Annotated in this window: 126 protein-coding genes, 2 tRNA genes and 3 pseudogenes (1 of these 131 running past the window's edge); 86 read left to right on the forward strand and 45 right to left on the reverse strand. The window is 51.1% G+C overall.

Annotated features, from left to right (window positions below):
- Window position 1 precedes the first annotated feature (1 nt).
- The gene (locus OQV04_RS24995) at window positions 2–58 is read left to right on the forward strand and encodes an IS1 family transposase (RefSeq protein WP_003032489.1); all 57 of its coding nucleotides are present in this window, start codon (window positions 2–4) and stop codon (window positions 56–58) included.
- 15 nt (window positions 59–73) lie between these two features.
- Window positions 74–631: pseudogene (locus tag OQV04_RS03930) on the forward strand (hypothetical protein); the annotation flags it as partial.
- 86 nt (window positions 632–717) lie between these two features.
- On the opposite strand, the gene OQV04_RS03935 reads toward OQV04_RS03930, so the two are convergent.
- Complete coding sequence (locus tag OQV04_RS03935) at window positions 718–1,314, reverse strand: hypothetical protein (RefSeq protein WP_047928883.1); 597 nt, start codon at window positions 1,312–1,314, stop codon at window positions 718–720.
- 129 nt (window positions 1,315–1,443) lie between these two features.
- Window positions 1,444–2,760, reverse strand: a complete 1,317-nt coding sequence (locus OQV04_RS03940) for a tyrosine-type recombinase/integrase (RefSeq protein WP_072661569.1) — start codon at window positions 2,758–2,760, stop codon at window positions 1,444–1,446.
- 250 nt (window positions 2,761–3,010) lie between these two features.
- On the opposite strand from OQV04_RS03940, the gene OQV04_RS03945 reads away from it, so the two are divergent.
- Window positions 3,011–3,087: transfer RNA gene (locus tag OQV04_RS03945), tRNA-Arg, on the forward strand.
- 13 nt (window positions 3,088–3,100) lie between these two features.
- A tRNA-Arg gene (locus OQV04_RS03950) sits at window positions 3,101–3,177 on the forward strand.
- 122 nt (window positions 3,178–3,299) lie between these two features.
- On the opposite strand, the pseudogene OQV04_RS03955 reads toward OQV04_RS03950, so the two are convergent.
- A pseudogene (locus tag OQV04_RS03955) lies at window positions 3,300–3,419 on the reverse strand (hypothetical protein); the annotation flags it as partial.
- Between the two features lie 263 nt (window positions 3,420–3,682).
- Here OQV04_RS03955 and OQV04_RS03960 point away from each other — a divergent pair.
- From OQV04_RS03960 to OQV04_RS04010, 11 genes are all read left to right on the forward strand, one after another.
- On the forward strand, window positions 3,683–5,626 hold the full coding sequence (locus OQV04_RS03960) for an SASA family carbohydrate esterase (protein ID WP_089655448.1): 1,944 nt from the start codon (window positions 3,683–3,685) through the stop codon (window positions 5,624–5,626).
- A gap of 143 nt (window positions 5,627–5,769) precedes the next feature.
- Window positions 5,770–5,952 (forward strand): DUF1378 family protein, encoded by a 183-nt coding sequence (locus OQV04_RS03965; RefSeq protein WP_032253528.1) that lies wholly within the window; start codon window positions 5,770–5,772, stop codon window positions 5,950–5,952.
- Window positions 5,953–5,989: 37 nt separating this feature from the next.
- A complete protein-coding gene (locus OQV04_RS03970; RefSeq protein WP_032253529.1) occupies window positions 5,990–6,259 on the forward strand; it encodes a DUF826 domain-containing protein in 270 nt (89 codons plus the stop codon).
- Between the two features lie 75 nt (window positions 6,260–6,334).
- Window positions 6,335–6,550: a class II holin family protein gene (locus OQV04_RS03975; protein WP_000284506.1), complete on the forward strand. Its 216-nt coding sequence runs from the start codon at window positions 6,335–6,337 to the stop codon at window positions 6,548–6,550.
- Between the two features lie 3 nt (window positions 6,551–6,553).
- Window positions 6,554–6,898 (forward strand): YdfR family protein, encoded by a 345-nt coding sequence (locus tag OQV04_RS03980; RefSeq protein ID WP_053295529.1) that lies wholly within the window; start codon window positions 6,554–6,556, stop codon window positions 6,896–6,898.
- A gap of 50 nt (window positions 6,899–6,948) precedes the next feature.
- Window positions 6,949–7,482 (forward strand): lysozyme, encoded by a 534-nt coding sequence (locus OQV04_RS03985; protein WP_106490414.1) that lies wholly within the window; start codon window positions 6,949–6,951, stop codon window positions 7,480–7,482.
- Window positions 7,483–7,755: 273 nt separating this feature from the next.
- On the forward strand, window positions 7,756–8,451 hold the full coding sequence (locus tag OQV04_RS03990; protein WP_000661714.1) for a phage antirepressor protein: 696 nt from the start codon (window positions 7,756–7,758) through the stop codon (window positions 8,449–8,451).
- 94 nt (window positions 8,452–8,545) lie between these two features.
- Window positions 8,546–8,677 carry a hypothetical protein gene (locus OQV04_RS03995; RefSeq protein ID WP_001280922.1) on the forward strand — a complete coding sequence of 44 codons (132 nt, stop codon included), beginning with the start codon at window positions 8,546–8,548 and terminating at the stop codon, window positions 8,675–8,677.
- Window positions 8,678–8,688: 11 nt separating this feature from the next.
- Window positions 8,689–9,147, forward strand: coding sequence for a lysis protein (locus OQV04_RS25000; protein ID WP_001487958.1), 459 nt, complete (start codon window positions 8,689–8,691; stop codon window positions 9,145–9,147).
- Between the two features lie 23 nt (window positions 9,148–9,170).
- Window positions 9,171–9,395 carry a hypothetical protein gene (locus tag OQV04_RS04005; protein WP_101981593.1) on the forward strand — a complete coding sequence of 75 codons (225 nt, stop codon included), beginning with the start codon at window positions 9,171–9,173 and terminating at the stop codon, window positions 9,393–9,395.
- Window positions 9,396–9,738: 343 nt separating this feature from the next.
- The gene (locus OQV04_RS04010) at window positions 9,739–10,065 is read left to right on the forward strand and encodes a TonB family protein (RefSeq protein WP_000828068.1); all 327 of its coding nucleotides are present in this window, start codon (window positions 9,739–9,741) and stop codon (window positions 10,063–10,065) included.
- Window positions 10,066–10,196: 131 nt separating this feature from the next.
- On the opposite strand, the gene OQV04_RS04015 is transcribed toward OQV04_RS04010, so the two are convergent.
- A complete protein-coding gene (locus tag OQV04_RS04015; RefSeq protein WP_024258772.1) occupies window positions 10,197–10,397 on the reverse strand; it encodes a YlcI/YnfO family protein in 201 nt (66 codons plus the stop codon).
- 401 nt (window positions 10,398–10,798) lie between these two features.
- On the opposite strand from OQV04_RS04015, the gene OQV04_RS04020 reads away from it, so the two are divergent.
- From OQV04_RS04020 to OQV04_RS04100, 17 genes are read left to right on the forward strand one after another with little or no spacing between them, the layout of a single operon-like run.
- The gene (locus OQV04_RS04020; RefSeq protein ID WP_000235436.1) at window positions 10,799–11,308 is read left to right on the forward strand and encodes a terminase small subunit; all 510 of its coding nucleotides are present in this window, start codon (window positions 10,799–10,801) and stop codon (window positions 11,306–11,308) included.
- Window positions 11,280–13,208, forward strand: coding sequence for a phage terminase large subunit family protein (locus tag OQV04_RS04025; protein ID WP_021565185.1), 1,929 nt, complete (start codon window positions 11,280–11,282; stop codon window positions 13,206–13,208). Before OQV04_RS04020 ends, OQV04_RS04025 begins: the two co-directional genes overlap by 29 nt.
- A complete protein-coding gene (locus OQV04_RS04030; RefSeq protein WP_000259002.1) occupies window positions 13,192–13,398 on the forward strand; it encodes a phage head-tail joining protein in 207 nt (68 codons plus the stop codon). Before OQV04_RS04025 ends, OQV04_RS04030 begins: the two co-directional genes overlap by 17 nt.
- Window positions 13,395–14,987: a phage portal protein gene (locus OQV04_RS04035; RefSeq protein ID WP_001355910.1), complete on the forward strand. Its 1,593-nt coding sequence runs from the start codon at window positions 13,395–13,397 to the stop codon at window positions 14,985–14,987. The genes OQV04_RS04030 and OQV04_RS04035 overlap by 4 nt, the downstream gene beginning before the upstream one ends.
- Window positions 14,977–16,482: a S49 family peptidase gene (locus OQV04_RS04040; RefSeq protein WP_001253935.1), complete on the forward strand. Its 1,506-nt coding sequence runs from the start codon at window positions 14,977–14,979 to the stop codon at window positions 16,480–16,482. Before OQV04_RS04035 ends, OQV04_RS04040 begins: the two co-directional genes overlap by 11 nt.
- Before the next feature lie 36 nt (window positions 16,483–16,518).
- A complete protein-coding gene (locus OQV04_RS04045) occupies window positions 16,519–16,866 on the forward strand; it encodes a head decoration protein (protein WP_000256835.1) in 348 nt (115 codons plus the stop codon).
- A 57-nt stretch (window positions 16,867–16,923) separates the two neighbouring features.
- Complete coding sequence (locus OQV04_RS04050) at window positions 16,924–17,952, forward strand: major capsid protein (protein ID WP_000522601.1); 1,029 nt, start codon at window positions 16,924–16,926, stop codon at window positions 17,950–17,952.
- Between the two features lie 51 nt (window positions 17,953–18,003).
- Complete coding sequence (gpFI, locus tag OQV04_RS04055) at window positions 18,004–18,387, forward strand: DNA-packaging protein FI (protein ID WP_000201501.1); 384 nt, start codon at window positions 18,004–18,006, stop codon at window positions 18,385–18,387.
- The gene (locus tag OQV04_RS04060) at window positions 18,380–18,733 is read left to right on the forward strand and encodes a head-tail joining protein (protein WP_001204556.1); all 354 of its coding nucleotides are present in this window, start codon (window positions 18,380–18,382) and stop codon (window positions 18,731–18,733) included. The genes gpFI and OQV04_RS04060 overlap by 8 nt, the downstream gene beginning before the upstream one ends.
- A gap of 14 nt (window positions 18,734–18,747) precedes the next feature.
- Window positions 18,748–19,323: a phage tail protein gene (locus OQV04_RS04065; protein WP_269705855.1), complete on the forward strand. Its 576-nt coding sequence runs from the start codon at window positions 18,748–18,750 to the stop codon at window positions 19,321–19,323.
- On the forward strand, window positions 19,320–19,715 hold the full coding sequence (locus OQV04_RS04070) for a phage minor tail U family protein (protein ID WP_000683079.1): 396 nt from the start codon (window positions 19,320–19,322) through the stop codon (window positions 19,713–19,715). Before OQV04_RS04065 ends, OQV04_RS04070 begins: the two co-directional genes overlap by 4 nt.
- A 7-nt stretch (window positions 19,716–19,722) precedes the next feature.
- Window positions 19,723–20,475 (forward strand): phage tail protein, encoded by a 753-nt coding sequence (locus OQV04_RS04075; RefSeq protein WP_106490413.1) that lies wholly within the window; start codon window positions 19,723–19,725, stop codon window positions 20,473–20,475.
- Between the two features lie 13 nt (window positions 20,476–20,488).
- Window positions 20,489–20,920: a phage tail assembly chaperone G gene (gene gpG / locus OQV04_RS04080; RefSeq protein WP_021577394.1), complete on the forward strand. Its 432-nt coding sequence runs from the start codon at window positions 20,489–20,491 to the stop codon at window positions 20,918–20,920.
- A gap of 26 nt (window positions 20,921–20,946) precedes the next feature.
- The gene (locus tag OQV04_RS04085) at window positions 20,947–21,360 is read left to right on the forward strand and encodes a phage tail assembly protein T (protein WP_000533419.1); all 414 of its coding nucleotides are present in this window, start codon (window positions 20,947–20,949) and stop codon (window positions 21,358–21,360) included.
- Window positions 21,341–23,914 (forward strand): phage tail tape measure protein, encoded by a 2,574-nt coding sequence (locus OQV04_RS04090; protein WP_269705861.1) that lies wholly within the window; start codon window positions 21,341–21,343, stop codon window positions 23,912–23,914. Before OQV04_RS04085 ends, OQV04_RS04090 begins: the two co-directional genes overlap by 20 nt.
- Window positions 23,911–24,240, forward strand: coding sequence for a phage tail protein (locus OQV04_RS04095; RefSeq protein ID WP_000847280.1), 330 nt, complete (start codon window positions 23,911–23,913; stop codon window positions 24,238–24,240). The genes OQV04_RS04090 and OQV04_RS04095 overlap by 4 nt, the downstream gene beginning before the upstream one ends.
- Window positions 24,240–24,938 (forward strand): phage minor tail protein L, encoded by a 699-nt coding sequence (locus tag OQV04_RS04100; RefSeq protein ID WP_106490411.1) that lies wholly within the window; start codon window positions 24,240–24,242, stop codon window positions 24,936–24,938. Before OQV04_RS04095 ends, OQV04_RS04100 begins: the two co-directional genes overlap by 1 nt.
- A 56-nt stretch (window positions 24,939–24,994) precedes the next feature.
- Here the strand turns inward: OQV04_RS04100 and OQV04_RS04105 are convergent, their stop codons facing one another.
- Together OQV04_RS04105 and OQV04_RS04110 are read right to left on the reverse strand one after the other, a co-directional pair.
- Window positions 24,995–25,531, reverse strand: a complete 537-nt coding sequence (locus OQV04_RS04105) for an ATP-dependent Clp protease proteolytic subunit (RefSeq protein ID WP_001537068.1) — start codon at window positions 25,529–25,531, stop codon at window positions 24,995–24,997.
- Window positions 25,531–25,779, reverse strand: coding sequence for an Arc family DNA-binding protein (locus tag OQV04_RS04110; RefSeq protein WP_000675426.1), 249 nt, complete (start codon window positions 25,777–25,779; stop codon window positions 25,531–25,533). Before OQV04_RS04110 ends, OQV04_RS04105 begins: the two co-directional genes overlap by 1 nt.
- A gap of 110 nt (window positions 25,780–25,889) precedes the next feature.
- Here OQV04_RS04110 and OQV04_RS04115 point away from each other — a divergent pair, with 110 nt between their 5' ends.
- The 8 genes from OQV04_RS04115 (at window position 25,890) to OQV04_RS04150 (ending at window position 34,559) form a co-directional block, all read left to right on the forward strand.
- Window positions 25,890–26,030 carry a YlcI/YnfO family protein gene (locus tag OQV04_RS04115; RefSeq protein ID WP_000868195.1) on the forward strand — a complete coding sequence of 47 codons (141 nt, stop codon included), beginning with the start codon at window positions 25,890–25,892 and terminating at the stop codon, window positions 26,028–26,030.
- A gap of 62 nt (window positions 26,031–26,092) precedes the next feature.
- Window positions 26,093–27,007, forward strand: coding sequence for a phage repressor protein/antirepressor Ant (locus tag OQV04_RS04120; protein ID WP_001537067.1), 915 nt, complete (start codon window positions 26,093–26,095; stop codon window positions 27,005–27,007).
- A gap of 54 nt (window positions 27,008–27,061) precedes the next feature.
- The gene (locus OQV04_RS04125; RefSeq protein WP_001537065.1) at window positions 27,062–27,799 is read left to right on the forward strand and encodes a C40 family peptidase; all 738 of its coding nucleotides are present in this window, start codon (window positions 27,062–27,064) and stop codon (window positions 27,797–27,799) included.
- Window positions 27,796–28,377, forward strand: a complete 582-nt coding sequence (locus OQV04_RS04130) for a tail assembly protein (protein WP_001537064.1) — start codon at window positions 27,796–27,798, stop codon at window positions 28,375–28,377. The genes OQV04_RS04125 and OQV04_RS04130 overlap by 4 nt, the downstream gene beginning before the upstream one ends.
- Window positions 28,378–28,631: 254 nt before the next feature.
- Complete coding sequence (gpJ, locus tag OQV04_RS04135) at window positions 28,632–32,018, forward strand: phage attachment tail tip protein J (RefSeq protein WP_269705909.1); 3,387 nt, start codon at window positions 28,632–28,634, stop codon at window positions 32,016–32,018.
- A gap of 67 nt (window positions 32,019–32,085) precedes the next feature.
- Window positions 32,086–32,685, forward strand: coding sequence for an Ail/Lom family outer membrane beta-barrel protein (locus OQV04_RS04140; protein ID WP_097562160.1), 600 nt, complete (start codon window positions 32,086–32,088; stop codon window positions 32,683–32,685).
- Between the two features lie 64 nt (window positions 32,686–32,749).
- Complete coding sequence (locus OQV04_RS04145; protein ID WP_106490416.1) at window positions 32,750–33,943, forward strand: prophage tail fiber N-terminal domain-containing protein; 1,194 nt, start codon at window positions 32,750–32,752, stop codon at window positions 33,941–33,943.
- Between the two features lie 7 nt (window positions 33,944–33,950).
- Complete coding sequence (locus OQV04_RS04150) at window positions 33,951–34,559, forward strand: DUF4376 domain-containing protein (RefSeq protein ID WP_106490409.1); 609 nt, start codon at window positions 33,951–33,953, stop codon at window positions 34,557–34,559.
- A gap of 359 nt (window positions 34,560–34,918) precedes the next feature.
- Here the strand turns inward: OQV04_RS04150 and OQV04_RS04155 are convergent.
- Together OQV04_RS04155 and OQV04_RS04160 are read right to left on the reverse strand one after the other, a co-directional pair.
- Window positions 34,919–35,014, reverse strand: a pseudogene (locus OQV04_RS04155) (hypothetical protein); the annotation flags it as partial.
- Complete coding sequence (locus tag OQV04_RS04160; RefSeq protein ID WP_000891620.1) at window positions 35,011–35,577, reverse strand: hydrolase; 567 nt, start codon at window positions 35,575–35,577, stop codon at window positions 35,011–35,013. The gene OQV04_RS04160 and the pseudogene OQV04_RS04155, both read right to left, overlap by 4 nt.
- A 309-nt stretch (window positions 35,578–35,886) precedes the next feature.
- Here OQV04_RS04160 and aspS point away from each other — a divergent pair, with 309 nt between their 5' ends.
- From aspS to ruvC, 4 genes are all read left to right on the forward strand, one after another.
- Window positions 35,887–37,659: an aspartate--tRNA ligase gene (gene aspS / locus OQV04_RS04165; protein ID WP_001258662.1), complete on the forward strand. Its 1,773-nt coding sequence runs from the start codon at window positions 35,887–35,889 to the stop codon at window positions 37,657–37,659.
- 117 nt (window positions 37,660–37,776) lie between these two features.
- Window positions 37,777–38,229: a dihydroneopterin triphosphate diphosphatase gene (nudB, locus tag OQV04_RS04170; protein ID WP_001300367.1), complete on the forward strand. Its 453-nt coding sequence runs from the start codon at window positions 37,777–37,779 to the stop codon at window positions 38,227–38,229.
- 28 nt (window positions 38,230–38,257) lie between these two features.
- Window positions 38,258–38,998, forward strand: a complete 741-nt coding sequence (locus OQV04_RS04175) for a YebC/PmpR family DNA-binding transcriptional regulator (protein ID WP_000907248.1) — start codon at window positions 38,258–38,260, stop codon at window positions 38,996–38,998.
- A 34-nt stretch (window positions 38,999–39,032) separates the two neighbouring features.
- Complete coding sequence (ruvC, locus tag OQV04_RS04180; RefSeq protein ID WP_001295503.1) at window positions 39,033–39,554, forward strand: crossover junction endodeoxyribonuclease RuvC; 522 nt, start codon at window positions 39,033–39,035, stop codon at window positions 39,552–39,554.
- A gap of 1 nt (window position 39,555) precedes the next feature.
- Here the strand turns inward: ruvC and OQV04_RS04185 are convergent, their stop codons facing one another.
- Window positions 39,556–40,158, reverse strand: coding sequence for a YebB family permuted papain-like enzyme (locus OQV04_RS04185; RefSeq protein WP_032281036.1), 603 nt, complete (start codon window positions 40,156–40,158; stop codon window positions 39,556–39,558).
- A 70-nt stretch (window positions 40,159–40,228) separates the two neighbouring features.
- On the opposite strand from OQV04_RS04185, the gene yobI reads away from it, so the two are divergent.
- The 3 genes from yobI (at window position 40,229) to ruvB (ending at window position 42,063) form a co-directional block, all read left to right on the forward strand.
- The gene (yobI, locus tag OQV04_RS04190; protein ID WP_010723105.1) at window positions 40,229–40,294 is read left to right on the forward strand and encodes a stress response small protein YobI; all 66 of its coding nucleotides are present in this window, start codon (window positions 40,229–40,231) and stop codon (window positions 40,292–40,294) included.
- Between the two features lie 138 nt (window positions 40,295–40,432).
- Entirely contained in the window at window positions 40,433–41,044 is a 612-nt protein-coding gene (gene ruvA, locus OQV04_RS04195) for a Holliday junction branch migration protein RuvA (protein WP_000580323.1), read from the forward strand.
- 8 nt (window positions 41,045–41,052) lie between these two features.
- Window positions 41,053–42,063, forward strand: a complete 1,011-nt coding sequence (gene ruvB, locus OQV04_RS04200) for a Holliday junction branch migration DNA helicase RuvB (protein WP_000568519.1) — start codon at window positions 41,053–41,055, stop codon at window positions 42,061–42,063.
- A gap of 245 nt (window positions 42,064–42,308) precedes the next feature.
- Here ruvB and znuB read toward each other — a convergent pair whose 3' ends face one another.
- Both znuB and znuC read right to left on the reverse strand, forming a co-directional pair.
- On the reverse strand, window positions 42,309–43,094 hold the full coding sequence (znuB, locus tag OQV04_RS04205) for a zinc ABC transporter permease subunit ZnuB (RefSeq protein ID WP_000571478.1): 786 nt from the start codon (window positions 43,092–43,094) through the stop codon (window positions 42,309–42,311).
- Window positions 43,091–43,846 (reverse strand): zinc ABC transporter ATP-binding protein ZnuC, encoded by a 756-nt coding sequence (gene znuC, locus OQV04_RS04210; protein ID WP_000202996.1) that lies wholly within the window; start codon window positions 43,844–43,846, stop codon window positions 43,091–43,093. The genes znuB and znuC overlap by 4 nt, the downstream gene beginning before the upstream one ends.
- Window positions 43,847–43,924: 78 nt before the next feature.
- On the opposite strand from znuC, the gene znuA reads away from it, so the two are divergent.
- From znuA to lpxM, 3 genes are all read left to right on the forward strand, one after another.
- Entirely contained in the window at window positions 43,925–44,857 is a 933-nt protein-coding gene (znuA, locus tag OQV04_RS04215) for a zinc ABC transporter substrate-binding protein ZnuA (RefSeq protein ID WP_001342995.1), read from the forward strand.
- A gap of 15 nt (window positions 44,858–44,872) precedes the next feature.
- Window positions 44,873–46,195, forward strand: a complete 1,323-nt coding sequence (mepM, locus tag OQV04_RS04220; RefSeq protein ID WP_001184045.1) for a murein DD-endopeptidase MepM — start codon at window positions 44,873–44,875, stop codon at window positions 46,193–46,195.
- Window positions 46,196–46,314: 119 nt separating this feature from the next.
- Window positions 46,315–47,286 carry a lauroyl-Kdo(2)-lipid IV(A) myristoyltransferase gene (lpxM, locus tag OQV04_RS04225; RefSeq protein WP_000448381.1) on the forward strand — a complete coding sequence of 324 codons (972 nt, stop codon included), beginning with the start codon at window positions 46,315–46,317 and terminating at the stop codon, window positions 47,284–47,286.
- A 130-nt stretch (window positions 47,287–47,416) separates the two neighbouring features.
- Here lpxM and pyk read toward each other — a convergent pair whose 3' ends face one another.
- Window positions 47,417–48,859: a pyruvate kinase gene (pyk, locus tag OQV04_RS04230; protein WP_000091148.1), complete on the reverse strand. Its 1,443-nt coding sequence runs from the start codon at window positions 48,857–48,859 to the stop codon at window positions 47,417–47,419.
- A 127-nt stretch (window positions 48,860–48,986) separates the two neighbouring features.
- Window positions 48,987–49,856 carry a DNA-binding transcriptional regulator HexR gene (gene hexR / locus OQV04_RS04235; RefSeq protein ID WP_001056694.1) on the reverse strand — a complete coding sequence of 290 codons (870 nt, stop codon included), beginning with the start codon at window positions 49,854–49,856 and terminating at the stop codon, window positions 48,987–48,989.
- A gap of 337 nt (window positions 49,857–50,193) precedes the next feature.
- Between hexR and zwf the strand changes: the two genes are divergently transcribed.
- From zwf to kdgA, 3 genes are all read left to right on the forward strand, one after another.
- A complete protein-coding gene (gene zwf, locus OQV04_RS04240) occupies window positions 50,194–51,669 on the forward strand; it encodes a glucose-6-phosphate dehydrogenase (protein WP_000301720.1) in 1,476 nt (491 codons plus the stop codon).
- A gap of 234 nt (window positions 51,670–51,903) precedes the next feature.
- Window positions 51,904–53,715 carry a phosphogluconate dehydratase gene (gene edd / locus OQV04_RS04245; RefSeq protein ID WP_001069467.1) on the forward strand — a complete coding sequence of 604 codons (1,812 nt, stop codon included), beginning with the start codon at window positions 51,904–51,906 and terminating at the stop codon, window positions 53,713–53,715.
- Between the two features lie 36 nt (window positions 53,716–53,751).
- Window positions 53,752–54,393: a bifunctional 4-hydroxy-2-oxoglutarate aldolase/2-dehydro-3-deoxy-phosphogluconate aldolase gene (gene kdgA / locus OQV04_RS04250; protein ID WP_000800512.1), complete on the forward strand. Its 642-nt coding sequence runs from the start codon at window positions 53,752–53,754 to the stop codon at window positions 54,391–54,393.
- Window positions 54,394–54,448: 55 nt separating this feature from the next.
- Here kdgA and purT read toward each other — a convergent pair whose 3' ends face one another.
- Window positions 54,449–55,627: a formate-dependent phosphoribosylglycinamide formyltransferase gene (purT, locus tag OQV04_RS04255; protein WP_000173473.1), complete on the reverse strand. Its 1,179-nt coding sequence runs from the start codon at window positions 55,625–55,627 to the stop codon at window positions 54,449–54,451.
- 133 nt (window positions 55,628–55,760) lie between these two features.
- On the opposite strand from purT, the gene yebG reads away from it, so the two are divergent.
- From yebG to ptrB, 4 genes are all read left to right on the forward strand, one after another.
- Window positions 55,761–56,051, forward strand: a complete 291-nt coding sequence (yebG, locus tag OQV04_RS04260) for a DNA damage-inducible protein YebG (RefSeq protein ID WP_000257738.1) — start codon at window positions 55,761–55,763, stop codon at window positions 56,049–56,051.
- A 66-nt stretch (window positions 56,052–56,117) separates the two neighbouring features.
- Complete coding sequence (gene yebF / locus OQV04_RS04265; RefSeq protein WP_001295500.1) at window positions 56,118–56,474, forward strand: protein YebF; 357 nt, start codon at window positions 56,118–56,120, stop codon at window positions 56,472–56,474.
- Window positions 56,475–56,798: 324 nt separating this feature from the next.
- Entirely contained in the window at window positions 56,799–57,458 is a 660-nt protein-coding gene (locus OQV04_RS04270; protein ID WP_000024745.1) for a tellurite resistance TerB family protein, read from the forward strand.
- 208 nt (window positions 57,459–57,666) lie between these two features.
- Window positions 57,667–59,727, forward strand: coding sequence for an oligopeptidase B (gene ptrB, locus OQV04_RS04275; RefSeq protein ID WP_032281034.1), 2,061 nt, complete (start codon window positions 57,667–57,669; stop codon window positions 59,725–59,727).
- On the opposite strand, the gene exoX is transcribed toward ptrB, so the two are convergent.
- The 3 genes from exoX to holE all read right to left on the reverse strand — a co-directional run bounded on the left by exoX (window position 59,724) and on the right by holE (window position 61,398).
- Window positions 59,724–60,386, reverse strand: a complete 663-nt coding sequence (gene exoX, locus OQV04_RS04280) for an exodeoxyribonuclease X (protein WP_000944256.1) — start codon at window positions 60,384–60,386, stop codon at window positions 59,724–59,726. The two genes, ptrB and exoX, sit on opposite strands and share 4 nt — an antisense overlap.
- A 23-nt stretch (window positions 60,387–60,409) precedes the next feature.
- Window positions 60,410–61,066, reverse strand: a complete 657-nt coding sequence (gene yobB, locus OQV04_RS04285; protein WP_000011660.1) for a carbon-nitrogen hydrolase family protein YobB — start codon at window positions 61,064–61,066, stop codon at window positions 60,410–60,412.
- Between the two features lie 101 nt (window positions 61,067–61,167).
- Complete coding sequence (gene holE / locus OQV04_RS04290) at window positions 61,168–61,398, reverse strand: DNA polymerase III subunit theta (protein ID WP_000916763.1); 231 nt, start codon at window positions 61,396–61,398, stop codon at window positions 61,168–61,170.
- Window positions 61,399–61,536: 138 nt separating this feature from the next.
- Between holE and yobA the strand changes: the two genes are divergently transcribed.
- The 4 genes from yobA to pphA all read left to right on the forward strand — a co-directional run bounded on the left by yobA (window position 61,537) and on the right by pphA (window position 64,192).
- Entirely contained in the window at window positions 61,537–61,911 is a 375-nt protein-coding gene (yobA, locus tag OQV04_RS04295) for a CopC domain-containing protein YobA (protein WP_000168747.1), read from the forward strand.
- 3 nt (window positions 61,912–61,914) lie between these two features.
- The gene (gene copD / locus OQV04_RS04300; RefSeq protein ID WP_000879287.1) at window positions 61,915–62,787 is read left to right on the forward strand and encodes a copper homeostasis membrane protein CopD; all 873 of its coding nucleotides are present in this window, start codon (window positions 61,915–61,917) and stop codon (window positions 62,785–62,787) included.
- An 11-nt stretch (window positions 62,788–62,798) separates the two neighbouring features.
- The gene (locus OQV04_RS04305) at window positions 62,799–63,140 is read left to right on the forward strand and encodes a YebY family protein (protein ID WP_000976472.1); all 342 of its coding nucleotides are present in this window, start codon (window positions 62,799–62,801) and stop codon (window positions 63,138–63,140) included.
- Between the two features lie 395 nt (window positions 63,141–63,535).
- Window positions 63,536–64,192, forward strand: a complete 657-nt coding sequence (pphA, locus tag OQV04_RS04310; protein WP_032281033.1) for a protein-serine/threonine phosphatase — start codon at window positions 63,536–63,538, stop codon at window positions 64,190–64,192.
- On the opposite strand, the gene OQV04_RS04315 is transcribed toward pphA, so the two are convergent.
- From OQV04_RS04315 to yebS, 5 genes are all read right to left on the reverse strand, one after another.
- Window positions 64,193–64,384, reverse strand: a complete 192-nt coding sequence (locus OQV04_RS04315) for a YebW family protein (protein WP_001296140.1) — start codon at window positions 64,382–64,384, stop codon at window positions 64,193–64,195.
- 104 nt (window positions 64,385–64,488) lie between these two features.
- Window positions 64,489–64,725, reverse strand: a complete 237-nt coding sequence (locus OQV04_RS04320) for a YebV family protein (RefSeq protein WP_001295499.1) — start codon at window positions 64,723–64,725, stop codon at window positions 64,489–64,491.
- A 116-nt stretch (window positions 64,726–64,841) separates the two neighbouring features.
- Complete coding sequence (gene rsmF / locus OQV04_RS04325; RefSeq protein ID WP_032281045.1) at window positions 64,842–66,281, reverse strand: 16S rRNA (cytosine(1407)-C(5))-methyltransferase RsmF; 1,440 nt, start codon at window positions 66,279–66,281, stop codon at window positions 64,842–64,844.
- 79 nt (window positions 66,282–66,360) lie between these two features.
- Window positions 66,361–68,994, reverse strand: coding sequence for a lipid-binding membrane homeostasis protein YebT (yebT, locus tag OQV04_RS04330; protein WP_032281032.1), 2,634 nt, complete (start codon window positions 68,992–68,994; stop codon window positions 66,361–66,363).
- On the reverse strand, window positions 68,963–70,246 hold the full coding sequence (gene yebS, locus OQV04_RS04335) for a membrane integrity lipid transport subunit YebS (protein WP_001207282.1): 1,284 nt from the start codon (window positions 70,244–70,246) through the stop codon (window positions 68,963–68,965). The genes yebT and yebS overlap by 32 nt, the downstream gene beginning before the upstream one ends.
- A gap of 129 nt (window positions 70,247–70,375) precedes the next feature.
- On the opposite strand from yebS, the gene msrC reads away from it, so the two are divergent.
- The 4 genes from msrC to htpX all read left to right on the forward strand — a co-directional run bounded on the left by msrC (window position 70,376) and on the right by htpX (window position 74,809).
- Complete coding sequence (gene msrC / locus OQV04_RS04340; RefSeq protein WP_001043882.1) at window positions 70,376–70,873, forward strand: L-methionine (R)-S-oxide reductase; 498 nt, start codon at window positions 70,376–70,378, stop codon at window positions 70,871–70,873.
- A gap of 96 nt (window positions 70,874–70,969) precedes the next feature.
- Window positions 70,970–71,668 (forward strand): RNA chaperone ProQ, encoded by a 699-nt coding sequence (gene proQ, locus OQV04_RS04345; RefSeq protein WP_000431368.1) that lies wholly within the window; start codon window positions 70,970–70,972, stop codon window positions 71,666–71,668.
- 19 nt (window positions 71,669–71,687) lie between these two features.
- Entirely contained in the window at window positions 71,688–73,736 is a 2,049-nt protein-coding gene (prc, locus tag OQV04_RS04350) for a carboxy terminal-processing peptidase (RefSeq protein ID WP_001055778.1), read from the forward strand.
- A gap of 191 nt (window positions 73,737–73,927) precedes the next feature.
- A complete protein-coding gene (gene htpX, locus OQV04_RS04355; protein ID WP_000984517.1) occupies window positions 73,928–74,809 on the forward strand; it encodes a protease HtpX in 882 nt (293 codons plus the stop codon).
- A gap of 45 nt (window positions 74,810–74,854) precedes the next feature.
- Here the strand turns inward: htpX and OQV04_RS04360 are convergent, their stop codons facing one another.
- Window positions 74,855–76,228, reverse strand: coding sequence for an MFS transporter (locus OQV04_RS04360; RefSeq protein ID WP_032281031.1), 1,374 nt, complete (start codon window positions 76,226–76,228; stop codon window positions 74,855–74,857).
- Between the two features lie 176 nt (window positions 76,229–76,404).
- Between OQV04_RS04360 and kdgR the strand changes: the two genes are divergently transcribed.
- On the forward strand, window positions 76,405–77,196 hold the full coding sequence (kdgR, locus tag OQV04_RS04365) for a DNA-binding transcriptional regulator KdgR (protein ID WP_001262182.1): 792 nt from the start codon (window positions 76,405–76,407) through the stop codon (window positions 77,194–77,196).
- A 143-nt stretch (window positions 77,197–77,339) separates the two neighbouring features.
- On the opposite strand, the gene OQV04_RS04370 is transcribed toward kdgR, so the two are convergent.
- Window positions 77,340–77,579, reverse strand: coding sequence for a YobH family protein (locus tag OQV04_RS04370; protein ID WP_001211011.1), 240 nt, complete (start codon window positions 77,577–77,579; stop codon window positions 77,340–77,342).
- Between the two features lie 158 nt (window positions 77,580–77,737).
- Here OQV04_RS04370 and mgrB point away from each other — a divergent pair, with 158 nt between their 5' ends.
- The 5 genes from mgrB (at window position 77,738) to rlmA (ending at window position 80,252) form a co-directional block, all read left to right on the forward strand.
- Window positions 77,738–77,881: a PhoP/PhoQ regulator MgrB gene (mgrB, locus tag OQV04_RS04375; protein WP_000714550.1), complete on the forward strand. Its 144-nt coding sequence runs from the start codon at window positions 77,738–77,740 to the stop codon at window positions 77,879–77,881.
- Between the two features lie 74 nt (window positions 77,882–77,955).
- Window positions 77,956–78,243, forward strand: coding sequence for a YebO family protein (locus tag OQV04_RS04380; protein ID WP_032281030.1), 288 nt, complete (start codon window positions 77,956–77,958; stop codon window positions 78,241–78,243).
- Between the two features lie 668 nt (window positions 78,244–78,911).
- Window positions 78,912–79,055 carry a DUF2627 domain-containing protein gene (locus tag OQV04_RS04385; RefSeq protein ID WP_001295496.1) on the forward strand — a complete coding sequence of 48 codons (144 nt, stop codon included), beginning with the start codon at window positions 78,912–78,914 and terminating at the stop codon, window positions 79,053–79,055.
- Between the two features lie 12 nt (window positions 79,056–79,067).
- Window positions 79,068–79,277, forward strand: a complete 210-nt coding sequence (gene cspE, locus OQV04_RS04390) for a transcription antiterminator/RNA stability regulator CspE (protein WP_001062678.1) — start codon at window positions 79,068–79,070, stop codon at window positions 79,275–79,277.
- Window positions 79,278–79,442: 165 nt separating this feature from the next.
- Complete coding sequence (rlmA, locus tag OQV04_RS04395) at window positions 79,443–80,252, forward strand: 23S rRNA (guanine(745)-N(1))-methyltransferase (protein WP_032281029.1); 810 nt, start codon at window positions 79,443–79,445, stop codon at window positions 80,250–80,252.
- Here rlmA and mntP read toward each other — a convergent pair.
- From mntP to manX, 6 genes are all read right to left on the reverse strand, one after another.
- On the reverse strand, window positions 80,249–80,815 hold the full coding sequence (mntP, locus tag OQV04_RS04400; protein WP_001296134.1) for a manganese efflux pump MntP: 567 nt from the start codon (window positions 80,813–80,815) through the stop codon (window positions 80,249–80,251). The genes rlmA and mntP overlap by 4 nt on opposite strands.
- Complete coding sequence (locus OQV04_RS04405; protein WP_000547919.1) at window positions 80,812–80,934, reverse strand: hypothetical protein; 123 nt, start codon at window positions 80,932–80,934, stop codon at window positions 80,812–80,814. The genes mntP and OQV04_RS04405 overlap by 4 nt, the downstream gene beginning before the upstream one ends.
- A gap of 310 nt (window positions 80,935–81,244) precedes the next feature.
- Window positions 81,245–81,703, reverse strand: coding sequence for a DUF986 family protein (locus OQV04_RS04410; protein ID WP_000156258.1), 459 nt, complete (start codon window positions 81,701–81,703; stop codon window positions 81,245–81,247).
- Window positions 81,704–81,757: 54 nt separating this feature from the next.
- A complete protein-coding gene (manZ, locus tag OQV04_RS04415) occupies window positions 81,758–82,609 on the reverse strand; it encodes a PTS mannose transporter subunit IID (RefSeq protein WP_000228655.1) in 852 nt (283 codons plus the stop codon).
- Window positions 82,610–82,621: 12 nt separating this feature from the next.
- On the reverse strand, window positions 82,622–83,422 hold the full coding sequence (gene manY, locus OQV04_RS04420) for a PTS mannose transporter subunit IIC (protein WP_000406926.1): 801 nt from the start codon (window positions 83,420–83,422) through the stop codon (window positions 82,622–82,624).
- 62 nt (window positions 83,423–83,484) lie between these two features.
- Window positions 83,485–84,456 carry a PTS mannose transporter subunit IIAB gene (gene manX / locus OQV04_RS04425; RefSeq protein WP_000150543.1) on the reverse strand — a complete coding sequence of 324 codons (972 nt, stop codon included), beginning with the start codon at window positions 84,454–84,456 and terminating at the stop codon, window positions 83,485–83,487.
- Between the two features lie 316 nt (window positions 84,457–84,772).
- Here manX and OQV04_RS04430 point away from each other — a divergent pair, with 316 nt between their 5' ends.
- Window positions 84,773–84,931: a protein YoaL gene (locus tag OQV04_RS04430; protein WP_001327808.1), complete on the forward strand. Its 159-nt coding sequence runs from the start codon at window positions 84,773–84,775 to the stop codon at window positions 84,929–84,931.
- A complete protein-coding gene (gene yoaE / locus OQV04_RS04435) occupies window positions 84,919–86,475 on the forward strand; it encodes a CNNM family cation transport protein YoaE (protein WP_000394984.1) in 1,557 nt (518 codons plus the stop codon). Before OQV04_RS04430 ends, yoaE begins: the two co-directional genes overlap by 13 nt.
- Window positions 86,476–86,478: 3 nt before the next feature.
- Here the strand turns inward: yoaE and OQV04_RS04440 are convergent, their stop codons facing one another.
- The 4 genes from OQV04_RS04440 to pabB all read right to left on the reverse strand — a co-directional run bounded on the left by OQV04_RS04440 (window position 86,479) and on the right by pabB (window position 91,699).
- Entirely contained in the window at window positions 86,479–88,077 is a 1,599-nt protein-coding gene (locus OQV04_RS04440) for an EAL domain-containing protein (protein ID WP_032281027.1), read from the reverse strand.
- Between the two features lie 130 nt (window positions 88,078–88,207).
- Window positions 88,208–89,572 carry an L-serine ammonia-lyase gene (gene sdaA, locus OQV04_RS04445; protein WP_000624298.1) on the reverse strand — a complete coding sequence of 455 codons (1,365 nt, stop codon included), beginning with the start codon at window positions 89,570–89,572 and terminating at the stop codon, window positions 88,208–88,210.
- Window positions 89,573–89,755: 183 nt separating this feature from the next.
- Window positions 89,756–90,334 (reverse strand): CoA pyrophosphatase, encoded by a 579-nt coding sequence (locus tag OQV04_RS04450; RefSeq protein ID WP_000456725.1) that lies wholly within the window; start codon window positions 90,332–90,334, stop codon window positions 89,756–89,758.
- A 3-nt stretch (window positions 90,335–90,337) separates the two neighbouring features.
- Window positions 90,338–91,699, reverse strand: coding sequence for an aminodeoxychorismate synthase component 1 (gene pabB, locus OQV04_RS04455; RefSeq protein ID WP_032281026.1), 1,362 nt, complete (start codon window positions 91,697–91,699; stop codon window positions 90,338–90,340).
- Between the two features lie 73 nt (window positions 91,700–91,772).
- Between pabB and OQV04_RS04460 the strand changes: the two genes are divergently transcribed.
- Window positions 91,773–91,952: a YoaH family protein gene (locus OQV04_RS04460; RefSeq protein WP_000457334.1), complete on the forward strand. Its 180-nt coding sequence runs from the start codon at window positions 91,773–91,775 to the stop codon at window positions 91,950–91,952.
- Window positions 91,953–92,071: 119 nt separating this feature from the next.
- On the opposite strand, the gene OQV04_RS04465 is transcribed toward OQV04_RS04460, so the two are convergent.
- Entirely contained in the window at window positions 92,072–92,371 is a 300-nt protein-coding gene (locus OQV04_RS04465) for a DUF1889 family protein (protein ID WP_001111995.1), read from the reverse strand.
- 421 nt (window positions 92,372–92,792) lie between these two features.
- Window positions 92,793–93,137: a RidA family protein gene (locus OQV04_RS04470; protein ID WP_001295493.1), complete on the reverse strand. Its 345-nt coding sequence runs from the start codon at window positions 93,135–93,137 to the stop codon at window positions 92,793–92,795.
- A gap of 131 nt (window positions 93,138–93,268) precedes the next feature.
- Here OQV04_RS04470 and OQV04_RS04475 point away from each other — a divergent pair, with 131 nt between their 5' ends.
- From OQV04_RS04475 to rnd, 5 genes are all read left to right on the forward strand, one after another.
- The gene (locus tag OQV04_RS04475; protein ID WP_000128847.1) at window positions 93,269–95,179 is read left to right on the forward strand and encodes an ATP-dependent DNA helicase; all 1,911 of its coding nucleotides are present in this window, start codon (window positions 93,269–93,271) and stop codon (window positions 95,177–95,179) included.
- Window positions 95,180–95,236: 57 nt separating this feature from the next.
- On the forward strand, window positions 95,237–95,932 hold the full coding sequence (tsaB, locus tag OQV04_RS04480) for a tRNA (adenosine(37)-N6)-threonylcarbamoyltransferase complex dimerization subunit type 1 TsaB (protein WP_021577586.1): 696 nt from the start codon (window positions 95,237–95,239) through the stop codon (window positions 95,930–95,932).
- A gap of 39 nt (window positions 95,933–95,971) precedes the next feature.
- Window positions 95,972–96,553 carry a Slp family lipoprotein YeaY gene (gene yeaY, locus OQV04_RS04485; protein ID WP_000290579.1) on the forward strand — a complete coding sequence of 194 codons (582 nt, stop codon included), beginning with the start codon at window positions 95,972–95,974 and terminating at the stop codon, window positions 96,551–96,553.
- Between the two features lie 204 nt (window positions 96,554–96,757).
- Window positions 96,758–98,443 (forward strand): long-chain-fatty-acid--CoA ligase FadD, encoded by a 1,686-nt coding sequence (fadD, locus tag OQV04_RS04490; RefSeq protein WP_077757386.1) that lies wholly within the window; start codon window positions 96,758–96,760, stop codon window positions 98,441–98,443.
- Between the two features lie 81 nt (window positions 98,444–98,524).
- Window positions 98,525–99,640: a ribonuclease D gene (rnd, locus tag OQV04_RS04495; protein WP_032281022.1), complete on the forward strand. Its 1,116-nt coding sequence runs from the start codon at window positions 98,525–98,527 to the stop codon at window positions 99,638–99,640.
- A gap of 53 nt (window positions 99,641–99,693) precedes the next feature.
- On the opposite strand, the gene yeaX is transcribed toward rnd, so the two are convergent.
- From yeaX to dmlA, 4 genes are all read right to left on the reverse strand, one after another.
- Complete coding sequence (gene yeaX, locus OQV04_RS04500; protein ID WP_032281021.1) at window positions 99,694–100,659, reverse strand: carnitine monooxygenase reductase subunit YeaX; 966 nt, start codon at window positions 100,657–100,659, stop codon at window positions 99,694–99,696.
- Between the two features lie 55 nt (window positions 100,660–100,714).
- On the reverse strand, window positions 100,715–101,839 hold the full coding sequence (gene yeaW, locus OQV04_RS04505; protein ID WP_032281020.1) for a carnitine monooxygenase, oxygenase subunit YeaW: 1,125 nt from the start codon (window positions 101,837–101,839) through the stop codon (window positions 100,715–100,717).
- A gap of 31 nt (window positions 101,840–101,870) precedes the next feature.
- A complete protein-coding gene (gene yeaV, locus OQV04_RS04510; RefSeq protein ID WP_000987525.1) occupies window positions 101,871–103,481 on the reverse strand; it encodes a BCCT family transporter YeaV in 1,611 nt (536 codons plus the stop codon).
- A 250-nt stretch (window positions 103,482–103,731) separates the two neighbouring features.
- Entirely contained in the window at window positions 103,732–104,817 is a 1,086-nt protein-coding gene (dmlA, locus tag OQV04_RS04515; protein WP_032281019.1) for a multifunctional D-malate/3-isopropylmalate/tartarate dehydrogenase, read from the reverse strand.
- 102 nt (window positions 104,818–104,919) lie between these two features.
- Between dmlA and dmlR the strand changes: the two genes are divergently transcribed.
- From dmlR to OQV04_RS04540, 5 genes are all read left to right on the forward strand, one after another.
- Entirely contained in the window at window positions 104,920–105,843 is a 924-nt protein-coding gene (gene dmlR / locus OQV04_RS04520) for a DNA-binding transcriptional regulator DmlR (RefSeq protein ID WP_032281044.1), read from the forward strand.
- A gap of 126 nt (window positions 105,844–105,969) precedes the next feature.
- Window positions 105,970–106,608, forward strand: coding sequence for a leucine efflux protein LeuE (gene leuE / locus OQV04_RS04525; protein WP_000457202.1), 639 nt, complete (start codon window positions 105,970–105,972; stop codon window positions 106,606–106,608).
- 172 nt (window positions 106,609–106,780) lie between these two features.
- Window positions 106,781–107,140, forward strand: a complete 360-nt coding sequence (gene yeaR, locus OQV04_RS04530; RefSeq protein ID WP_000939317.1) for a DUF1971 domain-containing protein YeaR — start codon at window positions 106,781–106,783, stop codon at window positions 107,138–107,140.
- Window positions 107,141–107,143: 3 nt separating this feature from the next.
- A complete protein-coding gene (locus OQV04_RS04535; protein WP_000513737.1) occupies window positions 107,144–107,326 on the forward strand; it encodes a DUF1869 domain-containing protein in 183 nt (60 codons plus the stop codon).
- A gap of 147 nt (window positions 107,327–107,473) precedes the next feature.
- Entirely contained in the window at window positions 107,474–107,722 is a 249-nt protein-coding gene (locus tag OQV04_RS04540; protein ID WP_000512153.1) for a GlsB/YeaQ/YmgE family stress response membrane protein, read from the forward strand.
- A 57-nt stretch (window positions 107,723–107,779) separates the two neighbouring features.
- Here OQV04_RS04540 and yoaJ read toward each other — a convergent pair whose 3' ends face one another.
- Genes yoaJ through dgcP form a run of 3 tightly spaced genes read right to left on the reverse strand, consistent with a single transcriptional unit; the run spans window position 107,780 to window position 109,013 of the window.
- On the reverse strand, window positions 107,780–107,854 hold the full coding sequence (yoaJ, locus tag OQV04_RS04545; RefSeq protein ID WP_001386836.1) for a protein YoaJ: 75 nt from the start codon (window positions 107,852–107,854) through the stop codon (window positions 107,780–107,782).
- 2 nt (window positions 107,855–107,856) lie between these two features.
- A complete protein-coding gene (locus tag OQV04_RS04550; protein WP_001219350.1) occupies window positions 107,857–107,955 on the reverse strand; it encodes a YoaK family small membrane protein in 99 nt (32 codons plus the stop codon).
- A gap of 32 nt (window positions 107,956–107,987) precedes the next feature.
- Window positions 107,988–109,013, reverse strand: coding sequence for a diguanylate cyclase DgcP (gene dgcP, locus OQV04_RS04555; RefSeq protein ID WP_032281018.1), 1,026 nt, complete (start codon window positions 109,011–109,013; stop codon window positions 107,988–107,990).
- Between the two features lie 182 nt (window positions 109,014–109,195).
- On the opposite strand from dgcP, the gene yoaF reads away from it, so the two are divergent.
- On the forward strand, window positions 109,196–109,450 hold the full coding sequence (yoaF, locus tag OQV04_RS04560) for a DUF333 domain-containing lipoprotein YoaF (protein ID WP_032281017.1): 255 nt from the start codon (window positions 109,196–109,198) through the stop codon (window positions 109,448–109,450).
- Between the two features lie 21 nt (window positions 109,451–109,471).
- On the opposite strand, the gene OQV04_RS04565 is transcribed toward yoaF, so the two are convergent.
- Both OQV04_RS04565 and nimT read right to left on the reverse strand, forming a co-directional pair.
- Window positions 109,472–109,819: a DUF488 domain-containing protein gene (locus tag OQV04_RS04565; RefSeq protein WP_001025381.1), complete on the reverse strand. Its 348-nt coding sequence runs from the start codon at window positions 109,817–109,819 to the stop codon at window positions 109,472–109,474.
- Between the two features lie 54 nt (window positions 109,820–109,873).
- The gene (gene nimT / locus OQV04_RS04570; protein WP_000128490.1) at window positions 109,874–111,055 is read right to left on the reverse strand and encodes a 2-nitroimidazole transporter; all 1,182 of its coding nucleotides are present in this window, start codon (window positions 111,053–111,055) and stop codon (window positions 109,874–109,876) included.
- 96 nt (window positions 111,056–111,151) lie between these two features.
- Here nimT and nimR point away from each other — a divergent pair, with 96 nt between their 5' ends.
- Window positions 111,152–111,725: the 5' portion of a DNA-binding transcriptional regulator NimR gene (gene nimR, locus OQV04_RS04575; protein ID WP_032281016.1), read on the forward strand. It continues 248 nt past the right edge of the window; 574 of the gene's 822 nt are visible here — the first part of the coding sequence; its start codon is at window positions 111,152–111,154; its stop codon lies off the right edge, out of view.

Below are 111,725 nucleotides of genomic sequence, written 5' to 3' on the forward strand. Positions count from 1 at the left end.
GGTGGAGCTGCATGACAAAGTCATCGGGCATTATCTGAACATAAAACACTATCAATAAGTTGGAGTCATTACCCAGGATGCAGTAATTTATCTTTGCCATTGTCTGCAGAAGAAATACAAGAAATCATCCCAAAATGAGATAGAGTTTCCAGGAATAAAACCTCCGGCATCAGAGAGTGAAATTAATATAACAGATAGTTTTGAATTTTATTCTCTCCTGGAGCTCAGTAAAGATAATGAGAGACGGCTGGAAACATTTCAAAAATGGTATGAAAAAAATAAAGTTTTGTTAGAAAGTCATAAACAAAAACGAACAGAGAAGATTGACGTTGCCGTACGACTTGTAGGGCTGAAAGCCTATGATCTGCATGAAGGGATTCCGGATAGTCCAAAACGAAAAGTTAAAGATGGCATAAATGAAGACATCAAAGCCGATACCAGTTTACGCCTGCCAAAGACAAATATAAGTGATACGTCGCTAAACCGTTATCGCCGCACTGTTAAGGAGATTATCAATAACGAAATCGACGCATTCCTGTTGGAACAGAAGAAAAAAAATAAAAGATTTCCCTACAGTGAAGATAGAGATGTGATTCGACCTTTATGGGGAAAATGCCTGACCGGGCAGTAGATCACTGAGGGGATAACAGCCCGGTTATCCCCTGTTTGTTCTGCTTCAGGTTGCCAGAGCTCTAGGAACACGAGGCAATCGGCAAATTATGCGGCTTTTCCATTAACAGATTCGGCCACAAGAACGACAGTGTGTTTGTTTCGCTCAGGATGTTCACTCCAGATTTCTGATTCCGGGATGCTTTCCCCGTCATAACTGATCCGTTCGCCATCAAACGGGTAATACCGTGCGGAATCAGTATCTAAAATAAACACCTTCAGATTCGTTGAACGACGCGCAATATGCTGCCAGAGAGCTTTTCCTCCTTCATATTGCTCGTTATCACTTAATAGTACAACGCCCGCTTTTGTGACTATCGTTTCATAAACAAACGTTGCAAGACCAACATCGCGTACAGCTCCATCGACAACAATCCCTTCAATCTGAGCAACATCCTGTTCTTCCCAGAATTTCTGGACAAACACGCCTTCAAGTCGGGGACGACGCTGAAGCTCCAGAGTGGCAACAACCTTATGGCGAACATCACCATCAATAACAGAAGGTGCAGCTTCGATTACCGCAGCAAACGGAGTCTTTGGATCCCAGATGATCTGGTAAAGCACGCCCTGAATAGTTACTCCATCCAGTATCGAAAAACGACGGGCTACAGTAGCAGGGGAGTAAGACATTGGAATTACAGCCATTTTAGAATCCCCTCTGAGTAATACAGGCACGAAAATTTACCTCAATAATTATAGTAAACAATACCAGAGCCAGGCGCATCAACAATACTCATCAATTGTACTCAAGTCGTACAACGATCAGGAACGCCCTCACCTTCTACCAAACAGATTGACAACATTATTGCCTGTTTGCTGTTGATAGTTATTAACCCGGTCTTCCCAGATCTCAAGTGCTCTGCGTTTTTCTGGCAAATAATCGTATCGATCATAATGTTTTGAACTGACATCGTTCAACGCATGATTTTGAATACGATCGCGGATTTCCTTACTGATTCCAGCTTCTCCCATTAACGTTTTACAGGTCCGACGTAAGTCACGTGCTGTAAAAATTTTAAAGTCAGGATTACAAGCCCGGAAATACATGATAGCGCGAGCCAGACTGTCCGTACGAACCGGACGCTTACCATTAGTCGAAAGCGGGAAAATGTAAGGGCTCGATTTTTCTTTTGTTAACTCCTGCACACAAGATAATTCCTGTAATGCTGATTCAGTCAACGGTATCAAATGTTCTCGCTTATTTTTAGAGACATCCGCAGTCACCAGCAGCGTTTTTTGCTGAAAATCAACATCACACCACTGACTGGCGATCATTTCGAAGGGACGTTGCCCCCCGGTATAGATACAGAATCGGATCAAATGTTGCATCAATAATCCAACGTTGGTTGCTTCAGCAAAATGTTCCATTAGAAAACGCAACTCTTCGAGTGTCAGCCAGGTGTCACCGACTTTTTCAGCAGATGACTGTTTCGGTATCACTGATACCGGATTGGCCTCCAGCCCAAAAGTAATCCCTACACTTGTGTTCATCGGATCGTTATCAGCTTTCAGACCATAGTTAAATGCAGCCATCAGGTAAGAACGGATCCGGTTAGAGTGAACCACTGCACCGCGCTGAATGATCCCGGCCAGGATATGTTTAATCTGTCCGGAAGTCACATCTTTAGCTTTAGTCTCACGGGGGATCACTGTATAGCATTCATTTTCAAGGCGTTTCAGAACATCCTGCCATGTTCTCTTATTATCAATTTTCATTTTGTTAACATAACCATGAATCAATGCTTCAAATGAGCCCTGTGATTGATGGAGTTGTATCCGCTGCTGTTCTGCAAGCTGTTGTCGCTCCAGTTCTGTCTGGGGATCCTTTCCTTCAATGAGCCAGGCACCATACTTTTTTGCCAGTTCATTCGCTGTAGCCAGTTTCATCTCAGGCCATATACCCAATTGAATGAATCTTTCTTTTTTCCCTTTTTCCACGTAATAGCGGAAATAGAAAATTTTGCTGCCAGAAGACTGAACTTTGATGCCAAGTCGTCCAGTGCCACGTTGAGAACTGTTGCTCCAGACATAGAACGATGTCTTTTTTGCTTTCAATGCTCGGATAGCTGTTTCAGTTAGATTGACGGCCATAGAACCTCTTTTCTAAACCAGTAACAATCAAAATAACTCGTAAATTTGGGTCAGGTAATGGGTCAGGTAACGATCGTACAATGGAGAAAAAACGGAACCAAGCGGAAACAGAAGCAATTACATAATTACTTGATTATAAACAATTAATAAAACAATTACGAACAAACCAAAACAATATAGAATGGACTTGCCTCATGACTCATAATCGCCAGGTCGCTGGTTCAAATCCAGCAAGGGCCACCATCACATACCGCCATTAGCTCATCAGGAAAGAGCGCCAGCCTTCGAAGCTGGTTGCGCGGGGTTCAAGTCCCCGATGGCGGTCCATTATCTGCATCATGCGTTGTTAGCTCAGCCGGACAGAGCAATTGCCTTCTAAGCAATCGGTCACTGGTTCGAATCCAGTACAACGCGCCACACTTATTTTCCCTGGCTCGCTTTTGCGGGCTTTTTATTACAGGAAAGACACCGGACAGTGAAATGTTAAATGCCTCACAATTCAGGCAGTTGATGATTGTCTGGTTGACGGAGAGTTGTTAAAAAATTTTTGCATGGTGAATCCCCCTGTGCGGAGGGGCAATCAGCGAGTAGGTATATGGGATAATCGCGGATTCAGGTGCTGGTACTGAATTCACCGGGAGGCACCCGGCACCATGCAGTTATGCAATGTAAATGTTCACACAAGCAAATCCCCTCTCCGGAGGGGATTTTTTTATGCAAAAAAAGCCCGAGTGTGTTCGGGCAACAGCATGAGATACCTGCATTGTCATTTTTATCGTGTGGATTTTAACCAGGGTTTATAAGGCTGCGCAACTGCGCGGCCTTTTTCGTTTTGCGGGCTGCGGTTCTCCTCTTTTGATTCTCCGTGTAGCCGGACCGTGGCCCGCAACTGTTGAGGAAAATCCCGGAAAGGGGAGGAATAATGGCATTTAAACACTATGACGTGGTCAGGGCGGCGTCGCCGTCAGACCTTGCGGAGCGACTGACACAAAAACTGAAGGAGGGCTGGCAGCCGTTTGGCAGTCCTGTGGCTATCACTCCTTATACACTGATGCAGGCTATTGCCGCAGAGGGTGATGTGACCACGCCTGTGGTTGTGCCCGACACAGGGGCTGGTGGCTCTCCGGGAGTGGCTATCACTGAACCGGAGTATTACTACGTTATTCCCCTGGCCGGGCAGTCGAACGGTATGGCCTATGGTGAGGGGCTTCCTCTGCCGCAGACCTATGATCGCCCTGACTCCCGTATTAAGCAGCTGGCCCGTCGCAGCACTGTGACGCCGGGTGGTGATACCTGTGCATACAATGACGTTATTCCGGCAGACCACTGTCTGCATGATGTTCAGGACATGAGCGCACTTAACCATCCTCATGCAGACCTGAGTAAGGGCCAGTACGGGACTGTCGGTCAGGGGCTGCATATTGCCAAAAAACTGCTGCCTTATATCCCGCAGAATGCCGGGATACTTCTGGTGTCCTGTTGCCGTGGCAGTTCGGCATTTACCACCGGAGCCGACGGCTCATTCAGTGAGGTCAGCGGTGCTTCCGCTGATTCTTCACGCTGGGGAGCCGGTAAACCCCTGTATCAGGACCTGCTCAGTCGCACCAGAGCGGCGCTGGCGAAGAACCCGAAAAATAAACTTCTGGCTGTGGTATGGATGCAGGGAGAGGCAGACCTTGCTTCAGGAAGTCAGCAGCATAATGGTTTATTCACAGCCATGGTTCAGCAGTTCAGAACCGACCTGTCTCCACTTGCAGCGCAGTGCGTGAGTGGAAATGCTGGCACGGTGCCGTGGATTTGTGGTGATACCACGTATTACTGGAAAAACACGTATGCCACGCAGTATGAAACAGTCTATGGCGCATATAAAAATCTGACCGCACAGAATATTTTCTTTGTACCGTTCCTGACGGATGAGAATGGACAGAACACGCCAACGAATGCTCCGGCGGAAGACCCGGATATTGTGGCTGTCGGGTATTACGGTGCGGCATCCCGAACCCAGGGCAGTTTTGTTTCGACACAGCGTGACAGCCATTTCAGCTCATGGGCACGCAGGGGCGTCATTTCAGACCGTCTGGCCTCAGCTATTATGCTCCATGCAGGGCGCACGGCTGAACTGATGCGCGGGCAGACCGTGACACCACCGGATGAGAAGCCGTCACCTGATACACCATCAAAACCGTCCACACCACCGGCTGACACAACGACAATGAGCACGTTGCTTGCTTACCGGGCATCAGAGTCTGAAGGACAGCTGGCACCACAGGGCTGGACTGCCGGTGGTGGCAAGGCTCAAATCGTGGATGATGCCGGAGCCAGCGGGGGTAAGGCAATGAAACTGACCAAGGAAACAGGTAAATCCTCCTGGTACCTTGAGCATGATGCCGGTAATGGTGCAGACCTGCTGGGTAAAGGTGGTCTTGTCAGCTGCCGGTTTAAGGTTGACGGCACACTGACGGCTAATCAGTACGCACTGGCGCTGTACTGGCCGGTTTCTGCCCTGCCACAAGGGGTTACCCTGGAAGGTAATGCCGGTCATAACCTGCTGGCATCGTTTTATGTTCAGAGCGATGCCACAGACCTTAACGTGATGTACCACAAGGGTAATCCAGGCCAGAACACGAAGCTGGGTTCATTCGGTGCATTTAATAACGAATGGCATACGCTGGCATTCCGTTTTGCCGGTAATAACAGCATTCAGGTGACGCCGGTGATTGATGGACAGGACGGGACACCGTTCATGCTGTCGCAGTCTCCGGTCGGCACGTTTACGGCAGACAAGTTGCGCGTGACCGATATCACTAACGGTGCAACATACCCGGTGCTGATTGACAGCATTGTGGTGGAAGTGAATAACGCGTAAGCAGGATAAAAAAATGCCGCCGGGAAAGGGAAAACAAGAAACCGGCGGCAAAGGTTGTCACATCCAAAGCAAAACATGCAGGACGCTTTTTTAACCAACAGGTATTAACGATGTCAACACCATATCAATAACTGGGAGGGATAATGACATTTTTACAGCTTATTTTATTGTATTTCTGTACAGCAGTTTGTGTGCTGTATCTTCTTTCTGGTGGGTACAGAGTCGTGAGAGATTTCTGGTGCAGACAGATTGACAAAAGGGCCGCTGAGAAAATCAGCGCCAGTCAGTCAGCCGGAACAAAACCCGAAGAGCCTCTCATTCCGTAGCAACTTTCTTAACAACACCTTTCAACGAGAAAATACCATGTCAGAAATAAAATCGCTGGTCACTGCTGAAGCAGTGAAGGATGTTCTGCGCTCTGAAGAAGTCAGGAGCGCACTGAAACAGCAACTTCGTCAGAATCTTGAGGCGCGTCTTGATGCTGAAGTGGATGCCATTCTGGATGAACTGCTGGGGGTAACGGCTGCTCACGGGCCTGAAGACGGTGCGGGTGACAGTGCTGTTTCAGATGGTGTCGTGTCTCAGCCTGATGGTGGCAGTGAGCCTCAGCCTGACGGCGAAATGATGATGTAACCATGCGCAGGGGCTGTCGGTGTGAGCTGATGCCCCTCTTGTTGTTGTGAGCTTCCGGATTGCGGGAGACGGGGTATGTACCAGATGGAAAAAATCACAACAGGTGTGTCATACACCACGTCAGCGGTGGGGACGGGCTACTGGTTCCTGCAGCTGCTGGACAGGGTTTCCCCGTCTCAGTGGGCGGCAATAGGCGTGCTGGGGAGTCTGCTGTTTGGTCTGCTGACATATCTGACGAACCTGTATTTCAAAATTAAAGAAGACCGGCGTAAGGCGGCGCGGGGAGAGTAGACGATGAATAAACAATACGAACTGGTTGTTAAAGGGATAAATAATTACCCGGATAAGATTACTGTTACTGTGGCGCTGGAAACGGGTGGGTATACGTCACTGTTGTTGCCAAATGTGGCGATTAGTCTTGACCGTACTGAAGGTGCCACGCTGGAGTTTTACGAAGCTGAGGCGAAAAAGCAGGCGAAGCAGTTTTTCATGGATGTTGCTGCCGGGTTATGTGAAGGGAACGAACCGTTGCCGGAAAAGCGCCCCGTAATTTTAGAGGCGCAGGATGTGTTGATAACCTACAGAGGAAAACTACCGGGAATAATTACTGGTTCTCTGAAGACTCCACCGCTGGCCTGAAGACTTAACATATCCAGGGATTTGAAATCGATAAACCCTGATAAATATCCATGAACGCAAAAATCAGATACGGCCTGTCGGCTGCCGTTCTGGCGCTGATTGCCGCAGGTGCGCCTGCGCCTGACATTCTCGACCAGTTTCTGGATGAAAAGGAAGGTAACCACACCACGGCATACCGTGATGGTGCGGGTATCTGGACCATCTGCCGTGGAGCCACCCGGGTGGATGGTAAGCCTGTCCTCCCGGGCATGAAGTTGTCGAAGGAAAAATGCGACCAGGTTAACGCCATTGAACGTGATAAGGCGCTGGCATGGGTGGCGAAAAACATCAAAGTGCCACTGACTGAACCCCAGAAAGCGGGTATTGCGTCATTCTGTCCTTACAACATTGGCCCAGGTAAGTGTTTCCCGTCGACGTTTTATAAACGAATTAATGCAGGAGATCGAAAAGGTGCCTGCGAAGCGATTCGCTGGTGGATTAAGGACGGTGGCAGAGACTGCCGTATTCGCTCAAATAACTGTTATGGTCAGGTATCCCGTCGTGACCAGGAGAGCGCTCTGGCGTGCTGGGAAATCGACAGATAAGCAGAATATTTTGCTGAAAAATGACGTTGGCCAGCGCGGGCGGATAACACGAAATCCTGCGAACTGGCAAAATGTAAGTGAATAAAGTTAGGCAGATTATTTCACGCAGAGGCACCGTAATGGTGCCTTTGTCATTTCTGCGCTTCGCACAAGCGTAAATAAACCAAAGAACCTTTCAGGATGAGCCCTGGTGGATAACCGGCAGTGGTCTGGTTAACCCTCTTTGGGCTGGTTATTCCTGTGCGCAGGGTTCATCACTAAAAGGAATCAACCATGAAAGAGATGATTTCTGTCGATCATGAAATATCCATGAGTAGTCTGGATTTTCTGAATAACATTATTAATCCAGCCCGGGCAGAAGCCGGAGAAGTCCCTCATGAACCGCGTAAGTTTCTTGCAAAAATTGAGGATGAGCTAGAGCTTGATGGAACCGGAAAAAAATTCCGGTTAAACAATAACCAGACAAGAACGGCATACTATGATCTGGATTTTGACCAGATGATGCTCGTTGGCATGAGGGAGTCAAAGGCCGTTCGTCGTTCTGTGCTGGCAAGACTCAAAGCGATGCATGGTATTCAGATCCCCCGGACTTTACCTGAGGCGTTGCGATTTGCGGCAAAACTGGCTGAACAGAAAGCAGTGCTGGAAAATCAACTGGCAATAGCAGCGCCGAAGGCTGAATTTGTTGATAACTATGTTGAAGCATCTGGTCTGATGGGATTCCGGGAAGTTGCTAAGTTACTCGGTATCAAAGAAACCGATTTCCGGCTGTTTTTGTTGGAGAACGGAATAATGTATCGCCTCGCTGGAAAAATGACGCCTTACTCGTATCACCTGGATGCGGGGCGGTTTAGCGTGAAAACGGGCGAGGCGGGCAATGGTCATGCTTTTACGCAGGTTAAATTCACCCCAAAAGGTGTTCAGTGGATTGCTGGTCTGCTTGCTGCATGGAGAGCTACCGCAGCATGAAGATGATAAAAATGGACTGGAAATTTTTGTTGGTCTGGCTGATTCCGTTTTTATGGGTGGTTGCCAGGTTAATTACTGCTATTAAGAGGTAAAGATGTCAGACAAACTCATAATGCTGGCGAAGGGCCTTTGTGTAATCGTCGGTATTTCATTTTCACTAATGCTGGTTGCTCTTTTTCTTTCCATAACCTGGATGGCGTTGACTTCAGCAGGGCTGGTGGGGTGAGCATAAACCGAATGCTTTCCGCGTTTACCGTTATTCTGCTGGTGGTCTGTGGTGCGCTGTGGCTGGCAACAGACCATTACCGTGATAACGCCATCACCTACAAAGCGCAGCGCGATAAAAAAGCCAGAGAGCTGGAGCTGGCAAACGCAACCATTACTGACATGCAGCAGCGCCAGCGTGATGTTGCTGCGCTTGATGCCAGATACTCAAGGGAATTAGCCGATGCGAGAGCTGAAAATGAAACTCTGCGTGCTGATGTTGCCGCTGGCCGTAAGCGCCTGCGGATCAACGCCACCTGCTCCGGTACCGTGCGTGAAGCCACCGGCACCTCCGGAATGGATAATGCAACCGGCCCCCGACTGGCAGACACCGCTGAACGGGATTATTTCACCCTCAGAGAGCGGTTGATGACAATGCAGAAGCAACTGGAAGGGGCGCAGGACTATATCCGCACTCAGTGTATTAACTAGTATTTTTGTTATCCGGAGAATGCATGAAGAAATTACTGGTAACCGTAAAGCCTTTTCAGGGAACAATTCCGTTCCGTATTTTGCAGCGTGGTCGTGTTCTTGTTGAAGGTTCGTTCAGTGGTAAATGTACGCAATTACACTCCCGGACCTTTCAGGTGAATGCCACGAATGAAGAGCTAACCGTTGAGTGTACGATGAATGCCGCTAAATGCCGCATGGTATTCGCTGCATTACAGCCAGTGTGTTGAGCGACCTTATTATCCATGCGCGGTATTGTCGCCGTATCCCCGCATTAACAGAGACCGCAGCCCGACAGGGAGACTCCTCTGCGAGAGTGTGCGGGATAATCAAAAACGATACACACCGGGGTTTACCGCGTTAACGGAGCGCGGCGTTGTCCCCTCATGGTCGCTGGTCCGGTGCGATGGTGGAAGAAACCGGACGATGTGTTACCTCGCAAGCTCTGTTATGTCATGTGTCTGATTTGTGATTTAAGTCGGATAATTGTCGTTGCCATTAAGCAGAGGATTGATGACCGACAGGGTGGCATTGTTAGAATAAGACTTATTCTTATCTGTGCCGGGAATGAAAATGAAAAGAAACCTTCCGTTAATTATTTTGTTGTCTTCTCTGGTTATGGGCTGTACGCAACATAAAACAGATATGCCCCGACAGTTGGTTAAGGCATTACCACAATATCCGGCCTATGCAGCGGCAAATTATATAAAGGGACGGGTTGATGTGAAGTTTGATATTGGTGCTGATGGTACTGTCACCCGAATTGAGTTTATCCGTTCAGAGCCGCACCATTTGTTTGATGAGCAGGTTGTAAAGGCGATGGCAAAATGGCGATTTGAGAAGGACAGGCCGTGTAAAGGCGTGAAGAAAACGTTTATCTTTAGTCCTTCTGCACCCTGATTATTTCATCAGAAATTAATTATCACTCTGTTGTTATTCTGTACATCCCGGCAGGGTAAGTCTTGTTCCGTCGGATATGAAGATGAAATATTGTTGGAGGACAGTGGGTACCTGCTCCTGTAGCCGAACGTTCATTTCTCGTTATTTTTCATGCTGGCCGGGCGCAGATGCGTTGCATCTGTTGCCAGCCTTCTCCTGCAGGCTTCAATAACCCACGCTGAAAAGTTTCCTGAACCTTTCAGATCAAGAGCGATGTTAATTTGTTCAATCATCTGGTTTGGAAATCGGATGTTGCGGGTTGTTGTTCTGCGGGTTCTGTTCTTTGATGACATAATGTTTCCCCATATTCAGTGTTGCTGATTTGTATTATCTGAAGTTGCTTTTACGTTAATTTGATGCAGATCAATCAATACGATACCTGCGTCATAATTGATTATTTCTCGTGGTTTGATGGCGTACACACATGTTGTGATAAACCTTATATAGATGATAATCATTATCATTTCGTGGGTCCTTTCCGGCGATCCGGGCCGTTACGGGGCGGCGACCTCGCGGATTTTCACTATTTATGAAAATTTTCCGGGATCCATGTCCGGTTTCTCTGCAAGTTAACCATATGAAAAATATAAAAACATGCTTTCCATGAACCGGGCATGCGCAAAAAATAGACACTAAAACCGGACATGACCGGTTTTGTTGTGATTGTGAGGTGAGAGTTTTTGCGAGGTGAGGAGTGGCTACGCAGACTGAAGTTGCCAGGCATTTAAGTCTGACCGATCGCCAGCTTCGCAGATTGCAGAAATTGCCGGGTGCCCCGATATCGAATAAGCGAGGGCAACTGGATCTGGATGCCTGGCGCGATTTTTACATATCGTATCTGAGAAGAAGTAAAAACGATGTGCCTGATGGCGATAGCGAAGACGACTATGAGGAGAAATTGCTTATTGCCAGATGGGAACTGACAGCAGAACAGGCTGTTACACAGCAGTTAAAAAATGAGGTGTCAAAAGGAAAACTTATTGACACCGGGTTCTGTATTTTTGCCCTCAGCAAGCTGGCAATGGCGTTATCCAGTACGCTTGATTCCATCCCTTTATCCATGCAGCGACAGTTTCCTGATTTAACACCGCGCCATCTTGACCATCTGAAAACCCTTATTGCGAAGGGGGCAAATCAGTGTGCGCGGGCGGGGGATAAATTACCGGATTTACTCGATGAATATATCAGAGCAACAACTGAATAATATGATGAGTGCTGTCACAACAGCATTACAGCCCCTGATAAGGGCATTGCCGGTGACGCCAGTTGAATGGGCTGATCAAAATTATTATCTGCCTAAAGAATCTTCATATGGTGAGGGAGAATGGAAAACGCTGCCGTTCCAGATCGCCATCATGAACAGCATGGGGAATGATCAGATCCGGACTGTTAATCTGATTAAATCTGCCCGTGTTGGCTATACAAAGATGTTGCTGGGAGTCGCCGGGTATTTTATTGAGCATAAATCCCGAAACAGTCTGCTTTTTCAGCCCACGGATTCTGCCGCTGAAGATTTTATGAAGTCTCACGTGGAGGCGACGATTCGCGATGTTCCCTGCCTGAAAAAACTTTCTCCCTGGCTGGGACGTAAACATCGTGATAATACCATCACGCTGAAACGCTTTTCATCGGGTGTGGGCTTCTGGTGCCTGGGCGGCGCTGCCGCCAAAAACTACCGTGAAAAATCCGTGGACGTGGTCTGCTATGACGAACTTTCCTCGTTCGAGCCGGATGTCGAAAAAGAGGGCTCGCCAACCCTGCTGGGGGATAAGCGTATTGAGGGCTCGGTATGGCCAAAATCCATTCGCGGCTCGACGCCTAAAATAAAAGGCTCCTGCCAGATCGAAAAAGCGGCCAACGAGTCGGCGCATTTCATGCGTTTTTATGTGCCCTGCCCGCACTGTGGGGAGGCGCAGTATCTGAAATTTGGCGATGAGTCCACGCCTTTTGGCCTTAAATGGGAGAAGGACAGCCCCGAAAGCGTTTTCTACCTCTGTGAACATCATGGCTGCGTGATCCATCAGTCTGAGCTTGACCAGAGCAACGGGCGGTGGATCTGTGAAAACACGGGGATGTGGACCCGCGACGGTCTGACGTTTTTCAGCGCCGCGGATAATGAAATTCCGCCGCCGCGCTCCATCACATTCCATATCTGGACGGCGTACAGTCCGTTCACCACCTGGGTACAGATTGTCTATGACTGGCTGGATGCACTGAAAGATCCCAACGGCCTGAAAACCTTTGTGAACACCACGCTGGGCGAGACCTGGGAAGAGGCCGTGGGCGAAAAACTCGATCACCAGGTGCTGATGGATAAGGTTGTGCGTTACACGGCTGCGGTGCCTTCCCGGGTGGTTTATCTGACGGCGGGCATTGACTCGCAGCGAAACCGTTTTGAGATGTATGTCTGGGGATGGGCTCCGGGAGAGGAAGCCTTTCTGGTGGATAAAATCATCATTATGGGGCGTCCCGATGAGGAAGAGACGCTGTTACGTGTGGATGTGGCGATCAACAAAAAATACCGCCATGCAGACGGAACCGAAATGACCATTTCCCGTGTCTGCTGGGACACCGGGGGGATCGATGGCGAAATTGTCTATCAGAGGTCAAAAAAACACGGTGTTTTCCGGGTGCTGCCGGTAAAAGGTGCATCTGTTTATGGCAAGCCGGTGATCACCATGCCAAAAACCCGCAATCAGCGGGGCGTGTATCTGTGCGAAGTGGGGACGGACACCGCAAAAGAAATTCTCTATGCCCGTATGAAAGCCGATCCCACGCCTGCGGATGAAGCCACGTCGTATGCCATCCGTTTTCCTGATGATCCGGAGATTTTTTCGCAGACAGAGGCGCAGCAACTGGTGGCGGAAGAGCTTGTGGAGAAGTGGGAAAAAGGAAAGATGCGTCTGCTGTGGGATAACAAAAAGCGGCGTAACGAAGCGCTGGACTGCCTGGTGTATGCCTACGCGGCATTACGTGTGTCCGTGCAACGCTGGCAGCTTGATCTGGCTGTACTGGCAAAATCCCGGGAAGAAGAGACGACCCGGCCAACCCTTAAAGAACTGGCAGCGAAGCTGTCCGGAGGAGTGAATGGTTACAGTCGCTGAACTGCAGGCGCTGCGTCAGGCGCGCCTTGATTTATTAACCGGTAAACGGGTGGTGTCTGTCCAGAAAGATGGTCGCAGAATTGAATATACGGCGGCTTCTCTGGATGAGCTTAACCGGGCGATCAATGATGCGGAGTCGGTACTGGGGACAACCCGGCGTCGCCGTCGTCCGCTGGGAGTGAGGTTATGAAACGAACGCCTGTCCTGATTGATGTGAACGGCGTTCCGCTTCGTGAGAGTCTCAGCTACAACGGGGGCGGTGCAGGATTTGGCGGGCAAATGGCTGAGTGGTTGCCACCGGCGCAGAGTGCCGATGCGGCCCTGCTACCCGCGTTGCGTCTGGGGAATGCCCGGGCAGATGATCTGGTGCGCAATAACGGAATAGCGGCTAATGCGGTGGCTCTGCATAAGGATCACATTGTCGGGCATATGTTTCTGATCAGCTACCGTCCGAACTGGCGCTGGCTGGGGATGCGGGAGACCGCAGCAAAAAGCTTTGTCGATGAGGTGGAGGCGGCCTGGTCGGAATACGCCGAAGGGATGTTTGGCGAGATCGACGTGGAAGGAAAACGCACGTTCACGGAATTTATCCGTGAAGGTGTGGGCGTTCATGCGTTTAACGGCGAAATCTTTGTGCAGCCGGTCTGGGATACGGAAACCACGCAGTTATTCCGTACGCGTTTTAAAGCCGTGAGTCCGAAACGGGTGGACACGCCTGGACACGGTATGGGGAACCGTTTTCTGCGGGCCGGTGTGGAGGTCGATCGATATGGCCGTGCCGTCGCGTACCATATTTGTGAGGACGATTTTCCGTTCTCTGGTAGTGGACGATGGGAACGGATCCCGCGTGAACTTCCCACCGGGCGTCCGGCCATGCTGCATATTTTCGAGCCGGTGGAGGACGGGCAGACCCGTGGGGCTAATCAGTTTTACAGCGTCATGGAACGGCTGAAGATGCTCGATTCCCTGCAGGCAACACAGCTTCAGTCGGCCATAGTGAAGGCGATGTATGCAGCGACGATTGAAAGTGAACTTGATACCGAAAAGGCCTTTGAATATATCGCCGGTGCGCCGCAGGGGCAGAAGGATAATCCGCTTATTAATATTCTGGATAAGTTCTCCACCTGGTATGACACGAATAGCGTGACGCTGGGCGGTGTCAAAATTCCGCACCTTTTCCCCGGTGATGATCTGAAACTTCAGACCGCGCAGGATTCAGACAATGGATTTTCGGCGCTTGAACAGGCGCTGCTGCGGTATATCGCCGCCGGTCTTGGCGTTTCCTACGAACAGTTGTCCCGTGATTACTCGAAGGTCAGTTATTCAAGTGCCCGCGCATCCGCCAATGAGTCGTGGCGCTATTTTATGGGGCGGCGAAAATTTATTGCGTCCCGGCTGGCCACGCAGATGTTTTCCTGCTGGCTGGAAGAGGCACTTCTTCGGGGGATTATTCGTCCGCCACGGGCACGTTTTGATTTTTATCAGGCGCGATCAGCCTGGTCACGGGCTGAGTGGATTGGAGCCGGAAGAATGGCCATTGACGGGCTCAAGGAGGTTCAGGAATCAGTGATGCGCATTGAGGCCGGACTGAGCACGTATGAGAAAGAGCTGGCGCTGATGGGCGAGGATTATCAGGACATTTTCCGCCAGCAGGTCAGGGAATCTGCAGAGCGGGAAAAAGCCGGACTCTCACGTCCGGTGTGGATAGCGCAGGCGTATCAGCAGCAGATAGCGGAGAGTCGCAGGCCGGAAGAGGAGACAACACCACGTGAGACGTAATCTTTCACACATTATTGCCGCAGCATTCAATGAACCGCTGCTTCTGGAGCCCGCCTATGCGCGGGTTTTCTTTTGCGCGCTCGGGCGCGAGATGGGGGCAGCAAGTCTTTCGGTACCACAACAGCAGGTACAGCTTGATGCTCCCGGAATGCTGGCTGAAACGGACGAGTACATGGCCGGAGGTAAACGACCGGCCCGTGTTTACCGGGTGGTGAACGGTATTGCGGTACTGCCGGTGAGCGGCACGCTGGTGCACCGGCTGGGGGGGATGCGGCCATTTTCCGGAATGACTGGCTATGACGGCATTGTCGCCTGTCTTCAGCAGGCAATGGCAGATAGCCAGGTGCGGGGCATACTGCTGGACATTGACAGTCCGGGCGGGCAGGCCGCCGGCGCGTTTGACTGCGCTGACATGATTTACCGCCTCCGTCAGCAGAAGCCGGTCTGGGCACTGTGCAATGACACGGCCTGTTCTGCAGCCATGCTGCTGGCGTCGGCCTGCTCCCGACGGCTGGTTACCCAGACATCCCGTATCGGCTCCATTGGCGTGATGATGAGCCATGTCAGCTATGCCGGTCATCTGGCGCAGGCCGGTGTGGATATCACGCTGATTTATGCCGGGGCGCACAAGGTGGATGGCAATCAGTTTGAAGCGTTGCCGGCAGAGGTTCGCCAGGATATGCAGCAGCGGATTGATGCGGCGCACCGGATGTTTGCCGAAAAAGTGGCGATGTATACCGGGTTGTCTGTGGATGCGGTCACGGGAACAGAGGCCGCCGTTTTTGAAGGTCAGTCCGGCATTGAGGCCGGGCTGGCGGATGAATTAATCAATGCGTCGGATGCCATCAGTGTGATGGCCACGGCGCTGAACAGTAATGTCAGAGGAGGCACTATGCCGCAATTAACTGCAACGGAAGCCGCCGTGCAGGAGAACCAGCGAGTGATGGGGATCCTGACATGCCAGGAAGCGAAAGGACGTGAACAGCTTGCCACGATGCTGGCAGGGCAACAGGGCATGAGCGTTGAACAGGCCCGGGCGATTCTGGCCGCGGCGGCACCGCAGCAGCCGGTGGCATCCGCGCAGAGTGAAGCCGATCGCATTATGGCGTGTGAAGAAGCGAACGGTCGTGAACAACTGGCAGTAACGCTGGCGGCGATGCCGGAGATGACGGTGGAAAAAGCCCGCCCGATCCTGGCTGCTTCACCGCAGGCGAATGCCGGACCATCACTCCGTGATCAGATCATGGCACTGGATGAGGCAAAAGGGGCTGAGGCGCAGGCTGAACAGCTGGCTGCCTGCCCGGGAATGACCGTGGAGAGCGCCAGGGCTGTGCTGGCTGCGGGATCAGGTAAGGCAGAACCGGTCTCTGCATCCACAACCGCCCTGTTTGAACATTTCATGGCGAACCATTCACCGGCTGCGGTCCAGGGGGGCGTGTCACAGGCGTCAGAAGACGGTGATGCGGACGTGAAAATGCTCATGGCCATGCCATGAAGTCAGTGCTGAACATCAATACGAGGTTTTAACAATATGGTGACGAAAACCATCACTGAACAGCGTGCGGAAGTACGTATTTTTGCCGGTAATGATCCGGCTCACACCGCCACAGGCAGCAGCGGGATTTCCTCGGCAACACCGGCACTGACACCCCTGATGCTGGATGGGGCCACCGGGAAACTGGTGGTCTGGGACGGACAGAAAGCCGGTAGTGCGGTTGGCATACTGGTACTGCCGCTTGAAGGCACAGAGGCGGTGCTGACGTATTACAAGTCGGGGACCTTTGCGACGGAGGCAATCCGCTGGCCTGAAAGTGTGGATGAACACAAAAAGGCCAACGCCTTTACCGGCAGTGCCCTGAGTCACGCGGCGCTGCCGTAACACGTTATCAGGCCACCGCGTTGGCCTGACTGATTTCTTAATGAAAGGAACTGATTTATGGGATTGTTTACGACCCGCCAGTTACTCGGTTATACCGAACAAAAAGTTAAATTCCGTGCGCTGTTTCTGGAGCTGTTTTTCCGCCGTACGGTGAATTTCCACACCGAAGAGGTGATGCTGGACAAAATTACCGGAAAAACGCCGGTGGCGGCCTATGTCTCCCCGATCGTTGAAGGAAAAGTGCTTCGCCATCGCGGTGGTGAAACCCGCGTGTTACGTCCGGGCTACGTCAAGCCCAAACACGAATTTAATTACCAGCAGGCGGTTGAGCGCCTTCCTGGTGAAGATCCGGCTCAGCTGAACGACCCGGCCTACCGTCGTCTGCGTATCATTACCGATAACCTCAAACAGGAAGAGCACGCTATTGTCCAGGTGGAAGAAATGCAGGCGGTGAATGCCGTGCTGTATGGCAAATACACCATGGAAGGGGAACAGTTTGACACGGTCGAGGTGGATTTCGGACGCTCTGAAGGAAATAACATTGAGCAGGCCGACGGTAAAAAATGGTCTGAGCAGGACCGTGATACGTTTGATCCGACGCATGATATTGACCTTTACTGCGATCAGGCCAGCGGTCTTGTGAATATTGCCATTATGGACGGTACGGTCTGGCGTCTGCTGAATGGCTTTAAGCTGTTCCGCGAAAAACTGGATACCCGTCGCGGCTCAAATTCACAACTCGAAACGGCAGTGAAAGACCTGGGAGCGGTGGTGTCTTTCAAAGGGTATTACGGTGATCTGGCCATTGTGGTGGCGAAAACGTCTTATGTGGCAGACGACGGTACCGAAAAACGTTATCTGCCGGTGGGCACACTGGTCCTGGGGAATACGGCAGCAGAGGGCATTCGTTGCTATGGTGCCATTCAGGATGCGCAGGCGTTGTCCGAAGGTGTGGTGGCCTCTTCCCGTTATCCGAAACACTGGCTGACTGTGGGCGATCCGGCCCGTGAATTCACCATGACGCAGTCCGCACCGCTGATGGTGCTGCCGGATCCGGATGAGTTTGTGGTGGTGCAGGTGAAATAATCCGTGAGCGGGGGCGAAATGCCCCCGTGTCTTTTTTCACAGGAGGCTGAGATGGCAACAAAAGAAGAAAATCTGAATCGTCTTCGTCAACTGGCTGGCCTGCTGGGGCGCGAGGCGGATATGTCGGGGAGTGCTGCGGATATTGCGCAACGTGTGTCTGAGTGGGAAGAGGAGCTTGCTGTTTCCCCGGAGGGCATTATGCACTCTGATGAGAGCGGGGCTGATCAAAATCACACAGACGATGGTGAGCAGTTGAACAACACGGATGCTCCGGATGATGTTAAAGCCGTCCGGGTACGGAAGTGCCTGCAAGTAATGGGGTATTGCCCGGAGACAGGTCGTCCCGTTGAGCTGGCGTTACGGGGTATGCGTGTTCTGGTGCCATCATCACTGGCAACGGCCATGATACAGCACGGAACGGCTGAATATGCGTGATTTTCAGAATGCCTTTGATGCTGCCCTCGCCGGGGTAGACAGTACGATCGTTGAAGTGATGGGGCTCTGTGCGCAGTTCACCTCGGGGGCACAGTGTGGCAGCGAAGTTCAGGGGGTTTTTGACGATCCGGAGTCGCTGGGGTTTGCCGGTGGCGGGGTCCGTATTGAAGGAAGCAGCCCGTCATTATTTGTGCGGACGGATACGGTTCGTGCCGTGCGGCGTGGTGACACGCTGACCATTAATGGTGAGACATTCTGGGTGGATCGTGTTTCTCCGGATGACGGGGGCAGCTGTTATCTCTGGCTCAACCGTGGGCAACCACCCGCAGTTAACCGGCGACGATAAACGCAGGGTGAATTATGGCGATAAAATGGCTTGATCAGGCGATTGACAATCTGAGCCGGGTTCGTAAAAACGCCATTCCGGCTGCTTCTGCAATGACCATTAACCGCGTGGCCACAACGGCGATTAATCAGTCTTCGTCACAGGTTGCCCGGGAAACCAGGGTGAGACGGAAACTGGTAAAGGAACGGTCCAGACTGAAACGGGCGACGGTCAGAAATCCGAATGCCAGAATTATCGTTAACCGCGGTGATCTCCCTGTGATTAAGCTGGGGATCAGAATGCTGGGGCGTCGTCCGAACAGCATACTCAAAGCCGGTCAGCATCGTTATCAGCGGGCATTTATCCAGCGATTAAATAATGGGCGCTGGCATGTTATGCAACGTCTTCCCCAGGCCAGATATGAGGAGGGCAATGACGACAAGGGAAGGAAAAAGCGTAATCGACTTCCCATTCAGGTGGTGAAAATCCCGATGGCGGCCCCACTGAAACAGGCATTTGATGAGAATGTTGACCGTATCCGGCGTGAACGCCTGCCTAAAGAACTGGCATACGCGCTGAAACAACAACTGAGGATTGCGATAAAACGATGAAACACACTGACATTCGTGCCGCAGTGCTGGATGCACTCGAGCAGCATGAACACGGGGCGACGCTGTTTGATGGTCGCCCCGTTGTTTTTGACGAAGAGGATTTTCCTGCGATCGCGGTTTATCTGACGGATGCAGAGTATACCGGTGAAGAGCTGGATGCAGATACCTGGCGGGCCACACTGCATATTGAGGTGTTTTTACCGGCACAGGTACCTGATTCGGAGCTCGATCAGTGGATGGAAAGCCGGATTTATCCGGCGATGACTGCGATCCCTGCACTGGCAGGACTGATTACCACGATGGTTACGCAGGGCTATGAGTATCGTCGTGATGACGATATGGCGTTATGGAGCTCTGCAGATCTGACTTATTCCATTACATACGAGATGTGAGGACGATATGGCAACACCAAATCCCCTTGAGCCGGTAAAAGGTGCCGGTACCACTCTGTGGGTTTACAACGGCAAGGGTGATGCTTATGCAAACCCGTTGTCAGACGATGACTGGCAGCGACTGGCTAAGGTGAAGGATCTGACGCCGGGCGAGATGACGGCAGAATCCTACGATGATAACTACCTGGATGATGAAGACGCGGACTGGACCGCGACCGGGCAGGGGCAGAAATCTGCAGGTGATACCAGTTTTACGCTGGCCTGGAAACCGGGAGAGGAAGGCCAGAAAGGGCTTATAGGCTGGTTTGAAAGCGGCGATGTCCGGGCCTATAAAATCCGTTTTCCGAATGGCACGGTGGATGTGTTTCGTGGCTGGGTCAGCAGTATCGGTAAGGCCGTGACGGCGAAAGAAGTGATCACCCGCACGGTGAAAGTCACTAACGTGGGTAAACCTTCTGTAGCGGAAGAACGCAGCAAAATTACGCCGGTCAGTGCGATTAAGGTGACGCCGACATCCGGTACGGTGGCAAAAGGGAAAACAACCACCCTGACGGTTTCTTTTGAGCCGGAAAGTGCAACCGACAAGACGTTCAGAGCGGTTTCCGCCGATCCGTCAACGGGAACCATTGCTGTGAAAGATATGGTGATCACTGTGACGGGGATTAAGGCCGGAAAAGTGAGTATCCCCGTGATTTCCGGTAATGGTCAGTTTGCCACGGTAGCTGAAGTCACCGTTACTGAAGCGGGCGCTGCAGGGTAAACGGAGGTAATACATGTTTCTGAAAACAGAACAATTTGAATATAACGGTGTATCCGTCATGCTTTCTGAGCTGTCTGCGCTGCAGCGTATTGAGCATCTTGCCCTCCTGAAACGGCGGGCAGAAGAGGCTGAAGCCAGCGGCAACCTGCAGGTGAGTGTGGAAGATCTTGTCAGAACCGGCGCGTTTCTGGTGGCGATGTCCCTGTGGCATAACCATCCACAGAAAACGCAGTCACCGTCAATGAATGAGGCCGTGATGAAGATAGAGCAGGAAGTGCTCACCACCTGGCCTGCCGATGCCATTGCCCGGGCGGAAGACGTGGTGTTGTGCCTGTCCGGGATGATCGAAGCTGTTCGTCCGGATACTGATATTACTGAAGTGGCGAAAAATAACACGCTGACTGATGATGATTTTTCTGCGGGAAAGTCTTCGACGGCGAGCTGAATTTTGCCCTCAGACTGGCGCGTGAGATGGGGAGGCCTGACTGGCGCGCCATGCTTGCCGGGATGACATCCACCGAATATGCCGACTGGCGACATTTTTACCGCACGCATTATTTTCACGATACCCAACTGGATATGCATTTTTCCGGGCTGACGTACGCCGTACTCAGCCTGTTTTTTTGCGATCCGGATATGCATCCCTCTGATTTCAGTCTGCTTGTCCCCCGGCATGAGGAAGAGCAGGTTGAGAGGCCGGATGAGGACAAAATGCTGATGCAGAAAGCGGCAGGACTTGCCGGAGGCGTCCGGTTCGGTGGGGACGGAGGGCGCGATATTTTATCGTCTGCGGATGTGGCGGATGTCATGGTGGATGATGCCGCATTAATGATGGCTTCAGCGGGGATTCCAGGAGGTGTGAGATATGTCCCAGCCGGTTGGTGATCTTGTTATTGACCTGAGTCTGGATGCTGTCCGTTTCGATGAGCAGATGAGCCGGGTAAGGCGTCATTTTTCAGGTCTGGATACCGACGCCAGAAAAACCGCCAGTGCTGTTGAACAGGGCCTGAGCCGCCAGGCGCTGGCTGCACAAAAAGCCGGGATTTCCGTCGGGCAGTATAAAGCGGCCATGCGAACCCTGCCCGCACAGTTTACGGATATCGCCACGCAGCTTGCCGGTGGTCAGAATCCCTGGCTGATCCTGCTGCAACAGGGCGGTCAGGTGAAGGACTCCTTCGGCGGGATGATCCCCATGTTCAGGGGGCTCGCCGGTGCGATCACCCTGCCGATGGTCGGGGTCACCTCGCTGGCGGTGGCGACAGGTGCGCTGGTGTACGCCTGGTACCAGGGAGATTCCACGCTTTCAGCGTTTAATAAAACCCTGGTTCTTTCCGGTAATCAGTCCGGACTGACTGCCGATCGTATGCTGACTCTCTCAAGAGCCGGGCAGGCAGCAGGGCTGACGTTTAACCAGGCGAGAGAGTCACTGGCAGCCCTGGTGAATGCCGGTGTGCGTGGTGGTGAACAGTTTGATGCCATCAACCAGAGTGTCGCGCGTTTTGCGTCTGCATCCGGTGTGGAGGTGGATAAAGTCGCTGAAGCCTTCGGGAAGCTGACCACTGACCCGACGTCGGGACTGATGGCGATGGCACGCCAGTTCCGTAACGTGACGGCAGAGCAGATTGCGTATGTTGCGCAGCTGCAGCGTTCCGGAGACGAGGCCGGGGCCTTACAGGCGGCGAACGATATCGCCACAAAAGGCTTTGATGAGCAGACCCGTCGCCTGAAAGAGAACATGGGGACGCTGGAAACCTGGGCGGATAAAACAGGGAAGGCGTTCAAATCGATGTGGGATGCCATTCTGGATATCGGTCGTCCGGAATCCTCAGCGGATATGCTTGCCAGTGCGCAGAAGGCATTCGATGAGGCGGATAAAAAATGGCAGTGGTACCAGAGCCGGAGCCAGCGCCGGGGAAAGACCTCCTCTTTCCGTGCCAACCTTCAGGGCGCATGGGATGACCGTGAAAATGCCCGTCTGAGTCTGGCAGCGGCAACGCTGCAGTCGGATATGGAAAAAGCCAGTGAACTGGCGGCAAGGGATAAGGCTGAGCGTGACGCGTCACAGCTGAAATATACCGGAGAGGCACAGAAGGCGTATGAACGGATGCTGTCGCCGCTGGATAAATATACCGCCCGCCAGAAGGAGCTGAATCAGGCCCTGAAAGACGGAAAAATCCTGCAGGCGGATTACAACACGCTGATGGCGTCGGCAAAAAAGGATTATGAGTCGACGCTGAAAAAGCCGTCCGGTGTGAAGGTGTCAGCCGGTGAGCGCCAGGAAGACCGGGCACATGCAGCCATGCTGGCGCTTGAAACCGAGCTCAGGACGCTGGAAAAGCATGCCGGTGCGAATGAGAAAATCAGCCAGCAGCGCCGTGATTTATGGAAGACGGAAAATCAGTATGCGGTCCTGAAAGAGGCGACCACAAAACGGCAGTTATCTGAGCAGGAAAAATCCCTGCTGGCCCATGAGAAAGAGACGCTGGAGTACAAACGCCAGCTGGCTGAGCTGGGCGACAAGGTTGAATACCAGAAACGGCTGAATGAGCTGGCACAGCAGGCGGTGCGGTTTGAAGAGCAACAGAGCGCGAAGCAGGCCGCCATCAGCGCAAAAGCCCGTGGTCTCACTGACCGTCAGGCGCAGCGGGAGTCTGAAGCGCAGCGTCTTCGTGACGTGTATGGCGATAATCCGCAGGCGCTGGCCCGGGTCACCGGGGCACTGAAACAGACATGGGCGGATGAAGACATGCTGCGCGGTGACTGGCTGGCCGGGCTGAAGTCCGGCTGGGGCGAGTGGGCGGAAAGTGCGACGGACAGTTTTTCGCAGGTGAAAAGTGCTGCCACGCAGACCTTTGATGGTATTGCACAGAATATGGCGGCGATGCTGACCGGTGCAGAGGCAGACTGGCGGGGGTTCACCCGTTCGGTGCTGTCCATGATGACAGAAATCCTGCTTAAACAGGCCATGGTGGGAATTGTCGGGCGTATCGGCAGCGCCATTGGTGGTGCTTTCGGTGGTGGCGCATCCGCTTCCACGGGAACGGCCATTGAGGGTGCGGCGGCGAACTTTCATTTTGCGACCGGCGGATTTACGGGGACGGGCGGCAAATATGAGCCTGCGGGGATAGTTCACCGCGGGGAGTTTGTTTTCACGAAGGAGGCAACCAGCCGGATAGGTGTGGGGAATCTTTACCGTCTGATGCGCGGCTATGCGGAAGGGGGGTATGTGGGTGGTGCCGGAAGTCCGGCGCAGATGCGGCGGGCGGAAGGTATTAATTTTAATCAGAACAATCACGTGGTGATTCAGAACGACGGTATCAACGGACAGGCGGGGCCGCAGCTGATGAAGGCGGTGTATGACATGGCCCGCAAGGGGGCGCAGGATGAGCTCCGGATGCAGTTACGTGATGGCGGTATGTTATCAGGGAGCGGGCGATGAAAACCTTTCGCTGGAAAGTGAAGCCGGATATGGAGGTGAACTCGCAGCCGTCGGTGCGTGAAGTGCGTTTTGGTGACGGGTACTCACAGCGTATGGCGGCAGGGCTGAATGCAGACCTGAAGACGTACAGGGTGATGCTTTCCGTGACCCGGGAGGAGGCCCGGCATCTGGAAGCGTTCCTGGCAGAGCACGGGGGCTGGAAGGCATTTTTGTGGAAGCCACCCTATGCATACCGGCAGATAAAGGTGACCTGTGCCGGGTGGTCTGCGCGGGTCGGGATGTTGCGCGTTGAGTTCAGCGCGGAGTTTAAGCAGGTGGTGAACTGATGCAGGATATTCACGAAGAAAGCCTGAACGAGTCGGTTAAGTCAGAGCAGTCACCGCGGGTGGTGCTCTGGGAAATCGACCTGACGGCGCAGGGCGGTGAGCGGTATTTTTTCTGCAATGAGCTGAATGAAAAAGGGGAGCCGGTGACCTGGCAGGGGCGTGAATATCAGGCGTACCCGATTGATGGCAGCGGCTTTGAGATGAACGGAAAGGGCAGCAGTGCCCGCCCGTCGCTGACGGTGTCCAATCTTTTCGGCCTTGTCACCGGGATGGCGGAGGATTTGCAGAGCCTGGTGGGTGCCACGGTGGTCCGCCGCCGGGTGTATGCGCGTTTTCTTGATGCGGTGAACTTTGTGGCGGGGAATCCGGAGGCAGACCCGGAGCAGGAGCTGACGGACCGGTGGGTGGTGGAGCAGTTATCAGCGCTGACGGCCATGACGGCCTCGTTTGTGCTGGCGACACCGACGGAGACGGACGGTGCGCTGTTTCCCGGTCGCATTATGCTGGCGAATACCTGTATGTGGACTTACCGCTCTGATGAGTGTGGTTACACGGGCGGGGCTGTGGCGGATGAGTTCGATAAACCCACCACGGATATCCGTAAGGACAGATGCAGCAAGTGCATGCGCGGGTGTGAACTGCGCAGGAATGTCGGCAATTTTGGCGGTTTCCTTTCCATTAATAAACTTTCGCAGTAATGGATTATGCCCACCGTCAGGTGGGTTTTTTATAAGGAGTAATCATGATTTACCCATCAAACAACCCACCAGTTTGCCTGATTGGATGCCAGCCTTGCAGTTTTTATGGAATTAATTATGCCATGCTCAAGAGCCTTGTTAGCATCCAAAATGGTCGAGTCTGCTATCAGGGATGCCCACCTAATATGGGTTCCGATGTCGATATTGAACGTCTCAACGAAGCGATCAAGATCGTTATCGAGGCATTTCCCGTACTCTCTCAATCTGGCATGGTCGGCGGCTGGGGTGGCAAAGACCCATAATAGAGGATGTAACAGGAATCTTGATAATGGGTTTGCGAAACGTTCTGAGCCAGCCAGGAAAACGATATTAGCTATGGATTCAACATTGCTTATGTTGTGAGTTCTAACGGTAACAGGGAGTGACTTAAGAAAGTTATACGCAGTAAAGCCAGCGGCAGTTTCCCCTCCCTGACTTGATATATGGATATTTAATTCAGTTGCGCCTTGAGATAATGCGGTGAGACAGTGGTTCTGAAGTTGCCCAACAGTGGCAGTGTTAACGGGGCATAAGAAATGAATTGTGTGCAGCATTATTTTTCATCCTTACCATACATGGTCTTTAGCGTCTCAAGCAGCGCCTCTTTGAATTTGTCAGCTTCTTGGTTAGCGAATCCTTCAAGTGAGCGAGGGCCATCAAGATTATCAACATGTTTTTGAAGGATAAGCACAATCTCTGAGTTCATTGATCTGCCGTTTTTATCCGCTTCCTGCTGAATGCGTTTCTTTAAATAGTCTGGAATCCTAATTCCCAAGGGACTGATATCTCTTGCACCTTTCATTTTTCCTCCTGCACGCTGTAGCATTGCTACACAGTGTAGGCAAAAAAACTTTGACTTTAAATAAGCACGGTGTAGTATTTAGTTATCACGGTGTAGCAATTGGGAAAGAAATGAAAGTTAGAGATATCGCTCCATTAGGGATTCGTATCCCGCCAGAGATTAAAGAAAAATTGAAGGAAAAGGCTAAGGAGGAGGGCAGGTCTTTAAATTCAGAAATAGTGCAGCGTCTTATTCGCAGCCTAAAAAGTTGAAGCCCCAACTGCTGTAACAGTCAGGGCTTCGGTATCAACAAATCGGATTAGGAAATATTGACATGAAAAGTATAGCAAAGGCACAAAACGATTTCACCATCTTCAAATTCGGCGACAGTGAAATCCGCGTCATCAACAAGTGCGGTGAGCCGTGGTTTGTAGCAAAAGATGTTTGTGATGCTTTAAATCTGACTAACTCACGCAAGGCGCTTACTGCACTTGATGACGATGAAAAGGGAGTAACTTTAAGTTACACCCTTGGTGGTGAGCAGAATTTAAGCATTGTGAGCGAATCAGGTATGTATACATTGGTTCTGCGTTGCCGCGATGCCGTCAATAAAGGTTCAGTCCCGCACAAATTCCGCAAATGGGTGACAGCTGAAGTTTTGCCATCCATTCGTAAAACGGGGTCTTACGGAAATACACTGAAAGCTAAAAAGGCGTTGCCGGGGAAAATCACTACTGAACAGCAGGAAGCCATTAAACAACTCGTCATGAGTCGCGGTCAGTCTCTGCCAAAGGAAAAACAGGCGAAGGCGATGATCACCATGTGGTCGTCACTGAAATCACATTTTGGATGTTCGTACAAAGAAATCAGCGAGGAGCAGTTTACCGAAGCTCTGTCACTTGCTGCTCGCGTTCCGCTTGAAGGAGAGTTAATCGGCAAACAAGAGAAGAGCACCAACGAGCTTTCCGCAAAAGAAACAGACAGCCTTGTATGGCTATGGGATTATGCTAACCGCTCACAGGCATTGTTCCGTGAGTTGTATCCCGCATTAAAACTGATTCAGTCTGGCTATTCCGGCATATGCCACGACTACGGCTATGAGTTCTCGTATACCATCGGGAGGGCGAGGGGCGTTTTAATTAATCACACGCGGGATATAGATATTTATGAGCCTGACGGGCCGACGAACCTTCTGGCATGGGAAAGGCTTAAGAACAAAGAGTTGCCGCCTTCACTGCATCGCTACTGACAATTGACAACTTAACAAACCCAGCTTCGGCTGGGTTTTTTATCAGGAGTTCTCATGCTCTATAGCAATATATTGGCGCATGCCCGGCGGTGTGCGCCTGCGGAGTCGTGCGGCTTCGTTATAACCACGACGGAGGGCGAGCGGTACCTTCCCTGTGTGAATATCTCCGCAGCGCCGGAGGCGTATTTTCGTATTGCCCCGGAAGACTGGCTGCGGGCGGAGATGCAGGGTGAGATTGTGGCGCTGGTCCACAGTCATCCCGGTGGTCTGCCCTGGCTGAGTGAGGCAGACCGGCGACTGCAGATAAAAAGTGCCCTGCCCTGGTGGCTGGTCTGCCGGGGTGACATTCACAAATTCCGCTGCGTTCCGCACCTGACCGGACGGCGCTTTGCGCACGGGGTGACGGACTGTTACACGCTGTTCCGGGATGCATACCATCTGGCGGGGACTGAAATGCCGGATTTTCACCGCGAGGATGAGTGGTGGCGCAACGGCCAGAACCTGTACCTGGACAATATGGAGGCCACGGGCTTTTACCGGGTGCCCCTGTCCTCTGCACAGGCGGGCGATATTCTGCTGTGCTGCTTTGGCGCATCGGTGGCCAACCATGCCGCCATTTACTGCGGCAACGGTGAACTGCTTCACCATCTGCCTGAACAACTGAGTAAACGGGAGAGGTATTCCGAAAAATGGCAACGACGAACGCATTCAGTCTGGCGTCACCGCCACTGGCACGCATCTGCCTTCACGGGGATTTACAACGATTTGGCCGCCGCCTCAGCCTGTATGTGAACACGGCAGCGGAAGCCATCCGCGCACTGTCGATGCAGGTGCCGGGCTTTCGCCGTCAGATGAACGAAGGCTGGTACCAGATACGTATTGCCGGTGAGGACACGGCACCGGAGGCGGTGTATGCCCGCCTTCACGAACAGCTGGGTGAGGGAACGGTCATCCACATTGTGCCGCGACTGGCCGGTGCCGGAAAGGGCGGACTGCAGATTGTGCTGGGGGCGGCGGCCATCGTGGGGTCGTTCTTCACGGCCGGAGCCACGATGGCGTTATGGGGTTCAGCCCTGGCAGCCGGTGGTTTTTCTGCCACCACGATGCTGTTTTCACTGGGTGCCAGCATGATTCTGGGCGGTGTGGCCCAGATGCTGGCCCCGAAGGCAAAAACACCGGATTACCGCGCAACGGATAACGGCAGACAGAACACGTACTTTTCCTCGCTGGATAACATGATTGCCCAGGGGAACCCGATGCCGGTGCCTTACGGTGAAATGCTGGTTGGTTCACGACGGATATCCCAGGACATCAGCACCCGTGATGAAGGCGGTGACGGGAAAGTGGTGGTTATCGGACGGCAGGGGTAAAAAGAATAAAAAAATCCCGCAGTGATCGCGGAGCTGCGGGAGATTCAGACAAATGAAGATTAGTGTTAAGGAGTTGTTTTTTTATGTCACGGCAAAAAAACACTAACGCAGCGAAATTATCAGCGCCACAGTCAGTTTGTGAAAATGTGAAGATATTCAGAATTTTTATTCCGTCATGATGCAGGCACTCTCCGGGGTGCCTGTTGTTTTTATACATCAACAGTGTCCGGCAGCGGACGATGAAGGGGGATTCCGTGGGCAAAGGCGGCGGCAAGGCGCACACACCGCGTGAGGCGAAGGATAATCTCAAATCCACGCAGATGATGAGCGTGATTGATGCCATCGGTGAGGGACCGGTGGAAGGCCCGGTGAAGGGACTGCAGAGTATTCTGGTGAACAAAACCCCGCTGACGGACACGGACGGTAATCCCGTGATACACGGTGTGACCGCCGTCTGGCGTGCCGGGGAGCAGGAGCAGACACCGCCGGAAGGCTTTGAGTCCTCCGGGGCGGAAACCGCACTGGGCGTGGAGGTGACGAAGGCAAAGCCGGTGACGCGCACCATCACGTCAGCGAACATTGACCGTCTGCGGGTCACCTTCGGGGTGCAGTCACTGGTGGAGACCACCTCAAAGGGTGACCGTAACCCCTCTTCTGTCCGCCTGCTGATTCAGCTTGAGCGTAACGGTAACTGGGTGACGGAGAAGGATATCACCATTAACGGCAAGACTACCTCGCAGTACCTGACGTCGGTGATTCTGAATAATCTCCCTGAGCGCCCCTTTAACATCCGGATGGTCAGGGAGACGGCGGACAGCACCACGGACCAGCTGCAGAACAGAACGCTGTGGTCGTCATACACCGAAATCATCGATGTGAAACAGTGCTACCCGAACACGGCGATTGTGGGGCTGCAGGTGGATGCGGAGCAGTTCGGTGGCCAGCAGCTGACGGTGAACTACCATATCCGTGGTCGCATCATCCAGGTGCCGTCAAACTATGACCCGGAAAAACGCACCTACAGCGGTATCTGGGACGGGAGTCTGAAACCGGCATACAGCAATAACCCGGCCTGGTGTCTGTGGGACATGCTGACCCACCCGCGCTACGGCATGGGAAAACGCCTGGGGGCCGCGGACGTGGACAAGTGGGCGCTGTATGCCATCGGGCAGTACTGCGACCAGACGGTCCCGGATGGTTTCGGGGGCACAGAGCCGCGGATGACCTTTAATGCATACCTGTCACAACAGCGTAAGGCGTGGGACGTCCTCAGTGATTTCTGCTCGGCGATGCGCTGTATGCCGGTATGGAACGGCCAGACGCTGACGTTCGTTCAGGACCGCCCGTCGGATGTGGTGTGGCCGTACACCAACAGCGATGTGGTGGTGGATGATAACGGCGTGGGGTTCCGCTACAGCTTCAGCGCCCTGAAGGACCGTCACACGGCAGTGGAGGTGAATTACACCGACCCGCAGAACGGCTGGCAGACCTCCACGGAACTGGTGGAAGACCCGGAAGCCATACTGCGCTACGGACGCAACCTGCTGAAGATGGATGCGTTCGGCTGCACCAGTCGTGGTCAGGCCCACCGTGCCGGACTGTGGGTGATAAAGACCGGACTGCTGGAAACGCAGACGGTGGATTTCACGCTCGGGTCACAGGGGCTGCGGCACACGCCCGGAGACATCATTGAAATCTGTGATAACGACTACGCCGGGACCCTGACCGGCGGACGTGTCCTGTCCATCGACGCCGCCAGCCGCACACTGACGCTGGACCGTGAGGTGACACTGCCGGAGACCGGTAACGCCACGGTGAACCTGATTAACGGCAGCGGTAAGCCGGTGAGTGTGGACATCACGGCACAACCGGCCCCTGCCCGGATACAGGTCAGTGCCCTGCCTGATGGCGTGGCGACATACGGTGTGTGGGGACTGAAAATTCCCGGTCTTCGACGTCGCCTGTTCCGCTGTGTCGCCATCCGGGAAAACACGGACGGCACCTTTGCCATCACGGCGGTGCAGCACGTACCGGAAAAAGAAGCCATCGTGGATAACGGGGCCAGCTTTGAGCCGCAGTCAGGCACCCTGAACAGCGTTATCCCTCCTGCAGTGCAGCACCTCACGGTGGAGGTGAGTGCCTCAGACGGCCAGTATCTGGCGCAGGCGAAATGGGACACGCCGCGGGTGGTGAAAGGTGTGCGCTTCAGTCTGCGTCTGACCAGCGGAAGGGGGGATGACAGCCGCCTGGTGACCACCGCCATCACCGCAGACACGGCGCACCGTTTCAGTGGTCTGCCGCCCGGGGAATACACCCTGACGGTCAGGGCGATTAACAGCTACGGCCAGCAGGGCGAACCTGCCACCACCACGTTCCGGATTGACGCCCCGGTAGCGCCCGCCACCATTGAACTGATACCGGGGTATTTTCAGATAACGGCGGTCCCGAAACTGGCTGTATATGACCCGACGGTGCAGTTTGAATTCTGGTTTTCGGAACAGCAGATTGCGGATATCAGGCAGGTTGAAACCTCCGCCCGCTATCTTGGCACGGCGCTGTACTGGACAGCCGCCAGTAATATCAGGCCGGGCCATGATTATTATTTTTATATCCGCAGCGTCAACCTGGTGGGCAAATCGGCATTTGTGGAGGCCGTCGGCCGGGCCAGCGATGATGCCGAAGGCTACCTGAATTTTTACAAAGGGCTGATTAATAAAACGCATCTCGGCAAGGAGCTGCTGGAAAACTTTGAGCTGACGGAAGATAACGCCAGCAGACTGGAAGAGTTTTCGAAAGAGTGGAAAGACGCTAACGATAAATGGAATGCCATGTGGGGCGTCAGAATTGAGCAGACCGAAGACGGTAAGCATTATGTCGCTGGGCTTGGCCTCAGCATGGAGGACACGGAGGACGGTAAACTGAGCCAGTTTCTGGTTGCCGCTAACCGTATCGCGTTTATTGACCCGGCAAACGGGAATGAAACGCCGATGTTTGTGGCGCAGGGCAATCAGATATTCATGAACGACGTGTTCCTGAAATACCTGACGGCTCCCACCATTACCAGCGGCGGTAATCCTCCGGCATTTTCCCTGACACCGGACGGGCGGCTGACGGCGAAAAATGCTGATATCAGCGGTAACGTGAATGCGAATTCCGGGACGCTCAACAACGTCACGATTAACGAGGACTGTCGGGTTCTGGGAAAACTGTCCGCGAACCAGATTGAAGGCGATCTCGTTAAAACAGTGGGCAAAGCTTTCCCCCGGGACTCCCGTGCACCGGAGCGGTGGCCATCAGGGACCATTACCGTCATGGTTTATGACGATCAGCCGTTTGACCGGCAGATTGTTATTCCGGCGGTGGCATTCAGTGGCGCTAAGCATGAGAGAGAGCATACTGATATTTACTCCTCATGCCGTCTGATAGTGCGGAAAAACGGTGCTGAAATTTATAACCGTACCGCGCTGGATAATACGCTGATTTACAGTGGCGTTATTGATATGCCTGCCGGTCACGGTCACATGACACTGGAGTTTTCGGTGTCAGCATGGCTGGTGAATGACTGGTATCCCACAGCAAGTATCAGCGATTTGCTGGTTGTGGTGATGAAGAAAGCCACCGCAGGCATCAGTATCAGCTGAATTTTATAACCCATATAAGGGCACCAGAAATGGTGCCTTTTTTATTGCAGAAAAGCGAGAGGTAATTATGCGTAAATTATGTGCTGTTATTATGTCTGCAGTCGTCTGGCTGGCCGCTGCGGGTGCGCCAGCGGGTGCAGCAGAGAATCACTCCACTCTGAGTGCCGGGTATCTTCATACCCATTCTGATATGTCCGGCAGTGATGATTTAACCGGATTCAACGTGAAATACCGCTATGAATTTACGGACACGCTGGGGCTGGTGACGTCATTCAGCTATGCAGGAGACATGAATCGCCAGCTTACCCGTTACAGTGATAGCCGCTGGCATGAAGATTCCGTGCGTAACCGCTGGTTCAGCGTGATGGCGGGGCCGTCTGTACGCGTGAATGAATGGTTCAGCGCGTATGCGATGGCGGGTGTGGCTTACAGCCGTGTGTCGACTTTCTCCGGTGATTATCTTCGCGTAACTGACAACAAGGGGAAAACGCACGACGTGCTGACCGGAAGTGATGACGCTCGCCACAGCAACACGTCTCTGGCGTGGGGGGCTGGCGTGCAGTTTAACCCGGCCGAATCCGTGGCCGTTGATGTCGCTTATGAAGGCTCCGGCAGTGGCGACTGGCGCACTGACGGGTTCATCGTGGGTGTTGGCTATAAATTCTGATTAGCCAGGTAACACAGTGTTATGACAGCCCGCCGGTTCTGGTGGGCTTTTTTGTGGGGGGAATATGTCAGTACAGATTTCAGGTGTGCTGAAGGATGGTACAGGAAAACCGGTACCGGACTGTACCATAGAGCTGAAAGCCGTGAGAACCAGCGAGACGGTGATAGTCACCACGGTGGCAGAGCACCAGCCAGGCGAAACGGGCAGTTACACCATGCAGGTTGAGCCGGGGCGTTATCGTGTGACCCTGTGCGTGGAAGGTCGTCAGCCGGCATGCGCCGGCGAGATTGATGTCATGGCCGACGATAAACCGGGCACCCTGAATGCCTTTCTGCTCCGTGAAACGGATGCAGCGTATTACCCTGATGCACTGAAGAAGCTGGAAGCGGCGGCGGATGAGGCTGTGCGCAGGGCGCGAGAAGCTGCTGAGAAAGCCGAAACTGCCGTGGGGCCACAGGGACCGAAAGGCGACACCGGAGCAACTGGTCCACAGGGACAGAAGGGGGACAAGGGCGATACAGGCCCGGCAGGGCCACCGGGGCCGAAAGGGGATAAAGGTGACAAGGGCGATAAGGGGGATACAGGTCCGAAAGGTGAGCAGGGCGATCCTGGCGGACCACAGGGACCGAAGGGCGACAAGGGGGATACAGGCCCGGCAGGTCCACAGGGGCCGAAAGGGGATACGGGAGCTGCAGGCCCGGCAGGGCCTCAGGGGCCGAAAGGGGATACGGGAGCTGCAGGCCCGGCAGGGCCTCAGGGGCCAAAAGGGGATACGGGAGCCACAGGTCCGGCAGGGCCTCAGGGGCCGAAAGGGGATGCGGGAGCCGCAGGACCGGCAGGGCCTCAGGGTCCAAAAGGAGATACGGGAGCCGCAGGACCGGCAGGGCCTCAGGGTCCAAAAGGAGATACGGGAGCCGCAGGTCCGGCAGGACCACAGGGTCCAAAAGGGGATACGGGAGACACAGGCCCGGCAGGACCACAGGGACCGTCAGGAAGTCCTGACAGCGGACTGTTTGGTGTCGGTTCTTTTGTCCTTGCGGCATATTATGCGACGAGTTATTCCGGGGATATGGCACCGGGCTCAGCCATTGCCGGCTCATCACTGTCTGCATGTTGCCTTTCGGATGGAACTCCTCTGATTGCTTCCGCCAGTTTGGGGGAGACCATTTTACCGGGCACGTGGCGTGCATGTGGTCCGGTAATATGGACATCTGCTGCAGGTACAAGACAGGCAGGATTATTTCAGCGCATATCATGAGGAGGTCATGGTGGATAAGGGAAAAGAGATTATTGCAGTACGAAATGCAGCCTACAACGAATACGGCGGGATAAACTGTGAGGTGCAGTTTGAAGATGCGGTCAATGAAAAAGGAGAGCCGGTATGGCTGCCGTATACCGCAACGGAAACGGATAATACTGAACACGGAAAAGCCTTATGGTCTGGTCTGACAGCAGGAACATACGGAAGTGTGACCGCCTTTGTTGCCACGGCTGCAGTAGTGGAAGCGGCAAAGGCGGCGAAACGGGAAGAGATTAATATCTGGCGTGATGTGCAGGAGAATATGGAATACGTGATGGAATTCAACGGAAGGAACTGGGATTACGGCAAGAAGACGTTGTCCAGGATAAGCACGACACGACTGATGGCAGAGAATAACCGTCTTCCGGAAGGTTTTGCCTGGACCGACGGGGATAATAATGTGGTGCCGGTAACGGCGGCGGAGATAATTGCGCTGGCAGATGCGACAGAGCAGGCGATGTTTGCGAAGGGAGTGGAGATTAATACACGGCAGTTGCAGATGAAAGCCGAGGTTGAGGCGCTGACAGACCTGAAGGCGATCCGCAGTTATGTTGTCGGATGGCCTGCTGGCTGAATAAAAAAAACGGGACCACGACCAGTCCCGGAACCATGAGTTTTTTAGGGTATTAGTTTGTTATCATAATTAGCGTGCTAAGTATGCCGTGTCAGGCTGATTAGTGAAGTGATGTTGTTCGCATTTTTGCACGGCAGGGGGATTCAGATTTTTTATAAAAATGGTGAGTCTGTCTGGATTGAATGCCTCTTTTTTAGTTGGTAGTTGATTGAGTCATGGGGCACCTGTGGGGCATGTATGGGACATTTTTTATCGACAAACTTCACCGAAATTCGTCGACATCGAAAACGAATCATCTGTCCAACCCTTGAAAAACGGCGCTCCTGGACGATCTTCGTCGATTTTTAAAAATGTTGCGTCACACAGTTAAAGTGACGGGCATACTCTTCAAGGCTGGTGATCCCCAACCGCACCCATTTAGGATGCGACCATTGCGGTAGACCGATGTAAATCATAACGCGTGAAGGATCTCTTCCACGCTACGCACACGGGCGATGCGCGGGTAGATATGATTAATGCTGTTATTGTGTTGCTCGGCGCTGGCGGCACTACAGGCGTCTTCGGCAATCACCAGATTAAAGCCAAGTTCCCAGGCATTGCGGGCGGTGGATTCAACACCGATATTGGTCGAGATCCCACATAACACTATTGTATCGATACCTCGGCGGCGTAATTGCAACTCCAGATCCGTACCGTAAAACGCACCCCACTGACGTTTGATGATTTCGATATCACTGTCAGTTGCACCTAATGCAGCTGGATGTTGCCACCAGTTTTCGGGCAACACTTTAGCGGGGGAGGGGGCATCAACCGGCTGTTTTAATGCTTCGGCGTAATCGGCAGACCAGCCAACTCGCACCAGAAACACGGGCTGACCGCTGGCGCGAAATTTCGCCGCCAGCTTCCCGGCGCGATTAACTACCTCATCGGCAGTATGTGGACCACCGGCAAAAGGTAAGATGCCTTCTTGTAAATCGATCACCACCAGCGCAGTGGTTTTAGCATTAAGTTCAAGCATAATGACTCCTGAAAAAACAAAATCGTGCCTCACACCTTAATGCGATTAGCCGATGGCGGAACGACAAATTTTGTTAATTTTTATGAGTTCGGGCAACACCTTTATAGCAAACTGGCGTAGAGTCTGATTTCAGGCCCGATATAAAGTGGTAACGAGGCGTTCCAGCGCGGGCCAGGCTCTTACGGTGCGGCAGAATTTCCAGTATAATAGCCGCCTTTTTTCATTCAGTTGTGACATACAGCTAACGCTGCGACTTGGTCACCTGCGCAGCAGGGGGCATCCGCCGGCAGCTAAGTTAAGGGATATCTCATGCGTACAGAATATTGTGGACAGCTCCGTTTGTCCCACGTGGGGCAGCAGGTGACTCTGTGTGGTTGGGTCAACCGTCGTCGTGATCTTGGTAGCCTGATCTTCATCGATATGCGCGACCGCGAAGGTATCGTGCAGGTATTTTTCGATCCGGATCGTGCGGACGCGTTAAAGCTGGCCTCTGAACTGCGTAATGAGTTCTGCATTCAGGTCACGGGCACCGTACGTGCGCGTGACGAAAAAAATATTAACCGAGATATGGCGACCGGCGAAATCGAAGTGCTGGCGTCCTCGCTGACTATCATCAACCGCGCAGATGTTCTGCCGCTTGACTCTAACCACGTCAACACCGAAGAAGCGCGTCTGAAATACCGCTACCTCGACCTGCGTCGTCCGGAAATGGCTCAGCGCCTGAAAACCCGCGCTAAAATCACCAGCCTGGTGCGCCGTTTTATGGATGACCACGGCTTCCTCGACATCGAAACTCCGATGCTGACCAAAGCCACGCCGGAAGGCGCGCGTGACTACCTGGTGCCTTCTCGTGTGCACAAAGGTAAATTCTACGCACTGCCGCAATCCCCACAGTTGTTCAAACAGCTGCTGATGATGTCCGGCTTTGACCGCTACTATCAGATCGTTAAATGCTTCCGTGACGAAGACCTGCGCGCTGATCGTCAGCCTGAATTTACTCAGATCGATGTGGAAACTTCTTTCATGACCGCGCCGCAAGTGCGTGAAGTGATGGAAGCGCTGGTGCGCCATCTGTGGCTGGAAGTGAAGGGCGTGGATCTGGGCGATTTCCCGGTAATGACCTTTGCGGAAGCCGAACGCCGTTATGGTTCTGATAAACCGGATCTGCGTAACCCGATGGAACTGACCGACGTTGCTGATCTGCTGAAATCTGTTGAGTTTGCAGTATTTGCAGGTCCGGCGAACGATCCGAAAGGTCGCGTTGCCGCTCTGCGTGTTCCGGGTGGCGCATCGCTGACCCGTAAGCAGATCGACGAATACGGTAACTTCGTTAAAATCTACGGCGCGAAAGGTCTGGCTTACATCAAAGTTAACGAACGCGCGAAAGGTCTGGAAGGTATCAACAGCCCGGTAGCGAAGTTCCTTAATGCAGAAATCATCGAAGCCATCCTGGATCGTACTGCCGCGCAAGATGGCGATATGATTTTCTTCGGTGCCGACAACAAGAAAATTGTTGCCGACGCGATGGGCGCACTGCGCCTGAAAGTGGGTAAAGACCTTGGTCTGACCGACGAAAGCAAATGGGCACCGCTGTGGGTTATCGACTTCCCGATGTTTGAAGACGACGGTGAAGGCGGCCTGACGGCAATGCACCATCCGTTCACCTCACCGAAAGACATGACGGCTGCAGAGCTGAAAGCTGCACCGGAAAATGCGGTGGCGAACGCTTACGATATGGTCATCAATGGTTACGAAGTGGGCGGTGGTTCAGTACGTATCCATAATGGTGATATGCAGCAGACGGTGTTTGGTATTCTGGGTATCAACGAAGAGGAACAGCGCGAGAAATTCGGCTTCCTGCTCGACGCTCTGAAATACGGTACTCCGCCGCACGCAGGTCTGGCATTCGGTCTTGACCGTCTGACCATGCTGCTGACCGGCACCGACAATATCCGTGACGTTATCGCCTTCCCGAAAACCACGGCGGCAGCGTGTCTGATGACTGAAGCACCGAGCTTTGCTAACCCGACTGCACTGGCTGAGCTGAGCATTCAGGTTGTGAAGAAGGCTGAGAATAACTGATATGACTCAAATACACGAAATCATTCGCGTTGCATCGAGGCGGCAACTGAGTGAACTCCCATGAGCATAGATAACTATGTGAATGGGATGAGCGAAGGCAGTCAACGAAGAGGTAGCGTGAAGGATAAAGTGTATAAGCGTCCCGTTTCGATCTTAGTGGTCATCTACGCACAAGATACGAAACGGGTGCTGATGTTGCAGCGGCGTGATGACCCCGATTTCTGGCAGTCGGTAACCGGCAGCGTGGAAGAGGGTGAAACCGCGCCGCAAGCTGCCATGCGCGAAGTAAAGGAAGAGGTCACCATTGATGTTGTCGCTGAACAACTGACCTTAATTGACTGTCAGCGCACGGTTGAGTTTGAAATTTTTTCACATTTACGTCATCGCTATGCGCCGGGCGTGACGCGTAATACGGAATCATGGTTCTGTCTTGCGCTTCCGCACGAGCGGCAGATCGTTTTCACTGAACATCTGGCTTACAAGTGGCTTGATGCGCCTGCTGCGGCGGCGCTCACTAAGTCCTGGAGCAACCGGCAGGCGATTGAACAGTTTGTAATTAACGCTGCCTGAACAGGCAGGGCTATCTGGAGATATTTTTATGGCAGGTCATAGTAAATGGGCCAACACCAGACATCGTAAAGCTGCGCAGGATGCTAAGCGCGGTAAAATCTTCACTAAAATCATTCGTGAGCTGGTAACCGCGGCTAAGCTGGGCGGTGGCGATCCGGACGCTAACCCGCGTCTGCGTGCAGCGGTGGATAAAGCGCTGTCTAACAACATGACCCGTGACACTCTGAACCGCGCAATTGCACGTGGTGTGGGCGGTGATGATGATGCGAACATGGAAACCATCATCTACGAAGGTTACGGTCCTGGCGGCACGGCAATCATGATTGAATGTCTGTCTGACAACCGCAACCGTACCGTTGCTGAAGTGCGTCATGCATTCAGCAAATGTGGCGGTAACCTCGGTACTGATGGTTCCGTAGCCTATCTGTTCAGCAAAAAAGGCGTCATCTCCTTCGAGAAAGGCGATGAAGACACCATCATGGAAGCAGCACTGGAAGCAGGTGCTGAAGACGTTGTGACCTATGATGACGGCGCGATTGATGTCTACACTGCATGGGAAGAAATGGGTAAAGTGCGCGACGCTCTGGAAGCGGCAGGTCTGAAAGCAGACAGCGCGGAAGTTTCCATGATCCCGTCTACCAAAGCTGATATGGATGCAGAAACCGCACCGAAACTGATGCGTCTGATCGATATGCTGGAAGATTGCGACGACGTGCAGGAAGTTTACCATAACGGTGAAATCTCTGATGAGGTCGCAGCGACTCTCTGATGAGGCCTGCTAAACAGCAAAACGGAGACGCGTGATGGCTATTATTCTCGGCATTGATCCGGGTTCGCGCGTGACCGGCTACGGCGTCATCCGCCAGGTAGGTAGGCAACTGTCCTACCTGGGTAGCGGGTGCATCCGCACCAAAGTGGATGATTTACCGTCTCGTCTGAAACTCATCTATGCGGGCGTGACGGAAATCATCACCCAGTTCCAGCCTGATTATTTCGCCATTGAACAAGTCTTTATGGCAAAGAACGCTGACTCAGCCCTGAAACTGGGCCAGGCGCGCGGCGTGGCGATTGTGGCGGCGGTGAATCAGGAGTTGCCAGTATTTGAATACGCGGCACGTCAGGTAAAGCAAACGGTGGTAGGTATTGGTAGTGCCGAAAAAAGCCAGGTGCAGCATATGGTCCGCACCTTGCTGAAACTGCCCGCTAATCCACAGGCGGATGCCGCCGATGCGCTGGCGATTGCCATCACCCACTGCCACGTTAGTCAGAATGCGATGCAGATGAGCGAATCGCGGCTGAACCTGGCGAGAGGGCGACTGCGTTAAGTTATACCGCCTCGGTCAGTTCCGGCTGAGGCGTTTCCACTCCCTCCGCATGAATCAACACCAAACCCGGATGATGCCACAAACTGGCTGGCGTGACGGTTTTACGCTCCCAAGGAATAGAACCCAGGAACCAGAATTTCCAGAAAGTGAGTTTTGCATTCGGATTGCTATTTAACAATTCTCCAAACGTCTCTATTTCACCCACCGGAATACATAGCGCTTCTTTATAAATATCAAAAACAAATTTTGAACAGAACTGGCGCGAAGATTCGTATTTAAAACCGGTGTGGTAAAGTTTGCGTAGCCGGGAGGGAACCTGTTCAACAATTTGTTGTTTTTGTTGTTCTGTCAGCCCAGCGTCTAATCGCTTTATAGCATAGCGTTGATTAGACGAACGTTTAATAAAACGAGATAGCGTGGTGATGGTTGAAAGGGGAACCCGGCTTTCTGCAACCAGGAAGTCTTCACCGTTATGACCGATAATGATCCCGACGTGATTACTCCAGCAATTTGATGCAGCTGATATTTGACCAAATAAGGCAGCACCTATACATGTAAAGACGATATCTCCAATTTCATATTCAGCAGGGTAATTAATATTCACGTTGTCATTCCATTGAAATAGATACGAATATACGTAATAGCATAAAAAATTTATTTTTTCAGGAGGCGCAATGTATATTTTTATTACGCATTTCTTCACTGAATATGTAATATTAAAATATTTGCTTCCAATATAACCTGTAGAATAAATTATACTGTGCCATTTTTCAGTTCATCGAGACACCTCGCAAGTTTTCTTCATCCTTCGCTGGATATCTATCCAGCATTTTTTTATCATACAGCATTATCTTTGATTCATTACGCAGGAGCGTCATGTGATAGGCAGACTCAGAGGCATCATCATTGAAAAACAACCCCCGCTGGTGTTAATTGAAGTGGGCGGCGTAGGCTATGAAGTGCATATGCCGATGACCTGTTTTTATGAACTCCCTGAAGCGGGTCAGGAAGCGATCGTTTTCACCCACTTTGTGGTGCGTGAAGACGCGCAACTGCTGTACGGTTTTAACAATAAACAAGAGCGCACATTGTTCAAAGAGTTGATCAAAACCAACGGCGTCGGCCCGAAGTTGGCGCTGGCGATCCTCTCCGGAATGTCAGCGCAGCAGTTCGTTAATGCCGTTGAGCGTGAAGAAGTGGGGGCACTGGTGAAACTGCCGGGTATTGGCAAAAAAACCGCCGAACGCTTGATTGTGGAAATGAAAGACCGATTTAAAGGTTTGCATGGCGATCTCTTTACGCCAGCCGCCGACCTGGTACTCACGTCTCCTGCCAGCCCGGCGACCGACGATGCTGAACAAGAAGCGGTTGCCGCGCTGGTGGCGCTGGGCTATAAACCACAAGAAGCAAGCCGCATGGTGAGCAAAATCGCTCGCCCTGACGCCAGCAGTGAAACATTAATTCGCGAAGCCCTACGCGCCGCGTTATGAGGTAAAGGATGATTGAAGCAGACCGTCTGATTTCTGCCGGTACCACTTTGCCGGAAGATGTAGCAGATCGCGCCATTCGCCCTAAATTACTGGAAGAGTATGTTGGTCAGCCGCAGGTTCGTTCACAGATGGAGATTTTCATCAAAGCAGCGAAACTGCGCGGCGATGCCCTCGATCATTTGTTGATTTTTGGTCCTCCGGGGTTGGGTAAAACTACGCTTGCCAACATTGTCGCCAATGAAATGGGCGTTAATTTACGCACGACTTCTGGTCCGGTGCTGGAAAAGGCGGGCGATTTGGCTGCGATGCTCACTAACCTTGAACCGCATGACGTGCTGTTTATTGATGAGATCCACCGTTTATCGCCAGTTGTTGAAGAAGTGCTGTACCCGGCAATGGAAGACTACCAACTGGATATCATGATTGGTGAAGGTCCGGCGGCACGCTCCATTAAAATTGATTTGCCGCCGTTTACCCTGATTGGTGCAACCACGCGCGCAGGTTCGCTGACATCACCGTTGCGCGACCGTTTTGGTATTGTGCAACGTCTGGAGTTTTATCAGGTGCCGGATCTGCAATATATCGTCAGTCGCAGCGCACGCTTTATGGGGCTTGAGATGAGTGATGACGGCGCGCTGGAAGTTGCTCGTCGCGCTCGCGGTACGCCGCGCATTGCCAACCGTCTGCTGCGTCGAGTGCGTGATTTCGCCGAAGTGAAGCACGATGGCACTATTTCGGCAGATATCGCTGCTCAGGCGCTGGATATGTTGAATGTCGATGCTGAAGGTTTCGATTATATGGACCGCAAATTGTTGCTGGCGGTAATCGATAAGTTCTTTGGTGGGCCGGTAGGTCTGGATAACCTGGCGGCAGCCATTGGCGAAGAACGTGAAACCATTGAGGATGTGCTGGAACCTTATTTGATTCAGCAAGGCTTTTTGCAGCGTACACCGCGCGGGCGTATGGCGACGACGCGGGCGTGGAATCACTTTGGCATAACGCCGCCAGAAATGCCGTAAGTCGGATTGGTCGCTCGCACCGCATCCGACATTGGCAGTGTGCCTGATGCGACGCTATTCGCGTCTTATCAGGCATATACCAGAGATAGCGAACCGTAGGGCGGAAAAGGCGCTCGCGCCGCATCCGACATTGGCAGTGTGCCTGATGCGACGCTGTTCGCGTCTTACCAGGCCTACCAGAGATAGCGAACCGTAGGTCGGATAAGGCGCTCGCGCCGCATCCGACAAATGTGTTCAGCGATAGATTAGCTGGCCTGCTTTTTCATCATACTGATAATAAATAACAGTGCCGCACATAGCACCACCGACGGACCCGCCGGCGTATCGTAAAACGCGGAAAAGGTTAAACCGCCAGTTACTGCCACCATCCCCACCAAAACAGCGACACCAGCCATCTGTTCCGGCGTACGGGCAAAGCGACGCGCAGTAGCTGCAGGAATAATCAGCAACGAAGTAATAATCAACGCACCGACAAATTTCATCGCTACACCAATCGTCAATGCCGTCACCAGCATCAACAACAATTTCACTCGCTGTAATTTCACACCATCAACAAACGCCAGATCCGGGCTAATCGTCATCGACAGCAAATTGCGCCATTGCCAGAACAAAATAGCCACCACGATGACCACGCCAATCGCAATAGAGATGAGATCTTCTGGCGTCACTGCCAGTAAATCACCGAACAGGTAAGCCATCAAATCGACACGAATGTTAGACATCAGACTAACGACCACCAGGCCCAGCGACAGGGCACTGTGCGCCATAATCCCTAATAACGTGTCGATCGCCAGCTGTGGACGCTTCTCCAGCCATACCAGACCGCCCGCCAGCAGCAGCGTAACGGCAATCACCGCATAGAATGGATTCACGTCCAGCAACAAACCAAACGCGACACCAAGTAATGAGGCATGAGCCAGCGTATCACCGAAATAAGACATACGACGCCAGACTACAAACGAACCCAGCGGACCCGCGGCACAGGCGAGCATGATCCCGGCTAACCAACCGGGAAATAATAATTCAATCATGAGCGATCATTTCCCCGACGCAAAACAATTCGTCCCTGTAAATCGTGACGATGATTATGATGATGGCGATAGATACCCAGTTGTTCAGCACCACGAGGACCAAACATTGAAATAAACTCCGGATGCAGGGAAACAACTTCCGGTGTGCCGGAACAACAAATGTGGTGATTCAGGCACAGCACTTCATCGGTTTTTGCCATCACCAGATGCAGATCGTGAGAAACCATTAAAACGCCACAATCCAGTTCACGACGCAGTTGGTCAATAAGGTCATATAACGCCACCTGGCCATTTACATCCACGCCTTGAGTGGGTTCATCCAGCACTAATAATTGCGGTCGATTTAACAATGCTCGCGCTAACAGTACACGCTGCGTTTCGCCACCAGAGAGCTTTTGCATCGGTGCGTTAATCAGGTGCCCGGCCTGGACACGTTTCAGTGCAGGCAAAATATCTTCTTTATGTGTACCAGGGCGTAAGCGTAAAAAACGGTTTACGGTCAGTGGCAACGTGGTGTCGAGATACAGCTTCTGCGGTACATAGCCGATGCGCAGTTTTCCGTTGCGCTTGATAACCCCTTCATCGGGTGTTACCAGCCCGAGCACTACCCGTACCAGTGTCGACTTACCTGCGCCATTTGGCCCAAGTAAAGTCAAAATTTTTCCAGGTTTAAGTTCCAGCGACACATCAGAGAGGACGCGGCGTTGGCCAAAAGAAACCGAGACATTTTCCAGGGAAACCAGACTTGTCATGTTAATTTTAGTCTTGCAGTAGTCATGAAATGTTATAATATCACACTTCTCATATTCATTACGATGATTGGTCGCATTATGTTACATAAAAAAACGCTTCTTTTCGCAGCATTATCCGCCGCTCTCTGGGGAGGTGCAACACAGGCCGCAGATGCCGCCGTTGTCGCTTCGCTTAAACCCGTTGGGTTCATCGCTTCTGCCATTGCTGATGGGGTAACAGAAACGGAGGTTTTACTGCCTGACGGTGCTTCAGAACATGATTATTCACTGCGTCCATCGGATGTAAAACGCTTACAGAACGCGGACTTAGTCGTTTGGGTTGGCCCGGAGATGGAAGCGTTTATGCAAAAACCGGTAAGCAAATTACCAGAAGCGAAGCAGGTAACGATTGCGCAGCTTGAAGATGTGAAACCGCTACTGATGAAAAGTATTCACGGCGATGATGATGATCACGACCACGCGGAAAAAAGTGACGAAGATCACCATCACGGCGATTTCAACATGCATCTTTGGCTTTCCCCAGAGATAGCGCGGGCTACAGCGGTTGCAATCCATGGAAAATTAGTGGAACTTATGCCGCAAAGTCGAGCCAAACTTGACGCCAACCTGAAGGATTTTGAGGCACAATTAGCCTCAACCGAAACGCAGGTTGGTAACGAGCTCGCGCCGCTCAAGGGGAAAGGTTATTTCGTTTTTCACGATGCTTACGGCTATTTCGAAAAACAGTTCGGACTGACACCGCTTGGTCATTTTACCGTTAACCCTGAGATTCAACCTGGCGCGCAGCGTTTACATGAAATAAGAACACAGTTGGTTGAGCAAAAAGCAACCTGCGTTTTTGCTGAGCCACAGTTCAGGCCAGCGGTCGTTGAGAGCGTCGCACGAGGGACATCCGTTCGTATGGGAACGTTGGATCCCCTGGGGACGAATATCAAACTGGGTAAAACAAGCTATTCAGAATTCCTGAGTCAATTAGCCAACCAGTATGCGAGCTGCCTGAAAGGAGATTAATGAGGAAGTGATTACGTGCAACAGATAGCCCGCTCTGTCGCCCTGGCGTTTAATAATTTACCGCGACCACACCGCGTTATGTTGGGGTCGCTCACCGTTCTTACTCTGGCCGTCGCTGTCTGGCGGCCCTATGTTTATCACCGCGATGCCACGCCAATTGTCAAAACCATTGAGCTGGAACAGAACGAAATTCGTTCGCTCTTACCTGAAGCCAGTGAGCCGATTGATCAAGCTGCACAAGAAGATGAAGCCATTCCCCAGGACGAACTGGATGACAAAATCGCCGGTGAAGCGGGCGTGCATGAATATGTTGTTTCCACTGGCGATACGCTAAGCAGCATTCTCAATCAGTATGGTATTGATATGGGTGATATCACCCAACTGGCTGCTGCCGACAAAGAATTGCGTAATCTGAAAATCGGTCAACAACTCTCGTGGACATTAACCGCGGACGGCGAACTGCAGCGCCTCACCTGGGAAGTGTCTCGTCGTGAAACCCGAACCTATGACCGTACTGCCGCTAACGGTTTTAAAATGACCAGCGAAATGCAGCAAGGAGAGTGGGTTAACAATCTGCTGAAAGGTACCGTCGGGGGGAGCTTTGTTGCCAGCGCCAGAAACGCCGGTTTAACCAGCGCCGAAGTGAGCGCAGTGATTAAAGCCATGCAGTGGCAAATGGATTTCCGCAAACTGAAAAAAGGCGATGAATTTGCGGTATTAATGTCTCGAGAAATGCTTGATGGTAAACGTGAGCAAAGCCAGCTGCTGGGCGTACGTTTGCGTTCAGAAGGTAAAGATTATTACGCTATCCGCGCTGAAGATGGCAAATTCTACGATCGTAACGGTACTGGTCTGGCGAAAGGATTCTTGCGATTCCCGACGGCGAAACAATTCCGTATCTCGTCTAACTTTAACCCGCGTCGTACTAATCCAGTGACCGGTCGCGTTGCACCACACAGAGGTGTTGATTTCGCCATGCCGCAGGGTACGCCAGTGCTTTCAGTGGGTGACGGTGAAGTGGTGGTTGCCAAACGCAGTGGCGCAGCAGGTTATTATGTGGCTATTCGTCATGGTCGCAGCTACACCACGCGTTATATGCACTTGCGCAAGATTCTGGTGAAACCGGGACAGAAGGTGAAACGTGGCGACCGTATCGCGCTTTCCGGTAATACCGGACGTTCAACCGGGCCGCATCTGCACTATGAAGTATGGATAAACCAGCAGGCCGTAAACCCGCTGACGGCAAAACTGCCGCGTACCGAAGGGCTGACCGGCTCCGATCGTCGCGAATTCCTGGCGCAGGCCAAAGAGATTGTGCCGCAGCTACGGTTTGATTAATTAACATCCATTCGCAGCCGGTACGCAGTCAGTACCGGCTTTTTTTATTTGGTGCGGGGCAAGTTGCGCCGCTACACTATCACCAGATTGATTTTTGCCTTATCCGAAACTGGAAAAGCATGGAAACGAAAAAAAATAATAGCGAATACATTCCTGAGTTTGATAAATCCTTTCGCCACCCGCGCTACTGGGGAGCATGGCTGGGCGTAGCAGCGATGGCGGGTATCGCTTTAACGCCGCCAAAGTTCCGTGATCCCATTCTGGCACGGCTGGGACGTTTTGCCGGACGACTGGGAAAAAGCTCACGCCGTCGTGCGTTAATCAATCTGTCGCTCTGCTTTCCAGAACGTAGTGAAGCTGAACGCGAAGCGATTGTTGATGAGATGTTTGCCACCGCGCCGCAAGCGATGGCAATGATGGCTGAGTTGGCAATACGCGGGCCGGAGAAAATTCAGCCGCGCGTTGACTGGCAAGGGCTGGAGATCATCGAAGAGATGCGGCGTAATAACGAGAAAGTTATCTTTCTGGTGCCGCACGGTTGGGCCGTCGATATTCCTGCCATGCTGATGGCCTCGCAAGGGCAGAAAATGGCAGCGATGTTCCATAATCAGGGCAACCCGGTTTTTGATTATGTCTGGAACACGGTGCGTCGTCGCTTTGGCGGTCGTCTGCATGCGAGAAATGACGGTATTAAACCATTCATCCAGTCGGTACGTCAGGGGTACTGGGGATATTATTTACCCGATCAGGATCATGGCCCAGAGCACAGCGAATTTGTGGATTTCTTTGCCACCTATAAAGCGACGTTGCCCGCGATTGGTCGTTTGATGAAAGTGTGCCGTGCGCGCGTTGTACCGCTGTTTCCGATTTATGATGGCAAGACGCATCGTCTGACGATTCAGGTGCGCCCACCGATGGATGATCTGTTAGAGGCGGATGATCATACGATTGCGCGGCGGATGAATGAAGAAGTCGAGATTTTTGTTGGTCCGCGACCAGAACAATACACCTGGATACTAAAATTGCTGAAAACTCGCAAACCGGGCGAAATCCAGCCGTATAAGCGCAAAGATCTTTATCCCATCAAATAAAAAAGCCTCTCGCGAGGAGAGGCCTTCGCCTGATGATAAGTTCAAGTTTGCTTCAGAATATTCGAAATCTGTTGAACTATCATTGAACTGTAAGCCGGATGTGGCGTTTTCGCCGCATCCGGCAACGTACTTACTCTACCGTTAAAATACGCGTGGTATTAGTAGAACCCACGGTACTCATCACGTCGCCCTGGGTGACAATCACCAGGTCACCAGACATCAAGTAACCTTTATCGCGCAGCAGATTAACCGCTTCGCTGGCAGCTGCTACGCCGTCATTAGCGCTATCAAAGTGCACCGGCGTAACGCCACGATAGAGAGCAGTCAGGTTCAGCGTACGTTCATGGCGCGACATGGCGAAAATTGGTAGACCAGAGCTGATACGGGAGGTCATCAGCGCGGTACGACCCGATTCGGTCATGGTAATAATCGCCGTAACGCCTTTCAGGTGGTTAGCTGCGTACATTGCTGACATGGCAATAGCTTCTTCCACATTGTCGAACTGAACGTCCAGACGGTGTTTAGAAACGTTGATGCTCGGGATTTTTTCCGCACCCAGGCAAACGCGCGCCATGGCTGCAACAGTTTCTGAAGGATACTGCCCAGCAGCAGTTTCTGCAGACAGCATCACAGCGTCAGTACCATCCAGAACGGCGTTTGCTACGTCCATGACTTCTGCACGCGTCGGCATCGGGTTAGTAATCATTGACTCCATCATCTGGGTCGCCGTGATTACCGCTCGGTTTAGCTGACGCGCACGACGGATCAACGCTTTCTGAATGCCGACCAGTTCCGGGTCGCCAATTTCCACACCGAGGTCGCCACGTGCAACCATTACCACGTCAGAGGCGAGGATGATGTCATCCATTGCATCCTGGCTGCAAACGGCTTCCGCACGTTCAACCTTGGCAACAATTTTCGCATCACATCCTGCATCGCGTGCCAGGCGACGGGCATAGTTCAGATCTTCGCCACAGCGTGGGAAGGAGACAGCCAGGTAATCTACGCCAATCAACGCCGCAGTCTTAATGTCTGCTTTGTCTTTTTCGGTCAGCGCTTCAGCCGACAAACCGCCGCCAAGTTTGTTGATACCTTTATTGTTGGAGAGGGGACCACCGACGGTGACTTCGGTGAACACTTTCATGCCCTGAACTTCCAGTACTTTTAACTGGACGCGACCATCGTCCAGCAGCAGGATGTCACCAGGCACGACGTCAGCAGGCAGGCCTTTGTAGTCGATACCGACTTTTTCTTTGTCGCCTTCACCTTTACCCAGGTTGGCGTCGAGCAGGAATTTATCCCCAATATTGAGGAAAACTTTGCCTTCTTTAAAGGTGGATACACGGATTTTGGGCCCCTGGAGGTCACCCAGAATAGCCACATGACGCCCCAGTTTTGCGGCAATCTCACGAACTTTATCCGCGCGCATTTTGTGATCTTCAGGCGAGCCGTGAGAAAAGTTCATACGTACAACGTTGGCACCCGCCGCGATAACTTTTTCAAGATTATTATCGCGATCTGTTGCTGGGCCTAACGTGGTAACGATTTTTGTTCTGCGAAGCCTTCTGGACATGTAATACTCCGTTGACTGAAACAACCAGGTGTTGCTTGAACATGAAATCCGAATGAAATAACGCCGCGATGGCGATAAATTAATCTCATTCGGATGTCGTATAAGATTAGAACAGTGACAGTCGCTTTTAGCGATCGTCACTTAAATTAAGTAACTGCTTATCAAAACGCGATTCCTTCAGCGCTTCCTTGACCCGCTTCAAGTTATCTCTGAATTTTGCACCGCGTCGCAAAGTAAATCCTGTCGCCAGCACATCTATCACGGTCAGCTGTGCAAGTCGAGAAACCATGGGCATATAAATGTCAGTATCTTCCGGTACGTCGAGGGTAATTGCCAGCGTTGCTTCCCGGGCGAGCGGGGTACCCGCAGAGGTGAGGGCAATCACCATGGCGTCGTTTTCGCGTGCCAGCTGCGCCAGCTCGACCAGATTTTTTGTTCTTCCAGTGTGAGAAATCAGCACCACCACGTCTCCGTCGCTACAATTCATACAACTCATGCGTTGCAGCACGATATCATCGGAGTACACCACCGGAACATTAAAACGAAAGAACTTATTCATCGCATCGTGGGCAACGGCGGCTGAAGAGCCTAATCCGAAAAAGGCGATTTTTTTTGCCTGAGTGAGCAAGTCGACGGCGCGGTTGATGGCAGATTTATCCAGTGAATGACGGACATGATCGAGCGTTGCCATTGCGGACTCAAATATTTTCCCTGTGTATGATTCAACGCTGTCATCTTCATTGACGTTGCGATTAACATAGGGAGTGCCATTCGCCAGACTCTGTGCCAGATGAAGTTTAAAATCAGGAAAACCGCGCGTGTCCATGCTGCGACAGAAACGATTCACCGTCGGTTCGCTAACATTGGCTTCCAGTGCCAGAGCAGCAATACTCGAATGGATCGCGTTATCGGGCGAAGCCAGAATGACCTCGGCAACTTTGCGCTCTGATTTGCTCAAATGTTCCAGCTGAGACTGGATTTTTTCCAGCATATTCATGATGTAAAGAGACTCACGGGTAATGACGATTTCCGCACTGAAAGAAATCGAAATGCAGTTTTGTCAGATATTACGCCTGTGTGCTGTGTTAATGACAAAAGCAGATAAAAAAGTTGTTATTTTTTTTCATAACATGATCAGTGTCAGATTTTTACCCAATGGAAAACGATGATTTTTTTATCAGTTTTGCCGCACTTTGCGCGCTTTTGCCGTAATCGCACGGGTGGATAAGCGTTTACAGTTTTCGCAAGCTCGTAAAAGCAGTACAGTGCACCGTAAGAAAATTACAAGTATACCCTGGCTTAAGTACCGGGTTAGTTAACTTAAGGAGAATGACATGGCGGTAACGCAAACAGCCCAGGCCTGTGACCTGGTCATTTTCGGCGCGAAAGGCGACCTTGCGCGTCGTAAATTGCTGCCTTCCCTGTATCAACTGGAAAAAGCCGGTCAGCTCAACCCGGACACCCGGATTATCGGCGTAGGGCGTGCTGACTGGGATAAAGCGGCATATACCAAAGTTGTCCGCGAGGCGCTCGAAACTTTCATGAAAGAAACCATTGATGAAGGTTTATGGGACACCCTGAGTGCACGTCTGGATTTTTGTAATCTCGATGTCAATGACACTGCTGCATTCAACCGTCTCGGCGCGATGCTGGATCAAAAAAATCGTATCACCATTAACTACTTTGCCATGCCGCCCAGCACTTTTGGCGCAATTTGCAAAGGGCTTGGCGAGGCAAAACTGAATGCTAAACCGGCACGCGTAGTCATGGAGAAACCGCTGGGGACGTCGCTGGCGACCTCGCAGGAAATCAATGATCAGGTTGGCGAATACTTCGAGGAGTGCCAGGTTTACCGTATCGACCACTATCTTGGTAAAGAAACGGTGCTGAACCTGTTGGCGCTGCGTTTTGCTAACTCCCTGTTTGTGAATAACTGGGACAATCGCACCATTGATCATGTTGAGATTACCGTGGCAGAAGAAGTGGGGATCGAAGGGCGCTGGGGCTATTTTGATAAAGCCGGTCAGATGCGCGACATGATCCAGAACCACCTGCTGCAAATTCTTTGCATGATTGCGATGTCTCCGCCGTCTGACCTGAGCGCAGACAGCATTCGCGATGAAAAAGTGAAAGTACTGAAGTCTCTGCGCCGCATCGACCGCTCCAACGTACGCGAAAAAACCGTACGCGGGCAATATACTGCGGGCTTCGCCCAGGGCAAAAAAGTGCCGGGATATCTGGAAGAAGAGGGCGCGAACAAGAGCAGCAATACAGAAACCTTCGTGGCGATCCGCGTCGATATTGATAACTGGCGCTGGGCCGGTGTGCCATTCTACCTGCGTACTGGTAAACGACTGCCGACCAAATGTTCTGAAGTCGTGGTCTATTTCAAAACACCTGAACTGAATCTGTTTAAAGAGTCGTGGCAGGATCTGCCGCAGAATAAACTGACTATCCGTCTGCAACCTGATGAAGGCGTGGATATCCAGGTACTGAATAAAGTTCCTGGCCTTGACCACAAACATAACCTGCAAATCACCAAGCTGGATCTGAGCTATTCAGAAACCTTTAATCAGACGCATCTGGCGGATGCCTATGAACGTTTGCTGCTGGAAACCATGCGTGGTATTCAGGCACTGTTTGTACGTCGCGACGAAGTGGAAGAAGCCTGGAAATGGGTAGACTCCATTACTGAGGCGTGGGCGATGGACAATGATGCGCCGAAACCGTATCAGGCCGGAACCTGGGGACCCGTTGCCTCGGTGGCGATGATTACCCGTGATGGTCGTTCCTGGAATGAGTTTGAGTAATATCTGCGCTTATCCTTTATGGTTATTTTACCGGTAACATGATCTTGCACAGATTGTAGAACAATTTTTACACTTTCAGGCCTCGTGCGGATTCACCCACGAGGCTTTTTTTATTACACTGACTGAAACGTTTTTGCCCTATGAGCTCCGGTTACAGGCGTTTCACTCATAAATCCTCTGAATGAAACGCGTTGTGAATCATCCTGCTCTGACAACTCAATTTCAGGAGCCTTTATGAATCCACAATTGTTACGCGTAACAAATCGAATCATTGAACGTTCGCGCGAGACTCGCTCTGCTTATCTCGCCCGGATAGAACAAGCGAAAACGTCGACCGTTCATCGTTCGCAGTTGGCATGCGGTAACCTGGCACACGGTTTCGCTGCCTGCCAGCCAGAAGACAAAGCCTCTTTGAAAAGCATGTTGCGTAACAATATCGCCATCATCACCTCCTATAACGACATGCTCTCCGCTCACCAGCCTTATGAACACTATCCAGAAATCATTCGTAAAGCCCTGCATGAAGCGAATGCGGTTGGTCAGGTTGCGGGCGGTGTTCCGGCGATGTGTGATGGTGTCACCCAGGGGCAGGATGGAATGGAATTGTCGCTGCTAAGCCGCGAAGTGATAGCGATGTCTGCGGCGGTCGGGCTGTCCCATAACATGTTTGATGGTGCTCTGTTCCTCGGGGTGTGCGACAAGATTGTCCCGGGTCTGACGATGGCAGCCCTGTCGTTTGGTCATTTGCCTGCGGTGTTTGTGCCGTCTGGACCGATGGCAAGCGGTTTGCCAAATAAAGAAAAAGTGCGTATTCGCCAGCTTTATGCCGAAGGTAAAGTGGACCGCATGGCCTTACTGGAGTCAGAAGCCGCGTCTTACCATGCGCCGGGAACATGTACTTTCTACGGTACTGCCAACACCAACCAGATGGTGGTGGAGTTTATGGGGATGCAGTTGCCAGGCTCTTCTTTTGTTCATCCGGATTCTCCGCTGCGCGATGCTTTGACCGCTGCCGCTGCGCGTCAGGTTACACGCATGACCGGTAATGGTAATGAATGGATGCCGATCGGTAAGATGATCGATGAGAAAGTGGTGGTGAACGGTATCGTTGCACTGCTGGCGACCGGTGGTTCCACTAACCACACCATGCACCTGGTGGCGATGGCGCGCGCGGCCGGTATTCAGATTAACTGGGATGACTTCTCTGACCTTTCTGATGTTGTACCGCTGATGGCACGTCTCTACCCGAACGGTCCGGCCGATATTAACCACTTCCAGGCGGCAGGTGGCGTACCGGTTCTGGTGCGTGAACTGCTCAAAGCAGGCCTGCTGCATGAAGATGTCAATACGGTGGCAGGCTTTGGTCTGTCTCGTTATACCCTTGAACCATGGCTGAATAATGGTGAACTGGACTGGCGGGAAGGGGCGGAAAAATCACTCGACAGCAATGTGATCGCTTCCTTCGAACAACCTTTCTCTCATCATGGTGGGACAAAAGTGTTAAGCGGTAACCTGGGCCGTGCGGTTATGAAAACCTCTGCCGTGCCGGTTGAGAACCAGGTGATTGAAGCGCCAGCGGTTGTTTTTGAAAGCCAGCATGACGTTATGCCGGCCTTTGAAGCGGGTTTGCTGGACCGCGATTGTGTCGTTGTTGTCCGTCATCAGGGGCCAAAAGCGAACGGAATGCCAGAATTACATAAACTCATGCCGCCACTTGGTGTATTATTGGACCGGTGTTTCAAAATTGCGTTAGTTACCGATGGACGACTCTCCGGCGCTTCAGGTAAAGTGCCGTCAGCTATCCACGTAACACCAGAAGCCTACGATGGCGGGCTGCTGGCAAAAGTGCGCGACGGGGACATCATTCGTGTGAATGGACAGACAGGCGAACTGACGCTGCTGGTAGACGAAGCGGAACTGGCTGCTCGCGAACCGCACATTCCTGACCTGAGCGCGTCACGCGTGGGAACAGGACGTGAATTATTCAGCGCCTTGCGTGAAAAACTGTCCGGTGCCGAACAGGGCGCAACCTGTATCACTTTTTAAGACGACAAATTTGTAATCAGGCGAGAGAAAACTCTGATGAAAAACTGGAAAACAAGTGCAGAATCAATCCTGACCACCGGCCCGGTTGTACCGGTTATCGTGGTAAAAAAACTGGAACACGCGGTGCCGATGGCAAAAGCGTTGGTTGCTGGTGGGGTGCGCGTTCTGGAAGTGACTCTGCGTACCGAGTGTGCAGTTGACGCTATCCGTGCTATCGCCAAAGAAGTGCCTGAAGCGATTGTGGGTGCCGGTACGGTGCTGAATCCACAGCAGCTGGCAGAAGTCACTGAAGCGGGTGCACAGTTCGCAATTAGCCCGGGTCTGACCGAGCCGCTGCTGAAAGCTGCTACCGAAGGGACTATTCCTCTGATTCCGGGGATCAGCACTGTTTCCGAACTGATGCTGGGTATGGACTACGGTTTGAAAGAGTTCAAATTCTTCCCGGCTGAAGCTAACGGCGGCGTGAAAGCCCTGCAGGCGATCGCGGGTCCGTTCTCCCAGGTCCGTTTCTGCCCGACGGGTGGTATTTCTCCCGCTAACTACCGTGACTACCTGGCGCTGAAAAGCGTGCTGTGCATCGGTGGTTCCTGGCTGGTTCCGGCAGATGCGCTGGAAGCGGGCGATTACGACCGCATTACTAAGCTGGCGCGTGAAGCTGTAGAAGGCGCTAAGCTGTAAAAGTCAAAATGCCCGATCGAGGATCGGGCATTTTTGTAGCGTTTTTTTGCCGGGTTTAACCCTGTACTTTTACCTGTCCGGCGGCGTGCTTCGCGCGTTCAATGGCGTCAACAACTCTCTCTGCAGTAGCCAGTGCCACCCCCAGACGACGGCTGCCATCAATTTCCGGCTTACCAAATAAACGAATCTGCAAATCTGCGCCTACGGCATTCTGCACATTATCAAACGTGACATTCTGACTGGTCAGTTGTGGCAGAATAACGGCAGAAGCTGCAGGACCATACTGACGGATCCCGCCAACCGGAAGTCCGAGGAAGGCACGTACATGCAGGGCAAACTCTGAGAGATCTTGAGAAATTAACGTCACCATCCCGGTATCATGTGGACGAGGGGAGACCTCACTGAAAATCACCTCATCACCACAGACAAACAGCTCGACACCAAACAGACCATAACCGCCCAGTGCCAGCACCACTTTACGGGCAATCTCCTGCGCACGTTCAAGGGCAAGCGGGCTCATTTGCTGTGGTTGCCAGGATTCACGGTAGTCGCCATCTTCCTGGCGATGACCTACTGGTGCACAGAAATGGACGCCATCCACCGCGCTGACGGTTAGCAGGGTAATTTCGAAGTCAAACTTAACGACGCCTTCAACAATTACGCGGCCCGCTCCGGCGCGACCGCCTTGCTGAGCGTATTCCCATGCCTGAGCAAGTTGCTCTGCAGAGCGAATAAACGTCTGCCCCTTACCGGAAGAGCTCATCACCGGTTTTACAATGCAGGGATAGCCAATGGCGGCAACCGCCTCGCGGAAAAGGCTTTCGCTATCGGCAAAACGATAAGTGGAAGTGGGCAGCTGCAGCTCTTCTGCCGCCAGGCGACGGATACCCTCGCGATTCATCGTTAATTTCGTTGCGCGAGCGCAAGGGACAACATTCAGTCCTTCCTCTTCAAGTTGGATCAGCATATCGGTGGCAATAGCTTCGATCTCCGGCACGATATAATGTGGTTTTTCCAGTTCAACCACACGGCGTAATGCATCACCATCAAGCATATTAATGACATGGGAGCGATGCGCGACATGCATGGCTGGTGCGTCGGCATAGCGATCGACGGCAATCACCTCTACGCCGAGACGCTGACACTCGATTGCCACTTCTTTACCCAGTTCACCGGAGCCTAATAACATCACGCGAGTTGCTGCCGGACGCAGCGCAGTGCCTAATAACGTCATAACGAATATCCCCTGATTAATTCCGCGCGCAGTATAAACGAAAACGTTTGCGTGTGTCTTTATTGCTGGTGTTGATTTCTCAACCGAAAAGAAATATACTGTATAAAATCACAGTTATTATGAGAGGCTGCAAATGGCGGTTGAAGTTAAATACGTAGTCATTCGTGAGGGCGAAGAGAAAATGTCGTTTACCAGCAAAAAGGAAGCCGATGCTTATGACAAAATGCTTGATACGGCGGATCTGCTTGACACCTGGCTGACAAATTCTCCAGTGCAAATGGAAGACGAGCAACGTGAAGCCCTTTCGCTATGGCTGGCAGAACAAAAAGATGTGCTGAGCACCATTCTGAAAACCGGCAAATTACCGTCCCCACAGGTCGTCGGTGCTGAATCCGAAGAGGAAGATGCCTCACACGCGGCCTGAAGCAACTTGCGCTCCTGACAATTTGTACCATGCTTTCTCCTGAATCATTGTGCTATGGAGAAAAACATGAAAAAAAGAGGGGCGTTTTTAGGGCTGTTGTTGGTTTCTGCCTGCGCATCAGTTTTCGCTGCCAATAATGAAACCAGCAAGTCGGTCACTTTCCCAAAGTGTGAAGGTCTGGATGCTGCCGGAATTGCCGCGAGCGTAAAACGTGATTATCAACAAAATCGCGTGGCGCGTTGGGCAGATGATCAAAAAATTGTCGGTCAGGCCGATCCCGTGGCATGGGTCAGTTTGCAGGACATTCAGGGTAAAGATGATAAATGGTCAGTACCGCTAACCGTACGTGGTAAAAGTGCCGATATTCATTACCAGGTCAGCGTGGACTGCAAAGCGGGAATGGCGGAATATCAGCGGCGTTAATGGCTTCTGATAATTCGATTGACCGTTGGCGGATGCGGCGCGAGTGCCTTGTCCGCCCACAACACACCACAATCGTAGGCCTGAGAAGACGCAACAGCGTAGCATCGGGCAATCAGCATCATACAGTGCCACTCAAAACGTCAAACTACTTTCACCTAAAATACCCTTATCACCTGATATACAGTAAACACCTTACCTGGCGCGAATTTCTTTGAATAACGGCCAACCGCCCCGCTTATTTGCGCATCTTTTGTCTCGATATACATTTTCTGACATCCTCATCCACTATGCTACAGGCACTAAAATGGTTATTGAGGAGCAAATATGGCTAACTGGTTAAATCAACTGCAATCCCTGCTTGGGCAAAGCAGTTCTTCTACCTCCTCGTCTGCGGATCAGGGATTGGGCAAACTTTTAGTGCCGGGCGCATTAGGTGGACTGGCTGGACTGCTGGTCGCAAATAAATCAGCACGTAAACTTCTTACGAAATATGGCACCAACGCGTTGCTGGTTGGCGGCGGAGCGGTAGCGGGTACGGTGCTGTGGAATAAATACAAAGATAAAATTCGCGCGGCGCATCAGGACGAACCGCAGTTTGGCGCGCAAAGTACGCCGCTCGATGAGCGTACGGAACGTTTGATCCTTGCGCTGGTCTTTGCCGCTAAAAGTGATGGTCATATTGATGCCAAAGAACGTGCGGCAATCGACCAGCAATTGCGTGAAGCCGGCGTGGAAGAGCAGGGGCGGGTACTCATTGAGCAGGCAATCGAACAACCGCTGGATCCACAACGCCTGGCTACCGGGGTCCGCAATGAAGAAGAGGCGCTGGAAATCTATTTCCTGAGCTGCGCGGCTATTGATATTGACCATTTTATGGAACGCAGTTACCTGAATGCACTGGGTGACGCGCTGAAAATCCCCCAGGATGTTCGTGACGGCATTGAACGCGATCTCGAACAGCAAAAACGCACTTTGGCGGAATAATTCCGCTCTCTGGATAGCCTGAAGTTGACTATTTCGGGCTATCCAGAACCGCACAGCCATTTGAACAGGCTGATTTTCTCTGTCTGCATAACATTCGATATTCGCGCCATTACCTGTCATCATCTAAGCAATGACTGACCTGTTTCGCTTGCATCCCCGGTGAGTTTTGCCACCCTTATAAGATGTTTCAACCAGAAAGAACAATAACATGCTACCAAAAGCCGCCCGCATTCCCCACGCCATGACGCTTCATGGCGATACACGCATCGATAATTACTACTGGCTGCGGGACGATACGCGTTCTCAGCCAGAAGTCCTGGACTACCTGCAACAAGAAAATAGTTACGGTCATCGGGTGATGGCCTCACAACAAGCCTTGCAGGATCGCATCTTAAAGGAAATCATCGACCGCATTCCGCAAAGAGAAGTTTCTGCGCCCTACATCAAAAATGGCTACCGCTATCGGCATATTTATGAACCAGGCTGTGAATATGCTATCTACCAGCGTCAATCGGCGTTCAGTGAAGAGTGGGACGAGTGGGAAATATTGCTCGATGCCAACAAGCGCGCGGCTCATAGTGAGTTTTATTCGATGGGCGGAATGGCGATTACGCCCGATAACACCATTATGGCGCTGGCAGAAGATTTTCTTTCCCGACGCCAGTACGGCATTCGTTTTCGTAATCTGGAAACAGGTAACTGGTACCCGGAACTGCTGGATAACGTTGAACCCAGCTTTGTCTGGGCAAATGACTCCTGGACTTTCTACTATGTACGCAAGCATCCGGTGACGCTGCTGCCTTATCAGGTCTGGCGTCACGCCATCGGTACGCCAGCATCGCAAGATAAACTGATTTACGAAGAAAAAGACGATACCTATTACGTCAGCCTGCATAAAACGACCTCGAAGCACTATGTAGTCATTCATCTGGCCAGCGCCACCACCAGTGAAGTTCGCCTGCTGGACGCGGAAATGGCCGATGCCGAGCCGTTTGTTTTTCTGCCGCGCCGCAAAGATCACGAATACAGCCTTGATCACTACCAGCATCGTTTTTATCTGCGTTCCAACCGCCACGGCAAAAACTTTGGCTTATACCGTACCCGTATGCGTGATGAGCAACAGTGGGAAGAGTTAATTCCGCCACGCGAAAACATCATGCTGGAAGGGTTTACGCTGTTTACCGACTGGCTGGTGGTTGAAGAGCGTCAGCGCGGGTTAACCAGTTTGCGCCAAATTAACCGCAAGACCCGGGAAGTCATTGGTATTGCCTTTGATGATCCAGCCTATGTGACCTGGATTGCCTACAATCCAGAACCTGAAACCGCGCGATTGCGTTATGGTTATTCTTCCATGACCACACCAGACACTTTGTTTGAACTGGATATGGATACCGGTGAGCGTCGTGTATTAAAACAAACAGAAGTTCCTGGTTTTGATGCGGCGAATTACCGCAGTGAACACCTGTGGATAGTCGCCCGTGATGGTGTCGAAGTTCCGGTTTCGTTGGTCTACCATCGCAATCATTTTCGCAAAGGACACAACCCGCTGCTGGTGTATGGCTACGGTTCTTACGGCGCAAGTATTGATGCCGATTTCAGTTTTAGCCGCTTGAGTTTGTTAGATCGTGGCTTTGTCTACGCCATTGTCCATGTTCGCGGCGGCGGTGAGCTGGGGCAACAATGGTACGAAGACGGTAAATTTCTGAAGAAGAAAAATACGTTTAATGATTATCTTGATGCCTGCGATGCATTGTTAAAACTGGGCTATGGCTCTCCTTCGCTTTGTTATGCGATGGGCGGGAGTGCGGGGGGCATGTTGATGGGCGTTGCAATTAATCAACGCCCGGAATTATTCCACGGCGTTATCGCCCAGGTACCGTTTGTTGATGTTGTAACAACGATGCTTGATGAATCAATTCCTCTTACCACTGGTGAGTTTGAAGAGTGGGGGAATCCGCAGGATCCGCAATATTACGAGTATATGAAAAGCTACAGCCCGTATGACAACGTCACCGCACAGGCTTATCCGCATTTACTGGTAACGACCGGTTTACACGATTCTCAGGTGCAATATTGGGAACCGGCAAAATGGGTCGCTAAATTGCGCGAGCTGAAAACCGATAACCATCTTTTATTGCTCTGTACCGACATGGACTCAGGCCATGGCGGTAAATCTGGCCGCTTTAAATCGTACGAAGGCGTAGCGATGGAATATGCTTTTCTGGTCGCGCTGGCGCAGGGAACATTACCCGCTACGCCTGCGGATTAGGTATTTTCCAGATAATGTTTCAGTGTTAAACGCAGCTCCGGGCTCATGCTGTCCAGGTTATTAAACAACCAGCGCAGATAGCCCGGATCGCGTTCGGCAACGTCGGAAACCGCTTTGCCACGGTATTTGCCAAAGGTGAAGGTCGTCATCAACGACGGACGTCCGGTGATATCGGCCATCTGTTCTGCCGTCCAGCCGGAGGTGTTCATAATATCGATAAGCAACGCGGCGGTGATATAACAGTCATACAACGCGCGGTGATGATGCAGGCCCGGCGGCGTCTGTACATTGAGCTTCCGTGTTTTATATAACGCCATATTGCTGTACTTGATCCCTGGCCACAAACGACGGGCCAGTTTCATAGTGCAAATCCACTCACCGGGCATCTCAGGCAGTACGCGGCGGTCAAAGCTGGCGTTATGCGCGACATACCATTCACTACCGTAATAGTGTGGGATCACATCTTCAATCCACGGTTTATCGGCTACCATGGCTTCGGTGATGCGATGAATCGCCATCGCTTGTGGACTAATAGGACGATCGGGGCGCACCAGGTGGCTCATGGGGTTGACGATTTTCCCGTCAATGACATCAACAGAGGCAATCTCAACGATCCCTCCCTGCAAACCGCAGGTTTCTGTATCGATAATGCGCAACATGGCATGCTCCAGGCCGAAAAAGCCTAGCGTAATGGAATGATATCGCCTTGCCAACCCTGTGATGAACGCTGACCGACTAACAATAATGAACCACGATCGGCGCGAACGATGAGACGACCATGTTCATCCCATAGTGCACTGTTACCACGGGCATTTGCCATCAGCACGGCAATGGAGTACTGATGTGAAAAAAATTGTAAGCGGCGGGTAGATGCCAGTAGGTCGGGTTCCCCCAGACATTGCCCTGTCGTAAACAGTGAACAGGTCGGGTCCATATCCATACCTTGCGGTTGTTCATCGACCACCGTGATGGTTCTGGAACGACGGCCCAGACATGCACCATGACTCTGATGGTAGATCCCCGGCGTTTTTCGCCACGGTGCGAACACCGCAATTCCACGAATAAAGCGATCGTTATATTCAACGGGAAGGCCGGCTATGATGGTCATTCGCCAGGTCGTTGCGGCATAACAAAGCGGGTCTAACAGTGAGAGATCGGGTGGGGCAGGAAGGGCACGTCGTGAATAATCACACCCCAGTAAAGAAAGCGATGGAAAAACTAACAGCTGACATTGTTGCCTGGCGGCGGCCCTCACAAACTCCAGATGATGAGCTACCTGTTCGGTGAGTGAGGTTTTACGAGGCTCATATTGCGCTGCTGCAACTTTCCAGAACGACATAATGACTTCCTTTTCAAAATGACTGCAAATTATGGGTGCGGTTTAGAAAATACTCATAATTTAGCAGGCGTTATGTAAGAAAGTGTAACTCTGTATAAGTTTTATTTAAGTTTGGGCTCGTAAGGTAAACGTGACAGATTGACCGAAGCCAAACGGTGGGCAATAAGCCGCTCGCGAAACCAGCTGCGCAAATGTTCAGGCTGTTCACGTTCAACCGCTTCAGCGATCACCGGCATATTGTAGCGTTCTTTAAATGCCACCCCGGCCGCCGCCAAATCGACATTCACTTTATCCATTTCTGTTTGATCCAGTTTTGCCAGATTCTTCAGCATTCTTAATCTCCTCATCATTCGCGGGCAAAAGTTACTAAGAGTGAGCCTGGATGGCAAGCCGGAATTGATGATCCTCGACTCAGACATTAGACAAGGTTATGCTCTGTAAAAAAGTTATTACAAAAAGGAATAGATAATATGGCTTCAACTGCACGCTCCCTTCGCTACGCGCTGGCAATCCTGACCACTTCGTTGGTGACACCTTCCGTCTGGGCACATGCGCATTTAACGCATCAGTATCCTGCGGCAAACGCGCAAGTGACAGCTGCACCGCAGGCAATCACTTTAAACTTCTCGGAAGGTGTTGAAACAGGATTCAGTGGTGCAAAAATCACGGGGCCAAAAAACGAAAATATTAAAACATTACCGGCGAAGCGAAATGAGCAGGACCAAAAGCAACTGATTGTTCCACTGGCCGATTCGCTGAAACCCGGAACCTACACCGTTGACTGGCATGTTGTTTCGGTGGACGGGCATAAAACGAAAGGACACTATACCTTTAGCGTGAAATAAATCATGCTGGCGTTTACCTGGATCGCGCTGCGATTTATCCATTTCACCTCGCTGATGCTGGTTTTTGGCTTCGCAATGTACGGTGCCTGGCTGGCCCCCTTAACGATTCGTCGCTTGCTGGCGAAGCGTTTTCTGCGTTTACAACAGCACGCTGCCGTCTGGAGTTTGATCAGTGCCACTGCAATGCTCGCCGTTCAGGGCGGGTTGATGGGAACGGGATGGAAAGATGTATTTTCGCCAAACATTTGGCAGGCTGTTTTGCAAACGCAGTTTGGTGGCGTCTGGTTATGGCAAATTGTTCTCGCCCTCGTAACGTTGATCGTCGCCCTTATGCAACCGCGGAATATGCCACGTTTGCTGTTTATGCTCACTACCGCGCAATTTATTCTGCTGGCGGGAGTGGGGCATGCGACGCTGAATGAAGGGGTAACGGCGAAAATCCATCAGACTAATCACGCGATTCACCTGATTTGTGCGGCGGCGTGGTTTGGGGGATTACTGCCGGTGCTCTGGTGTATGCAACTCATCAAAGGCCGTTGGCGACACCAGGCTATTCAGGCGCTGATGCGTTTTTCCTGGTGCGGGCATTTTGCGGTGATCGGCGTACTGGCAAGCGGCGTGCTTAATGCATTGTTGATTACCGGATTTCCCCCCACGCTTACGACTTACTGGGGCCAACTCTTATTGCTCAAAGCCATCCTGGTGATGATTATGGTGGTCATTGCGCTGGCTAATCGTTATGTTCTTGTACCGCGCATGAGGCAGGATGAAGATCGTGCGGCACCCTGGTTTGTGTGGATGACTAAACTCGAATGGGCGATAGGTGCGGTAGTGCTGGTGATCATCAGCCTGCTTGCGACTCTCGAACCTTTTTGATGGATTACGAAATGATGAAAAAAAGTATTCTGGCGTTTCTGTTACTCACCAGTTCTGCAGCGGCGCTGGCTGCACCGCAGGTGATTACCGTCAGCCGTTTTGAAGTGGGTAAAGACAAATGGGCGTTTAATCGCGAAGAGGTGATGCTGACTTGCCGACCGGGTAATGCTTTGTATGTCATCAACCCAAGTACCCTCGTGCAGTATCCTTTAAACGATATCGCACAAAAGGAAGTTGCCAGTGGGAAGACTAAAGCCCAACCCATTTCGGTGATTCAGATTGATGATCCTAACAATCCCGGCGAAAAAATGAGTCTGGCACCGTTTATAGAACGAGCTGAAAAACTCTGTTAATTACCTAAAATAGCCTTTTGATTTCCAATAAAAAAACCGCCTCAGTTCTTTCACCAGAACGGGCGGTTTTTAACATTTAAGCTGATGACCACCGCGCTTTTTATTGACCATTTTGCACGCAAACTGGAAAACCTGGCGTCGTCATCTATTCTTAAAGGGCAAGGCAACTAAGCCTGCATTAATGCCAACTTTTAGCGCACGGCTCTCTCCCAAGAGCCATTTCCCTGGACCGAATACAGGAATCGTGTTCGGTCTCTTTTTATCTGTTAAAAGCCAGAAGCATTCCCTTCGCTGACTTTATAGTCAACCATAACACACACTCTACTGTCTGAGTCCAGCGTTTTTTAACATTCTTGTTAAGATTATGTGATCTTTAGCGCGGGAGGAAAATATTGATGAAACAGCCTGCGCCCGTTTATCAGAGAATTGCGGGTCATCAATGGCGACATATCTGGCTTTCTGGCGATATACACGGTTGTCTTGAGCAGTTGCGCCGCAAATTATGGCATTGTCGTTTTGATCCGTGGCGAGATTTACTTATCTCAGTGGGAGACGTTATCGATCGTGGGCCGCAAAGTTTACGTTGTCTGCAGTTACTGGAACAACATTGGGTTCGTGCGGTAAGAGGCAATCATGAACAGATGGCGATGGATGCGCTGGCATCCCAGCAGATGTCTTTGTGGTTGATGAATGGCGGCGACTGGTTTATTGCGCTGGCAGATAATCAACAGAAACAAGCGAAAACGGCGCTGGGGAAATGTCAGCATTTGCCCTTTATTCTTGAAGTACATAGTCGCACCGGCAAGCATGTTATTGCTCATGCCGATTATCCAGATGATGTTTATGAATGGCAAAAGGACGTCGATTTGCATCAGGTCTTGTGGAGCCGCTCGCGATTAAGTGAACGCCAAAAAGTGCAGGGAATTACAGGTGCTGATCATTTCTGGTTTGGTCATACACCGTTGCGCCATCGCGTGGATATTGGCAACCTGCATTATATTGATACCGGCGCTGTCTTTGGGGGCGAACTGACTTTCGTGCAATTGCAATAATTAAAAATCACCATACTCCTGTGCTGGTCGCCAGAAACCATCTATAAAATCCTCAATCGGAAAACAACCGCCATGGCGGATCCGTTGATCGCTCATAGAATAAAGACACTGCTGTTCCGTGTTGTAGACATCCACAACAATATCTTCACAACCGCCATCCAGGTAGCAAACAAAAAGTACCAGCGCGAACATTTCATCCCCGAAGTGTGGTGCCGTACCGTTAAGTTTAGGAGAGATTTTACAACGGGGGAATAACCAGGACAAATAACCCGCCATGCCGACGGGTTCTTTTTGGATCAGGCAAGACGCATAATCCAGGCATCAGATTGTTGATCGTAACGGGTACGGTAAAGGACAGAGTGTTCGCCATTTAGCAGGGCAGGGATACTGGTTTCAGCATCCCAGGCATCCAGTTGCATACATAAATCGGGGTCAGATTTACAAGGAATGGTTAACGTTCGATCACCCGGCGATTCGCCGTGTAATTCGCCGTCGTCGATTTCAAAAGCGCCTATGCGCACACTGGTTTTCATCTTCGTGCTCTCCATTTAGCTGCCGGTTGTGGTACGACCAGTCCGATCGCACCATTTTTCAGCCTAGTTGAGGCAGCCGAATGTGCCAGTCAAAAAGTGCGTTTTTTTGTGCGCTGTCAGGCGTTACCGGTAAAAAGTTTCCCATCGCGCACCAGTTCACGCGGGTAGCTGTTTTTCAGTCGCGAACCAATCCGTTTGGCTAAACCAATCGGCTGATGCTGGAAAGTAACCAACACGTCATCCGCCACTGGCGCGGCTTGCGGGTAAACATCGCGCCCGCGATACCACTCCTCCGCTTCCTGCGGTGTCAGTTCAAAAGCGTTCACATTGTCGGGGGTGGCAAGGGCAATAACTGCTTCATGCTGCCAGCGATAACCTTTGTTGTGCGTTTCGGCAAGTTTAATCCCCAGGCGAGAAAATCGGACTTTACAGATCAGGGCTTCAATGCCCACCGGGAACAACCACAGTTCTTTGTCACGCTGCCAGAGGCGCAGGTTTTCATCCCAGTTTAAGCCAACACCTGCAGCCGCCTGACGAATTTGTGCGGCTTCGCGATCTTTCACCGGGCTGAACGGGAAATTGCCCACTTTGTATTTTGGGGTGGGTAAGGCGGGAATGGCCTGAGTTTTACGCAGACGAGCAACGAAGAAGCCTTCGCAGTCGTAAATTTGTGGGAAAACATGCAAAAAGCCTTCTTCGGTCAGCGCTTTGTTTGCACCAGGGAAGAGATCGCCAAGTGGTAAAAACTCTACTGCGTCAGGGTAAGTCTCTTTAAGCCACAGGCAAACGGATTCGTTTTCTTCCCGGTTTAAGGTACAGGTCGAGTAAACCAGCGTACCACCAGGACGTAATGCATGAAAGGCGCTGTCGATAAGCTCCCGTTGGGTAGCTGCGATTTCCTGATTGCTTTCTGGTGACCAGTTTTTTAGCGCATCGGGATCTTTACGCACCACGCCTTCGCCAGAGCAGGGAGCGTCCAGCAAAATGGCATCGAACATTTCTGGCACTGCCGCACCAAACACGCGGCCATCAAAATGTGTGAGCGCAACATTACTGATGCCACAGCGGCTGATATTGGCATGTAACACTTTTACCCGACTGGCGGAAAACTCATTGGCAAGGATTGCCCCTTCGTTATTCATCCGCGCGGCAATTTGCGTCGTTTTGGAGCCTGGCGCAGCAGCGACATCCATCACCCGCTGTGGTGCATTACCGTCAGCAAACAAGGCGGCGACGGGCAACATTGAACTGGCTTCCTGAATATAAAACAGGCCACTTAAATGCTCGGCGGTACTACCCAATGGCAATGCATCTTCATTGTCGCGTTCAATCCAGAAACCTTCTTCACACCACGGAATTGGCGTAAGCGTCCAGCCATAAGGAGCGGTTAATTGCAGGAAATCAGCAACGGAGATTTTCAGCGTATTAACGCGAATGCTGCGGCGCAACGGGCGCTGACAGGCAGCAAGAAAATCATCAAAAGAGAGCGTCGAAGGCATCGCTTCGCGCATTTGCGTCAGAAAGGCGTCAGGGAAATAAACGGTGTGTTGGGCCACGAGCATATACCACTGGCAAAAAAACAGGCGCGCAGTTTAGCATAAACGCTCCGGCGCAGGCACGCCGGAGCAGTGGGCATTATTTGGGAAGCGCAGTACCCCATTCACGCCACTCTTTCGGTTCACTTTCCTGCAACAGGAAGTGCTTGCCTTCCTGGGCTTTCGGTGCCAGTGGCGTACCCGGAGGCGTGGCGAAGGCGATGCCGCCACGGATAAACTGGTTAAAGGTGCCGGTTTTCACTACGCCGCCCGTCAGACCAAAGTCCAGACTGTAACCCGATGCCAACCAGAAGACGGAATTGTTACGCACCAGGTGTTGATAGCGTTTACTGATGCGCATCGCAATCATCACGCGATCTGACAATGTCCCCAGCGTCATTCCGGTAACCGTACCGACTTCCAGACCACGGAACAGCACTGGCGTACCGATGCCTAACGAACCGGCTTCCGGCGCTTCAACAATAATGCTTAAGCCATCCAGGTAACGCGAATCAGTAATGGTGGCCTCTTGTAATTCAAAGTCGCGGCGAGGATTGCCCCGGCCTGGTTCGACGTTGATATACGGCTGGAGGATAGTATCAAGATGCTCAACGCCAGCTGCCGAAATTTGCGGTGTGACCACCGAGAAGCGCGTACCGCCGCGGGCGAAGGTCTGGACATATTCCGGGTAAAGTACCGCCTTTGCCTGTACTTCATTGCGCGCGGTAATCAGATCCAGCGTCTGGATTTGCCCGATATCAATACCGAGATAGCGAATTGGCATCCCGACCGCCAGTTTTCCGGCATCGAAAGCGTGAAGCGTAATCTGCCCGCCAACCGCACGGGCTGCTGTTTCGGAAGCATACAGAATACGTTTGTCTCCTTTACGCTGACTGGCGCTGGCACCGCTGAGGTTATCGAAGCTAATGGCTCCCTTTAATGCTCTGGAGAGCGGGGATGCCTGTACGGTCAGGCCGCTGCCATTCAGCTGAACTTTCGCCCCGCCTTCAGCCCAGAACACGCTATTGCTGGTCAGAAGGTTGCGATACTCCGGCTTAATATGCAGATCGATATCAAACGCGTTAGCTCGCGGACGCACGGTAATCACTTCACCAACTTCAAATTTACGGTACAGCACTACCGATCCTGCCTGCACATCCGGCAGCGTCTCTGCACTCAAACTCACGGTTGTGGTGGGTAAATCGCTAAGGCTGTTCTCCAGCGCTTTTTCCAGATTGGCATACAGTGGATAGCTGGCTTTCATCTCGCCTTTATCGCCCGGCAGAATACGTATCCCGCCGTTAATCCATTCTGAGGCGCTGGCACCGAGAAACTCAACGCCATCCAGCCCCACCTTCACGTCGACACGGCTGTTGACGACAAATTTGCTATCGCCTTTTACCAGTTCTCGATGCTGAGGCTCGATGGCGACGGTAAAGGTGACGCCTTTGCTGGTGAGTTTACGATCGATAACCTGGCCTACCTGCACGCCGTGAAGAATGAGCGGCTGACCCGCATCAATACCGTAACTTTCCGGCGCGGTCAGGGTCAGCGTCAGAACATCAGGTTCATGCAGCAGTGCTTTTTCGCCTGGCACAACAACGAACTCTTTGCGTGGCTCGCCATCGCCGGGTACCAACTCGAAGGTTTTGCCAGTCAGCAGGGCGCTGAGATTGGCATCGCTAAGGGATAATTTCGGATTACGTAATTCGATGCGGGTATTTTCACGAAGCAGGGTAACGACGCTGGGATCAACGGTCATTTCCCCAGTGACTTTACCACCAGGATTTAAATCCAGTTTAGTTAGCTGTCCGACTTCCAGTCCCTGATACATTAATGGCGTCGAGTCGGCGGTTAATCCTGCTCCACTCGGCAGTTCCAGTTTGATTATTACGCCACGCTGGCTATGGGCGAGGTCTTCATACAGACCAAAGGTATCTTCCGCCTCGGCAGGTTTCGACTCTTCTGGTGAATCGAAGGCAATCGCACCGTTAACCAGTGCCGCCAGGCTTTCCAGTTTCACCTTCGCGCCACTGATACTGACGTTGGCATCAATGCCGGAAACGTTCCAGAAACGGCTACCTTTTTTCACCAGGTCGGTAAAACGCCGCTCGATCAGGACATCAATCACCACGCCTTGTTTATTGGGATTGATGGCATAGTCGTAGACTTTTCCCACCGGGATCTTGCGGAAATAGACCAATGAACCGCTGTTCAGCGAACCGAGATCGGGAGCTTGCAGGTGGATCATCAGATCGCCGTTATCCAGCCGATACTTCGGTTGGGTATCGAGTGCGACAAAGTGATCCTGCTCTTTACCTTTACCTGGCATCATGCCGATATAGTTACCACCGACGAGGGCGTCCAGCCCGGAGACACCTGCCAACGATGCTTTTGGCGTCACCAGCCAGAATTGAGTCTCTTCGCGCAGCGCATCTTTCATATCGGACTTGATGCTGACCTTGACTTCAATCTTACGAAGATCGTCGCTGAGGCTGATATCCTGCACTGTTCCGACTTCAACGCCCTGATAACGAACAGGCGTACGGCCCGGGACAATACCATCCGCCGACATAAAGTCGATGGTGACGGTATTACCCCGGTCCTGATAACTGTCCCAAATCAGCCAACCGGCAATCATTAGCGCGATGAACGGCAGCAGCCAGAAAGGTGAGATACGGCGTTTATTTTTAATCTGCGCTTCAGTCGTCGAAGCGGGCGTTTCCTGACTCATGTGCATCCCAAAGTAAGCGGCTGTCCAGCCATTCCACAGCAAGAATAGTCAAAATTACCGCTGCGCCGAAATAAAACGCAGCCGGTCCCATAGTAAAAGCGAGGATCTGATCGCGATTAATCAGCGACATGGTTAAAGATATGACAAACAGGTCGAGCATCGACCAGCGACCAATCCAGGTCACCATTCGCAGTAACAGAATGCGTGTGCGTAAACCTTGCTGGCATTTAAAATGAATGCTCAACAGTAAAGTGAACATGACGATCACTTTAGTAAACGGTACCAGAATACTGGCGATAAACACGATTCCTGCAACCGCAATGTTGCTACTTGCCAGCGACATAATTCCGGAAAGAATTGTATCTTCCTGCCGTCCTCCGTTCAGATAAATGATAGAAATAGGCAACAGGTTGGCAGGTAACAATAAAACGATTGACGCTAACAGCGCCGCCCAGCATTTTTGCAGACTATGACGGCGACGCAGGCGTAGCGGAATATGACAACGCGGGCAGCGACCACGCTGATCAGGATAGCCGGTAAAATGGCACCCAAGACAGACACGAAGTTTCTCGTCCCTACGCGTAGCGGGGCGCTGCGGATAAAATCGCTCCCACAGTTCTTCGACATTAAGATGTGACAACGTCACCGTCGTTAAAATCACCAACGCCACAAAAGAGAACAAGCCGACACCCGCCTGGATATGGGCATAATCCTGTACCTTTATAGAAGCAACGCCAATGCCGACCAGGTAGATATCGAGCATTACCCACTCTTTAAGTCGCTCAAGCATCAGCAGTACCGGACGTAGATTCATTCCCAGTCGGTTACCAAACCATAAATAAGCTATGGAGGTCACCAGAATGAGCGGGGCACCAATAACGCAGAAAAAGACCATCGACCCCGTTATCGCATCGCCCTGTTTGGTCATTTGCCAGATGCCTTGCATAACGTTGGCGTCAATACGAATGCCTAACAGCCAGATATGCAACAGCGGTTCGCCCCAGGCAAACGGCATCAGCAACAGCATGGTGAAGGCCATTGCCGCCAGGCGCGTTAGCGACCAGTCGCGCCCGTCACGAATTTTTGCCTGACAGCGCGGACAATAGGCACTTTGATGAGAATTTATCTCGGGCAGGCTAAACAGCATGTCACATTGCGGGCAACGTTGGTAATCACCACGCGGCAGTTCCTCGCCGATTGCCCTCACTGTTATCTTTTTTGTCGGCGTAATTTGTGGTGTGTTAAGAGCCATGACGTGCCAAATGTAATAAGAATTAACATTAATCTTAACCCATGATGGGAATGATCTTGAGCATTAACGCATTTAATGCTTATTTTAATAGGCTGGCAGTTCCAGGTAAGACAACCAAGTGATTATATAATGAACAAAACAGAATTTTACGCGGATTTAAATCGCGACTTTAACGCGCTGATGGCGGGAGAAACCAGTTTTCTGGCAACGCTTGCGAACACCAGTGCGTTGTTATATGAGCGTCTCACTGACGTAAACTGGGCAGGTTTTTATTTGCTTGAGGACGATACACTGGTGCTCGGACCATTTCAGGGCAAAATTGCCTGTGTCCGGATACCCGTCGGGCGTGGCGTGTGCGGCACTGCGGTTGCCCGCAATCAAGTGCAGCGTATCGAGGATGTTCATGCGTTTGACGGGCATATTGCCTGTGATGCGGCGAGTAATTCTGAAATTGTTCTGCCGCTGGTGGTGAAAAATCAGATTATTGGTGTTCTCGACATCGATAGTACCGTCTTCGGTCGCTTTACAGACGAGGACGAGCAAGGCTTACGTCAGCTTGTGGCACAGCTTGAAAAGGTGCTTGCAACGACGGATTACAAAAAATTCTTTGCGAGCGTCGCAGGATAATCAACGGATAACGTAGCATTTACTGATAGCGTCATTATAATGACGCCTGTTCATGCCTGCGCTTGTTGGCTACGTCCGTTGTAATCAGGAAATTTCATGGAAAATCAACCTAAGTTGAATAGCAGTAAAGAAGTAATCGCGTTTCTGGCCGAACGTTTTCCCCACTGTTTCAGTGCGGAAGGTGAAGCGCGTCCGCTGAAAATCGGTATTTTTCAGGATTTGGTCGATCGTGTTGCCGGGGAAATGAACCTGAGCAAAACGCAATTGCGATCCGCTTTACGTCTCTACACTTCGAGCTGGCGTTACCTTTACGGTGTTAAACCCGGCGCAACGCGTGTCGATCTTGACGGCAACCCATGCGGTGAGCTGGACGAGCAACATGTAGAGCATGCTCGCAAGCAGCTTGAAGAAGCGAAAGCGCGTGTTCAGGCACAGCGTGCTGAACAGCAAGCGAAAAAACGCGAAGCTGCCGCAGCTGCTGGTGAGAAAGAAGACGCACCGCGTCGCGAACGCAAGCCACGTCCGACCACGCCACGCCGCAAAGAAGGCGCTGAACGTAAACCTCGTGCGCAAAAGCCGGTAGAGAAAGCGCCAAAAACAGCAAAAGCACCTCGCGAAGAACAGCACACCCCAGTTTCTGACATTTCAGCTCTGACTGTCGGACAAGCCCTGAAGGTGAAAGCGGGTCAAAACGCGATGGATGCCACCGTATTAGAAATCACCAAAGACGGCGTCCGCGTCCAGCTGAATTCGGGTATGTCTTTGATTGTGCGCGCAGAACACCTGGTGTTCTGAAACGGAGGCCGGGCCAGGCATGAACATGTTTTTTAGGCTTACCGCGTTAGCTGGCCTGCTTGCAATAGCAGGCCAGACCTTCGCTGTAGAAGATATCACGCGTGCTGATCAAATTCCGGTATTAAAGGAAGAGACGCAGCATGCGACGGTAAGTGAGCGCGTAACGTCGCGTTTCACCCGTTCTCATTATCGCCAGTTTGACCTCGATCAGGCATTTTCGGCCAAAATCTTTGACCGCTACCTGAATCTGCTCGATTACAGCCACAACGTGCTGTTGGCAAGCGATGTTGAACAGTTCGCGAAAAAGAAAACCGAGTTAGGCGATGAACTGCGTTCAGGCAAACTCGACGTTTTCTACGATCTCTACAATCTGGCACAAAAGCGTCGTTTTGAACGTTACCAGTACGCTTTGTCGGTACTGGAAAAGCCGATGGATTTCACCGGCAACGACACTTATAACCTTGACCGCAGCAAAGCGCCCTGGCCGAAAAACGAGGCTGAGTTGAACGCGCTGTGGGACAGTAAAGTCAAATTCGACGAGTTAAGCCTGAAGCTGGCAGGAAAAACGGATAAAGAAATTCGTGAAACCCTGACTCGCCGCTACAAATTTGCCATTCGTCGTCTGGCGCAAACCAACAGCGAAGATGTTTTCTCGCTGGCAATGACGGCGTTTGCGCGTGAAATCGACCCGCATACCAACTATCTTTCCCCGCGTAATACCGAACAGTTCAACACTGAAATGAGTTTGTCGCTGGAAGGTATTGGCGCAGTGCTGCAAATGGATGATGACTACACCGTTATCAATTCGATGGTGGCAGGTGGTCCGGCAGCGAAGAGTAAAGCTATCAGCGTTGGTGACAAAATTGTCGGTGTTGGTCAAACAGGCAAGCCGATGGTTGACGTGATTGGCTGGCGTCTTGATGATGTGGTTGCCTTAATTAAAGGGCCGAAGGGCAGTAAAGTTCGTCTGGAAATTTTACCTGCTGGTAAAGGGACCAAGACCCGCACTGTAACATTGACCCGTGAACGTATTCGTCTCGAAGACCGCGCGGTTAAAATGTCGGTGAAGACCGTCGGTAAAGAGAAAGTCGGCGTACTAGATATTCCGGGCTTCTATGTGGGTTTGACAGACGATGTCAAAGTACAACTGCAGAAACTGGAAAAACAGAATGTCAGCAGTGTGATCATCGACCTGCGTAGCAATGGCGGTGGGGCGTTGACCGAAGCGGTATCGCTCTCAGGTCTGTTTATTCCTGCGGGTCCTATTGTTCAGGTCCGTGATAACAACGGTAAAGTTCGTGAAGACAGCGATACCGACGGACAGGTTTTCTATAAAGGCCCGCTGGTGGTACTGGTTGACCGCTTCAGTGCTTCGGCTTCAGAAATCTTTGCCGCGGCAATGCAGGACTACGGTCGTGCGCTGGTTGTGGGTGAACCGACGTTTGGTAAAGGCACCGTTCAGCAATACCGTTCATTGAACCGTATTTACGATCAGATGTTACGTCCTGAATGGCCAGCACTGGGTTCTGTGCAGTACACGATCCAGAAATTCTATCGCGTTAACGGCGGCAGTACGCAACGTAAAGGCGTAACGCCAGACATCATCATGCCGACGGGTAATGAAGAAACGGAAACGGGTGAGAAATTCGAAGATAACGCGCTGCCGTGGGATAGCATTGATGCCGCGACTTATGTGAAATCAGGAGATTTAACGGCCTTTGAACCGGAGCTACTGAAGGAACATAATGCGCGTATCGCGAAAGATCCTGAGTTCCAGAACATCATGAAGGATATCGCGCGCTTCAACGCTATGAAGGACAAGCGCAATATCGTTTCTCTGAATTACGCTGTGCGTGAGAAAGAGAATAATGAAGATGATGCGACGCGTCTGGCGCGTTTGAACGAACGCTTTAAACGCGAAGGTAAACCGGAGTTGAAGAAACTGGATGATCTACCGAAAGATTACCAGGAGCCGGATCCTTATCTGGATGAGACGGTGAATATCGCACTCGATCTGGCGAAGCTTGAAAAAGCCAGACCCGCGGAACAACCCGCACCCGTCAAGTAATATCAATCAGGCACAAGAAATTGTGCCTGATTTTTTAACAGCGGCAAGATGCCGTAAATCAGATGCTACAAAATGTAAAGTTGTGTCTTTCTGGTGACTTACGCACTATCCAGACTTGAAAATAGTCGCGTAACCCATACGATGTGGGTATCGCATATTGCGTTTTGTTAAACTGAGGTAAAAAGAAAATTATGATGCGAATCGCGCTCTTCCTGCTAACGAACCTGGCCGTAATGGTCGTTTTCGGGCTGGTACTGAGCCTGACAGGGATACAGTCGAGCAGCGTTCAGGGGCTGATGATCATGGCCTTGCTGTTCGGTTTTGGTGGTTCCTTCGTTTCGCTTCTGATGTCCAAATGGATGGCATTACGATCTGTTGGCGGGGAAGTGATCGAGCAACCGCGTAACGAAAGGGAACGTTGGCTGGTCAATACTGTAGCAACCCAGGCTCGTCAGGCGGGGATCGCTATGCCGCAAGTGGCTATCTACCATGCGCCGGACATCAACGCTTTTGCAACCGGTGCGCGCCGTGATGCCTCTCTGGTTGCTGTCAGCACCGGTTTGCTGCAGAACATGAGCCCGGATGAAGCCGAGGCGGTAATTGCTCACGAAATCAGCCACATCGCCAATGGTGATATGGTCACCATGACGCTGATTCAGGGCGTGGTGAACACCTTCGTTATCTTTATTTCCCGTATTCTGGCGCAGCTTGCCGCGGGTTTTATGGGCGGAAATCGTGATGAAGGTGAAGAGAGCAACGGCAACCCACTGATCTACTTTGCGGTTGCAACGGTTCTGGAACTGGTGTTTGGTATTCTGGCGAGCATTATCACCATGTGGTTCTCGCGTCATCGTGAATTCCATGCTGATGCCGGTTCGGCAAAACTGGTTGGTCGCGAGAAAATGATTGCCGCGCTGCAGCGCCTGAAAACCAGCTATGAACCGCAAGAAGCAACCAGCATGATGGCTTTCTGCATTAACGGTAAGTCGAAATCGCTCAGTGAGTTGTTTATGACTCACCCGCCGCTGGATAAACGTATTGAAGCTCTGCGTACGGGTGAATACCTGAAGTAATATGAAGTAAATACTAAAAAGCGCGTCCTGCTCGACGCGCTTTTTTTATGCCCTGGATCTTGGCTGAGTGATACGTAACCCACTGATACAGGCAGCAATCACTGCCAGAATAGCCGCAGCCATCAGCGAGACGTGTGTACCATTATCTCCAAACTGATTTAGCATCAGCGCCACCAGCGCCGCGCCGCTACTCTGACCCAGTAGACGAGCCGTTCCTAACATGCCACTGGCTCCACCGCTACGTTCGCGAGGAGCGGAGGTAATAATGGTGTGGTTATTGGGTGACTGGAACAATCCAAATCCAGCGCCACATAAGATCATCGGCCAGATAATATTGATATCCGCAGGTGACGCGGGCAGCAGAACCAGGAAAAAAAGCCCCGCAGCCATGATGAATAATCCTAAAGCACCCAGCAATCCTGCATGTACGCGTTCAATCAAATAGCCTGCCAACGGAGCCATCACCATCGTTGCTAACGGCCACGGTGTCAGAAGTAAACCTGTTTCGACTTCACTACGCCCGAGCACGGTTTGCAGGTAAAAGGGCAGGGAAACCATTGCCAGCATTTGTGCGCAGAAAGAGCAAACAGATGTGCATATAGAAAGTGAAAACAGCGGGATACGCAGTAAATCCACCGGTAGCAGCGGTACGGGAAGAGAAAGCTGGCGGCGAATAAAGAAAATACCAACGACAACCATTACCACCAGTTCCTCAGCAATTAACGTCAGCGATTGCCCCTGAGCGAAACCACTCAACGCAGTGATAAGCAGGCCGAAGGTTAACGCGTTCATCACGGCGCTGGGCAGGTCGAAACGGGGTTTACTGGCGCGAGAACCATTGGGTGGCAGAAAACGCATCGCCAGAAGCAGGGCGATAATACCCAACGGTACGTTGATTAAAAATAACCATTTCCAGGATGCGATGGAGAGGATTGCTGCAGCAATTGTCGGCCCGGCAGCAGAAGAGACGGCAACAATAAACGAGTTTATGCCCATCCCTCTACCCAGAAAACGTTGTGGATAGATCAGGCGGATAAGTGCGGTATTAACGCTCATCAACGCTGCACCGCCGAAACCTTGTATGACACGCGCAAGGGTGAGCATTTGCAGCGAATCAGAAAGGGCGCAGAACAGTGAAGACAACAGAAAAACGACCAGACCGCATTTATAAATACGTCGATAGCCAAACATATCGCCCAGAAACGAAAACGAGAGCAGGGAGATGACAATGGCGATTTGATAGGCGTTCACTACCCAGATGGAACTGGCCGGCGTGGCATGAAGGTCCGTGGCGATTGTTGGCAAGGCGACGTTGGCGATTGCGCCGTCAAGGACAGCCATCGAAATACCAATCACAATGGTTAATATCGCACCGTATCGCTGGGGCAACGGCAGGCCGTCGGCCTGAACTTTTGGCATAGAAATTTTATATCTTTGGTGAATAATCAACAGGGGTATGATTCTAGCACTGATATTCACGGTGGATGTCGCAGAATTGTAACTAACCGGCAAAAGATGGATTGCGACCACCATGGTGCGAAATTATAATAAAAAACAGTTCTGATTTTTATAAAACACTCGCAATGAGGTGATAAATGGCTAACGCAGATCTGGATAAACAGCCTGATTCTGTATCTTCCGTGCTAAAAGTTTTTGGCATTTTGCAGGCGCTGGGTGAAGAGCGCGAAATAGGGATAACCGAGCTGTCGCAGCGCGTCATGATGTCAAAAAGCACCGTTTATCGCTTTTTACAGACCATGAAAACCTTAGGTTATGTGGCGCAGGAAGGGGAGTCGGAGAAATATTCCCTGACCCTGAAATTGTTTGAGCTGGGCGCTCGCGCGTTACAAAACGTCGATTTAATTCGTAGCGCAGATATCCAGATGCGTGAGATCTCCCGCCTGACCAAAGAAACTATCCACCTCGGCGCACTGGACGAAGACAGTATTGTTTACATTCACAAAATTGACTCTATGTACAATTTGCGCATGTATTCACGGATTGGGCGTCGTAATCCGCTGTACAGCACCGCGATTGGTAAGGTGCTGCTGGCATGGCGCGATCGCGATGAAGTGAAGCAAATTCTTGAGGGCGTGGAGTATAAACGCAGTACCGAGCGGACCATCACCAGTACAGAAGCGTTATTACCGGTTCTGGACCAGGTGCGCGAGCAGGGGTATGGCGAAGATAACGAAGAGCAGGAAGAAGGACTGCGATGCATTGCGGTTCCGGTATTTGATCGCTTTGGCGTGGTCATTGCCGGTTTGAGCATCTCCTTCCCGACGTTGCGTTTCTCTGAAGAGCGTTTACAGGAATATGTCGCAATGTTGCATACCGCAGCGCGCAAAATTTCTGCACAAATGGGTTATCACGACTATCCGTTCTGATGAGAGTAAGAACCTGTCGGAATATCAAACAGACAGGTTCTTTATTTAGCATGAGAAAAATAAAGTTGAAGGTGGCGTTATATTAAACGCGCTTGCTATAAGAGTATTTTACTCATGAGTGAGAATCTGGTTATTTATTACACTTAACCATTATCGACCACGATATTGCTTTTGCGTAACAGCGGGCAATCTGTTATCCCCAAAAAACCACTTTTAGTGTGCAAGTATTGTACCGTGCTGGTGCCTCTGGCAGTCAGATAGGTACATTGCAAACCTAATCCTGCGGCATTCTCTTTGCTTCCAATCAAAACGCCATATCCGCTGAGTAATAATCCTATCCATACCAGTGCTATCAGCATAACTGTGCGAATGATGAATCGCATTACAACCTCTTCTCTTTTTATGTTCGCTTAATCGTAGCGGCAATATGCGCTGAAGCAAGCGACTCATTCCGAAAAAGCACGAATATCGACATAGTTAGGCGCTGTTTAACTAACGCATGCTAGTTTAATGACATAAGGTAGGTGAAACGGAGATTGGAGTGAAAAAGTTTCGATGGGTCGTTCTGGTTGTCGTGGTGTTGGCTTGCTTGCTGCTTTGGGCGCAGGTATTCAACATGATGTGCGATCAGGATGTACAATTTTTCAGCGGAATTTGTGCCATTAACCAGTTTATCCCGTGGTGATATCATTTTTTCAGCACTAGATTTTCTTCCTCTCCAGCAGTGGTAGAATAGCGCCTCTACTCAGAGGTGGTGAAATGAACGAAGTTGTAAATTCAGGCGTGATGAACATTGCGTCTTTGGTTGTATCGGTGGTGGTTTTTCTTATCGGGCTCATCTTGTGGTTTTTTATTAATCGTGCCAGTTCTCGGACTAACGAACAGATTGAACTGCTTGAGGCGTTGCTGGATCAGCAAAAACGTCAAAATGCACTGTTACGTCGTTTGTGCGAAGCAAACGAACCAGAGAAAGCAGATAAAAAGACCATTGAGAGTCAAAAATCGGTTGAAGACGAAGATATTATTCGCCTGGTCGCCGAACGATAATCCTTCCTCAATCTTGAGTAACCCCGTCGTTGAAGGGTTACTCAATTCATCCTGATTATACGCACTGTCATGGTGCAACTGCTTCAAATTAAAACTCTGGTCTGACTTCAAATAATTATCATATTATTTATTTGCGTAACGGGATATCAGAAAAAGATATTTTCCTCATTAATTTATTAGGATGTTTACATCGGATTTGTGATTAAGCGTGGTATTATTTATTAGCGAAACGTTTCTCTCTTGATTTTTTGCTCATTCATCAATTTTTCTTATTTTAAATTTTCAATCCCTTTGGGGATTGACTTCTCTTTAGGGTAATTGATAGCCGTTAACTGACTGTTTTATGAGAAAAAGTGATATAACTTTTTATTCATTGCATAGCAGAAAATGTGATATTGCACGCACTATGTAATAACTTCTCCCACTGGCCTGGAACAACTGAACTTATTGAACTATGTTAGAAACTACGCCAGTTTAAGTATCTGCCTGAACTGGCAAGGTTAAGCACAATGATATATCGGCGCGTATTCCGTTGCATAAGTGTGCAAAAAAAGTGGAAGACGTATCGAGATTTGTGCGTCTGATCGAGACATGTTTAAAAATGGCTTGCCATAATTAACGTTGTATGTGATAACAGATTTCGGGTTAAACGAGGTACAGTTCTGTTTATGTGTGGCATTTTCAGTAAAGAAGTCCTGAGTAAACACGTTGACGTTGAATACCGCTTCTCTGCCGAGCCTTATATTGGTGCCTCATGCAGTAATGTGTCAGTTTTATCTATGTTATGCCTGCGGGCGAAGAAAACAATCTAAGGAATTTTTCAAATGGCAAAGATTAAAGGTCAGGTTAAGTGGTTCAACGAGTCTAAAGGTTTTGGCTTCATTACTCCTGCTGATGGCAGCAAAGACGTGTTCGTACACTTCTCCGCTATCCAGGGTAATGGCTTCAAAACTCTGGCTGAAGGTCAGAACGTTGAGTTCGAAATTCAGGACGGCCAGAAAGGTCCGGCAGCAGTTAACGTAACAGCTATCTGATCGAATCCACTGATCTGAAGTGTGAATACGCTTCAATCTCGCTATAAAGCCTCGTCGAATGCGAGGCTTTTTACTATGCTTTATCTTCGCTCCTGGCGTTCGGATATTTGCCCGCCGCGTGATTCGCGTTACACTTGCGGCCTTTAGTATCCTGCCGGAGTTGTCATGTCGTTTTCCTGTCCACTTTGCCATCAGCCTCTTACGCGTGAAAAAAACAGCTATATCTGTCCCCAACGACATCAGTTTGATATGGCGAAAGAAGGGTATGTCAATCTGCTGCCCGTTCAGCATAAACGGTCTCGTGATCCGGGCGACAGCGCGGAAATGATGCAAGCACGCCGCGCATTCTTAGATGCCGGACATTATCAGCCGCTGCGTGATGCAATTGTCGCCCAACTGCGGGAACGGCTTAATGAAAAGGCCACGGCGGTGCTGGATATTGGCTGTGGTGAAGGGTATTACACACACGCATTTGCCGATGCGTTGCCCGAAATCACCACGTTTGGTCTGGATGTTTCGAAGGTAGCGATAAAAGCGGCGGCGAAACGCTATCCGCAGGTCACTCTTTGTGTCGCTTCCAGCCACCGTTTGCCGTTTTCCGATACCAGTATGGACGCCATAATACGTATTTACGCGCCGTGTAAAGCAGAAGAATTAGCACGAGTAGTGAAGCCCGGCGGCTGGGTCATTACTGCCACGCCGGGACCGCGACATTTGATGGAGCTGAAGGGGCTGATTTACAATGAAGTACATCTTCATGCACCTCATGCAGAACAACTGGAAGGTTTTACATTACAGCAGAGTGATGAGTTGTGTTATCCGATGCGTCTTCGCGGTCATGAAGCCGTCGCATTATTGCAGATGACGCCGTTTGCCTGGCGTGCGAAGCCAGAAGTCTGGCAAACACTGGCAGCAAAAGAAGTGTTCGACTGCCAGACGGACTTTAATATTCACCTCTGGCAGCGTTCTTATTAACCGTGGAAGTGCGTCCAGAGGATCTGGACGCCGATGCCGATCAGCACCAGCCCGCCGAGAATTTCCGCTTTTTTCCCAATAATTGAGCCGATAAAGCGACCAACCATCATCCCTAATGTCGACATAATCAAGGTTGCACAACCAATGGCCAATGCGGTCGCGATAATGTTGACCTGAAGGAAAGCAAGACCAACACCCACAGCCATGGCATCCAGGCTGGTGGCAATCGCGGTGGTTACCAGTAGCCAGAAACCGTGCCGACGGCGCGGCTCTTCATCTTCATCATCTGCGCCACGAAAACCCTCAATAATCATTCGCCCGCCGAGGAATATCAGCAGCACAAACGCAATCCAGTGATTCCATTCAAGGACAAACCGGCTGGCTAACATGCCCATTCCCCAGCCGATCAGCGGCGTCAGGGTTTCGACGGCACCAAAAATAAGGCCGGTTCGCAATGCTTCAGAAAATTTCGGTTTATGGAGGGTGGCACCTTTACCGATTGATGCAGCAAATGCATCCATCGACATACCAAACGCAAGAAGAACAGTAGCAGTGATATTCATGACAACGTCCTGACCGGGGTATCCATAAAACACATCATCGCCCCCAGCAAACATGCATACATGAACAACAAGCCGCGATGGGTTTTCGCGTTCATGCAGGCATAGCGATTGATGTGCATATGGTCTCGCCTGACTGAAAGTCTTCAGTCCGTACGTGCCACGTTTTGCAACGAGTATGTTGACACGTACATTTCCGGAATCTGGAAATCGGCTACTCCCCAAATGAGGGCGCAACCTTAACATATTTTGAGAATATAAAACAACTGTTGGAATATATTATTTCATTGCTTTATTGATAACGATTTTCATTTAGATTTATATATCAATGAAACGTTAAAATAAATAACAAATAAGGGAAGAGATAATATAGCCTAAGCTATGTCTGATTATTAAAAATACACTAAACATAGCTTTGGCTAAATTAATAACTCATTGAGTTGAAACGAGAAGTTTATAAATTCTTTCCAGATCGTCGATATTTCGAACGCGGATTAACAGCCGACGCTGTTCTAATTGCATCACCAACACGCCATCTTCCGACAAGTTCATCGCTTTGATTCGGCTATATTCAATCCAGACATTGGCGAAGAAAAAACCTTTTTGTTTAAAGATGATCTTCGGAACGCGGATCCAGAATATATAAAAACCCATCAGAGCCAGTGCGCTTAATAACCATGTCGTTATTAACGCACCATGATTCGTGACGTTGTTATAGATAAGAATGACAATCAATCCGACGAAGATAACGCTATCGATGCGACCACGCCGGAGCAAAGGAATTGCCAGCAGGGTGGGGCCGTTACGGCGGGGCATGATGAACTGATCGTAGATCGCGAAGGCCAGGAGTGCGGCGATGAAAAGAATCAGTACCAGGTCCGTGATTGTCATTAATCCTCCAGATAAAAAAACGGGGCCAAAAGGCCCCGGTAGTGTACAACAGTCTTACAGTCCCAGCAGGCCGCAAGCGTAACCAGCGATACCGATGACGAAGAAGCCAACGATGATCCACAGCGGGTTAACTTTTTTGCGCAGTAGCCACATACAAGCAAAGGTCAGCAGCAGTGGTACCAGGCCTGGCATTAACTGGTCCAGAATAGTCTGGACAGTAGTAACGTGTTCTTTGCCCGTCTGGTCAGTAATGCGAGAGACAACCAGCGGGATGTTGACATGTGTCCACTTGTTAACCAATGCCCCCATGACAAACAGGCCGAGGATAGACGCCCCTTCCGTCAGTTTTTGCAGGAAGCCACCACCCATATCTTTAACGATATCGATACCTTTGGAGTAACCATACGCTACGCCGTAGTAACGGGTTGCCAGACGCACCAGGTTAAACAGGATGAAGAACAGCAGCGGACCTAACAGGCTGCCGCTCATCGCGATACCGGCACCCAGTGCTGCAAATACCGGACGTACGGTTCCCCAGAAGATCGGGTCGCCTACACCAGCCAGCGGCCCCATCAAACCGACTTTGATACCGTTGATAGCACCGTCGTCGATCTCTGCGCCATTAGCACGCTGTTCTTCCAGCGCCAGGGTTACGCCGAGAATCGGCGCAGCCACGAACGGCTGGGTGTTAAAGAACTCCAGGTGACGGCGAATAGCTTGTTTACGAGCTTCGTTGTTCTCAGGGTAGAGGCGACGAATTGCCGGTACCATAGAGAAGCAGAAACCCAGTGCCTGCATACGTTCGAAGTTCCATGAACCCTGGAAGAGGTTAGAACGCAGGAAGACGCCACGAATATCACTTTGAGTGAGTTTTTTCTCGGTGGTAGTTTGAGTTGTATCAACCATTTCGCTCACCTGTTAGTCCAGTTCGTTATCGAGATCGTTGTTACCAGCTGCCTGAGCAGGCGCACCGGCTACGCGGTTGTATTTCGGGCTAAGTTGGATGTAGAGCACTGCCATAACAGTACCAATCACACCCAGAGCAACCAGGTTAAAGTTGGTGAATGCTGCGGTTACGAAGCCGAGGTAGAAGAACGGCATCAGGTAGCCAGCACGCATCATGTTGATAACCATCGCATAACCAACCACCACGATCATGCCACCGGCGATATTCAGACCATTGGTCACCACTTCCGGAATCGCATTCAGCATGTTCTGTACTTCGCTGGTACCTACAGACAGCGCAACGATGACGGCCGGAATAGCCACACGCATTGCTTGCAGGAACAGAGAAGAAACGTGGATCCAGGAAATCGCTGTCAGGTTGCCGTTATCAGCAGCCTTATCCGCAGCGTGCTGGAAAGCAACGGTAATAGTACGAACGATGATGGTCAGTACCTGGCCCGCAGCGGCCAGAGGGATTGCCAGTGCAATACCTGCACCAATGCTCTGATGACCTGCGATAACCAGAATGGTAGAAATGATAGATGCCAGAGCGGCGTCAGGCGCAACTGCAGCACCGATGTTCATCCAGCCCAGCGCGATCATTTCCAGCGTACCACCGATAATAATACCGGTTTTCATATCCCCAAGAACGATACCCACCAGGGTACACGCGATTAGCGGACGGTGAAACTGAAATTCATCGAGGATTGATCCCATACCTGCGATACAGGCTACGATAAATACCAGCACAATTTGAAGAGTGGTAATCTCCATTGTACTTCTCCTGTTTACGTAAGACTTAAGTGTGAAAACTGAGTGATAATCAACACAATACGTTACTTATCGATTTTGCTGATCAGATCCATCATTTTCAGTTTCGGATCGGTGGAAACCTTACGGACTTCCAGCTCAATACCGCGCGCATTCAGTTTCTTGAACGCCTCGATATCTTTCTCATCAACCGAAACCGCGTTATTCACCTGGGTTTTACCCTGACGGAATGCCATACCACCGACGTTAACAGAGGTGATTTTTACGCCGCCTTCAACGAGACGCTCTACATCTGTTGGGTTGGTAAATAACAGCATTACACGTTCGCCAGCATATTTCGGGTTGTTGTAGACGCGAATCATTTTGGCAACATCAACTACGTGTGCTGTTACGCCCGGAGGTGCAACCTGGGTGAGCAGTGTCTTACGAACGGTATCCGCAGCCACTTCATCACTAACAACAATAATACGGGAGACATTGGTTTCTTTGGTCCAGCGGGTGGCGACCTGACCGTGAATCAGACGGTCGTCGATACGCGCAAGGCCAATAACCATGTAGTCGTTTGGCCCCATTGGTTTTGCCGGAGTTGGAGCCGCTTTTGGTGCTGCGGCAGCGGGTGCTGGCGCGGCTTTTTCAACCGGTTTGGCTTTCAGTGCTTTCACGCCTTCACGGCCTGTTTCTACTGCCAGCGCAACCAGTTCATCAAAGCTTGGGTCATCATCACGGGCCATTAACGTTTCCACGAGCATTGGAATGTTAACGCCTGCAATGACTTCATAATGCTCTTTGTCGACGACAATGCGGCTGGCAGCATTGAACGGGCTGCCTCCCCATGTATCAACGAGAAACAGCACGCCTTTAGTGGTGTCGAGTTTTGCCAACTGAGCGTTGTACTTTTCAATCAGCGTTTCGGCATTTTCACCTGGAACGAAATCGATCCAGCCGACGTTTTCCTGCTCGCCTAACAGCATTTCTGCCGTTTTAAGCAACTGCTCTGCAGCCCAACCATGTGTGCCTATAACAATAGCAATGGTCACTTGCTACCTCCTTTATTATCGTTAACACCTCAACGTGCCAGATGTATTTTTGAATCGTCGTCCACAATCGAATCGATTCAGATAAGGGCTACAACCAAAAACCCCTGCGTTTCGCGATTTATTTTAGATATCGAAAAAATTATTTTATGTGATGAAGATCCGTAATTTAACTTTCGATTAGCAGAAATTTCGAAAGGTAAAATATCCTTGTCACATTCGTTTGCAAAGGAAGGTAAATCTTTGCCAAATCAGAGGCGTCTCTGATATGTTTAACTCCCGTTTAACAATCATGGAGTATAGGGCAGTAGCCCGCAGTATGGATCGTCACCGACGTCATTTCAGCATCAGGCCTTTTAACGCCTGCCTTTCTGGCACTCTATGCCGCACCTTTCGTTTGCATTTTGTCGTTACGCCTGCATTATTTCTGGCGTCGAATAGCTATTCCTTAAGCAGGAGCTTGTCATGGAATTCTTAATGGACCCCTCAATTTGGGCGGGGCTACTCACGCTTGTTGTTCTCGAAATTGTGCTGGGTATCGATAACCTGGTCTTCATCGCCATTCTTGCTGACAAACTGCCGCCAAAACAACGCGATAAAGCGCGTTTGCTGGGGTTATCACTGGCGCTGATTATGCGTCTGGGGCTGCTGTCGCTGATTTCATGGATGGTCACGCTGACCAAACCGCTATTTACCGTCATGGATTTCTCCTTCTCCGGACGCGACCTGATTATGTTGTTCGGGGGGATATTCTTGCTGTTCAAAGCAACAACCGAACTGCATGAACGGCTGGAAAACCGCGATCATGATTCCGGCCACGGTAAAGGCTACGCCAGTTTCTGGGTGGTCGTCACACAGATTGTCATCCTTGACGCCGTCTTCTCGTTGGATGCGGTAATTACTGCAGTAGGGATGGTTAACCATCTGCCGGTGATGATGGCGGCGGTAGTGATTGCGATGGCGGTTATGTTGCTGGCATCCAAACCGCTGACGCGATTCGTTAACCAGCACCCCACGGTGGTGGTGCTCTGTCTGAGCTTCCTGTTAATGATTGGTCTGAGTCTGGTGGCAGAAGGTTTCGGTTTCCACATTCCGAAAGGTTACCTGTATGCCGCGATTGGCTTCTCGATCATCATCGAAGTGTTTAACCAGATTGCGCGTCGCAACTTTATTCGTCACCAGTCGACTTTGCCGCTGCGAGCCCGTACTGCCGATGCCATCCTGCGTTTGATGGGCGGGAAACGTCAGGCCAATGTTCAGCACGATGCCGATAACCCGATGCCGATGCCGATCCCGGAAGGTGCATTTGCCGAAGAAGAACGTTACATGATTAACGGCGTACTGACGCTGGCGTCGCGTTCTCTGCGCGGGATCATGACGCCGCGCGGTGAAATAAGCTGGGTTGACGCTAATCTCGGGGTCGATGAAATCCGCGAGCAGCTGCTCTCCTCACCGCACAGCCTGTTCCCGGTATGTCGCGGTGAACTGGATGAAATCATCGGAATCGTACGTGCTAAAGAACTGCTGGTGGCGCTGGAAGAGGGCGTTGATGTGGCGGCGATTGCTTCGGCGTCTCCGGCGATTATCGTCCCTGAAACCCTCGATCCGATCAACCTGCTGGGCGTGCTGCGTCGTGCTCGCGGGAGCTTTGTTATCGTGACCAACGAGTTTGGTGTGGTACAAGGCTTGGTCACGCCGCTGGATGTGCTGGAAGCCATTGCGGGTGAATTCCCGGACGCTGACGAAACGCCGGAAATCATTACTGATGGTGACGGCTGGCTGGTAAAAGGCGGTACAGATTTGCATGCCTTGCAGCAGGCGCTTGATGTTGAGCACCTTGCCGATGACGATGATATCGCGACGGTCGCGGGCCTCGTGATCTCGGCAAATGGTCACATTCCCCGTGTGGGGGATGTGATTGATGTAGGGCCACTGCATATCACCATCATTGAAGCCAATGATTATCGTGTTGATCTGGTTCGCATTGTTAAAGAGCAACCGACGCACGATGAAGATGAGTAAGCGTTAACGTAACGGCATAATGGGCGTGATATGTCCATTATGCCGGGCGGGCGGCGGTTGGCTGCCCGCCAGCCATTTGGGAAAATCACGTAGCAGCATCGGCTGTGCGTACAAATACCCTTGCAAAATATGCACGCCATGACGGCGCAAATACTTCGCCTGTTCTTGCGTTTCCACGCCCTCCGCCACCAGTTCAATATTCAGTCTTTGCCCCAGCGCGATGATGATATCGGTCACCGTCGAGTTAACCGCGTCAGAACCTATAGCTGCGGTAAATGACTTATCAATTTTCAGCACGTCAGGACGTAATGTTTCAAGCCAGGAAAATGAACTGTTGCCGGTGCCGAAGTCATCAATCGCCAGTTTGACGTTTTTACGATGTAGCTCGCGGGCAATCCGATAATCAACATCCAGTAAGGCATCGCGTTCGGTGATTTCGAGGATCAGTTGCTGAATCGGGTGAGCGCTAAACCAGTACTGATTGAGATCTTTTATCAGCACACCACGGCGAAAATGGCTGGGTGCGACGTTAATGCCAACATGAAACTGACTACTCATCGGGAAAACATGGCGCTGACGAATGGTTTCTGCCATCACATAGCGGGTCAGTGGCACAATTAAATGATGTTCTTCCGCGATAGGAATAAACACATCCGGTGAAATCCAGCCCTGACGCGGATTGTTCCAGCGCAGCAAAATCTCTACACCAATACATTGCTGGCTGCGCGCATTAAGCAAAGGCTGACAGAACAATTCGAACTCATGTTGCGCCAGGCCCAGATTGATTTCGCGGGAAAAGCTCATCCGGTAAGCGGTCGCCAGCCAGGCGATGTAGCCCACCAGTAAACTTAGCAGCACCGCCAGCGGTAATTGTGTTGGAAGATAGTGCCATGCCAGCGCCGTAGCCCCCGGACCATTAACGTTAATGGTAAAAGGAAAGCGTTGCGAAGAAACCTTATAGTTTTCATTGTCTTCAGGTTGCGGAAGGGAATCTACCAGCCCATTACCATAGAGCAAATGCCGTTTGTCCACCGTCAGGCTGGCGCTACTGATTTGCGGCAGTTGTGGCTCAAGGAGCATTGCCGTCAGTAAGTCGATGTTAATCATCTCCATGACCCCTGCATTGCTACTGCTCGCTGCAGGCGTCCATTGAATCAAAACCGGACTGCCTTTAATCAGGACACGGTCGGTCGTCAGGCGTAAAAGTGGTTGCGGTGCAGGAAGTTCAGCCAGAATGTCCACGACGGGCACATTGCGATAACCAAAAATGCTGGAGCAATAAAGTGTGCCGTCTTGCACCAGGCCAATGGATCGCACAGTTTGGAGTTTTGCCGCCTGTTTACGTAATGGCAAATGGGCGACAGAGCAGGGCAGACCAATCAGCGGAAGCAAGACTTCGCTACCTGCCTGTAGGGGAAGCAGTACTTTATCTAATTCCTCTACAGCGTGATTGGCGAATTGTACTACCCGTTGTTGATTTAAGTTACGCTGTGAAATAAATCGCACGCTCAGGGTCGAAGCGAGCGTAACGAGTGCGCAAATCGTACAAACAATCATTCGATTACGGCGATAGGTTTTAATGATCCGTTGTGCTTTTTGCATGCGGGCCACCCTGTAAGCGTATGGCGACAAACGCCTGACGCAACAGTGGAAGTGTAGTGGGGAATATTACAGCAGACGAGAAAGCGGGGATAAATTCGCCCATCCGTTGCAGATGGGCGAGTAAGAAGTATTAGTCACACTGGACTTTGATTGCCAGACCACCGCGTGAGGTTTCGCGGTATTTAGCGTTCATGTCCTTACCGGTTTCGTACATCGTTTCGATGACCTTATCCAGCGAGACGCGCGGTGCACTGGTGCGGCGCAGAGCCATCCGTGCGGCGTTAATCGCCTTCACAGAGGCAATGGCATTACGCTCAATGCACGGCACCTGAACCTGCCCTGCAACCGGGTCGCAGGTTAAACCAAGGTTGTGTTCCATGCCAATTTCCGCCGCCACGCAAACCTGTTCCGGGCTACCGCCCAGCAGTTCTGCAAGACCCGCAGCAGCCATTGAACAGGCAACACCCACTTCGCCCTGGCAACCAACTTCCGCACCGGAAATAGAGGCGTTCATTTTATACAGTGCACCAATCGCGCCCGCCGCCATAAAGTAACGGGTATAGATGTCCGGGCTGACCGATTCAATAAAGTGGTCATAGTAAGCCAGCACTGCCGGAACGATACCGCAGGCACCGTTGGTTGGCGCAGTTACCACACGACCACCGGCGGCGTTTTCTTCGTTAACTGCCAGCGCAAACATGTTTACCCAGTCAATGACATTCATCGGATCGTTAGACAGTTTATCGCTGGAAACCAGCATCCGGCGCAGGGCAGACGCACGACGCGGCACGCGCAGCGGGCCTGGCAGTACACCTTCGGTGTTCATCCCGCGATCGATACATGCCTGCATGGTTTGCCAGACATGCGCGAAATACTCGTCGATCTCTTTCTTGCTGTGCAGCGCCAGTTCGTTCTGCATAGCGAGACCAGACAGCGAATAGCCGGTTTCATTACAGTACGCGAGCAGTTCGGTGGCAGATTTGAACGGATACGGCACGCTCACTTCGTTGGCAGCATCCTGACCAAAGTGTTCTTCATCGACGATAAAACCGCCGCCGATGGAATAATAAGTTTTGCTGTAGACGACTTCATCGCCGTTATAGGCGTGGATTTGCATACCGTTTTCATGCAGCGGCAGGTTGCCGTTATGAAAACGCATCCCGTTGTCGCGCGGGAAATCCACTTCATGCCGTCCCTGTGCCAGCAGCAGACGTTCGCGCTCTTCTACGTCGCGAATAAAACCGGGAATACTGTCGATATCCACGGTGGCAGGTTCGTTACCTGCAAGACCCATAATAATGGCGATATCGGTGTGGTGGCCTTTACCCGTCAGCGACAGTGAACCATAAACGTCCACGGCAACGCGAGTAACGCTATCCAGTAAGCCTTTTTCGACCAGATCATCGACGAACTGTTTACCCGCCTTCATAGGCCCTACGGTATGGGAAGATGAGGGACCAATCCCCACCTTAAACATGTCGAATAGACTAATCACGATAATACTCCTGACAAGGTGACTGGACTTCCAGTAACGAACTAATAACAGCGCATAGTGTAAGAGGGAACGCGGCGACTGGCTTAACTATTCACATGAATTAAACTAATCAAAAACCGCGATTTAACTAATATTGCGATGATTGTCTCAAGTAGTGTTTTGTAGATGTAAAGATAAGTATAGTCAGGGTTTCACACCAATTTGCAGCGCCAGCTCACGAATTATGCCTGCGGTCATTCCCCATACAAAATACTGTTCGTACCAGGACAGCCATACCCGATGTGAATCGCCACGGCGGTAGATATCTAAAGGGTGATAACGACCCAGATGTAATGCCTGGGCGAGCGGCATTTCAAACACCGCCGAGACTTCATCTTCACTGGCGCGATACGGCAGATCGGGCGGGATAATGCCGACCACTGGGGTTACCTGATAGCCAGTTACGCTATCGACGGGCGGCAGCACGCCGATAACTTCAACGGCGGAAGGCGGTATAGCAACCTCTTCTTCAGCTTCGCGCAGCGCGGCGGCGATAACTGATGCGTCCGTGTCATCGACTGCACCTCCAGGGAATGCCACTTGTCCAGCGTGTTTACGCAGATGAATTGAACGCTGAGTCAGCAACAACCCCGGTTGCGGTCGACGGACGATGGGGATTAACACGGCAGCCTGACGATGATTTAGGGTTTCCCGGTTAATTTGTGGGCGCAAAAGTTGAAAGCGCGATAAAAAATCATCAAGCGTCAGGCTACGGTATTCCACGTCTTACTTCTCCAGTTGGCGTAATATCTTATTAACTTTATCAAAAGTTTCCTGATATTCCGCTTCTTCCTGGCTATCGGCGACAATTCCACCGCCCGCAGAGCAGTATATTTGTCCGTTAATGGCAGTCAGCGTGCGGATAGTAATGCTGGTATCCATGTTGCCGCAAAAGCTCAAATAGCCAATGCTGCCGCACCAGGCATTACGTCGCTGCGGTTCCAGTTCGTCGATAATTTCCATAGCCCGTACTTTCGGAGCCCCGGTTATTGAGCCACCAGGAAAAGCTGCGCGCAGCAGATCGCTGGCGTGTAACTGTTCTGGTAGTCGCGCCGTTATGGTGCTGACCAGATGATGCACGGCAGGGAAGGGTTCCACCACGAACAGCTCTGGTACTTTTACCGAACCTGCTACGGCAACACGACCGATATCATTACGCATTAAATCGACAATCATCAGATTTTCGGCACGATCTTTCGCTGAGTTCGCCAGTTTTTCTGCTTGTTTGCTATCTTCCCGAGGATCGGGCAGGCGTGGTAGCGTGCCTTTAATCGGGCGGGTCTGGATTTCACTATTATCACAAAGAATAAACCGCTCTGGCGAAAGGCTTAAAATTGCACCCTGTTCAAGACGTAAAAAAGCGCTAAATGGCGCGCGGTTGGCCTGATTAAGCTGAAGGAATGCCTGCCATTCATCGCCAGAATAGGTCGCATGAAAACGCTGGGCGAGATTCACCTGATAGCAATCACCGCTGTGCAGATATTCCTGTACCTGGCGAAATTTTTCGCCGTACTGCTCGCGGGTCATATTGGATTGCCAGTCGGAAGTGAGCGTGAAATCTTCCTGCGGCGAGAATTGCTGGCTTTCCAGCCAGGCCCGACGGGCATTGACATCATTATGACTCAGCAAAGAAACTGTATGACGCTGGTGGTCGACAATGAGCGCCCAATCGTAGATACCCACTGCCATATCCGGCAGAACGATATCTTGTTCCGCAATTTCTGGCAGTGACTCAAAACGGCGGCCCAGATCGTAGCCAAACAACCCCAGTGCGCCGCCCTGAAATGGCAAATCTTCGTTATGCGTTGGGCGAATGTCTGCGCGATCCAGCACCTGCTGGAGCACCTGTAGCGGGTCATCAGTGGTCGTTGTGCGTTTTTCGCTTTCACTAACAACGGTTTCTTTACCTAAAGTGGTTAAAGTGCAAATCGGATCGGCGACCACAATATCAAAGCGGCTATACGGATGATCGGCATAGCCGGAGTGTAAAAGCATCGCCCACGGCAGGTGGCTTAAGCGGGAGAAATAAAATTCAGCGGCGTCCTGACGCCAGGGTAAAGTAATCACAGCGGGAGATAACGTCTTCATCAGTCCTGACTCTACTGGCTATGTGCCGGGTAGCATGAAATAATTAGCGCCAACAATTTAGCAGGAGTTAACAATGTTTGCAGGTTTACCTTCACTCACCCATGAACAGCAGCAAAAAGCTGTCGAGCGGATCCAGGAACTGATGGCACAAGGGATGAGCAGCGGCCAGGCAATCGCGCTGGTGGCAGAAGAGCTGCGTGCCAACCACTCCGGCGAGCGAATCGTGGCGCGTTTTGAGGATGAAGACGAGTAACACACTAATCCGTATCGATTTCGTTATAGAAGCCGATGATTATTTGATTGTGAGAAAAAGGACGCTTTTTATATGTGATTAAAAGCGTCCTGACCCATTTATGCTGATATAAATTTAACTCAGACCAGTGCTTTTAGTTCTTCCTGCATATATGTTGAAAAGTACTCAGGATTTTTAATCACAGAGCGTTCACCTGTCTCCATTTTTTTTGCCCATCCAACCATTTTTTCCGTGAACCCAGGGTTCCAGCCTTCCTGGTCAGCTCGCGCCGTAATATCAGCGGCACTCGCGGGTACTCCCAGTTCTTTTAAATATTTAAAGATTCCCTTCGCCGTGCTTTCATTCATCGAACTTGGTGTTGGCGCTGATACATCCATGGCACCAATGAAATCCAGGGCTTTATCTATTACAGCAGGCATATTCTTATCCTTAAAATTAACCATGTTATCGATAAGGCTATATATGACCTTAATTTGCATCTAATATCAAAGGGATTATAACGATATGGCACGAGTTAACCTGTTGACATTCAGGTGTTTTAAAGGTAGCAGCTCATGGTGTGTTATCCAGTAAGATGGAGAAAATTAACGGTCAGTCCGCACGCTATAACCAGATTGTTCAGCTAAGAAAGAAAACCAGAGTTGCTAATCAAAGGGCGAACACAACGGCATGGTTATGTTTATTTATATAGTTAGTTTTATAGATAAAATTGAAATTATAAAAATAAATAATGAATTAGCAGAAGCATCAACAGTAATATCTTATTCTCTGGTCGATTTATGTAAAACCGACCAGTATTATCGATAAATTATCGTCTGACTTATTTTGCTTCGATAAAGCTTACACCGCAGCCACAATCTTAATTTCAACTTTATACTTCGGGTTCATCAAACCCGCTTGTACCGTGCAGCGTACCGGCGCATGACCCGCGACAACCCAGGCATCCCACGCTTTATTCATTGCCGCGAAGTCGTTTTTATCGGCCAGGAAAATGGTGGCATCCAGAATACTCGATTTATTGCTGCCCTGTTTTTCCAGCACGGCGTCAATCTGCGCCAGCGTGTTGGCTGTTTGCTCAAAGGCATCGGCGTCGAGGTTTTCCGGTACACCAGTGTAGTAGAGCGTGTTGTTGTGGATTACTACATCAGACCAGCGGGCTTCAGCATCGATACGAACGATAGTCATCATTTTGTCCTCATTATCCTTCCATTTTCGTGCTGCAAAGACTGCCACAATGTGAGGTCGCCGTCACCACTTCAACTGGCGAAAGCGCCCTCATCCTGACATAATCCCTGTTCAAATCAACAGGGGGTAGTGTGACGGACGATTTTGCACCAGACGGTCAGCTGGCGAAAGCGATACCAGGCTTTAAGCCGCGAGAACCACAGCGACAGATGGCGGTAGCCGTCACCCAGGCGATAGAAAAAGGCCAGCCGCTGGTGGTGGAAGCAGGAACCGGTACGGGCAAAACCTACGCTTACCTGGCTCCTGCGCTGCGGGCGAAAAAGAAAGTCATTATCTCGACCGGCTCAAAAGCGTTGCAGGATCAGCTCTACAGCCGCGATTTGCCAACAGTCTCAAAGGCATTGAAATATACGGGCAACGTGGCGCTGCTGAAAGGGCGCTCAAACTACCTCTGCCTCGAGCGTCTCGAACAGCAGGCGCTGGCGGGGGGCGATCTGCCGGTACAAATCTTAAGCGATGTGATCCTGCTGCGCTCCTGGTCTAATCAAACAGTCGATGGTGATATCAGCACCTGCGTCAGCGTGGCGGAAGATTCACAGGCGTGGCCGCTGGTCACCAGCACCAACGACAACTGTCTTGGCAGCGACTGCCCGATGTATAAAGATTGCTTTGTGGTCAAAGCACGTAAAAAAGCGATGGACGCCGATGTGGTGGTGGTAAACCATCATCTCTTTCTGGCGGATATGGTGGTTAAAGAGAGTGGATTTGGCGAGTTGATCCCGGAAGCGGACGTCATGATCTTCGACGAAGCCCACCAGCTACCGGACATTGCCAGCCAGTATTTTGGTCAGTCACTCTCAAGTCGACAACTGCTCGACCTGGCAAAAGACATCACCATCGCCTACCGCACCGAATTAAAAGACACCCAGCAGTTACAAAAGTGCGCTGATCGTCTTGCCCAGAGTGCGCAGGATTTTCGTCTGCAACTCGGTGAGCCAGGTTATCGCGGTAACCTGCGTGAGCTGTTAGCTAATCCGCAAATTCAGCGGGCATTTTTACTGCTCGATGACACCCTGGAACTTTGTTATGACGTGGCGAAACTGTCACTGGGGCGTTCCGCCTTGCTGGATGCGGCATTTGAGCGCGCCACGTTGTATCGCACACGGCTGAAGCGGCTAAAAGAGATCAATCAGCCGGGCTACAGCTACTGGTACGAATGCACTTCGCGCCATTTTACTCTGGCTCTCACGCCGCTCAGCGTGGCGGATAAATTCAAAGAGTTAATGGCGCAAAAGCCCGGTAGCTGGATCTTCACCTCAGCAACGCTGTCGGTGAACGACGATCTGCATCATTTCACCTCGCGGCTTGGGATAGAACAGGCGGAGTCGTTGCTATTGCCAAGCCCGTTTGATTACAGCCGCCAGGCGTTACTCTGTGTGCCGCGCAACCTGCCGCAAACCAATCAACCGGGTTCCGCGCGGCAACTGGCGGCTATGCTGCGCCCGATCATCGAAGCTAACAACGGTCGCTGTTTTATGCTTTGTACCTCGCACGCCATGATGCGCGATCTGGCCGAGCAGTTCCGCGCTACCATGACGCTTCCCGTTTTGTTGCAGGGGGAAACCAGCAAAGGGCAACTGTTGCAGCAGTTTGTCAGCGCCGGTAACGCGCTTCTTGTGGCAACCAGCAGTTTCTGGGAAGGGGTGGACGTGCGTGGCGATACGCTGTCATTGGTGATTATCGACAAATTGCCGTTTACCTCTCCTGATGATCCACTGTTAAAAGCGCGCATGGAAGATTGCCGTTTGCGCGGTGGCGACCCGTTCGATGAAGTACAACTGCCGGATGCGGTGATTACTCTCAAGCAGGGAGTCGGGCGACTGATTCGCGACGCCGACGATCGCGGGGTTTTGGTAATTTGTGACAATCGGCTGGTGATGCGTCCTTACGGTGCGACGTTTCTCGCCAGTCTGCCGCCCGCGCCACGCACCCGTGACATTGCCCGTGCGGTTCGTTTCCTTGCGATACCATCCTCCAGGTAATTTGTTACGGAGTATGGTATGATGCGCGCCTTTTTATTGATCTAAGCACGAAGACCCATGCGAATTCTGGCTATCGATACCGCGACAGAGGCCTGCTCTGTCGCCCTGTGGAACGACGGTACTGTCAACGCTCATTTTGAGCTTTGCCCTCGTGAACATACTCAACGAATCTTACCGATGGTACAGGATATCCTGACCACCAGCGGTACCTCCCTCTCTGATATTGATGCTCTGGCCTACGGGCGCGGCCCCGGTAGTTTTACCGGCGTGCGCATTGGTATTGGCATTGCGCAGGGGCTGGCACTTGGCGCGGCGCTGCCGATGATTGGCGTCTCCACGCTCATGACGATGGCGCAGGGGGCGTGGCGCAAAAACGGCGCAACGCGCGTGCTGGCTGCCATTGATGCGCGGATGGGCGAAGTTTACTGGGCCGAATATCAGCGTGATGAAAACGGTATCTGGCACGGTGAAGAAACCGAAGCCGTACTCAAACCCGAACTCGTTCATGAACGAATGCAACAGCTTTCCGGCGAATGGGTGACGGTAGGGACGGGCTGGCAAGCCTGGCCGGATCTCGGTAAAGAGAGCGGGCTGGTTTTGCGCGACGGAGAAGTTTTACTGCCCGCTGCAGAAGATATGCTGCCGATTGCTTGTCAGATGTTTGCCGAGGGTAAAACGGTGGCGGTGGAACATGCCGAACCGGTTTATTTACGTAACAACGTCGCATGGAAGAAACTTCCGGGCAAAGAATGAATCTTAAGAGTATGCCCTGAGAAAAAAAGGAGTCGCATCATGGCGGTTCAAAAGAATGTTATCAAAGGCATACTGGCAGGTACGTTTGCGCTAATGCTGAGCGGTTGTGTCACTGTGCCGGACGCCATTAAAGGCAGCAGTCCCACGCCGCAACAAGATTTAGTTCGGGTGATGAGTGCGCCGCAGCTGTACGTTGGTCAGGAGGCACGCTTTGGTGGCAAAGTGGTTGCGGTGCAAAACCAGCAAGGGAAAACCCGCCTGGAAATTGCTACCGTACCGCTGGACAGCGGAGCCAGACCGACGCTGGGAGAACCTTCTCGCGGTCGCATTTATGCCGATGTGAACGGTTTTCTGGACCCGGTGGATTTCCGTGGACAACTGGTGACGGTTGTCGGGCCAATCACCGGTACGGTTGACGGAAAAATCGGCAACACGCCCTATAAATTTATGGTGATGCAAGTAACGGGTTACAAACGTTGGCATTTAACCCAGCAGGTGATTATGCCGCCTCAGCCGATTGATCCATGGTTTTATGGCGGTCGTGGCTGGCCCTATGGCTACGGCGGATGGGGCTGGTATAATCCCGGCCCCGCGAGAGTACAAACAGTTGTAACTGAATAATTGCTTGTTTTTAAAGAAAAAGAAACAGCGGCTGGTCCGCTGTTTCTGCATTCTTACGGTAAAGATAAAAATAAATAGTGACGCGCTTCGCAACCTTTTCGTTGGGTAATTATCAAGCTGGTATGATGAGTTAGTATTATGTTAACGGCATGTATATCATTTGGGGTTGCGATGACGACGAACACGCATTTTAGAGGTGAAGAATTGAAGAAGGTTTGGCTTAACCGTTATCCCGCGGACGTTCCGACGGAGATCAACCCTGACCGTTATCAATCTCTGGTAGATATGTTTGAGCAGTCGGTCGCGCGCTACGCTGATCAGCCTGCGTTTGTGAATATGGGGGAGGTGATGACCTTCCGCAAGCTGGAAGAACGCAGTCGCGCGTTTGCCGCTTATTTGCAACAAGGGTTGGGGCTGAAGAAAGGCGATCGCGTTGCGTTGATGATGCCTAATTTATTGCAATATCCGGTGGCGCTGTTTGGCATTTTGCGTGCCGGGATGATCGTCGTAAACGTTAACCCGTTGTATACCCCGCGTGAGCTTGAGCATCAGCTTAACGATAGCGGCGCATCGGCGATTGTTATCGTGTCTAACTTTGCTCACACACTGGAAAAAGTGGTTGATAAAACCGCCGTTCAGCACGTAATTCTGACCCGTATGGGCGATCAGCTATCTACGGCAAAAGGCACGGTAGTCAATTTCGTTGTTAAATACATCAAGCGTTTGGTGCCGAAATACCATCTGCCAGATGCCATTTCATTTCGTAGCGCACTGCATAACGGCTACCGGATGCAGTACGTCAAACCCGAACTGGTGCCGGAAGATTTAGCCTTCCTGCAATACACCGGCGGCACCACAGGTGTGGCGAAAGGCGCGATGCTGACTCACCGCAATATGCTGGCGAACCTGGAACAGGTCAACGCCACCTATGGGCCGTTGCTGCATCCAGGTAAAGAACTGGTAGTAACGGCACTGCCGCTGTATCACATTTTTGCCCTGACCATTAACTGCCTGCTGTTTATCGAACTGGGTGGGCAGAACCTGCTTATCACTAACCCGCGTGATATTCCAGGGTTGGTAAAAGAGTTAGCGAAATATCCGTTTACCGCTATCACTGGCGTTAACACCTTGTTTAATGCGTTGCTGAACAATAAAGATTTCCAGCAGCTGGATTTCTCCAGTCTGCATCTTTCCGCAGGCGGTGGGATGCCAGTGCAGCAAGTGGTGGCAGAGCGTTGGGTGAAACTGACCGGACAATATCTGCTTGAAGGTTATGGCTTAACCGAATGTGCGCCATTGGTAAGTGTTAACCCGTACGATATTGATTACCACAGCGGCAGTATCGGCCTACCAGTACCGTCAACAGAAGCCAAACTGGTGGATGATGATGATAATGAAGTACCACCGGGTCAACCGGGTGAGCTTTGTGTCAAAGGACCGCAGGTGATGCTGGGTTACTGGCAGCGTCCGGATGCTACCGATGAAATCATCAAAAATGGCTGGTTACACACTGGCGACATCGCGGTGATGGATGAAGAAGGATTCCTGCGCATTGTCGATCGTAAAAAAGACATGATTCTGGTTTCCGGTTTTAACGTCTATCCCAACGAGATTGAAGATGTCGTCATGCAGCATCCTGGCGTACAGGAAGTCGCGGCTGTTGGCGTACCTTCCGGCTCCAGTGGTGAAGCGGTGAAAATCTTCGTAGTGAAAAAAGATCCATCGCTTACCGAAGAGTCACTGGTGACCTTTTGCCGCCGTCAGCTCACGGGCTACAAAGTACCGAAGCTGGTGGAGTTTCGTGATGAGTTACCGAAATCTAACGTCGGAAAAATTTTGCGACGAGAATTACGTGACGAAGCGCGCGGCAAAGTGGACAATAAAGCCTGAGCGTTAAGTCAGTCGTCAGACGCCGGTTAATCCGGCGTTTTTTTTGACGCCCACTAAAGAGAATACAATTTGAATTACCAAATGATTACCACGGACGATGCGCTGGCTTCTTTGTGTGAAGCCGTCCGTGCCTTTCCGGCGATAGCCCTGGATACTGAATTTGTTCGTACGCGCACTTATTACCCGCAGCTGGGGTTGATTCAACTTTTCGATGGCGAGCATCTGGCGCTAATTGATCCTCTCGGGATCACCGACTGGTCACCGCTGAAAGCGATCCTGCGCGATCCGTCCATCACAAAATTTCTCCATGCAGGCAGTGAAGATCTGGAAGTGTTCCTCAATGCCTTTGGCGAATTACCACAACCCCTGATTGACACGCAAATCCTTGCTGCCTTCTGCGGACGCCCGATGTCATGGGGTTTCGCTTCCATGGTGGAAGAGTATTCCGGCGTTACGCTGGACAAGAGTGAATCGCGCACCGACTGGCTGGCCAGACCGCTGACCGAACGTCAGTGTGAATATGCAGCGGCGGATGTCTGGTATCTGTTACCGATCACCGCCAAGCTTATGGTAGAAACGGAGGCCTCCGGCTGGCTACCAGCGGCGCTGGATGAATGTCGCCTGATGCAAATGCGTCGTCAGGAAGTCGTTGCGCCGGAAGATGCCTGGCGTGATATCACCAATGCCTGGCAATTACGCACACGCCAACTGGCCTGTCTGCAACTGTTAGCCGACTGGCGACTGCGCAAGGCGCGAGAGCGCGATCTGGCGGTGAACTTTGTCGTGCGTGAAGAGCATTTGTGGTCGGTAGCGCGTTATATGCCGGGAAGTTTAGGCGAACTGGACAGCCTGGGTTTATCCGGTAGCGAAATCCGCTTTCATGGTAAAACGCTGCTGGCGCTGGTGGAAAAAGCGCAGACATTGCCGGAAGATGCCTTACCGCAGCCGATGCTTAACCTGATGGACATGCCGGGTTATCGTAAAGCGTTTAAAGCGATTAAGTCGCTGATTACTGATGTGAGCGAAACGCATAAGATCAGCGCCGAATTGCTGGCATCGCGTCGGCAAATCAACCAACTGCTGAACTGGCACTGGAAACTGAAACCGCAGAACAATTTGCCGGAGCTGATTTCCGGCTGGCGTGGTGAGCTGATGGCGGAAGCATTACACAATTTATTGCAGGAATATCCGCAGTAAAATCTTCCGAAGCCGGACTGGGCGCGCTCAGCGCCACATCCGGCTTCGGCAAACTACAAATCCAACACCAGGCGTTTACCCTTCGCACGCGAACAACAGATCAACATACTTTGCTGGCTGGCACGCTCTTCATCGCTAAAATACTGATCCCGATGGTCAGCTTCACCTTCCAGTATTGCCGTTTCGCAGGTTCCGCATACCCCTTCACGACATAAACATTCCACTTTCGCGGCTTTATTATTTTCAATAACCTGCAAAATAGTCATCTCTTCCGGCACCACAAACTCTTTTCCGGAACGGGCAAGCACCAGGGTAAATGCATCGCCGGTTTTGTCTTCGATAGCAAATTGCTCAAAGTGCAGCGTATCGGCGGCGATGTCCAGACGCGCAGCTTCACTTCTTACCGCTTCAATTAGCGCCTCGGGGCCACAGGTATAAACGTGTGTGCCAGGTTCGATATCCGCCAATAATCGCGCTAATTCCAGTCGTGTTCCGGTTGATGAATGATGCAAATGGACTTTCTCAGCCTGCGGATGCTGGACTAGCTCATCACGAAATGCGCAACTTTCTGGATTTCGCGAGCAGTAATGTAGCTGCCAGTCGACGTCGCTGTGTTGCAACTCTGCCATGTGCGACAGGAAAGGGGTGATACCAATACCGCCCGCGATAAACAGATGCTTTCTGGCTGAGGGAATTAGCGCAAACAGGTTATTAGGCGATGAGATCGTTAACCGATCGCCCACTTTTACCTGCTGATGCAAAAAGCGGGAACCGCCGCGCGAGTTTTCTTCCAGTCGAACGGCAATCTGATAATGAGTTGTATCGAGAGGCGAACTCAGCAGTGAATACGCATTGCTATACTGGTTATCACCATCGCTCATCTGCACAATGACGTGACTTCCTCCAGTAAACGCAGGTAATGGTTTGCCATCGGTTGCCACCAGCGTGAAGCGTTTCACCTGTTCGGTAAGCGGTTCCACCTGACTCACCTGTACTTCAAACATTTGATAGTCTGACATTGCTGTACTCCATCAAAAATCAGCCCGGCGGCGGAAAATACCGCCGCCGATGTCATTAGTCCTTAAATACCTGCGCCAGCAGATTATGGAAATGGGCGATACCATGTTCGGAAATGCCGCTACCGCTACTGTCGGCCATGATGCGCCCCTGACCACGATAGCCACGCGATTTCAGCCCTTTCTGTACGCTTTCAACCAGACGTAAATCTTCCGGACGGAACACATCGCGATACCACTCAATCAGCGATTTTTGCTCGTCGGTTAACTCTTCATTGGTGAAGTAAATATCGTAGTTTTGCAGGGTAGTTTCAGAATCCACCGGGAATTCATAAATGACCGTCATCATCCCTTTGATCGGGGTGACGTTCAGCATCGTGCACGGCCACAGCCAGAAACCGTGGAATGCCGCATCCGTACCCTCTTCAAATTTAAACGACTGTTCGGACGGTTTGGCGAAACCGTATTGCAGCGTCCAGTTACCGTGCATGGTGTGCCAGTAACGATCAACCTGTACGGAGTCGGAGAAACCTGGATGCGCCGGACCACAGTGATAGCACTCGAGATAGTTATCGACAATGTTCTTCCAGTTGGCAGGCGTGCGGGTGGTAAAGCGGGCCGCCAGTTTCAGATCGTGGACTTCCGGGCAGGCTTCCAGCACTTTCGCGCCCAGACCGGGTAACTGATCTTCTACGCTGGTGGCGTTGGGGTCCATGTTGATGAAGACGAATCCGGCATATTCTTCCAGACGCACCGGAATCAGTTGCGCTTTGTCGCTATCGAAATTGGCGACGTTTTCGCAGTTACGTGCATGGGCCAGATTGCCATCGAGTTTGAATGCCCATGCGTGATATGGGCAGGTAATCACATTTTTTGCTTTTCCTTCACCGCTCAACAACTGATGACCACGGTGCGGACACACGTTATAGAACGCGCGCAAAACCTTATCACGACCGCGTACCAGCACGATGCTTTCGCCAATGATCTCACGCGTCACATAATCATTGGCATTCGCCAGTTCGCTGCTGTGAGCGACGCAAATCCAGCTTTTGGCGAAGACGTTCTCTTTTTCGTGTTCAAAGGCGTTCTGATCGGTATAAAAACGGGCAGGAATGGTCCACGCCTCTTGCGGGTTAGCGCAAAAATTTTCGGGTAGTACAAAGTCAGGGCTCAGATTGCTCATAGGGATACCTTTATCGTTAGGATGATGGCGCTCAGTTGTCGCCTTTGAATACGGTTCCCGCAGGGAGCACTGGTGTTTTTTCCAGGGCTTCAACCGGTGTCTGCGGGAGATAATGTTCAACTTGATGAGCCGGAATGTCGGCGTAATCCTGTTTCAGCCAGCGAATAAATCCGCCGACTTTCACCAGTAAAATGACGAGGAAGGGAAGGGCTGTGAGCACGACGGTGGTTTTCATCGTTTCCAGCGAAGCACCGGTAAACAAGATGGAAAGCGGGATCAGAGTGATCACCACGCACCAGAAAAGACGCAGCCCACGGTCAGGATCGTCACCTTCCTGGAGATTACGCGTACTGGTCGCCGCCATGGTGTAGGCCACTGCATCCATATGCGAGGCAAGGAAAATAATCATCACGCCCAAGTATGCGGCGAGGAACAATTTACCGGCTGGCAACGACATCAGAACTTGCTGTACAGCTGTTTCGCCGCCCAGTGTTTCCAGCACCTGTGGGACGTTGATTACGCCATTGATAAACTGATGAATGGCATAGCTTTCCATTACGCCGAAGAAGAACCAGCAACCGACGGTGCTGCCGAGGATCAGTCCCCAGATAACTTCTTTAATCTTACGACCGCGGGAAACGCGGGTGACAAACATTGCTACGCCAGGGGTGTATGAGATCCACCACAGCCAGTAGAATACGGTCCAGTTGCGGGTAAATGAACCATCGCCAAGCGGATCGGTGAATAAGCTCATTTGCAGGAAGTTTTGCGTGGTCAGGCCGATGGCATTGATGATGCTGTTGGTAATAAATTCGGTTGGACCGACAATCAGCACCAGTAATGGCAGCAGGAACGCGCCCCAGCCAACCATTTTGCTCAGACGTTGCAAACCGTTGTTGATACCAATCCATGAGCTTAGGCAAAAAATGCCGCCGGAAAGCAGGATCACAAATGCCTGCACGGTGAAGTTATCGGGTAAACCGGTCAGTGCGGAAAGTCCACGAGTAAAGGTTGCTGCGGTGACAACAAGGGAAATAGTCAGTGCACCGACAGTGGCGATCAGGAACATCAAATCAACCAGTTTTCCCCATGGGCCTTGCGGGCGAACGCCGGTAATCGCGGCAATAATGCCGGAAAGACTCAGACCTTTGTTTTTCCGCACATGAAAGTGATAAGCCATGATTAATGAGGCCAGCGTATAAGTTGCCCAGGCGCTGATGCCCCAGTGGAAGAAGGAGTAAGGGACGCTAAATTCGAGTGCCTGTTGTGAACGCGGTGCGATATTTAATCCAGGCGTTTGATAATAATAGGCCCATTCAGCAACCCCCCAATAAAGCGTAGAAGAACCTAAACCGGCACAAATAAACATAAACAGCCAGGAGAGCGTGCTGTATTCCGGTTTTCCTTCGCCAAGACGAATATTGCCGTATTTACTAGTGGCTAAATAAATCACCAGTCCCATTGCCAGCAAAACCAATACCTGTACGGCGGAACCTAACGTACGCGTAACAAAAGTGTATATTGCGTTGGCCGCGTCGGCCGATTGTTGTGGGAAAAGGCTTAATGCAGCTGCGATGAAAAGAATGGCCACCAGGCTGATGCTTATCAGCGGCACATCTTTTTTCTTAACATTGCTCATCATGAGTCATCTCCTGGGCATAAAAGCCCGTCTCTGGCTTTTGCCAGTTGTAATTATTTGCAGGGTAATGAGTTGTATGTTGTGTTTAACAAATTGATTATTTGCATGTTACATAAATTAAACAATTAAGAATACGGAAAGCCATAAAACACGAAACGGAAACAATAAAAGGTGAAATGACGCAGGTTATTAACTGCAAAGAACGAATAAAAAAACCGCGTCAGTGACGCGGTTCAAATAAACTGGTTTGACCTTAACGCAAAATAATTTTGCAAATCGCGTCGGCAACCTGTGGCGTGGTGGCACTGCCTTTCATATCCGGTGTTTTCGGCCCGTGAGCAATCACTTCTTCAATCGCTGCCAGAATACCGTTATGCGCTTGCTGGAAACGCTCATCGCCATTGCCGAGAAAATCGAGCATCATTGCCCCGGCCCAAATTGTGGCGATAGGGTTAGCAATATTTTTCCCGTAGATATCCGGCGCGGAACCGTGGACAGGCTCGAAGAGCGACGGGAAAGTGCGTTCCGGATTCAGGTTGGCGGATGGGGCAATGCCAATGGTGCCGGTGCAGGCCGGGCCAAGATCGGAAAGGATATCGCCAAACAAATTGGACGCCACCACCACATCGAAGCGTTCCGGCTGCATCACAAAACGCGCGCAGAGAATATCAATATGCTGCTTGTCCCAGCGGATCTCCGGGTAATTCTCGGCCATTGCTTCCACTCGCTCATCCCAGTACGGCATGCTGATGGCTAAACCGTTTGATTTAGTGGCAGAAGTTAGCGTCTTACGTGGGCGGCTTTGCGCAAGTTCGAAGGCATAACGCAAAATGCGATCGACACCACGACGCGTAAATACCGATTCCTGAATGACGACTTCATGCTCTGTACCTTCATTCACTCTACCGCCGAGCGAGGAATATTCGCCTTCGGTGTTTTCCCTGACCACGTAAAAATCGATGTCGCCAGGCTGTTTTCCCGCCAGCGGGCAGGGAACGCCAGGAAAGAGACGAACCGGGCGCAGGTTGACGTACTGTTCGAATTCACGACGAAATTTCAGCAGCGAACCCCACAACGAAATATGGTCCGGAACGGTGTCCGGCCAGCCGACGGCACCAAAATAGATGGCGTCGAAACGGCTAAGTTGCTCATGCCAGTCGTCCGGCATCATTTTACCGTGATGGCTGTAATACTCGCAGCTCGCCCACTCCATTTGCTCAAAACTCAAGGCGAAGCCCCAGCGCTCAGCGGCAGCCTGTAACACGCGAATCCCTTCAGGAAGGACTTCTTTGCCAATCCCGTCTCCCGGGATCGCAGCAATACGCATCGTTTTCATTATTGGGTTCTCACTTCCTGACCATCAAAATTGACAACATCACTATCCTATAATTGACTGAAAAGGAATTAATCCCCATAACTGGTGAAACATAAAACACGAATCATGAATAATTTACCGCTGCTGAATGATTTGCGCGTCTTTATGCTGGTGGCTCGTCGGGCTGGTTTTGCCGCCGTGGCGGAAGAACTGGGCGTTTCACCGGCGTTCGTCAGCAAGCGCATCGCCTTGCTGGAGCAAACGCTAAACGTGGTGTTGTTACACCGCACCACACGCCGCGTCACCATTACCGAAGAAGGAGAGCGGATTTATGAATGGGCGCAGCGGATTTTGCAGGATGTCGGTCAGATGATGGACGAACTTTCTGACGTGCGTCAGGTGCCACAGGGGATGCTGCGTATTATCAGCAGCTTTGGTTTTGGACGACAGGTGGTGGCTCCGGCGTTATCAGCGCTGGCGAAGGCGTATCCGCAACTGGAATTACGTTTTGATGTGGAAGACCGGCTGGTCGATTTGGTCAATGAAGGTGTCGATCTCGATATTCGCATTGGCGATGACATCTCCCCTAATTTAATCGCCCGCAAACTGGCGACCAATTACCGCATTCTCTGCGCGTCGCCGGAATTTATTGCGCAACATGGCGCGCCGAAACATTTAACCGATCTTTCTGCATTGCCGTGCCTGGTCATTAAAGAGCGCGATCATCCTTTTGGTGTCTGGCAATTACGCAATAAAGAAGGCCACCATGCGATTAAAGTCACCGGCCCACTGTCGTCTAATCATGGAGAAATTGTCCATCAGTGGTGTCTCGATGGGCAGGGGATTGCTCTGCGTTCCTGGTGGGATGTTAGCGAAAACATTGCCAGTGGTCATTTAGTGCAAGTGCTACCGGAATATTACCAGCCAGCGAACGTCTGGGCCGTTTATGTTTCAAGGCTGGCGACGTCAGCGAAAGTGCGGATAACGGTAGAATTTTTACGCCAGTATTTTGCCGAGCACTACCCGAATTTTTCACTGGAGCATGCCTGATTAATGATTCAATTATCGGGTTGATATCAGGTTAAAACCTGATTTTCTCCTTTCTAAGCTGCTACAGATTGGTTAGCATATTCACCTTTAATCGCGCATGATCGAAAGATAATTAAAGAGGTTAATGTGTTCGCTGAATACGGGGTTCTGAATTACTGGACCTATCTGGTTGGGGCCATTTTTATTGTGTTGGTGCCAGGGCCAAATACCCTGTTTGTACTCAAAAATAGCGTCAGTAGCGGTATGAAAGGCGGTTATCTTGCGGCCTGCGGTGTATTTATTGGCGATGCGGTATTGATGTTTCTGGCATGGGCTGGAGTGGCGACATTAATTAAGACCACCCCGATATTATTCAACATTGTACGTTATCTTGGTGCATTTTATTTGCTCTATCTGGGGAGTAAAATTCTCTACGCGACCCTGAAGGGTAAAAATAACGAGGCCAAATCCGATGAGCCCCAATACGGTGCCATTTTTAAACGCGCGTTAATTTTGAGCCTGACTAATCCGAAAGCCATTTTGTTCTATGTGTCGTTTTTCGTACAGTTTATCGATGTTAATGCCCCACATACGGGAATTTCATTCTTTATTCTGGCGACGACGCTGGAACTGGTGAGTTTCTGCTATTTGAGCTTCCTGATTATATCTGGTGCTTTTGTCACGCAGTACATACGTACCAAAAAGAAACTGGCTAAAGTGGGCAACTCACTGATTGGTTTGATGTTCGTGGGTTTCGCTGCCCGACTGGCGACGCTGCAATCCTGATGCTTTCAGCCCGCGTTGTCGCGGGCTTCCCATCTATAATCCTCCCTGATTCTTCTCTGATATGGTGCTAAAAAATAACCAATAAATGGTATTTAAAATGCAAATTATCAGGCGTACCCTGAAACGGCTGGAATAAACCGTTTTCAGCGCATTCACCGAAGGAGGGAAAAGGATGCTGCAAATCCCACAGAATTATATTCATACGCGCTCAACGCCTTTCTGGAATAAACAAACTGCGCCTGCCGGAATATTCGAACGTCATCTTGATAAAGGAACGCGCCCGGGGGTTTACCCACGCCTTTCCGTTATGCATGGGGCGGTCAAATATCTCGGCTACGCTGATGAACACAGTGCAGAGCCTGATCAGGTGATCCTTATCGAAGCGGGGCAGTTTGCGGTGTTCCCTCCAGAAAAGTGGCACAACATTGAAGCCATGACTGACGATACTTATTTCAACATTGACTTCTTCGTGGCTCCTGAAGTCCTGATGGAAGGTGCGCAACAACGGAAAGTCATTCATAACGGGAAATGAATCATGGGCAAAGCAACGTATACCGTGACCGTCACCAATAACAGCAATGGCGTTTCTGTCGATTATGAAACAGAGACGCCGATGACTTTGCTGGTGCCAGAAGTGGCGGCTGAAGTGATAAAAGATCTGGTGAATACCGTGCGTTCTTATGACACGGAAAACGAACATGATGTTTGTGGTTGGTAATTATCACTGATCGTTGATGGCGCAATTTCTGCGCCATCGCAAAAAAATCCTCCGTGATGCTCGTCACAAATCTTGCCCTCCCGATGTTGTGCTATGCTTTTTATCAGCGACTAACCCGCTAATGCAAAACAGATAAGTGAGGAAACAATGGGCATTCTGTCATGGATTATTTTTGGGCTTATTGCCGGTATTCTGGCGAAGTGGATCATGCCAGGTAAAGATGGTGGTGGATTCTTTATGACTATCCTGCTGGGGATAGTCGGTGCCGTAGTCGGCGGATGGATCAGCACGCTGTTTGGCTTTGGTAAAGTTGATGGCTTCAATTTTGGCAGCTTCGTGGTTGCCGTTATTGGTGCGATTGTCGTGCTATTTATCTACAGGAAGATTAAAAGTTAACGCTTAAATTGCACAAAGGCTGCACACAGGCAGCCTTTGCTATTTTTAGAGGTGACGTTACCACCATCCCAGCTCAGTGCCGAGTACGACAATAATCGCCACACCCATCATAATAATCGTTGTTTTTTTCATCTTTATGCTCCCGGGGCAGCATAGCCGCCAATAAAAAACCATGCTAAAAATACGACCGCTGTAATGAAGATTACAACCGGAAAAATAATACCGATTCGCATGTTATCACCAATCAAAAGGATGTGAATACGCCTCAGGAATGTAGCGCTGGATGCGCGACAAAAGGTGTTTTCTGTTTGTGTTTTTTCTCCTGATACATCGCGATATCGGCAGCATACAGGGCACTGTCTGCATCGGTCGTTTCAGGATCGACTTCTACTATGCCAAGACTGGCACCGGGATAATACAAATCAACATCACCTAAGTGATATTCTCCACGTATTTGCTGTTGAATACGTTCTCGCAGCGACGAAATATCCGCATTCTCGTTGTTTAGTGAAACAACCAAAAACTCATCACCACCGAGACGACCAATAACTTCGCCATTTTGCTGGAGCGTATTAAGGCGCTCGCCAACCTGAATGAGAAACAGATCGCCACTATTATGACCAAAACGATCATTGATTAATTTGAAGTTATCCAGATCGATAAACGCGATCATTATCTTATGGTTAAGATGCCGGGCGAGGGAAAACAGCGTCGTCAGATTTTCAAAAATCGCCCGCCGATTCGGTAGCCCGGTTAACGAGTCGGTATACGATTGCGCAATCAGCGCAGCATTAGCTTCGCGCAGCTGTTCAACCAATGCCTCTTTTTGAATATATTGTGCAATCAGTCCGGCGAATAACTGTAAAACCTGTTCCGCGCGTTCACTCCACTGGCGCTTCTCACTGCTGGCGGCGCAAAGCGTGCCATAGAATGATCCATCCGGTAAGTGAATTGGCGTGCTCAGAAATGTGGTGATGCCAAGATTGCGTGCCGCAATACAGTCGCCCCAACGGTCAGGGACTTCATCGCTGAAAAAGCAGTTTTCATCAATGGCGCGTTTGCATAACGAGTAATCCCACGAGACGGTAAAATTCTCCGGGATGTGCATTTTCTGGCTGTTACGGGCAAACATAATATGCTGCAGGCGCGCTTCGACATCCACTTTGGTCAGGTAGGTTGATTCCATATCAGTGACCATTTCCAGCATCTCCAGAAGCTGTCGGACCAGACTTTCCAGTGACTGTTCTTTGGCAAGGGATTGCGAGACGCGGGCGATAATCTGATCTGACACGGAACAACTCCAGGATACGGCGGGTAAATGCTGATTATTTAATCTTTGCAGGCATGATAAAACATCATCAACAAAGATGAAATAAGACGTAATATGTTTTGAGTGAATGTAATAAAAATAGTGCTGCAAAACAAAACGATACCGCGATACTCTAAGCTTGGATACATATGTGAGATCAATAAATGAAAATTATCAGTTTTGTTCTGCCTTGCTTGCTGGTCCTGGCTGGTTGTTCAACCCCTTCTCAGCCAGAAGCACCTAAACCGCCGCAGATTGGTATGGCAAATCCGGTGTCGGTCTATTGCCAGCAGAAGGGCGGGACGCTCATTCCAGTGCAGACAGCGCAAGGGGTCAGCAACAATTGCAAATTACCGGGCGGTGAAACGATTGATGAATGGGCATTGTGGCGACGGGACCATCCGGCTGGTGAAAAATAACCGCCGGATGCTGTACTAAAATCACAAGCTACGTAGCCAGTCGGCCAGCACCAGCGCATGGTTCTGCGTGGTGTTTTTTGCTGAGTAGAGCAGGGTCAGCGGCTGTTTTTTGGCGATGTCCGCCAGCCGCTTTCCTTCTTGCTCGTGTTGTGCCAGTTCTGCAAGATATTGCTCGCGAAAGGTTGCAAAATCGACGACTTCGCCGTGAAAGGCTTTGCGCAGTTCCGTTGACGGCGTGATTTCTTTATCCCACTCATCAAGGGCTAAATCGGTTTTTTTGATACCGCGCGGCCAGAGGCGGTCGACCAGTACGCGATAACCATCGCTCTGTTCTGCCGGATCATAAACGCGTTTGCACTGAATATTCATCGTGTTTGTTCTCCCTTTCACGCATGATTTGTCACGTCACTATAGCACCGGATATTAGCGAATTTCTTTGTCTCTCCCGGCGCAAAGTCCGAAAATCGCCATCAGTAGTGAAAGTATTGCAACACCCATTAGTGGTACGGACCAGTCACCGTTAGCATCGTGTATTTTACCCATCAGCGGCGGCCCACAGGCTGCCAACAAATACCCGACGGATTGTGCCATCCCCGAGAGTGCCGCCGCCTGATGCGCAGAACTAGCCCGCAGACCAATGAACGTCAACCCCAGTATCATTGTTGCGCCGGAACCAAAACCGAAAAGCAGAGTCCAGGTGATCGCGTGCGCTGGCATAAAGCAGAGCCCAACCGCGCCCACTGCGCACATCAAGGCAACGAACGCTGCAATACCACGCTGGTCTTTCACATGATGTAAGAAAAGAGGGATCAGCAAACCGGGAGCTGCTGTGGCTAGTTGCAGCAAACCATGCAGTGAACCCGCCTGTGCTTCGCTATAGCCGTGACTGATGAGGATCGCCGGAAGCCAGCCAATAATCACGTAATAGACCAGTGAGTTGATCCCAAGAAACAATGTTACCTGCCAGGCAAGCGGCGAACGCCAGATACCCCGAGTATGTAAGGCGCGTGAAGTACTCAAATTTGCATGTTGTTGGCTTCGCCACTGTGGCAGCCATAAAAAAAGAGCCAGCAGAGGAAAACACATCAGCATGAGCAACGCGCCTTGCCAGCCAAAACCGTTCAAAGCCAGCGGCACTACCATAGCCGATCCCAGGGCCGCCGCAGCTCCCATTGTCAGGGAATATGCGCCGGTAAGTCTGGCGACGGAATGAGGGAAATCGCGTTTAATTAATCCTGGCAGTAAGACATTACCTAATGCAATCCCACCGCCAATGACCGCTGTACCGCCAAATAATAAGTAAGGCGAAGGGAGAGAGCGAATTGCGATACCAGCACAGATCAAAAGTAACGCGGCAAACAGGCTACGTTCCATACCAAAACGTCGCGCCACCGGGGCAGCCAGAGGTGAGATTAGCGCAAAGGCCAATAATGGCAGGGTGGTTAATAAGCCGGTTTGCGCTGTCGTCAGCGAGTAAGCGGAACGAATCGTATCGAGTAACGGTGCAGCGCCGGTGAAGGTGACGCGTAATGTAGTGGCAATCATCAGAATGCCAGCGATAAGGACAATCCTGTTTTTGCCGCTTAATGAAGTTGAACAGGTCATATGCTTCTCATTGTTACAAACGAGGCTGTACCTTACCGTTTTTATTGTTATGTTGAATCAAGCTAAAATGACAAATTATCGCTATATTCGGACAAAATGATGCACAGGTTGAATCTCAATGGCTATGAACCCGACCGACACCATGAAGCCGCGGTCGCATTTTGTATTCACGCCGGAACGGATGAGTTAACCAGTCCTGTACATCAGCACCGCAAAGGACAGCTGATACTAGCATTACATGGTGCAATTACCTGTACGGTGGAAAATGCTTTGTGGATGGTGCCGCCACAATATGCGGTTTGGATACCGGGCGGGGTGAAGCATAGCAATCAAGTGACAGCTAACGCTGAACTCTGTTTTCTGTTTATCGAACCCAGCGCAGTGACAATGCCGACAACATGTTGCACATTGAAAATATCGCCCTTATGCCGGGAATTGATTTTAACCCTGGCAAACAGGACGACGACTCAGCGTGCTGAGCCGATGACCTGCAGATTAATTCAGGTCCTGTTTGATGAACTCCCTCAGCAGCCACAACAACAGCTGCACTTGCCCGTTTCTTCTCATCCTAAAATCCGCACGATGGTGGAGATGATGGCGAAAGAGCCCGTCGAGTGGGGCTCATTGGGGCAATGGGCTGGCTTTTTTGCGATGAGTGAACGCAATCTTG

The sequence above is a fragment of the Escherichia sp. Lx600-2 genome, from assembly GCF_036662595.1.
GTDB lineage: Bacteria > Pseudomonadota > Gammaproteobacteria > Enterobacterales > Enterobacteriaceae > Escherichia > Escherichia coli.

Excerpts from the sequence above, each read along its gene's own strand:
- OQV04_RS04470 (WP_001295493.1), bottom strand. The coding sequence starts at position 93,137 with ATGACTATCGTTCGTATCGATGCTGAAGCCCGCTGGTCTGATGTAGTA.
- pabB (WP_032281026.1), bottom strand. The coding sequence starts at position 91,699 with ATGAAGACGTTATCTCCCGCTGTGATTACTTTACCCTGGCGTCAGGAC.
- OQV04_RS04565 (WP_001025381.1), bottom strand. The coding sequence starts at position 109,819 with ATGAATATTCAGTGCAAACGCGTTTATGATCCGGCAGAACAGAGCGAT.
- yobB (WP_000011660.1), bottom strand. The coding sequence starts at position 61,066 with ATGTCGTTCTGGAAAGTTGCAGCAGCGCAATATGAGCCTCGTAAAACC.
- yebT (WP_032281032.1), bottom strand. The coding sequence starts at position 68,994 with ATGAGTCAGGAAACGCCCGCTTCGACGACTGAAGCGCAGATTAAAAAT.
- OQV04_RS04085 (WP_000533419.1), top strand. The coding sequence starts at position 20,947 with ATGGGGAGGCCTGACTGGCGCGCCATGCTTGCCGGGATGACATCCACC.
- pyk (WP_000091148.1), bottom strand. The coding sequence starts at position 48,859 with ATGTCCAGAAGGCTTCGCAGAACAAAAATCGTTACCACGTTAGGCCCA.
- OQV04_RS04150 (WP_106490409.1), top strand. The coding sequence starts at position 33,951 with ATGGTGGATAAGGGAAAAGAGATTATTGCAGTACGAAATGCAGCCTAC.
- OQV04_RS04095 (WP_000847280.1), top strand. The coding sequence starts at position 23,911 with ATGAAAACCTTTCGCTGGAAAGTGAAGCCGGATATGGAGGTGAACTCG.
- OQV04_RS03980 (WP_053295529.1), top strand. The coding sequence starts at position 6,554 with ATGAATAAACAATACGAACTGGTTGTTAAAGGGATAAATAATTACCCG.
- OQV04_RS04430 (WP_001327808.1), top strand. The coding sequence starts at position 84,773 with ATGGATCGTCACCGACGTCATTTCAGCATCAGGCCTTTTAACGCCTGC.
- znuA (WP_001342995.1), top strand. The coding sequence starts at position 43,925 with ATGTTACATAAAAAAACGCTTCTTTTCGCAGCATTATCCGCCGCTCTC.
- yoaE (WP_000394984.1), top strand. The coding sequence starts at position 84,919 with ATGGAATTCTTAATGGACCCCTCAATTTGGGCGGGGCTACTCACGCTT.
- mntP (WP_001296134.1), bottom strand. The coding sequence starts at position 80,815 with ATGAATATCACTGCTACTGTTCTTCTTGCGTTTGGTATGTCGATGGAT.
- manZ (WP_000228655.1), bottom strand. The coding sequence starts at position 82,609 with ATGGTTGATACAACTCAAACTACCACCGAGAAAAAACTCACTCAAAGT.
- gpG (WP_021577394.1), top strand. The coding sequence starts at position 20,489 with ATGTTTCTGAAAACAGAACAATTTGAATATAACGGTGTATCCGTCATG.
- OQV04_RS04320 (WP_001295499.1), bottom strand. The coding sequence starts at position 64,725 with ATGAAAACCAGTGTGCGCATAGGCGCTTTTGAAATCGACGACGGCGAA.
- nimT (WP_000128490.1), bottom strand. The coding sequence starts at position 111,055 with ATGACCTGTTCAACTTCATTAAGCGGCAAAAACAGGATTGTCCTTATC.
- pphA (WP_032281033.1), top strand. The coding sequence starts at position 63,536 with ATGAAACAGCCTGCGCCCGTTTATCAGAGAATTGCGGGTCATCAATGG.
- OQV04_RS04050 (WP_000522601.1), top strand. The coding sequence starts at position 16,924 with ATGGGATTGTTTACGACCCGCCAGTTACTCGGTTATACCGAACAAAAA.
- OQV04_RS03965 (WP_032253528.1), top strand. The coding sequence starts at position 5,770 with ATGACATTTTTACAGCTTATTTTATTGTATTTCTGTACAGCAGTTTGT.
- kdgA (WP_000800512.1), top strand. The coding sequence starts at position 53,752 with ATGAAAAACTGGAAAACAAGTGCAGAATCAATCCTGACCACCGGCCCG.
- OQV04_RS04110 (WP_000675426.1), bottom strand. The coding sequence starts at position 25,779 with ATGAAAGGTGCAAGAGATATCAGTCCCTTGGGAATTAGGATTCCAGAC.
- OQV04_RS04380 (WP_032281030.1), top strand. The coding sequence starts at position 77,956 with ATGAACGAAGTTGTAAATTCAGGCGTGATGAACATTGCGTCTTTGGTT.
- OQV04_RS04065 (WP_269705855.1), top strand. The coding sequence starts at position 18,748 with ATGGCGATAAAATGGCTTGATCAGGCGATTGACAATCTGAGCCGGGTT.
- OQV04_RS04075 (WP_106490413.1), top strand. The coding sequence starts at position 19,723 with ATGGCAACACCAAATCCCCTTGAGCCGGTAAAAGGTGCCGGTACCACT.
- rnd (WP_032281022.1), top strand. The coding sequence starts at position 98,525 with ATGATTACCACGGACGATGCGCTGGCTTCTTTGTGTGAAGCCGTCCGT.
- OQV04_RS04535 (WP_000513737.1), top strand. The coding sequence starts at position 107,144 with ATGGGCAAAGCAACGTATACCGTGACCGTCACCAATAACAGCAATGGC.
- yebS (WP_001207282.1), bottom strand. The coding sequence starts at position 70,246 with ATGGCTCTTAACACACCACAAATTACGCCGACAAAAAAGATAACAGTG.
- OQV04_RS04140 (WP_097562160.1), top strand. The coding sequence starts at position 32,086 with ATGCGTAAATTATGTGCTGTTATTATGTCTGCAGTCGTCTGGCTGGCC.
- yobA (WP_000168747.1), top strand. The coding sequence starts at position 61,537 with ATGGCTTCAACTGCACGCTCCCTTCGCTACGCGCTGGCAATCCTGACC.
- znuB (WP_000571478.1), bottom strand. The coding sequence starts at position 43,094 with ATGATTGAATTATTATTTCCCGGTTGGTTAGCCGGGATCATGCTCGCC.
- yeaW (WP_032281020.1), bottom strand. The coding sequence starts at position 101,839 with ATGAGCAATCTGAGCCCTGACTTTGTACTACCCGAAAATTTTTGCGCT.
- yeaR (WP_000939317.1), top strand. The coding sequence starts at position 106,781 with ATGCTGCAAATCCCACAGAATTATATTCATACGCGCTCAACGCCTTTC.
- OQV04_RS04160 (WP_000891620.1), bottom strand. The coding sequence starts at position 35,577 with ATGCTTGAACTTAATGCTAAAACCACTGCGCTGGTGGTGATCGATTTA.
- OQV04_RS04305 (WP_000976472.1), top strand. The coding sequence starts at position 62,799 with ATGATGAAAAAAAGTATTCTGGCGTTTCTGTTACTCACCAGTTCTGCA.
- proQ (WP_000431368.1), top strand. The coding sequence starts at position 70,970 with ATGGAAAATCAACCTAAGTTGAATAGCAGTAAAGAAGTAATCGCGTTT.
- yeaX (WP_032281021.1), bottom strand. The coding sequence starts at position 100,659 with ATGTCAGACTATCAAATGTTTGAAGTACAGGTGAGTCAGGTGGAACCG.
- rlmA (WP_032281029.1), top strand. The coding sequence starts at position 79,443 with ATGTCGTTTTCCTGTCCACTTTGCCATCAGCCTCTTACGCGTGAAAAA.
- yoaF (WP_032281017.1), top strand. The coding sequence starts at position 109,196 with ATGAAAATTATCAGTTTTGTTCTGCCTTGCTTGCTGGTCCTGGCTGGT.
- OQV04_RS03960 (WP_089655448.1), top strand. The coding sequence starts at position 3,683 with ATGGCATTTAAACACTATGACGTGGTCAGGGCGGCGTCGCCGTCAGAC.
- yeaV (WP_000987525.1), bottom strand. The coding sequence starts at position 103,481 with ATGATGAGCAATGTTAAGAAAAAAGATGTGCCGCTGATAAGCATCAGC.
- OQV04_RS04030 (WP_000259002.1), top strand. The coding sequence starts at position 13,192 with ATGGTTACAGTCGCTGAACTGCAGGCGCTGCGTCAGGCGCGCCTTGAT.
- OQV04_RS04125 (WP_001537065.1), top strand. The coding sequence starts at position 27,062 with ATGCTCTATAGCAATATATTGGCGCATGCCCGGCGGTGTGCGCCTGCG.
- hexR (WP_001056694.1), bottom strand. The coding sequence starts at position 49,856 with ATGAATATGCTGGAAAAAATCCAGTCTCAGCTGGAACATTTGAGCAAA.
- OQV04_RS04270 (WP_000024745.1), top strand. The coding sequence starts at position 56,799 with ATGGCTAACTGGTTAAATCAACTGCAATCCCTGCTTGGGCAAAGCAGT.
- yebF (WP_001295500.1), top strand. The coding sequence starts at position 56,118 with ATGAAAAAAAGAGGGGCGTTTTTAGGGCTGTTGTTGGTTTCTGCCTGC.
- yeaY (WP_000290579.1), top strand. The coding sequence starts at position 95,972 with ATGGCGGTTCAAAAGAATGTTATCAAAGGCATACTGGCAGGTACGTTT.
- edd (WP_001069467.1), top strand. The coding sequence starts at position 51,904 with ATGAATCCACAATTGTTACGCGTAACAAATCGAATCATTGAACGTTCG.
- ptrB (WP_032281034.1), top strand. The coding sequence starts at position 57,667 with ATGCTACCAAAAGCCGCCCGCATTCCCCACGCCATGACGCTTCATGGC.
- lpxM (WP_000448381.1), top strand. The coding sequence starts at position 46,315 with ATGGAAACGAAAAAAAATAATAGCGAATACATTCCTGAGTTTGATAAA.
- OQV04_RS03990 (WP_000661714.1), top strand. The coding sequence starts at position 7,756 with ATGAAAGAGATGATTTCTGTCGATCATGAAATATCCATGAGTAGTCTG.
- OQV04_RS03985 (WP_106490414.1), top strand. The coding sequence starts at position 6,949 with ATGAACGCAAAAATCAGATACGGCCTGTCGGCTGCCGTTCTGGCGCTG.
- htpX (WP_000984517.1), top strand. The coding sequence starts at position 73,928 with ATGATGCGAATCGCGCTCTTCCTGCTAACGAACCTGGCCGTAATGGTC.
- OQV04_RS04005 (WP_101981593.1), top strand. The coding sequence starts at position 9,171 with ATGAAGAAATTACTGGTAACCGTAAAGCCTTTTCAGGGAACAATTCCG.
- OQV04_RS03940 (WP_072661569.1), bottom strand. The coding sequence starts at position 2,760 with ATGGCCGTCAATCTAACTGAAACAGCTATCCGAGCATTGAAAGCAAAA.
- holE (WP_000916763.1), bottom strand. The coding sequence starts at position 61,398 with ATGCTGAAGAATCTGGCAAAACTGGATCAAACAGAAATGGATAAAGTG.
- copD (WP_000879287.1), top strand. The coding sequence starts at position 61,915 with ATGCTGGCGTTTACCTGGATCGCGCTGCGATTTATCCATTTCACCTCG.
- OQV04_RS04440 (WP_032281027.1), bottom strand. The coding sequence starts at position 88,077 with ATGCAAAAAGCACAACGGATCATTAAAACCTATCGCCGTAATCGAATG.
- OQV04_RS04115 (WP_000868195.1), top strand. The coding sequence starts at position 25,890 with ATGAAAGTTAGAGATATCGCTCCATTAGGGATTCGTATCCCGCCAGAG.
- manY (WP_000406926.1), bottom strand. The coding sequence starts at position 83,422 with ATGGAGATTACCACTCTTCAAATTGTGCTGGTATTTATCGTAGCCTGT.
- OQV04_RS03935 (WP_047928883.1), bottom strand. The coding sequence starts at position 1,314 with ATGGCTGTAATTCCAATGTCTTACTCCCCTGCTACTGTAGCCCGTCGT.
- znuC (WP_000202996.1), bottom strand. The coding sequence starts at position 43,846 with ATGACAAGTCTGGTTTCCCTGGAAAATGTCTCGGTTTCTTTTGGCCAA.
- msrC (WP_001043882.1), top strand. The coding sequence starts at position 70,376 with ATGAACAAAACAGAATTTTACGCGGATTTAAATCGCGACTTTAACGCG.
- OQV04_RS04410 (WP_000156258.1), bottom strand. The coding sequence starts at position 81,703 with ATGACAATCACGGACCTGGTACTGATTCTTTTCATCGCCGCACTCCTG.
- OQV04_RS04120 (WP_001537067.1), top strand. The coding sequence starts at position 26,093 with ATGAAAAGTATAGCAAAGGCACAAAACGATTTCACCATCTTCAAATTC.
- OQV04_RS04385 (WP_001295496.1), top strand. The coding sequence starts at position 78,912 with ATGTGTGGCATTTTCAGTAAAGAAGTCCTGAGTAAACACGTTGACGTT.
- purT (WP_000173473.1), bottom strand. The coding sequence starts at position 55,627 with ATGACGTTATTAGGCACTGCGCTGCGTCCGGCAGCAACTCGCGTGATG.
- OQV04_RS04405 (WP_000547919.1), bottom strand. The coding sequence starts at position 80,934 with ATGCACATCAATCGCTATGCCTGCATGAACGCGAAAACCCATCGCGGC.
- OQV04_RS04100 (WP_106490411.1), top strand. The coding sequence starts at position 24,240 with ATGCAGGATATTCACGAAGAAAGCCTGAACGAGTCGGTTAAGTCAGAG.
- OQV04_RS04540 (WP_000512153.1), top strand. The coding sequence starts at position 107,474 with ATGGGCATTCTGTCATGGATTATTTTTGGGCTTATTGCCGGTATTCTG.
- exoX (WP_000944256.1), bottom strand. The coding sequence starts at position 60,386 with ATGTTGCGCATTATCGATACAGAAACCTGCGGTTTGCAGGGAGGGATC.
- yebG (WP_000257738.1), top strand. The coding sequence starts at position 55,761 with ATGGCGGTTGAAGTTAAATACGTAGTCATTCGTGAGGGCGAAGAGAAA.
- OQV04_RS03975 (WP_000284506.1), top strand. The coding sequence starts at position 6,335 with ATGTACCAGATGGAAAAAATCACAACAGGTGTGTCATACACCACGTCA.
- OQV04_RS04550 (WP_001219350.1), bottom strand. The coding sequence starts at position 107,955 with ATGCGAATCGGTATTATTTTTCCGGTTGTAATCTTCATTACAGCGGTC.
- OQV04_RS04025 (WP_021565185.1), top strand. The coding sequence starts at position 11,280 with ATGAATATATCAGAGCAACAACTGAATAATATGATGAGTGCTGTCACA.
- aspS (WP_001258662.1), top strand. The coding sequence starts at position 35,887 with ATGCGTACAGAATATTGTGGACAGCTCCGTTTGTCCCACGTGGGGCAG.
- zwf (WP_000301720.1), top strand. The coding sequence starts at position 50,194 with ATGGCGGTAACGCAAACAGCCCAGGCCTGTGACCTGGTCATTTTCGGC.
- dmlR (WP_032281044.1), top strand. The coding sequence starts at position 104,920 with ATGAATAATTTACCGCTGCTGAATGATTTGCGCGTCTTTATGCTGGTG.
- OQV04_RS25000 (WP_001487958.1), top strand. The coding sequence starts at position 8,689 with ATGCTTTCCGCGTTTACCGTTATTCTGCTGGTGGTCTGTGGTGCGCTG.
- OQV04_RS04315 (WP_001296140.1), bottom strand. The coding sequence starts at position 64,384 with ATGTTCGCGCTGGTACTTTTTGTTTGCTACCTGGATGGCGGTTGTGAA.
- OQV04_RS04145 (WP_106490416.1), top strand. The coding sequence starts at position 32,750 with ATGTCAGTACAGATTTCAGGTGTGCTGAAGGATGGTACAGGAAAACCG.
- OQV04_RS04045 (WP_000256835.1), top strand. The coding sequence starts at position 16,519 with ATGGTGACGAAAACCATCACTGAACAGCGTGCGGAAGTACGTATTTTT.
- OQV04_RS04105 (WP_001537068.1), bottom strand. The coding sequence starts at position 25,531 with ATGCTGCACACAATTCATTTCTTATGCCCCGTTAACACTGCCACTGTT.
- OQV04_RS04070 (WP_000683079.1), top strand. The coding sequence starts at position 19,320 with ATGAAACACACTGACATTCGTGCCGCAGTGCTGGATGCACTCGAGCAG.
- OQV04_RS03970 (WP_032253529.1), top strand. The coding sequence starts at position 5,990 with ATGTCAGAAATAAAATCGCTGGTCACTGCTGAAGCAGTGAAGGATGTT.
- OQV04_RS04460 (WP_000457334.1), top strand. The coding sequence starts at position 91,773 with ATGTTTGCAGGTTTACCTTCACTCACCCATGAACAGCAGCAAAAAGCT.
- OQV04_RS04015 (WP_024258772.1), bottom strand. The coding sequence starts at position 10,397 with ATGTCATCAAAGAACAGAACCCGCAGAACAACAACCCGCAACATCCGA.
- OQV04_RS04035 (WP_001355910.1), top strand. The coding sequence starts at position 13,395 with ATGAAACGAACGCCTGTCCTGATTGATGTGAACGGCGTTCCGCTTCGT.
- OQV04_RS04175 (WP_000907248.1), top strand. The coding sequence starts at position 38,258 with ATGGCAGGTCATAGTAAATGGGCCAACACCAGACATCGTAAAGCTGCG.
- OQV04_RS04090 (WP_269705861.1), top strand. The coding sequence starts at position 21,341 with ATGTCCCAGCCGGTTGGTGATCTTGTTATTGACCTGAGTCTGGATGCT.
- OQV04_RS04060 (WP_001204556.1), top strand. The coding sequence starts at position 18,380 with ATGCGTGATTTTCAGAATGCCTTTGATGCTGCCCTCGCCGGGGTAGAC.
- cspE (WP_001062678.1), top strand. The coding sequence starts at position 79,068 with ATGGCAAAGATTAAAGGTCAGGTTAAGTGGTTCAACGAGTCTAAAGGT.
- gpFI (WP_000201501.1), top strand. The coding sequence starts at position 18,004 with ATGGCAACAAAAGAAGAAAATCTGAATCGTCTTCGTCAACTGGCTGGC.
- OQV04_RS04465 (WP_001111995.1), bottom strand. The coding sequence starts at position 92,371 with ATGCCTGCTGTAATAGATAAAGCCCTGGATTTCATTGGTGCCATGGAT.
- kdgR (WP_001262182.1), top strand. The coding sequence starts at position 76,405 with ATGGCTAACGCAGATCTGGATAAACAGCCTGATTCTGTATCTTCCGTG.
- OQV04_RS04010 (WP_000828068.1), top strand. The coding sequence starts at position 9,739 with ATGAAAAGAAACCTTCCGTTAATTATTTTGTTGTCTTCTCTGGTTATG.
- ruvB (WP_000568519.1), top strand. The coding sequence starts at position 41,053 with ATGATTGAAGCAGACCGTCTGATTTCTGCCGGTACCACTTTGCCGGAA.
- prc (WP_001055778.1), top strand. The coding sequence starts at position 71,688 with ATGAACATGTTTTTTAGGCTTACCGCGTTAGCTGGCCTGCTTGCAATA.
- tsaB (WP_021577586.1), top strand. The coding sequence starts at position 95,237 with ATGCGAATTCTGGCTATCGATACCGCGACAGAGGCCTGCTCTGTCGCC.
- OQV04_RS03995 (WP_001280922.1), top strand. The coding sequence starts at position 8,546 with ATGTCAGACAAACTCATAATGCTGGCGAAGGGCCTTTGTGTAATCGTC.
- ruvC (WP_001295503.1), top strand. The coding sequence starts at position 39,033 with ATGGCTATTATTCTCGGCATTGATCCGGGTTCGCGCGTGACCGGCTAC.
- OQV04_RS04360 (WP_032281031.1), bottom strand. The coding sequence starts at position 76,228 with ATGCCAAAAGTTCAGGCCGACGGCCTGCCGTTGCCCCAGCGATACGGT.
- OQV04_RS04370 (WP_001211011.1), bottom strand. The coding sequence starts at position 77,579 with ATGCGATTCATCATTCGCACAGTTATGCTGATAGCACTGGTATGGATA.